Source organism: Bacteroides sp. L008 (genome assembly GCF_040812255.1).
In the GTDB taxonomy this organism is placed as follows: domain Bacteria; phylum Bacteroidota; class Bacteroidia; order Bacteroidales; family Bacteroidaceae; genus Bacteroides; species Bacteroides vicugnae.
Genome location: NZ_JBFNXO010000001.1, coordinates 4,899,117 through 5,014,459, shown reverse-complemented (window position 1 = coordinate 5,014,459; position 115,343 = coordinate 4,899,117). Strand labels below are relative to the sequence as shown.

Here is a 115,343-nt window from a genome sequence, read left to right as displayed (position 1 = left end):
GATGAGAATGATGTAAAAGAAGTGTGCATCGGAACCAATAAGAAAAACGACAAACAATATTATTATGATCGCCCGCGCCGTACAGGAGACTTCCATGGACAGGCTCCCTATCTTTGGTGCGCTGCCGCTCTTTTAGAATAATAATACTTGCCGAGAATTCTAGAAACACCCTATAAAGGTTGTTGTTTTGCCCTTTGTCGGGACTTTAACAGGCACCAAAAGGCTTTTTGGGGCAAAAAAGAAGAGATTTTGCTGTTTTTTGAACGGCAAGTTTCCTTTATTCTCTTTAAATTCCACTTTCTTTGCAATGTTCCTTCTTATGGAATTTATATCTAATAACTAATTATAATGTATACCATGAACATGAAAAAGAATTTTCTAACAATGCTACTTGCATTGGCTCTATGCAGTTCGACTTTTGCTCAATGGAAACCTGCCGGTGACAAAATCAAGACATCGTGGGGAGAACAGCTCGATCCTAAAAATGTATTGCCGGAATATCCGCGTCCTATCATGGAACGTAGTGACTGGAAAAACCTGAACGGGCTTTGGAAATATGCAATCACAAAGAAGGGAACTCCTGCACCTGCTGCTTACCAGGGTGACATTCTGGTTCCTTTTGCTGTAGAATCGTCTTTATCAGGTGTAGGCAAAATGATAAACGAGAAAGAGGAACTGTGGTACCAACGCACTTTCGACGTTCCTTCCAACTGGCGTGGCAAACAAGTCCTGTTGCACTTCGGAGCAGTAGACTGGAAAGCAGAAGTTTGGGTGAATGACGTAAAGGTAGGTGAACACACAGGCGGATTTACTCCTTTCTATTTCGATATCACTTCCGTACTTAATAAAGGCAATAATGATCTGGTAGTAAAAGTATGGGACCCTTCAGATCGTGGCGAACAACCCAGAGGAAAACAAATAGCAAATCCTCATGGCATTTGGTACACTCCGGTTACAGGTATCTGGCAAACAGTGTGGTTGGAACCGGTGGCAGCACAATACATCGCTAATCTGAAAACTACTCCTAATATTGATAATAACTCTGTTAAGGTAGAAGTTGCTGCCAACACAACTTCTGCTGACAAAGTGGAAGTAAAAGTATTCGACGGCAAGAACCTTGTAGCCAAAGGTGCAGCGTTGAACGGAGTACCCGTTGAACTGGCAATGCCTGCTAATGCTAAACTGTGGTCTCCGGACTCTCCCTTCCTTTACAATATGGAAGTGACTCTGTATAAAGACGGAAAAGCAATCGACCAGGTAAAGAGCTATACTGCTATGCGTAAATATTCTATCCGCAAGGGTCCGAATGGTATCACTCGCCTGCAGTTGAACAACAAAGATTATTTCCAATTCGGTCCGCTCGACCAGGGATGGTGGCCTGATGGTTTATATACTGCACCGACAGACGAAGCTTTGGTTTATGACTTGAAAAAGACAAAAGACTTCGGCTACAACATGGTACGTAAGCACGTTAAGGTAGAACCTGCACGCTGGTACACTCATTGCGACCAGTTGGGATTGATCGTATGGCAAGATATGCCGAACGGTGGTCCCAGCCCACAGTGGCAAGCACGTAACTATTTCAACGGTACAGAAGTGATTCGCTCTGCTGCTTCCGAAGCTAACTACCGCAAAGAGTGGAAAGAAATCATCGACTGTCTGTACTCTTATCCGAGTATCGCTGTATGGGTACCTTTCAATGAAGCATGGGGCCAATTCAAAACTCCGGAAATCGTAGCGTGGACCAAAGAATACGATCCTAGCCGACTGGTGAATCCTGCCAGTGGTGGTAATCACTACACTTGTGGCGATATTCTCGACCTTCACCACTATCCGGGACCAAACATGTTCCTTTACGATCCGAGACGTGCTACCGTATTGGGTGAGTACGGAGGTATCGGCCTTGTAGTAGAAGGAAACACTTGGGTGAATGACAAGAAAAACTGGGGTTATGTGAAGTTCAATACATCGGACGAAGTAACCAACGAATACATCAAATATGGCAGACATCTGTTGGAATTGATCCAGAAAGGATTCTCTGCTGCCGTATATACTCAGACAACAGACGTAGAAGGTGAAATCAACGGTCTGCTCACTTACGACCGTAAAGTAATCAAAATGGATGAAGCTAAAATCAGGGAAATCAACCAGAAAATCTGTAACTCTCTGAATAAATAATAATTAGAATAATACTCTTTTCCTTGTTGAATTTAAAAACAGCACCTCTGAAGGTCTATATTCAGGGGGCTGTTTTTTTATGTTTTCATTTTTTCCCGATGGGCTTACTCTTCTTCCTGCATGAAGATCTTTACCTGATTCCAGCTATTCTCCGTATCATTCGATACTTTCTCACCGGGTGTAGAGCGTCCTTCTTCCAGATATTTCTTCATAGTCCGTTTCATCTCTTTCACCTCATTCTCATAACGTTTATCACCGATGATATTTTCTTTTTCCGAAGGATCTTTCACGATATCAAACAATTGCATCGGAGGGAACTTAGCTACATCAACCGGTTTAACGGGATATGTCCACCCACCGGAGCCTCCGTAAAATACCAGTTTCAGTTGGGAAGTACGTAAAGACAGATACCCCTCTCCTGCTTCATGCACCAAGTCTTTGCGGGTGGAAGTGCCTTTCTTACTCAATATCGGCCACATACTGTAACTGTCGACGGCTTCTTCCGTCTCCAAATTGTGGTTAAGCATTTCGGCAAAGGTAGCATAAAAGTCAATCAACGAAACCAGAGAGTTATTTGTCTCTTTCCCGTATTTACCTTTCCAGGAGACAATAAGCGGTATTCTGTGACCGCCTTCATAAATATCACTCTTATAGCCTTTGTAGATATAACTGGGGAAATGCCCCTGTCTTTCCATATCTTTGACGCCTATATAAGCAGCACAGCCATTGTCCGAAGCAAATACGATGATGGTGTTATCCAGTTGTTTATTCTTCTTCAATGTTTCTACAATTTGGCGCACCATGTCGTCTATCATGACTACAAAATCACCATAGGGACCGATGCTGGTTTTACCCTGAAATTCTTTCGAAGGCAATATAGGTGTGTGGGGAGCAGTAATAGGCAAATATAAGAAGAATGGTTTCTTACTGCCTTTCTGCTCATTGATATAGTTCAGGCTGTGACGAATGATGTTGGGAAAACATTCTTCCGGTTTGAAGTCAGCTCCTGCCATTCCTCCGTGCATCAGTAAAGCCAGGTTCTTTTTCTGGGGTTCTATCACATGATCGGGGATAGAGGTTGCCTTATTGTTTTCCACGTAAACATAGGGAGAAATATCCAGTGATGCAGGGATGCCGAAGTAATAGTCAAATCCTCTGTCGGTAGGTCCGTTCTTGATCGGGAGCGAGAAATCGATATCTTTCATGCTTCTACCGTTGTCCGTATATCCCCAGTCCCAGCCTAAATGCCATTTGCCGATACAAGCGGTATTGTATCCGTTGGCTGAAAACATTTGTGCGATGGTGCGACGTTCAGGGTCGATCATAGCAGGTGAATCACCATTAAGACCGCCTCGTTTCAGTTTGGTACGCCACGGATATCTTCCGGTCAGGAGAGAATATCTGGAAGGAGTGGATAAAGCAGAGGAAGCATGGGCATCCGTAAAGGCAATTCCGTGCCCGGCCAGTTTGTCGATGTTAGGAGTATGGATTTTAGATTCGGGATTGAAGGCGGAGATGTCTCCGTAACCTAAATCGTCAGCCAATATAAACACGATATTGGGTGTTTGCGCCTTTACAGCAGTTACTGCAAAAAGTGCAGAAGAGATTGTGATTAGTTTATTCATATATATAATGTATTAAAACCGTAGTTAATAGGTGATATCGCCTATGCCTTCATGTTTTCCAAGCGGCATGCCCGTATTATCCTACTGCCATCTCTTTCGTTCCACTCCAGTGAACGACCCCTTTCACTCCAGTGAACAGGTCTGTGCACTCTAGTAAACAGTTTGTGCCACTCTAGTGGAACGATGCAGATGCTTTATCAATAACAAGGCAAGAACGAATGGAAAACAGGAGGACATCAGGTTGTTTGAACGGAAAATGCTCTTCATCTGTTTTCAATGTAGGCGTTTACAGTACCCATCATCCGTGCAATTTCGATGAGAAGTGTATGAGAAATGATTGAAAAACGTATGAGAGAAAGCCCTTTTTCCGTTAAAATATCTATAAAAAGTATGAGAGATGCCTGTTTTAAAAACATCTCTCATACTATATACATTTAATTACAAGCTTATTATCGAGATTTTATGAGAAATGAGAAATAAAAAAATAAAATCTCTTTCAGAGAGCAAATAACGATAGCATTGTTGGAATGCTATGCATTGGCTGCTTTCTTCTGCTTGTTCTTAGGGGTGCGTGGCTGGTCTTTATCAGCTCCGGTATCATTTTGCTGCTTCATCCATTTCTGCAGTTCCATCGTCAGTTCAGCTTTCTTCTTACTATATTTCTTCATATCCGCCAGATTATTCATCTCGAACGGATCTTTCTTGATATCATATAGCTCGAATTCAGGACGATTCTTGTAACGGTTCAATATTTTATGTGCCTGATCCGACTCCTGTGCTTTCCAGGAGAGATACCATTCTGCCTTTTCAATATGTTTTTCCACGTATGTTTCTTCCGGAGTCAGATTCCAGATCAAGCGATAGTGTCCGTCTGAAATGGAGCGAATCGGATAGGCCGGACCTTCGGGAACATTGTTGTGAACATGATAAGCATATTTATGGTGTGTCTTCGTTTTCCCCTGAAACACACCCAGCAAGCTCTTTCCGTCTATCACGTCAGGAATTTCTCCGCCTGCAACATCGATGAACGTAGGAAGAAGATCCTCATATTGAACAATGGCAGAAGTTTCCACACCCGGTTTAATGACACCCGGCCAGGAAGCAACCATCGCCGACTTGACCCCTGCACTCCAATTCGTCCATTTAGCTCCGGCAAATTGCGTACCTTGTTCGGAGATGAAAATGACAAGCGTGTTCTGCAGCAGATTCTTATCTTTCAGAATCTGCATAGCGTCACCCACCTGCTGATCGAGCAAACCGACTTCAGCCAAATATCTGGCATAGTATTCACGCGTTACTTCCGTATCAATAAATTGTGGCGGCAATTGAAGTTTCTTCCGGTCGAAGACGGAAGCGTCACCACCCGTCCAGGGAGCATGCGAGTTGATAGAAGCCAATACCAGACAGAAAGGTTGGGAAGCATCACGCTCCATAAACTTTTCGATGCCTTTGGTATGATAGTCAGTGTTTGTACTTGTACATCCTTCAGGAAATCCCGGTACTTTCTCGAAGGGGAAGTTAGCCAAAGGCCTGATATGCCATTTCCCGGCTAATCCTACCCGATAGCCAAGTTCCCCTAGATAAGTGGGAAGAGACTTTACATCAGCATTGACCGCACTATGGTTTGCATAACCACCATGATGCATCGGATACATACCTGTATACACACAATGCCGGGTAGGCGTACTCATCGAAACGGAGTTATACGCATTGTTGAATTTGATCCCCTGCTCCGCCAGTGCGTCTATATGAGGTGTCTTGTTGTTTACAGCCCCGAAACAGCCTATATCATAATAGGAGCAGTCGTCGGCTATGATTAATAGAATATTAGGTTTCGAAGGAGTTTGGGCAAACCCATTCCCTATCGCCAATCCGCCTAAAAGGCACATGCTAATCATTGATTTTTCCATCTTGTATTATTTTCAATTCATAGGGTTAACAGATTCAACGTACTACTTTCCATTCTTTAGGAGCCTTGAATCCGTCACGGCCTTTACCGTATGGAACCTCCGGTATACAAGGAGTGATGGTGTCATATTTCAAGGCAACCTGATACAGGGCCTTCACAATCTTCTCGTTTCCTGCACTGGCATTTTTCTTTTCATAAGGATCTGTCTTATAATCAACCAGAAAATCCTGTTTCAAATCAAGTCCCGGTTTCATGCCTTTTCTGATCAGTTTATAGTCTTTATTGACTACGGCTCCGTGTCCCAGATAGAAATCGCGGTCGATGCAGCTCTTCTTACCATTCAATACAGGGAGTATGCTGATACCATCATATTCACGTTTCGGACGGCTGTTATCTCCTACCAGTTCTTTCAATGTGGGAACAAGGTCAACAAAACCTGTCACCTGCGAACTCAAGTTCTTATACTGTTTCTCTGCTTTCTTCCAATAGAGAACAGCCGGAGCGTGCACGCCTCCATCCCACTCGTCGAATTTATGCCCACGCAATGGTCCTGATGAGGATCCCGGAACGCCGGCAGTACCGTTATCGCTAAAGAAGATAAAGAAAGTGTTGTCCATTATTCCTTTCTTCTTCAAGGCATCTACGATAGCTCCGATTCCTCTGTCCATACAGGAAACCATTGCACTATAAGTCACCTTTTTCTGTTCCTTCGGTGTCAGACTGTCGAAGTTATCACAATAAAGTTTAATATCTTTTTCCTGTGCTTGCAGCGGAGTGTGAGGCGCATTATAAGCTACATACAACATAAACGGACCTTCTTTCTCATAAGCATCGATGCAACGGATAGCTTCTTTAGTTATCAGTTCGGTAGAATATCCCTTGTCATGACAAGTTTCCCAATCGTTGTGCCAATCCAATTCGCCCTCACGCGTAAGGTCGAAATAATCTATTGCACCGTTCAGGTGACCGTAGAAATGCGAAAATCCCCTATTCATCGGATAATGCACTTTCTTCGTATGTCCCAAATGCCACTTACCGATAATGGCTCTGTTCTTATATCCGTTGCGTGCCAACATATCGGCCATCGTTTCTTCATTCTCGTCCAGACCGTCTTCACGCCAAGGCGGAATAACAGCCGAACGAACACCAAAGCGGTTCGGGTAACGTCCCGTCATCAGTCCCGCACGGGTAGGCGTACTGATAGGAGAGGTATAGAAACGTTCGAGCTCCACTCCTTCTCCAACCAGAGCATCCAGACAGGGAGTCTTGATTTCACTTCCATGAAATCCGACATCTCCCCAACCTAAATCGTCGGCCAATACAATCACAATATTAGGACGCTCTGTCTGTGCATGAAGAAATGCCGGAAGCAGAGTACATCCACAAAGCAAACCAAAAAATTCTTTTTTCATGATATACGATTTATTAATAACATTCTGTGTTTCATTCGTTTGATATGTGACGGCTTATTTTTTCTTTCCCGGCATGTGTTCGAAGGCACGCATCTCGGTAGCTTGTCCTTCGTCTCCACAATCCTTCATCCATCGTTTCAATTCTTTATCCAGCCGGCTGATGGTAGAGGCTTGTCCCGCATCTTCCGCCAAGTTTTTCATACAATACGGATCATTCTTCACATCGTACAGTTCGATAGCAGGGCGATGCTGGTATCTGGTCGTCATAGCTTTCGCATGACTATCCGTTTCCGCCAGACTTTTCCACTCCTTGAATAAAGGAGAACTCGTCATAACATTCTGAAAAGTAGCTTCCGGAGTGAGATTGACAATATATCTGTACCGGCCGTCGTATACCGAACGGATTCCGTAATACGGCGATCCGGCATTGATACCTCTCGTGGTCTGAAGGGAGAAAGAATATTTTTTATGTTCCTTCTTTTTGCCTGTCAACACCGGTTTGAAGCTTTCTCCATCCATTTTCGCCTGCGGCTTTCCTCCTGCTATGTCGACAAAGGTAGGAACAATATCGACGTATTCCACCAATGCATCACTCACGCTTGCCGGCTTAATCACTCCCGGCCAGCGGACGATACACGCAGAATGTACTCCCGCATCATAACAAGTCCATTTGGCAAAAGGCAGGCTGTTGCCTTGTTCGCTCAAATATACGACAACAGATTTATCTGTCATCTTTTCCTGATCCAGAATAGAAAGGACGTTGCCAAACTCCTGATCCATAAAATTGATTTCTGCCAGATAACGAGTAAACTGCTTGCGTGTTTGGGGAATATCCACATACATAGGGGGTAAGGTTAGTTTATCTGCATTAAACTGCGAAGCGTCTCCTTTATTCCAGGGAGTATGCGGTTGATTGGAAGCAACAAACAGACAAAAAGGGTCTCCTTTTGCTTTGCAATCGGAAACAAATTTCTGAATCGCTTCAAAATTCAAATCTCCTCCTTTCAAAGAAGGTACATAAAGGTCGAAAGGAAATACTGATTCCGGAGCGATATGCGATTTCCCGATCAATGCTACTTTATAGCCCAATGGCTGCAGATGATGCACGACACTCAATGTTCCTTCATCGGCACAAGTATGATTGGGGTAAGCCCCGCTACGTACAGGCCATAAACCTGTATATAAATTATGGCGGGTAGGTGATGACATCGGGACAGCCTGATAGGCTTGTGTGAAACGTACTCCCTGGGTAGCGAAACGGTCGATATTCGGAGTTTTCGAATCAACACTTCCATAACAGCCCAGATCATAATGGGAACAGTCGTCGGCTATAAACAACACAAAGTTCGGTTTTTCCGTTTGCTGTGCATATGCCAGGCTGGTAGCACCCAATGCAACGGATGCGCTCAATAGCAATTTATTCATTTTGTGTTCCTCCTAATTATTTCTTCGGATGTTTAGGCAATACAAAGTTAGCATTCGCCCATTTCTCCCATTCGGTAACCAGTTTCGTCAATACTTCAGGGTGCTGTTCTGCCAGATTGTTACGTTCGGTGCGGTCTTTAACCACGTCATACAGTTCCCATTCTTTTCCTTTTTCGTCGCGGATCGCTTTCCAGTTGCCCCAGCGGATCGCTCTGTTGTTTTGATGTTCCCAGTACATATATTCGTGCAAAGAGTCTGTTTTCTTTTGAATAGCAGGGAAAAGACTGCTTCCTACCAATGGATATATTTTGTTTCCACCGTGATAAGTTTCCGGGTAAGCGGCTCCTGTCGCTTCCAGAATAGTCGGCATAATGTCCGGCAAATAACCGGGAACACGACACCATCCACCTTTTTTATTCTTCAGATTGTTTTTCCACGACACGATGAGAGGGGTAGAAATACCTCCTTCATAAGAACGGCATTTGTATTTGCGGAACGGAGTATTGGAAACCTGTGCCCATGCCCTTCCATAAGAAGGGAATACGCTACAAGCCGGGTCGTTGATCTCTGACACTTTTCCGCCTCCTAATTCTGCATAAGGTTCGGCACAAGCACCATTGTCGGACAGGAACATGACAAGCGTATTGTCCAGTTTATGATTCTTCTTCAGGTAATCCAGCAATTTTCCTACATTATAATCTACACAATGCACCTGTGCTGCATAAACAGCCATCCGATAGGCTACTTTATCTTTCTCCTGCTCCGTCAATTCATCCCATTTCCGGTTTTCCCATTCGGCGAATTCTGTGCTCGAGTCAATAATTCCCATTTTAGTCATCCGTTTCCGTCTTGCTTCACGAATTTCATCCCATCCTTTTTCACGATAGATCTTTGTGAATTTCTGAATGTCTTCCTCTTTCGCCTGCAACGGCCAGTGAGGAGCATTAAAAGCCAGATAAAGGAAGAAAGGTTTATCGTCTTTCTGTTCATCAACAAAGCGGATGGCATAATCAGTAAATGCATCCGTTGTATAATAAGGCGCTTCCGGAGTCGGAAGTTTGGTGTTATCTAGCGTCAACCCGCGTCCTCCTGATGGTCGTAGATAACTGCAAGCTCCTGCCAGGATACCGTAGAAACGTTCAAATCCCCGTTGTAAAGGCCATTTTTCTTCTCCATGCATTCCCAGATGCCATTTACCAGCCATATAAGTATGGTAGCCTCCTTCTTTCAAGACCTCGGCTATTGTGACACAGTTCCGGTTCAGGAATCCTTTATATCCCGGCACTCCCCAGTCGTTCGGACTCTTTTGATTCTCTTGCTTAAACGGATCTTCGGACATTTGCCCGATGCCCGCCTGATGCTGATATAGTCCTGTCATTAAACTGGCCCGGGCGGGGCAAGAACGTGAAGTGTTGTAAAATTGGGTGAAGCGTACTCCTTTGGATGCCAACGCATCAATATTAGGGGTCAGTATTTCTCCACCGTAGCAGCCGATATCGGAATAACCCATATCATCTACCATAATCAGTACGACGTTCGGCTTTTCCTGTGCCGAACAAAACGATGCCATCAGTAAGGGGGCAGTCATTAAGAAATTCTTCTTTACCATAGTATTATCAATTATCTGGAAAACAAAAGTAGAGAAGTTTATGCAAAAGGAAGGAAAAATGCTAATCAATAAAGAACAAAATCAGGTATATGTGATACTAAACAGGCATACAACACGCTCCTGTACTTTTATTTCTATCATGAATAGTTTTTTTCCTTTATTGAACAATATGTTTTCTATTTTTAGATCCATTTTCTCTAACTTTGTACTTTAGTTAAAAATCTATTGAAATGAGAAACAAACGAATTATTCTTCTGCTTTCTTTTTGCTTATCATTAATAGCAACATGGGGAGAAGTACCTCCCGCCAAGGTCATATTCCAACAATATATGAACCAGGCACAAACATTCGCCAACAACTTTCCACGGGAGAAAGCGTATTTACATTTTGATAATACGAGTTATTACGTCGGTGACACAATTTGGTTCAAAGCTTATGTCACCCTTGCCGAAAAGCAGACTTTCAGTCTGATCAGCCGCCCTCTGTATGTGGAGTTAGTAGACCAGACAGGGCATATAGCAGATAAACAAATTATCAAGCTGACACAGGGAGAAGGAAATGGGCAATTTATTCTTCCTCATTCAATGCTATCCGGTTATTATGAGGTACGCGCCTATACGCGCTGGATGCTTGCTTTCGATGAGCCACAGTATTTTTCGCGCACTTTTCCTATTTATCAGCTTTCCAATAGTGATAAATTGGAACGTAGTATCACGACTTACGAACTAAGTTCGTCGATGAAGAACCGTCCGTCTGAAACGGAGGAGAAGTTTAATTTGCGTTTTTTCCCTGAAGGAGGACAATTAGTGGAGGGGGTAACTTCGCAAGTCGCTTTCAAGGCGGAGAGTAAGAATGGAGGGGACATTGAATTATCGGGAACGATCTATACCAAAGAAGGAACAGAGATCACCTCTTTCGAAACTTTGCACGATGGAATGGGACATTTTGAATATACTCCTTCCGCTCAACCCGCGATCGCTAAAGTCAGTTTTCAAGGAAAGAAATATGAATTCACACTTCCACAGGCATTGCCCAACGGGTATGTTTTAAGCACTGTCAGTAATGCCGGTGCCCTTTTGGTGAGAGTATCCTGCAATGCCGCCACTCCTCAAGACACATTGGCTGTATTTATCAGTCATCAAGGGCGTCCATCTATTCATCAGCTGATTAGTTGCCGGGCAGATGCTCCGCAGGAGTTTATTTTACCCACCCGTAAACTACCGGCAGGTGTACTGCAGGTCAGCCTCATCAACCGGGCAGGTAATACATTGTGCGAACGTTTCGTCTTTGCCAATCCGCGTGCTCCCCTGCAAATATCGACGGAAGGATTGAAAGAAGTGTACGCTCCCTACGCTCCCATTCGTTGCGAATTGCAAGTAAAGAATGCTAAGGGAGAACCAGTATCCGGAGAATTGTCAGTCAGCATCCGGGATGGTGTCCGGTCGGATTACCTGGAGTATGACAACAATATTTTCACCGATCTGCTGTTAACCTCCGATTTAAAAGGATATATCCACCAACCCGGTTATTACTTCGCATCCCCGTCTCCGCGAAAGCAAACCGAACTGGATGTTTTATTGATGGTGCACGGATGGCGTAAATATGACATGAGCCAGACCATCTCTACTGCTCCTTTCACTCCGCTTCAATTGCCGGAAGCACAATTGGCACTGAACGGGCAGGTGAAATCAACCATTCTCAAAAATAAGCTGAAAGATATTGCGCTTAGCGTGATAGTGAAGAAGGACGATCAATTCATAACCGGAGGAACCGTGACCGATGAAAACGGTCGTTTCACCATTCCGGTGGAAGATTTTGAAGGAACGACGGAGGCAGTAATCCAAACCCGGAAAGTCGGTAAAGAACGTAATAAGGATGCTTCTATCCTGATCGACCGTAATTTCTCCCCCGCTCCGCGGGCCTACGGCTACAAAGAGCTTCATCCGGAATGGAAAGACCTGGCCTACTGGCAACAGAAAGCCGAGAGTTTTGATTCTTTATACATGGATTCTATCCGGAAGGTAGAAGGACTTTATGTATTGGATGAGGTGGAAATAAAAAGCAAACGCCGGCAAGGAAGTAACATGGCTACCAAGATCAGCGAGAAGAGTATTGATGCTTATTACGATGTACGCCGTTCGGTGGATGTATTACGCGATAATGGAAAGATTGTCACTACCATTCCCGAATTAATGGAAAAGTTGAGCCCGCAATTTTATTGGGATCGCACCAATGACAAGCATACGTATCGCCAGAAACCGATCTGCTATATTATGGATAATCACATTTTGTCTGAAACAGAAACTCAAATGATGCTGACCGAGGTGGACGGATTGGCTTCTATCATCATTAGCAAAGGTACCGGAGGTATTGATGACGACATCATCCAAAATACAAAGATGTCCGAGGTGACCGATAGTACAGGAGTCGATATAAGCAAACTGGATAAATATAGTGTTTTCTACCTGATTCCCCTGCCCAGACGCGATGTATTGAATAAAAGCCAAAGTGCGGTACTAGGTACCCGGCAAACTGTTATCCAAGGATATACCCGTCCATTGGAATATTATTCTCCCGCCTACCCGACCAAGGAGCTGTATATGGACAAAGTAGATAAAAGACGGACGTTATACTGGAATCCATCCGTACAAGCTGATGAAAATGGGAAAGCGGTGATTGAATGTTATAATAATCAATATTCCACTCCGTTGATTATTCAAGCGGAAACACTGGGTAAAGATGGACAAATAGGAAGCATGAGGTATTCTACTATTAGCAAAACAGAACAATAATCTCTATTACGGATTAGTCAAGTTAGTATGTGAATATATTAATGGGGATGAAGTTATTCCTGACCCGGAATCCTTCATCCCCATTATTTGTTCAGTCCTCTATTAATCTGTTTTATATAAAACCCATTTTCTATGAAATAATTCTTATTTCTTTTTCTGTCCCGGATAAGGTTCTACCATACAACGTTTCGCCCATGCTTCATAAGCCTTTGCCATCTCTGCCACCTTTTCCGGATATTTAGCAGCCAGATCGTGTTGCTCACTACGATCTTCATTCAAGTTGTACAATTCCCATTGAGAGTTATTTTTCGGACGAACTAATTTCCAGCCATCATTAGACAGGAAAGCACGTTCGTTGAAGTGTTCGAAACCTAAATAATCATGTCCTTTACGATGTCCGGTCTTAAAGATCGGAAGCAAACTCTTTCCTTCCATAGGAAGAATATCATGTCCTTTGTACGTTGTAGGATATTCTGCATCCGCCAGATCAATACAAGTAGCCATAATATCCATCACATGGCCGATTTCAGACGTCATGCCACCTACGTTCTTTTTGATACCTTTCGGCCAGTGGGCAATCATCGGAGTACAGATACCTCCTTCATAAGATTTAGCTTTCCAGAAGCGGAACGGAGTATTAGCCACATTAGACCAGCGGGCTCCTAATGAAGCGTATGTAGTTTGTGGTCCGGGCAATACTTGTTTATTACGTGGGTAAATGATTTTCTTTCCATCACGGGTCATATCCGGACGGTCGTTCTCCCCACCAGTCATATTCTGGCAATCTTCATTACTGCACCCATTATCAGACAGGAAAAGAATCAATGTATTATCAAGCTGCCCGGTCTTTTTTAAAGCCTCAATAACCTGCCCGATACCTTGGTCTACACGGTCGATCATGGCAGCATGAACAGCCATGGCACGGGCATCCCATTCCGCGTGCGGATTGTCTTCCCATTTGTCATGAAACTGACGTTCGGACAAGAAATTATCCATTCCCGGGAAAATGCCCAATTGCTTCTGACGTTCGTAGCGGGCATTACGGATAGCTTCCCAACCTACTTTATAGGTATCCTTGTATTTCTCAATATCTTCCGGCAATGCATGCAGCGGCCAGTGTGGTGCTGTATAAGCCAGATACATGAAGAATGGTTTGTCATCTTTTGCGTATCCTTCTACTTCCTGTACAGCACGGTCTGAAAGAGCTTGTGTGATGTAATACCCGTCGGGTACTTCTTTTATGGGTACCTCACCTTCTACCAGACTAAACGGATCAAAATAATCCACTACCCCATAAATAACTCCATAATGAGAATCAAACCCACGATTTACAGGATAATGACACAAATCAGAGAATGTGTCATGGAAAACACGGTGTGCCAGCCATTCGCGTTGATCTTTGCGCAGAGGAGTTTCTGCAACATGCCATTTTCCAACCATACTGGTGGTATATCCTGCTTCCTTCAATACTTCGGCAATGGTAACGGCATTACGTGAAAGTGTCCCACGATAGCCCGGTAAGTGAGCATCAAAGGTCATTCGTCCGATTCCGGCCTGATGCTGGTAAAGTCCCGTCAATAGGGAAGCACGCGTCGGACAACTACGGCTTGTATTATAAAAATGATTAAATCGTACTCCTTCTTGTGCCAGTTTGTCCAAATTAGGAGTATGAATCTCACTACCATAGCATCCCAAATCGGAGTACCCGAGATCGTCTGCAAGAATTACCAGAATATTAGGGCGTTTATCCGACTTTTTCCCTTTCGCTTCCGCTACAGAATTACCGGCAACCATCAAAGCAGTCGGCAATAGTAATAATTTAGAATTCATAAGTTTAATGTTGGTTTATAATTTGTTTTTCACTGTATTACTCTTTTCCTTTATCTTTATTCTCTTCAAACCATTTACATACTTTTTTACTTAACTTGGCTACAACTTCCGGATGCGACTGTGCTACATCATTTTTCTCGAACTTATCTTTTTCAATATCATACAATTGCGCATCACTTCCATCACTATTTATCAGCAACTTCCAGTTACCGCTGCGTATAGCCAGATGAGGACTTCTGTCATTCGGGTTTCCCGGTTTCTTAAAGAACTGATTTCTTCCAAAATCCCACATCAAATCTGTTTTACGTTTAGCTTTTGACTTACCCAAAAGAATTTTATCATAATTTTGTCCGTCTCCTTGATAGCCTTTTTCTGTTGCAATCCCGGCTATTGCACACAAAGACGGATATAAATCGACTGCACACAACACGCTTTCGCTATTCACTTGCCCGGCCTTTATCTTCTTGGGATATTTTATCAGGAACGGCATACGGATACCACCTTCATAAAGGCTGTTCTTGGTTCCTCTTAAATAAGCAGCACGAGCGGATTGAAAGCTGGGAGCCGGTCCGTTGTCACTAGTGAAAATCACGATTGTATTTTCTGATAATCCCAGCTCTTCCAGTGCTTTGATAAAACGTCCGATCTGTTTATCCATTTCAGCAAGAACAGGAATGAAGGCTTCTTCCGTATTCCAGCTTTTGTTTTCTTTTTGCTTAAATTCCGGTACCCAAGGGGTATGCATATCATCCGGCCACAGATTCAGGAAGAAGGGTTGGTCTTTATGACGTTTGACAAAGTCAATACTCTTATTTACAAAGTATTCGGTACGTCTCCAACGTTTCACACTGTCTTTAGCTGACCAGATCCAGTTGGTAGCAGTGATTGCCGGATCAGGGTCAGGGCTTTCATACGTTGATATATATTCGTCGAAACCATAATTCCTAATAGAAGGGGCATTGCGCACGTCGCGTCCGCCTCCCATGTGCCATTTCCCGATATGTCCGGTAGCATAACCTGCACTCTGAAAAGCACGTGCCATAGAAGGAGCCTTATCGTTTAGAAAGTTGCGTTGCTCACATTTTTTATTAGCAGCTTTCCCATTTAAAAAGGTGTTGATTCCTTGTGTTATAGGAAATGTCCCTGTTGTCAGTCCGCAACGGGAAGGTGAGCTGACCGGTGCCGAGGAATAATATTGATTGAATAATAATCCGTCCTGCGCTATCTTGTCAATATTCGGAGTGGGGACAAACTTACCTCCATAACAACCGATATCTCCGATTCCCATATCATCTATATAGATAATGACAACATTGGGTTTTGTCTCTGCCTGCATATTGACCACGGGTAGCAAAGCTCCGAGCCAAGGCAAATGTTTCTTGATGTTCATAACTATTTTGATTTAATTAACTGTACTTCTTGTCGTTTTTTGTGTGACTGACCTACAGAACAAAAGTAGAGAAGTTTTCTTTTAAAAAAGGAAAAATACAAATCAATAAAGGAAAAAAACAGGTAAACAGAGGTGAAAGCTGTCGGTCATAATCTATTATAAGCAAATAGGGAAGATATAATTTCCTATATCTTCCCTATTTCTATTTATTAATAGGATTACCATTCAACCTGCTGATCTTCATCCGGAATCTGGGTATTGATATTCCGCTGAAGCGTCATGCTTCCTTCCACCCTATATTTGATGGGAATGACTTCTATACCACTTCCACCATAGGTGAAATCCTGAAAATCGTATTCAAACATGATTTGAACATAACGACGTTCCAAATAAGGGCGTGTAGCATCCATAATCGATGTTTTGCTATAGATAGGTGTTCCTATCAATTTGAACTGCATTTCGTTATTGGGATCATCCGGTTCCATATCCAATGTTTCATCGTCCCTAAAACGCACATTGATTTTGTATTTCTTACGGATATCCTTATCCATGTCTTCATTAATCAGACCGGCATAAAAGAATACGGAATTGTTGTCTATCACATACGCGGTGCGCTTATCGGTCGTTCTGGCATTGGTATCGGGCTTACCATTGATATAAGTATACACTTTCATGGACGAAGCCGCATACGAACCTGAATAATCATTAAAGGGAACCACATTCAACAAAGCTTTCGCATAGTTCTTGCGCGGATGACTTTGATAATTGTAAGACTCATCATCTACAATGGTTAGTGGTAAAACCCACTTTTCCAACATATCAATGCCTTGCAAATTGAAATCGATATTCAACTGTTCTACACACGAACCGGCAGGAATATGCACCGTTTCGGGGAATTCATATTTGTCCTCCTCCAGTTCCGTATACCACAGTTCCGGGCGATAAAGACTGAAACGCTCGATATTCAACGTGTGCAGTGTATCCTTATCCACCGCTATATGAATATCTCTGTCCTGTCCGTTCACTGTAGAGCCGCTGACAACTACAGGCAATTGATAAGTCACTTTCCCATCCTCCTTATATCTGACGTAGATAGTAGTAACACCATCGCCTCCGGAAGCGATAGGCGCTTTGAAAGAGACGTATTGTTCATACTGCTCATCTTCCCACTCATTATTACAAGCGGTTCCCAAGACGATGACAGCCAATAAACTTAAATAAATATATATATTCTTCATATCATATTCTTATTAGGAGATTAATCATTGTATGTCCATCCCGGATTCTGTGTCAACCGTTTATTGCGTTTCAACTCATCGTGGCTGATCGGCCAGAAATAGAGCTTGCGTGAGAAGGCAGTGGGCAAATCCGCAATTTCAATCGGAGTGTAGAATTGTTCTCTCTGCTCCTCTGTATCCGACATATAAAAGTTACATCCGTAATTTTTCTTGGATTCTTCCACTTCTGCATCTTTCCATCTGCGCAAATCGAAATAACGCTGTCCTTCTGCCATGAACTCAATCTGACGTTCATGTTTCAGTTTCGTACGGAACACATCCCGATCCTGATATTCTGTCATGGTATAATCGGGAACACCTGCGCGACGACGCACATCTCTGATGCCCTTTTTCATTTCATCAATATCACGTTTGACAGTATAACTAGTAGAACCGTCCCACGATGGAATGTTGTATGAAGATCCGTCTTCCAATTCATTCAAAGCTTCGGCATAGATTAACAGAATTTCGGCAAAACGAATAGCTGGCTCCGCTTTCGCTTTGATTTCTTTCCGATTCGTATCATCCGGATGTACATACTTCATGATACCGATGCCGGACCGCAAATAAACACCTGTACCGGAGAAACCGTCAGAATTGATGCCGTAATAATAGTTGACCTGCTTCTCAACGTCATTCTTATAGTCTGTTGTCTCTGCATTTTTCAGTAAAGACCACACGCAACCATTGAAAGAAACGGAAGCATAGAAACGAGGTTCACGCCATGCATATTCTTTCCACACTCCTTTCTTTAAATGAGGATATGTTCCTGCTTGTCCTTCCTTTTCAGTCACAAAACGGTTTCCAACCCGACAAGTGTCCAAAAAGGTTTGGCGGTCAAACTCTGAACCGTCATACATATAGTAAGCGTCACACATCTTTAATGTCATACCGTAAGCATTACTTCCGTTCCCTAAAGTTCTCGGCATTTGAAGCTTCACCATTTCAACCAGGCTGTTACCTCCCTGGTTACGTCCGCGACTGAAAATCAACTCCGGATTTTGATACATCGCTAATGCACCATTAAAAACTGCCCGATAAGATTCATAAGGGTCTATATCACTATAACCACCTTCGTCCCATGTCTTCGTTGAGAAGTCATCGTCCTGGTAAGGGGCAATGGTAGCTGGATATCCGGGTTCGGCAATGTTAGTCGCCTTTTTATGATAGAGTTCATAGCGATGTCCGCTATTTTCTCCGGGAAGTTCCATCACATCTCTGGCCGCAGCAGCTGCTTTGGCCCACTTATATTCATTGTATTCCTGCGACATCAAACAATTTCCGTCGTAATCTACCATATCCGAGAACTTGTCCGCATCTCCCGGGCGGGGATTATTGATGGGACTAGCCGAATACAATAATGCTCTGGCACGAGCAGCCAATGCCGCTCCGCGCGTAGGACGTGCCACCTGGTTAATGGCACGGGTCAAGGGCAGATCTTTGGCAGCCAGAAGCATCTCCGATTCAATGTATTCCACACACTTATCATACGAACTGCGTTGAATGGCTAGATCATCATAAGTGGCAGTATAATCCAATCCCTCATCGGGCAGCAAGGGTACAGGACCGTATTTGCGTAACAACAACCAGTAATAGTAAGCACGGACAAAGCGCGCCTGCGCTTTCAGATCCGCTCTCTCCTCTTCCGTAAACTTCGTGTTCATGTCAATATTCTGAATGAAGATAGAGGCTTGGCGGATACCTTTATAACTATCATCCCATGAGTGCCGGTAACTCTCATCGTAAGTACCGGTCTTAAAAGTCTTATACCCTGCGAGACTATTGCCTCCGAAATAAATGTCATCGGCAAAATTAGTGATTGTATTCAGCATCATAGATACTTCCAGATTGTATCCTCCCAAATAGGAATAGGCATTTGCCAACCATTCTTCCGTGTTTTCCTTGTCAGTAAACACATCCTCCAAAGACCGACGGTCTTTGAAATATTTATCTGAGTCGAGTTTATCCGAACAAGCAACGGCAATCACGCTCAGCATAATACCAATATACAGTTTATATATCTTTCTCATTTTTCATGCATTAAATTAGATATTCACAGTCAACCCCAAAGTAAATGTTTTGGCAAGCGGATACTTCTCTCCGTTAGTACTTCCCATTTCTGGATCCCATTCTTTAAATTTGGCAAACGTCAGGAGGTTGGTACCAATGAAAAATACACGTATCTTATTAAACCGCATCTTGTTTACGATCGATTTCGGTAAGGTATAGCCCACTTCCAATGTTTTCAAGCGCAAATAAGAACCGTCTCTTAGCCAGAAGGTAGAGGCCCTATAGTTATTGTCGTTTCCTCCATAACTAAGACGCGGATATGAAGCGTTCGGATTCTCATTGGCAGAGATACCCAATGTGGCAGCTGTCTCCGCATCGACATAGCGGTCTTTCACCAGATTTGTCAGGACATTTCCCCACTGGCTACCACTAAAGGCATATACGGTAGGCCCGTTAATGAAGAACGAAGATTTGCCTGCCCCCTGGAAATGTGCATTGAAATCGAACCCTTTCCACTGCGCAGAGATACCAAACCCATAAATTAAATTGGGCTTCGTTGTGGCACCGATAGCCACCTCATCACTCGCATTGATAATTCCGTCTCCGTTAACATCCTTATATTTGATGTCACCCGGTTGAACCTTTCCCCAGTTGGTTTGCTGCGGACTATTGCGTATATCATCGTAGTCCTTAAACAACCCCAAAGCGATCAATCCCTTCGCCTGATTCACCCGATAACCGGCCTCTTTTTGATAAGGGTAAACCGCATTCATTTCATCTTTCTCCAGAATCTCATTTTTACTGTAAGTGAAATTACCGCGGACAGTCAGATTGACTTTTCCCAACTTCTGCTTATAAGCAAAGTTCCCGTCAAAACCTTTCGAAAGCACACTTCCCACATTCGCTTTCGGGTTACTATTCACCCCCACAATGCCCGGCAGATATTTACGTTCCATATAGATACCGTCACGCCGTTCATGGAAATAATCTACAGTAGCCGTAAACTTGTCGTTGAATAAGGAGAGATCCACACCTGCATCGTGCTTGGTTGCAATTTCCCAAGTAACATTATTGGATGCCAGTTGTGTATACCACATTCCTGTATAAACATTGTCCGAAGAATTGTAATCACTCCAAGTCCAACCACTTCCATTATCATTAATCGTGTATAAATAGGGGAAACGTTCATTCATCTTGTCGTTACCCACTTTACCATAAGAATAACGCAACTTGAACATATTCATCCATTTCAGATGTTTCTTGACAAACTTCTCTTCCGCTATATTCCAAGCCAAAGAAAAAGCCGGGAAAAAGCCGAAACGGTGTCCGTCCGCAAAATTTTCCGAACCATTATAACCAAAATTGAAATCGGCAAAGTAACGATAGTTCCAGTTATAGCTGGCACGACCTGCCAATCCCATGTGACGTTGAGCAACCCCATTTTTCACATCCGTTCCTATACCAACCGTGGTCCGATAAGCATCCTGACTATATTTCAATGTTCCACCCACATGATGCGCTTTGAACGCACGACTATATTGTAAGAATGCTTCCAAGAATTCGCGCCGCTCACCAGTAGAAGAACTGGTTTGTGCCATCGGTTTTTCTGCGTTCTGTTGCTTGTAAACCACATTCCCCTCATCATCACGGTCTCTTTGAGCGCGCCAAGTTTCCGGCATTCTTATCCGATCGATTTCACTCTGATTGTTTGTATCGAATCCGAAACGTCCCTCAAAGCGCAAACCTTTGGTGATAAAATCCAACTTTTGCTCCAAAGAGATATTGGTCTGAATCTTATTGTTCCAGATTTCCTTATAACCACTCTGTGTAGCAAGTACCCAAGGATTATTACGATTATCGTCCGTTCCGTGTGAAGGAATGTAACCGTTAGAGTACATGACGGGAATACTGATCGGGCTCTGTCCCATTAAAGAAGTCCATACGTTAGAACCCTGTCCCGGTGCATTCCGTTTCTTCAATGAACCGGACACCCCTACTTTGACAAGAGTACTCTTCGTAATGTCAATATCTGTATTCAAACGATAGTTCCAACGCTGGCTACTAGGATTGGTGTTGTAATCCTTGCGCATGGCCTCGTCTGTTTTATACATACCTTCTTCATTGACGTAGCTAAGAGACACGAAGTAACGTGCCGTACTGCCGCCACCACTCATATTCAAATTGGCACGATAAGTCATCGCTCCATCTTTCAACAGCACGTCCATCCAGTCTACATTCGGATACAAATCCTGATCAAGTCCCAACCGCAGAATCTCCATTTCATCATCTTGATACATTCTCTCCTGATTACGAGTAATTCGCGCTTCATTCATCAACATGGCATAAGTATAACCATCCGCAAATTCCGGCGTAATGGTACGCGCATTATAAGAGGTCTCCACCTTAGCATTAATCTTAATCTTGCCCTCCTTACCATGTTTGGTTGTAATCAGCACTACTCCATTTGCACCACGAGGACCATAAATCGCTGTAGTAGAAGCATCTTTCAATACAGTAAAAGATTCAATATCTTCAATATTGATTTCATCCAGATCACGTTCAAAGCCATCAACCAACACCAATGCAGCGCTATTGGCACCAAAAGTAGATATACCACGAATCCAGAATTCAGAGGTGTTCACACCCGGCTGTCCGGAAGTCTGCATGGCAAGCACACCCGGCACGTTTCCCGCCAACGCATTGGAGAGGTTGGCTGAAGGATTAGATTTTAAAACCTCGACATCTACGTTCGTCACGGCACCGGTCACGGTCAACTTTTTCTGTGCACCGGTTCCCGTGATAACCACTTCATCAATTTCCCTGGCATCCGATTCTTTCATCGATACATTGACCAAATTCTGACGTTTCACCAATACCTCTTGCGTATCGAAACCGATATACGAGAATACCAAACGGGAAAATTCCTCAATCTTAATTTTGTAACGTCCGTTGATATCTGTTATCGCTCCCAAGCCCGGCTTATCCTTCACTGTCACATTGACGCCGACCAACGGCTCTTTATTTGTATCTGTCACGACTCCTGTCACCTCAAATGTCTTCTCCTGAGCAAAAAGGGAAACAGAGACCAGTAACAGGCAAATCGTAATAAATTCTTTTACTCTCATGTGTTCTTCTTTTTATTGATTTTCTTGATTCTCACTGTCACTAGGTTCTGCTCCGACTAAATCGTCCGGAGCCTGCTCTTTGGCAATCTTCCGAATCTTATAATTTCCCGAATCGCCAACATAGAAAGTCTTCGTCGCCTCATCGTAGGCCAAAGCTATCGGTTTATTAAAACGAGCTCTCTCGCGTATCTCTCCGTTTTGCTTACCCCATTTATAACTAGTTGAAGAGGCAGAACCACGTCCGGCAAACGTCGAAACTATTCCATCCGGAGTCAACACTCGGATACAATGATTTTCTGTATCCGTAAAATAAAAGTCATACCAATCACTTTTATTAGCAGCCTTATATTCCTCATTGAGTACGAAAACACCTTGACCAGGTTTATTGATACGCGCATTGATACCTACAAGATCTTTATAATCAGCCCCACCGGATTGTCCGCATACGATGTACGGAGTCACCAGTTTTTTGGTTTCTTCATCATAACTGGAACGAAGGATATAATGTGACTCATGCATGATGATATAAATGTATTTCCCCGTTGGATGAGGGACCATACTGAAGTCAACCGTCTGATTAGGCACACTAAATGCCAGAAGGTCAGGCAATCCGGCTCCGTTAGGAACATTCGGATTGTTATTATAGCCGTTCTCTATAAAATTATATCTGTATACATTGCCCGTTGCACGATGATTGAAATAAAGCTCTCCCGTTTGTGGAAGAATCATAGATCCATTACAAGCATTGCCATGCGTCAAAGGCACCCAACTGGACTCTTTGAAATCCTGCCCATCGGCACTGCTGCCACGCTCTAAAATAATATTATTTCTATTCGTAGCACCATTATTTTGTGGGGTAGCCAATACCATATCTCCATCATTCGTCCATGTAATGGTCGTTGTACGATCAATATTATCCAATTTTTTGGAATAGATCATTTTCTTTTCCAAATCCAACACTCTTAAAGGTCTACTTTGATTATTTTGAGACAAATAAAGAATGTTAGGATGTTGGGGATCGAAAGAGAACCAGAAAGGATACTCTATTTTTCCACAATTATCGAACGGCCCAGTCTCTACGACATCTCCATTACCCAATTCGTCCACATCACCACATAAGTCCGTTACTACCATTTGCGGTTCATACTGGTATTTTTCAGGCAATATCACCGTTTGCTCACCAACTTTCACTTCGACAGTCCCTTCAAAACAGCTTTCCGGTGTAGAACAGTAAATACTGGTACCTTTGGCACTGACAACAATCGCATCTTTTCCACCTACCTTTACAGAAATGATAGAACGGTCTGTTCCAAAATTACTTCCATAGATAATCATTTTCTTTTTTCCACCTCCCGATTTAGGCGTAAAATCTGTCACCTCTACCGGCTGATTCGGATCGTAAGGCGCTGATGTCTCATCTTTACTATCTTTACAGCTACCAAGACAGACTGCAAAGATGAATCCCAACATCATGCACTGTAGCCCTATGCTCCCATGTTTCATAGTTTTACATTTCATAATACACTAGATTTAAATTATTGATTATTCTGAACTTTGTCCATTAATACCTTCATCCAGTATCCTCCGATTACTGAACGTGCTCTGAAGCCGACCCATCTGCCGCTGTCTGTATGATGCCAGTCACTGATAGGCACACGAGATACCGTTTCGTTGATATATTTATAGAGAGGATTAGCAAATTTCTGAAAAGTCTCTTTATCCGGAGACATAGCTGCTGTCCACATAATCCAGTCGGATTTTGTGTATTCTTTGCGGGAATCTAGAGGAAGTCCATAAGGATTCTGTTTTGTCAAGTAATAGCTGATTTCTTTTCCGATTACATTATTAGGGAACAGATTCAGATTCCACAACTTATCCCAAACCATATTGTATTTTTGGCTCCAAGTGTTCTTACGGTCAAAAGCCAAACGGTAATGGTCGCCTTCATTTGCCATTTCCTCCCACTTCACCGCCATTTTCTTGGCTGTCGCTGCATACTTATCTGCCACATCATTCAAACCGAGCATACGAGCCATCTCGCTATATCCGGCTACGCCCATAATCGCTTTCACTGAAAGGTTGGCATTGTGCGCCCAATGCCCGGCAAAGTCATCCGTGCAAAGTTGGTTTTCCGGGTCCTGTCCATACTCTACTAAATAATTAGTCCATGTAGTTAAAATGTCCCAATATTTCTTAGCATAATCGGCATTACCTTCGATCTTCGAAATGGCTGCTGTTAGAATCACCATGTTACCACTTTCCTCAATTGGCATATCACCACCATAAACTTGTCCATTAGCTATTGGGTAAGTACCAAGGTCATGTGCAGCAAAAGGTTTATTCCAGCGACCACTTGCACTATATTCGAAAATACTGGTCATCATCGCTTTCTCCAAATCTGGATTATAAACGAGGAACAGAGGGGCGGACGGATAGGTCAGATCGACTGTATTGATACAGCCATTACTGTTATTCTCTTTAGAGAACCACATCAGATTACCTTCTTTATCAGTAAAGAGCTTGTGAGCAGAAATAACTTGACGATAGGCTGCAGAGCAGATTTCTGCATATTTTTTGCCACCTGCTTTTTCTGCATCACTATAAATAAGTTCGTCAAGTGCACGACAACGCTCCATGATGGATTGATAGTTATCTCTTAGTTTCTCGAAAGCATCAAAAATCGTCACTTTACCATCATGTTTCCAATATCCCATACGTTTTTCATACATATATTCAATAGAATAAATGTCATCATAACCGATCATCATAAAACCATCTTTACCATCTTTGGTGACAGTTCCAAAATTATGTACATAAGCCATTGCAGGAATATTTTCTTCTCTGCGAGTGATCCATTTAGCTTTACTTGAAGCTAAAGTTCCATTTTTAGCAAAAGATTCTTTCATTCCGCTATAGTCACCCAAGCTTACAGATTTTCCTGCTCCATTTACACTACCAAGATATACATATCCCCAATCCGCACAAATCAAATCACCTTTACGATCACAGATCGGTTGATTAATAGTACCAGCCTCTACATAACTAATACCATTTTTTGATAATGTGCGCGCAATAGTGGGTTGGGTTGTTTCATTCACAGCTAACTCCGGAGTAGTTTCTATATAAAATTGTACATCGTGCTCTTTTTTATCAAGAGGACGTACACGATAAGAGATGTAGTTAATCGGAGTTGAAAGCAAGTCCAAATCATCTATCAATTGAGGTGCTGTAAATACGACATCTAATTCGACTGGGCCACAAGTGAATGTATAGTAACTGGAAGTGGCTAATACATCTACCGACTTCTGTATGGCTTCATTATCAAATGTTACTGCATTTTTCTTTTCACGATATAAACCGAAATCCACGTAAGATCCTCCAGTTGTGTTATGACAATGTGCGGCAATCACATTTTTACCACTACGAAGTTTCTTCTTTGCTTCATCTGAAAGTTTTAGGTTTACATTATTCTTCCATACGAGATCCGTAGCCACCAGTCTTTCCCCATTTAAATATAATTCAAATACATCGTCGTGAGAATAAATGAGAAAAATATTCTCTGTTAAATCCAAATCATTAATTTCAAATGTACGTCGAATATAAATATCTGTATTATCTCCTTTCCATTCTGTACGAACCCGTGGCATATCACGGCTGCCGAAGGCAGCTTTACCTTTTTTCCAACTACTATCATCAAACTGGAATTCTTGCCATCCATTTGCGGGTTGGCTATTAGTATATGCCGCCTCCCAGCGTTCCACATTTGTCATGGGAGCAATAGGTATTAGAGCCACTTGATCTTTACCCAGAAAACGATACACTTTGCCATCTACACGTAAGGCTCCTACTAAAGGCTTTTTAGCTGTAGTCCAGTGTTCTGTACTTCCTTCCATCAATTTATCATAAGGAGACCAGATAGAGAAGTGAGGATCTGAAACAACGATAGGTACTGATGGAGTACGTAGCGCTACCTCTTTTACTGGTTTAAATAAGTTGCCGGTTTGAGCATTTGCAAATAAACCGACCGAAAAGACCATTACTGTTAGTAGTTTCTTCATAAATATTTTCTAATTAATCTACAATTTTAAGGTTACCCATCTACAATCTTGTTTACCAATAAAGAAAAACAAACCCTACGTTTTCTTTTATTCTTCTTTTTACCTTCTTACTATTACCTCGTAAATACAATCTTACCTTTCTATCGCTATACCTAAAGAATATATAAAATCAGTACTGTCGAACATTGATAAATGCTAAGGGGAAAAGTTAATATAGAATTGTGTGTTTCAGGCAGACCTGGGAGTCATACAAATCCAACTGTTTTTCTATAGCATTTTATTTGTAACGCTACAAAATAATGGAATTAATGCTAAATATTAGGAAAATCTGTGTTCAAGAAAGGACAAAATCTATTCTTTTTTCATGTTTTGAACGTTTTTAAAGTATAAAAAAGGTCTGTTACAGTATGATTTGAGTAGTTTTTTTCCTTTTTGAGCAATTTTTATCCACTTTTTTTTTAAGATAGCGCAATACATTTTGAGATTCTAGCTTTTAACGATGAGATATTGCTCATTTCAGATAGCTTTTGTAACTTTGCAATACGAATGCAATACAGATTTTACTATCGCCAAATATACTCCATATATTAAACCAAGGTACGTCACTCGAGAGGGGACTACTGTCCTTTATGTTCGATATAACTACAATCGAACTAAGCGTACGCTCATCTCTACTGGATACAGTATTAAACCAGAACACTGGGATTCTAAAAAGAGATGGATTAAGCGCGCTTGTCCAAACTATGATGAGATTGATGCCTGTCTGATTAGAATGACATCCAAGCTTGGAGAAATTCTTACATATGCAAAGATAAATGGAATAAGTCCAACCGTAGATTTTGTTTTACTTGAACTAAAAAAGAATAGAGAATATGAATTACGACCTAATCGGGTAGATATCTTTGATGCATTAGAAAGATATATTACAGAAAAAGCTCCAGTTGTTTCTGCAGATCAAATAAAAGACTACCGAACACTTCGCAAACATCTGGTCGCTTTCAAAGAACATTCATCGCAACCAATTACTTTCCATAACCTGAATCTTATATTTTACAATGAATTTATGGACTATTTATTTTATAAAGTTATAAAGCCCGATGGAAGTGTTGGTTTACTCACTAATTCTGCTGGAAAAATTGTACGTTTGTTAAAAGGGTTTGTTAATTATCAAATAGATAAAGGAGTTATTCCTCCAATTGACTTGAAGCATTTTAAGGTCGTAGAAGAAGAAACTGATGCTATTTATTTAAGTGAAAAGGAACTTTCAACAATACACGAGTTAGATTTGTCAGATGATAAGCAATTGGAAGAGATTAGAGATGTTTTTATTACTGGGTGTTTTACAGGACTACGATATAGTGATCTCTCAACATTAAGTCCTGAACATATTGATTTAGATAATGAGATTATAAATCTCAAACAGAGAAAAGTGCATAAAGCTGTCATAATCCCCATGATCGATTATGTGCCGGAAATACTCAAGAAGTACAACTATGATTTACCTAAAATTCCTAGATATATATTCAACGAAAGGGTTAAAGAATTAGGGCGAAGAGCAAAACTAAAACAGAAAATCGAAGTTGTTCGCAAAAAAGGAAAGGAACGGGAAAAGAGAGTCTATGAAAAATGGGAGATGATCTCTTCTCATACCTGTCGACGATCGTTTTGCACAAATATGTATTTATCCGGCTTTCCTGCTGGAGAGCTTATGCGCATATCCGGGCATAAGAGTCCATCTGCATTCATGAGATATATAAAGGTTGATAATCTACAGGCTGCAAAAAGACTAAAAGAACTTCGAGCTAAACTTGCCAAGTAAAGATTGAAATATTTTATCTTAGTTATTTCAAATTATGTTCTATTTTTCATGTATGCAGGAGAATTAAACTTTTATTGAGTTGCTAAATAGAAAAAAGAAAGTCACATTTACATCATATATATTCCTTTTATTGAATATATATAGCATAATTCTTTATAAACATGTACTTTTTCTTACTATCGAAAACGAGTTTTGATATAATGAAACAAGTCGTTGGTTTAAAAGAAACATCTCCTACCTTTAAAAGAAACCACTTATTGGTTTAAAATGAACTACGCTATGGCTTCCTGAATAGGTTTCTAACATCTACTTTGCTTGTTTTCTTAAGCTATTATACGATAGCATTTCTCTGCAAAATAGTATAAAAAGATAGATAATTTATTCTGGAAAGCCTCATTTACGTCGAATTCATTCAATAAGAGCCATTATTCAATCTATTTGATGTTTTACATCTCAAAATGTTTCCAGTTTTTATATCATAAAAGAAATTACATAGATAAATGGGAAGAGAAAGAGAAAAAATATTCATTTTTTCAGATTAGTCCATTTCTCATCTCAGACTACCACTATATTCATCCATTAGCTTTTTTATTTATTAAAAGTCTACTCATAAGTTAGAATTTTGTACTTCGTTTGATGACCATAACAACACAAAGACAACACAAAATGACGATAATCAATTGTAGCACAATTAGTTATTCACCATCGGCTTAGTTTGGACAGGACCCAGGCAATCAACTTTGTACAGATGATTTTGCAGGTCATTGGGCTCACAATGCCAATCTTTCAGTGAAAGCGATTATGGGTGTAGCCGGATACAGCGAGATAGCTCGTATGCTTGGAATGAATGATGTGGCTGATAAATATGCAACGATAGCTAAGAAAATGGCGGTGAAATGGGAAGAAATGGCAAATGAGGGTGATCATTACCGTTTGGCCTTTGACCGTAAGAATACCTGGAGCCAGAAATATAATATAGTGTGGGATAAGATGTGGAGTCTAAATTTATTCCCAAATAATGTAATAAAGAAGGAGATTGATTATTATTTAACAAAGCAGCATCCTTACGGACTGCCTTTGGATTCCCGTAGAGAATACACTAAATCCGACTGGATTATGTGGACAGCGGCTATGTCACCCAATCAATACACATTCGAAAAATTCGTATCCCCCCTTTATAAATATATCAATGAAACAAATTCTCGAGTACCTATTAGTGATTGGCATGATACAAACAGTGGTGACTGGATAGGATTTCGTGCACGTTCAGTGATTGGGGGATATTGGATGCAAGTATTGATGAATAAATCTTATGAAGTGTTTGAGTTAAAGAATTTCTATTATTAATTAAAATGAAAAATATGAAAAGTAGAATGAAAAAAGTATTGAATGAATGGCAGTGGATGATACTGGCATTACTTGCAATTTGTAATTACAGTTGCAAGAATGAGAACAATGTAAAAGTAGGTGTTTTTGATCCTTCAAGCCCTATGACAATTTCTGATTTTACTCCACATGAAGGTGGAGCATATCAAAAACTTTTAATCTATGGGGAAAATTTTGGAACTGACGCTTCTAAAGTAAAAGTGACTATTGGTGGAAAAAACGCAATTGTTATTAATGTGAAACACACTTATATTTATTGTTTTGTTCCTTCTGGAGCCTTTAATGGAGAAATAGAAGTAACCGTAGGTGAAGGAGAAAATAGTATAACAGCTGTTGCTGATAGAAAATTTGAATATCAGAAAAAGATGGTAGTAGGAACACTTTGTGGTTATCGCAATAATCGTGATGATCAAGGATGGAAAGATGGACCATTTGATGGTCCCGATGGTATCAGATGTTGCGGTTTTGCTAATAGCGGTCGTATGGCATTCGATCCGCTAAATAAAAATCATATATATATATGTTATGATGGTCATAAGGCCATACAATTGATTGACTTGGAGAAACGTGAACTTTCTTCACCTTTGAATATTAATACCGTGCCTACTAACCGCTTGCGTAGTATAACCTTCAACAAAAAAATAGATGGATATGCTGATGAGGCACAATATATGATCATATCAGTTGACTATGATGGTCGGGGAGATGAAAGTGCCAGTGTTTATATCATCAAACGTAATGCAGATGGAACATTCAATGATAATTCTGATATTCAATTGCTAGCTTCTTATAAACAATGTAATGGTGCCTCTATTCATCCTATTAACGGGGAACTCTATTTTAACAGTTATGAAAAGGGACAGGTATTTCGTTTGGACTTAGCTGAATATTTCAAAACAATCAGAAATAATCAGGATTGGGATCCAGTCGTAAAAAAACATCCGGATATCTTCAAACAACTATTTACTATTGCTGACCCTAGTTGGGAGTTTCAGATTTTTATTCATCCTACAGGCAAATACGCTTATTTTGGAGTCATTAATAACCATTACTTTATGCGCTCTGATTACGATGAGGAGAAAAAAACATTCATTACTCCATATAATTTTGTGGGAGGTTATAAACAAAGTGGTTATAAAGATGATGTAGGAACGGTGGCGCGCATGAATCAACCTAGCCAAGGTGTGTTTGTCAAAAATGACGAGTATATAGGTGAAAATGATGAGTATGATTTTTATTTTGTAGATAAGCTCAATTTCTGTGTCCGAAAAGTAACTCCGGAAGGTATCGTTTCTACATATGCAGGACGAGGAATATCTACAACTTTGGCTGATGGCAACCAATGGGGAACGGATGATGGTGATTTGCGCGAAACAGCACGTTTTCGCGATGTTACCGGGCTTGTTTATGATGATGAGAAAGAGATTTTCTACATTCATGATCAAATAGGACGTACCATTCGTACCATTTCAATGGAGAAAGCTGTAGCTATCGGTGACAAGACAGTGGATGACGAATATAAATAAAAGAAACTAACAAATAAACATACTATTGGAATATGAAAAAAATATTAGCTATTTTCTTATTGGTCGCAGTAGTTCCATTGACAATATTAGCACAGCAAAAAATTACTGTAGGAGGAATAGTCACCGACACACAAGGGGAGCCAATGATTGGCGTAAACATTACTGTAAAAGATGTAGCCGGTTTGGGTACTATTACAGATATTAACGGTCAATTCATCATTAAAGTAGAACCCTATCATCGTCTGCTATTCTCATATATTGGATACGATAATGTAGAAGTGCTTGTGAAGGAACAGCGTACTGTTAACGTAACAATGAAGGAGTCAGAAGCGAGCAAATTGGACGAAGTTGTCGTTACTGGTATGGGGACTCAAAAAAAGCTTACCGTAACGGGAGCTGTAACGAACGTAGATGTAGGTGAGCTGAAACGTTTTCCAACTTCTAATATCTCTAATGCATTAGCAGGTAATGTACCGGGTATTATTGCCCAACAAACTTCCGGACAACCGGGGAAAAATACATCAGAATTCTGGATACGAGGTATTTCGACTTTCGGAGCTAGCTCGAGTGCTTATATTTTGGTAGATGGATTTGAACGCAGTAGCTTGGATGAAATCAATATTGAAGACATCGAGTCGTTTACAGTATTGAAAGATGCTTCCGCCACTGCCATTTATGGCTCTAAAGGAGCTAACGGTGTGGTACTGATTACAACCAAGCGCGGTAAAGCCGGAAAGATAAATATTGATGCTAAAGTGGAAACCTCTTACAATACTCGTACTATTACACCAAAGTTTGTAGACGGCCTTACATATGCAGGATTGATGAACGAAGCGTTGGTGACCCGTAATAAGGGAGTGGCCTATCAACCTGAAGAACTGGAACTATTTCGTACTCAAATGGATCCGGATTTTTATCCGAATGTAGATTGGTTAGACTTGATTTTGAAAAATGGTGCATGGAGTTATCGTGCCAATCTGAATATGCACGGCGGTGGTAATACTGCCCGTTACTATGTGTCTGCAAGTTATACAGAAGACCAAGGTATGTATAAAACTGATGAAACATTACGGAAAGATTACAATACAAATGCCAACTATAAGCGCTGGAACTATCGTATGAATGTGGATATTGATATAACAAAGAGTACTATTCTGAAGTTAGGTGTAGCTGGCTCGCTTGCTAAGCGCAATAGTCCGGGATTAGGGGACGATACTTTGTGGGGAATGCTTTTCGGATATAACTCTATTGCTTCACCTGTGTATTACTCCAATGGATATACACCTATTTCTCATAGGGATAATGTGAATAAGCTCAATCCATGGGTAGCCTCCACACAGACTGGATATAATGAAAATTGGGATAACAATCTACAAACTAACGTAACCTTGGAACAGAAATTGGATTTTATCACTAAAGGTTTGAAGTTTATCGGACGCTTTGGATACGATACAGATAACAGTAACTGGATAAACCGCCATCGTCAACCGGATTTATATAAAGCAAATGGACGTGATCAGACAACTGGTGAAATTATCTTTGATAAAATGTTTTCTGCATATGATATGCAACAATCAAGTGGCAGCTCTGGTAAACGTCGAGAATTCCTTGACTTGTTATTAAGTTGGGACCGTAGTGTAGACAATCACCATGGAGGAGTTACTTTCCGTTATACACAGGATAGTGAGAAACGCACCGTAGATATTGGTTCGGATATCAAAAATGGTGTGTCAAAACGTAACCAAGGATTGGCGGGACGTTTCACTTATAACTGGAATTACCGCTATTTTGCCGATTTCAATTTCGGTTACACCGGCTCGGAGAACTTTGCTCCAGGACATCAATTCGGTTTCTTTCCTGCTTTTTCTCTAGCTTGGAATGTAGCCGAAGAACCATTCGTTAAACAACACCTAAAATGGATGAATATGTTTAAAATACGCTACTCACATGGCAAAGTAGGAAATGATAACCTTGGAAACGAAAACCGTTTTCCATATTTATATACCATAGCAACAACTGGATATAATGACAAAGGGGATCCTAATTATGTATATAATTGGGGATTTGGTGATTATAAAAAGCAATTCATTGGTGCTCATTATACACAAATGGCTTCAACCGGCGTAACTTGGGAAATTGCAACAAAAGATGACTTGGGAATAGACTTTTCTCTCTTTAATGACAAACTTACTGCAACGGTAGATTACTTCTATGAAAAACGTACAGGAATTTTTATGCCTCGTGAATTTCTACCAGAAATTGCCGGTTTAGAAAGCAAACCGAAAGCAAATGTAGGTGCGGTAAAATCTCGTGGATTCGACGGTAACTTTACCTACCATCAGAAGCTTGGTAAAGTGGATATGACTGTTCGTGGCAACATCACATACAGTAAAAATGAGGTGCTGGAAAAAGATGAAGAAAATCAAGTTTATTCTTATTTATATGAAAGAGGCTACCGTGTAAACCAGTGTAAAGGATTGATCTCTGAAGGATTGTTTGCCAATTATGATGATATCCGTAACAGTCCTAAACAAAGTTGGGGGACAGTACAACCTGGTGATATAAAGTATAAAGATGTCAATGGCGATGGGATTGTTAACGATCAAGACAAAGTGGCTATTGGTGCTACAACCAAACCGAACTTAATATATGGCATAGGGGCTTCTTTTGCATGGGAAGGTTTTGATATCAATATTCATTTTCAAGGAGCTGGAAAATCTACTTTCCCCATTTATGGTAAGTGTGTCTATGCGTTTAGTGAAAGTGATTGGGGGAATATCTTCAAGGATATGATAAATGACCGTTGGGTGGATGCAGAAACTGCTGTCAAGCTAGGTATTCCTGCTAATGAAAATCCGAATGCATCTTATCCTCGTCTGAGTTATGGAGGAAACAGTAACAACCAGCAAACATCCACTTTCTGGATGCGTGATGGACGGTATATTCGTTTAAAGAACTTGGATATCGGTTATACATTGCCAAAGAATTTCGTAAACAAACTGCATTTTAATAATATTCGTGTTTACATCACAGGATCAAACCTGATTACATGGTCAAAATTTAAGACTTGGGATCCAGAATCAGCCAATCCACGTGGCGAAGACTATCCATTAACAAAATCGATTACTGTGGGAATAACTGTCAACCTATAAAATACAATTAGAAATTATGGTAAAGAAAATTTTTATATTACTATTAGCTATAGTGGGAATAGGATTTATGCTCTCCTGTTCAGATTACCTAAATTCGGAGAAATATTTCAAAGATCGTCTAACCTTGGAAAAAACATTCGAAAGCAAGGATCATGTGGAAGAGTGGTTAGCTTATACTTATTCATTTCTAAAAGGAGAAAACGAAGAGGTTACGACTAAAAACCCAGGAACTAATCCTTTTTGTTTCGCTGACGATATGTATTTTGGTGATCGTGATAAAACAATTGATGCTACCAAAAATGAATTGTCGTATAATATGTTCAAATTGGGAGAATATGATGAAAACTCATATAATATTGGTGCTTGGGGAGCATGTTACAAAGGAATTTATCAAGCATCCGTCATGATTCATAATGTAGACAAATGTAAAGAAATGGAAGACTGGGAGATTCAAGACTACAAGGGACAAGCTCGTTTTGCACGTGCCTACTATTATTGGTTGTTGTTACGGCGTTATGGTCCTGTGCCTGTTATGCCGGATGAAGGGGTAGACTACACTGAAAATTACGAACAAATTGCTACGCCACGCAACTCATATGAAGAAGTGGCTCAATATATTAGTAACGAAATGGTACTGGCTGCCAAAGAATTGCAATACGACCGACGTACAGATAATTATGCTGTTACTCGTCCCACTAGGGGGGCTGCACTAGCGACACGTGCCTATGCACTGATTTTTGCTGCTAGTCCATTTGCTAATGGTAATAACGATGAATACGCGCAGGCATTAGTAGACGATCAAGGTAATCGTCTACTCTCTCAGGAATATACTGAAGAGAAATGGGCGAAGGCCGCTGCTGCATGTCGGGATGTTCTTGATTTAAATGTTTACGACTTGGTTCATGTGAACAAATCCACTTCGGATAATGGGCCTTCCGAACGTCCGACTGTTAAAATACCGGATGATGGGGAATTTTCCACTAAAGAGTGGCCCAACGGTTGGGCTAATATTGATCCGCTTAGATCTTATCGTAACATATTCGACGGGACGTTATTGCCTGCTAATAATCAAGAACTCATCTTTACACGTGGTGCGACAGATATTAATATGATGGTGCTTCACCAAATGCCAAAAGATGATGGTGGGTGGAACTCACATGGTATGACGCAGAAAATGCTTGATGCTTATTATATGAACGATGGAACCGACTGCCCGGGTATGAATAGTATGTATATGGGAGTTACCGGTTATGAAGACCGTGTAGATAGCCGTGAACGCAGGACTGGATTTACCGGATTACAAGATCTTAAAAATGGTAAGTACACAGAACTCGGATGGAAATATGATCCTAATAAGGGTGACAATGAGCAGGCTTCAACAGGCATGAATGTTTCTTTACAGTATGTAGAGCGGGAGCCAAGATTCTATGCCTCTGTGGCATACAACGGCTGTACATGGCATTACTTGAGCCAGACTGAAAGCAAACCCGCTGATTGTAATCAACAGGTCTGGTACTATTTTAGAAGTTCTGACGGTTATCGAAATGATGGTTTCTATTTGCGTACAGGTATAGGAATCAAGAAGTTTGTTCACCCAAATGATTATCCGGGTAATTATGTCGCAAAAGCAGAAACTGCTATCCGTTATGCAGATATTTTATTGCTTTATGCAGAAGCACTGAATGAGTTAACTGGAATTTATGATATTTCTTCTTGGAATGGAGCGATAACCTATACTATCAGTCGTGACAAGTCACAAATGGAACGGGGTATTCATCCGGTTCGTATTCGTGCCGGCCTACCAGACTATAGTGACGATGTATATGCTAATGCTGATAAGATGCGTAAAGCGTTGAAACGTGAACGTATGATCGAATTAATGGGAGAAGGGAAACGCTATTTCGATCTTCGCCGCTGGAAAGACGCACCTACGGAAGAGGCTGTGCAAATATATGGATGTAATGTTTTTGTGGCTGAAGACAAAAGAGAAGAATTCCATTCTGCTATCCCTGTATACAATCTTCCATCTACATTCTCTGAGAAATTGTGGCTTTGGCCAATCAAACACAGTGAGTTGAAACGCAATTCTCGTTTGACACAGAACCCTGGATGGACCATGTATGATTAATTATAAAAGTAGAGACAGATATATGAAAAAGATATATACTTTAGCAGTTTTAGCTGCAATTATCGTGTTAGGAACTTCCTGTAACTCAGAATGGGAAAAGGAACAGTATCAACATTACATCTCTTTTAGCTCTCCTTTAGACAGCAAAGGAGTCACGAATATTTATGTGCCTTATAGTCGCCATGATATAGAAGGTAATTATGCAGAAGGTGGCGAAGGAAGGTCCAGTTATCGCTTGCCAGTACTTGTCAGTGGTTCTACTGATAATACTCAAGATATTACCATACATATATCACATGACTCGGATACGTTGAACACTTTGAATAAGGCTCGTTTTGCAACTCGTACAGATTTATTCTATAAAGATATGGGAAATGAAAGGTTAACGTTTGTTTCCTATCCGGAAAACATGCTGATAGGGGCAGGACAAAATATTGGTTTGTTAGACCTCAAGTTTGATTTTCGGGGAATTGACATGTCTGAAAAATGGGTACTTCCATTACAAATAGTAGACAATCCGTCTTACGGTTATCAAGCACATCCACGTAAAAATTACGCTAAAGCAATATTGAGAATTTTTCCGTTCAATGACTATTCAGGTGATTACTCCGGAACAGGACTAACTAACAAAGTTGTGATGGGCGAAAATACAGATGGCACAATAAATGAAACAGCTGAATCTATTACGAAAGCTTCAGTAAGAGGATATGTAATAGACGAACAGTCGATGTTCATTTATGCCGGAATTGTAGATGAAGATTATACAGACCGCAAAAAATATAAGATTAAATTCAAATTTAAGGGCGACAAGAACGGGTCAGTCAGCATATCGTGCGATAATGCGGAAGAGATTGGATTCAAAGTGAATGAAAAAATTATGCCTTCATTCCGTATTTCATCATCCATGGATGAAGCAAAACCTTACTTGGAACATCGTTATGTAATTATCAATAACATAGATTACTTCTTCAATTATATTCCAGTAGAAGGCACTATCATTCGCTATCATGTAAAAGGTACATTGACTTTGTCACGCGATATCAATACCCAAGTACCAGATGAAGATCAGGCTATTGAATGGTAATTTGTAAGTATCCGCTTTATTCCCTTAAAGAGATTAGTGATTAATAGTTAGTAGGCTGCACTTCATATTGTGCAGCCTACTCGGTAAATGGCTTACATATCTTCCAGCCCTAAAACTCGTGTCTCAATATCATATTTTGCCATCTCTTTGTGTCTTAGATGCTCCACTTTTTCCATGAAGGCCGAATGGACATAATTGTTCTCCGGCATTCGTTTCACCTCAGCTACAAGTGCTTTCTTACCACTTGATTTGAGAGCAACAATATCAATTTCAAAAGAATTTAATCGTTCCTTGTTTGCAGAACTTTTAGTTTCCCACCAGGAGCCAATTTCTTTAAACCCTCCTTCCTCTGCTAATTTCTGTTTAAAATATTTCTCCAATACTCTACCTGAATAGGTCTGATAATCAGCTTTTGCTAGTTGACGAAGGTCTTCAAAGTTCTGTAGCTCAATATAGGAACGGTTCCGTTCAATGTATTTAAACCAGAAATTTAGAAAGTTATCACCAATAATATATCGTACATTCTTCTTTGTACCGGGTTTCGCAAAAATAGGCCGCTCACGAGTTATCAAATTATACACATTTTCTAATTTACTTAAATGGCCTCCAATAGATATACCACCTAATGCCGATTCTATTTCTCCTTGTGTATAATGTCCATTTGCTATTTCTAATAGGATAGAAAAGTAAATACCGTAATTTTTTCCAAATTCAGTAATCAACAAATTACGCCCTTCATCTATAAACAGGGAATTCTCTGAAAAAACGAAGTCATATATCCGGTCAACAGAAAGCGCTTGATTGTCACAGAATAACTCTACATATTTAGGGATTCCTCCGCTCAATGTATACAAAGCTAACAGGTCATCATTGGTATACCCGGGTGCAAAATCCTCCATAATTTGTTTTAGCACTTTGGTATTGAAGGGCCGAAGACATAAAATGTTGTCAGCACGTCCGAATAATGGTTCTCCATGATCTGTGAATATCTTTTGCATCAATGAATATACAGAGCCGCTAATTACAAGATTTATTTTAGTTTCTTGCCGATATTCATCCCAAAGATTTTGCATATCACTAAAAACATCGGGTCTGATATTATAAAACTCCTGAAATTCATCAATGACAATATTAAAAGAGCGTGTTTTTCCTATTTCGAAAAGATATTGTATCAAATTAGTAAAGTTGGATATGCCATCCGGAATAAAAATAGATAATGTCTCACGTACTATTTTTATAAAATCTGCTACTAATATACTCTCTGCCTTTCTTCCAATGAAAAAATAGACAGTAGGTGTTCCCTTCAGAGCCTGTTTTATAAGACTGGTTTTTCCAATACGCCTACGGCCTGTAACCACAATCATTCTGGAGTTTTGACCAAATGCAAGCTCTTGTACACGCTTTAATTCTGCAATTTCTTTCTCTCTATTATAAAACTTCATAATCAATAAGTTTTTCTCAACGGTCGTTGAATCAACCGCCGTTGCAAAAATATGAAATAAATTAAGAACAGGCAATTTTACAATACTTATTATTGATGTTTTCGCCATTTTTAGAGCTCATCCGAAAGAAAATGGAATAATAAAAAAATGAAAATAAGTGACTTTATTGAGAGAAAAATTACTTTGATTTTACTCAAAAAAGGTGTAAAGCACAATACAGAAACAATACATAAATCTATAATACCTAGATTATCAAATAGATATAATAAGATTTGTTAGTTTGGACAGGACCCGGAAAACCAACTTTGCACGGATGACTTTGCCGGGCATTGGGCGCACAATGCCAACCTTTCAGTGAAAGCGATTATGGGCGTAGCCGGATATAGCGAGATGGCTCGTATGCTCGGTTTGAATGATGTGGCAGATAAATATGCAGCGACAGCCAAGAAAATGGCGGTGAAGTGGGAAGGAATGGCAAATGAAGGCGACCATTACCGTTTGGCTTTTGACCGTAAGAACACTTGGAGCCAAAAATACAATATGGTTTGGGATAAGTTGTGGAATCTGAATCTGTTCCCTAATAATGTAATCGGAAAAGAAATCAGCTATTACTTGACAAAACAGAATCCTTATGGACTTCCTTTAGATTCCCGCAAAGAGTATACAAAATCCGACTGGATTATGTGGACAGCAGCTATGTCTCCGGATAAAGAGACTTTTCAGAAATTTTCTAATCCTCTCTATAAATATATCAACGAAACGGTATCTCGTGTGCCTATCAGTGACTGGCATCATACAGACAGCGGCAGATGGGTCGGCTTCAGAGCACGTTCAGTAATCGGAGGATACTGGATGAAGGTATTAATGGATAAAGTTCAGAATAATCAATAAAGTTATCATGACGTTTATTTCAAATTTATACAGAGGAGATCTTTAAAGAATATTACTATAAAATCAAAGGCTTACAAAATATAGGCTAAACGCTGTATAGTAGAACTTTATTCAGGACAGAAAAAAAGAAATAAGAATGTTTTTTATACACACAACTTTTTAACGTTATTACTATGAAACATCAAAACTTGGAATTTAAGTGGATGTGTCTACTTTTTCTAGCTCTACTACTTTCTCCTCCTTTACTTTGGGGACAGAATCATAGCATTAAAGGGCAAATTGTAGATGCAAAAAGCAATGAACCTTTAATAGGAGTAAACATTACTGTTGAAGGAACTTCGAATGGTACCATTTCTGATATAGATGGTCGGTTTACGCTATCTGTAGCTACTAATGCCGTACTTAAAATTTCTTATATCGGCTATCAAGAAAAGAAAATCAAAGTGAATGATCTGAAAAAAGAGACTATCATTTCTCTGGAGGAAGATAGCAAGCAACTAGAAGAAGTAGTGGTAGTGGGTTATGGCATTCAGAAAAAGGTATCAAGCGTAGGCGCTATTACCCAAACTAAAGGAGAAGAATTGTTGAAAGGAGGTAATATTACTTCTGTATCAGAGGCTTTACAAGGTAAACTAAATGGTTTGGTAGCTATCAATACTTCAGGCAAGCCTGGAGCAAGTGATACAAAAATGTACATTCGTGGTAAGGCTTCCTGGCAAAACTCTGATCCTTTAGTCTTGGTGGATGGTATAGAAAGAGACATGAATGATGTTGACATGAATGAAATCGAGTCTATATCTATTCTAAAAGACGCTTCTGCTACAGCCGTATATGGGGTTCGAGGTGCAAATGGTGTAATATTGTTAACAACCAAACGCGGACAAGATAAGAAACCAAACATCAATTTTTCTACAAGCTTTGGTATTAAACAGACTACTGCAAATATGGAATGGGCAGATTATGTTACATCCATGAAAATGTATAATGAAGCTGTAGCTAATGATAATAATTGGAATCAACAAATTAAACAATCCGTTATCAATGCTTGGTCAAATGCTTTTGATACAGGCAACTACGGTCCTTATAATGATGTCTTTCCACAAGTAGACTGGTGGGATGAATTGGTTAAACCAGGTTTTTCCCAGCAATATAATGTGAATATCAGCGGAGGAACCAATTTCATGCGTTACTTCGCCTCCATCGGTTATCAAAATGACGGTGATATTTATGATTTACAGAAACAGGAGAATTTTGATCCAAGGAACTACTATCGCCGTTATAACTGGCGTTCAAATTTAGACTTTAATCTAACTAAAACAACTTCCTTATCAGTAAATATTGCCGGAAAAATGGGATACCGCAATGACAACTTTGCTGATGATGTATACACTAGAATCATTGCGGCACCAACTAATTCCTTCCCGATAAAGTATAGTGATGGCTATTGGGGAGATGGATCTACTGCCGGCTATAATCCTGTTTGTAATATGAATACAAATGGGTCACAACTGTATAAAACCTTTCAGGGATGGTATGATGTTCGTTTGGAACAAAAACTGGACTTCCTAACTAAAGGGCTGAAAGCTGCCGCTAAAGTTTCATACACCTCTGCTTCCACTACTCGTTCTAGTATAAAGACTGGTGAAATTTGGGGTAACAATGATTTTGAATCCAGAAACAGTATTATTAAATACCATCGCGAATACGATTATTCTAATCCGATAGTCAATGCAGATGGTTCCCTCACTTATCCCATGATTTTGGAGAAACGATGGCCAAATGATGAGGATATTGAACTCCCTCCCAACGTTTCTTATGATAATTTGGATGGTTATAACCGTAAGTTATATTACGAATTCTCCGTAGAATATAATCGTTCATTCGGGAGTCATAATATAACAGCATTAGCTCTGATGAATCGTCAAGTGTCCGATTCAAAAGATGATAAAGTTATCAAATTCCCAAGTTATCGTGAAGAATGGGTAGGACGTGTTACTTATAATTGGAAAGAACGTTATTTGGCAGAGATGAATATCTCTTATACAGGTTCGGAAAAATTTGCCCGGGGACAACGTTTCGGTCTGTTCCCTTCCTATTCTTTGGGATGGCGTGCTTCAGAAGAACCTTTTATAAAAAAACATGTTGGAGATGTGCTGACTAACCTAAAATTCAGATATTCATACGGCAAAGTCGGCAGTGATGCAGCCGCTGCACGTTGGAATTACATCCAATTATTTAATTCACTAGGAAGTATTGAATTAGGAAATACACAAGGAGTTACACATAGCCCGCTCTATACTGAAGGAGATATTGCTAACTTGACTTCAACTTGGGAAAAAGCAACAAAACATAACTTCGGAATAGAAATTGGCTTATGGAATAAGTTAGACTTAACTTTGGATTTATTTAAAGAGAATCGTAAAGATATTCTAATGACCCCACAAACCACATCTTCTATTGTAGGAGCTACTTTTAACGCTATCAACCGAGGAGAAACGAAAAATCATGGTTTAGAATTAGAGTTACGCTGGAATGATAAAATCGGACGTAATTTTAATTACTGGGGAGCTTTAACTTTTGCAACCAGCGAAAACCGGATTGTCTATAAGGATGATCCAAGAAATGCGGATGAGCACTTGAAAGCCGCAGGTAAACCGATTGATTATCAAAACCGTTTTATTGCGATCGGTAATTATGGTTCGATAGACGATGTGTTCAATTACGCACAAACGGCCATAAATGGTACTACAGCATCGCAAGTAATTCCTGGAGATCTTATTTATATAGACTTCAATGGAGACGGGATAATCAACTCAAATGACAAGGTAGTTGTAGACGAATTGAATTACCCATTGACTACTATCGGATTTTCTTTCGGCTTCAATTGGAAAGGACTTAACTTCAGTGCAATGCTCTATTCGCCACGCAATATATACAAGTTACAGTTTGACCAATATCTGTGGGATTTTCCCGCTTCAAATATACGCGTTCAACCAAAGTCTATGGAACGATGGACTCCGGAAACAGCTAACTCATCGGGTGTTATGCGACCTACTACACACTTGAACAATACATACAATAAAGTGGAAAGTACTTATCGTTATTCCGACTATTCATATATACGATTAAAGAATATGGAGATAGGTTATACATTCCCTAAAAAATGGTTGAGTGAAGCACATATTTCCAATCTTCAAGTTTACATGAATGGAAATAACTTACTGACTTTCTGGAAAGGCGACAAACGAGTAGACCCAGAAACAGGAGGTGTAGGTAGCTATCCGATTGTCCGTACTTATACCTTAGGACTAAGAGTTTCATTTTAATCATATTCAAAAGAAATAAAGATGAGAAAAGTATTATTATATATCTGTTCAGTTTTCATTCTTGGCGGGATGACAAGCTGTGAAGACTTCTTAGACAAAAGGGAAGATGTAGGATTGACAGAAGATGATATCTTCAGAGACTACTATTCTTTACGAGGTTTCTTAGATCAATCTTTCAACCAATTGGAAAATGTTATGGTAATGGATAATTGGGAAAATGGACGCGCATTTGTCGGTCTCTTTGCAGACGAGATGGCAACCACGGATAATTCATCTGCCGTTTTTACCTTACATTCCGGAAACTGGTTAAGTAATGCCAAATCAAGTACAACTTTTGAGATTGGCAACGGTGGAAGTACAGCCATATCTCGTTCTTATAAAGCGCTACGTATCAATAATCGCATAATTAATGATATCGATAAGGCTCCTTTGACACCTGAACAAAAAAACGAGATTCTGGGACAAGCTTATTTCTATCGTTCGTGGTTCTACTTTCAGATAATTAAAAGATATGGGGGGATGCCTATTATTGACAAGGTCTTTGAAGGTGGAGATGATGATATTTCCCGTATAACCTACCATGAATCACATGACTGGATGATGGAAGATATACAAAAAGCAATCTACATGCTACCAGACAGTTGGGATGATCCAAACTATGGAAGACCCACAAAAATTGCAGCAATGGCACTTAAAGAATGGGCACAGTTATTTGATGCAAGTCCATTGATGCAAAATGATTTAAATTCTACAGAAAACAAAGGCTATGACACGGAACGCGCAAAATCAGCAGCAAAATCAGCTTATGAAGTAATACGTTATATGGATGGAAGCAAGTCTGCCCCTTATCCTTATGGTTTGGCTAGTAAAGAAGAATATACGAATGTTTTCTATTTTAAATATCCACCAGTACATCAACCGGAGTACATTTGGGTCAAGCGACAATTTCCTAATGCTGCTAATCAAAACCAAAAACGTACTATCCGCACATTCTGGCAATATGAGGATCTTGCATTCGGTTCGGGACCAGATGGAAATTCCATGTGCTGCCCAAGTTTGAATATCGTCAACATGTTTGACAAAAAGGGAGCAGACGGTATTTATTACCCGATTGATGACCCACGAAGCGGCTATGCGCTTGATTATGATCATAAACCATTTGAGGATCGTGATCCCCGTTTCTATAACAATATCCTTTTACCAGGAACAACTTGGGGACATTACGCCGATGGACGTACCTATTACATTACAACCTACAAAGGAGGAGCAGCCTATCAGCACATGCTAACTCAAAAAGACTGTAACAAACGAATGTTTACAGGATTTATGTGTAAGAAGTTCATGTGGCCGGAATGTAACCAATATCTTGAAAAGAACAATCCGAATTGTTGGTGGGACTATCGCTTCCTCACCATATATATCCGTGCTTCGCAAATTTATTTAGATTATGCAGAAGCACTATTCGAGGGTTGTGGAAGTGCTACGGCAACTATTGAGGGATGTCCCATATCAGCAGCAGAAGCTATTAATATTCTCCGCAGACGAATTGGCTTAACAGATCTGCCATCAGATATTGTAGCCGATCCTGATAAATTCCGTGCAGCTTATCGCCGTGAGCGTGCTGTAGAATTAATGTTTGAAAATCATCGTTGGTGGGATATCCGCCGTTGGATGATCTTAGAAGAAACATTCAAGGATACTTATCCTATTAAGGGAGCATTATTCACACCACGAGAATCCAATCATGGAAGTATCACGGACAAGTCTACATTGACTTATGATTATGAACAAATCGATATAACTCCAGAAGTGCGTTCTTTTACAAAGAAGAATTACTGGTATCCTTTGCCTCAACATGATGTAGACGCATTGAATAATTTGCAACAAAACCCATATTGGTAATTAAAATGGCTTAATCAAATGAAAAGATATAATAAATTCATATTTATTCTGTTTGTCACTGCTATATTATCCGGCATAGCCACTTCGCTAGAAGCACAGGATAAACCCAAAAAGAAAAAAACAGCCCTTATTGAAGTGAAAGGGCTGGTGACAGACAACAGTGGTAAACCGCTAAGCGGAGTAACAGTATTGAGCGGTGAAGGTTCTATTATTAACTATACAGATGCAAATGGAAAATTTGCATTCAAAACAAAAGCTGATGGAACCTTATTAATTGAAGCGTTCGGTTATAAAGATGTTGTAATAAACCTCGCAAAAGAACAACCCACTGTTATTAAATTACAAAATGAAGATCTATATGCTTCAGAAAGAAACATACACGAACGTGCAGACGGTGGAAAAACGTATCAGCGGGATCTGGTAGGTACAGTATCCAAGTTATCTATGGAGAATGTATTAAAATACCCTGATTTACAATTATCCAATGCCTTACAAGGACAAGCTGCCGGACTAATTGCTATTTCCGGTGACGGCGGCTTGGGCTATAACGCATCAACATTATATGTCCGCGGACAACACAATAATGGAACAAATACAGCCTTAGTCATTATTGATGGAATAGAACGCCCAATAGATGATATTTTACCGGAAGAAATAGAATCCATCGAAGTTTTAAAAGATGCCACAGCCAAAATCCTGTATGGAGCAGCTGCCACAAACGGAGTAGTCTTAGTACGTACAAAAAGAGGAGAGGCACATAAACGAATTGTACGTGTCGGGGTAGAATATGGCGTACAACCCACTACACGTGTACCTAGCTATCTGGATTCCTACAATTATTCAAAACTGTTTAACGAAGCTCGTATAAACGATGGTATGAATCCCTACTACACTGACACACAATTAGAAGGATATAGAAATAGTAGCGGAATCAATGACGTATTGTATCCAAATGTTGATTATTACAATGAGTTCTTATTGAACCAAAATATCTACCGAAAAGGTACAATTGAGTTTAATGGAGGTAATGAAGGTGTGAAATACGCGTTAGTTGGTGGATATACCGGCGGTTCCGGATTAGAAAAAGTTGGAGAACGTTCGGCCTTACACCGCATGAATGCACGTGGTAATCTGGATATTAAAATCACAGATTTTCTTACTGTAACAGCAGATGTTGCAGCTCGTGTGGAACTGAAAAACTGGGGTGCCAAAGATGGCGCAGGTATATTCAGCACATTATCTTCTAATCGTCCCAATGAGTACCCTTTCATCATTCCTAATGAAACATTATCGGGACAGTTTACCCCCAATGAAGACGGGACGCCATTCTTCGGAGCCAGCACACGGATAGTAGACAATTTATATGCAGATATGGTTTATGGAGGTGACACTTCCGAAAGGTATGTAAATAGCCAGACAAACCTTGGAGCAAATTTTGACTTCAATAAATACGTTAAGGGATTGACATTTAATGCTTATGTAACTTTTGACAATTATAGTTATTTACGTCAAGAATTAAGGAATACTTATCCAACCTATGCTATTGACACTTATAGTGATTTAGACGGTGAAACTATCACCCGATATACACAGATGAAAAAGCTGGATTTGCCCAAAACGCAAAAGATAGCCTCCAATAATACCTACCGCTATTTTGGTATGCGTGCAGATATAGGATATGAACGTACATTAGGAGTGCATGACTTTTCAGCAATTGGAGCATTCCGCTATACAAAGAATGAGATGACAGGAATGACACAAGATTTTAAAGATGCCAATATCTCTCTGCGTCTAAACTATAGTTATGACAAACGCTATCTAGCCGAGCTTACTCTGGCTGGTATGGGGTCTAACAAATTTGATAAAAACGATCGTTTTTTCTTTTCTCCGGCTATAGGAGCTTCATGGATAATTTCTAACGAAAGTTTCATGAAAGAAGTAAAGGCAGTTAACTTCCTGAAGCTAAAAGCAAGTTACGGTGTGTTAGGCTATACAGGTAATACAGGATTCTTCTTGTATCAAACTGGTTGGAATAATAATGGCAACTATAATTTCTTTCAGGATCAAACAGATCATAAAGTTAGTTTAGCTCGTTGGGGAAATCCTGATTTAACATGGGAATACTCTCAAGAGTTTAATATTGGTATCGAAGGGTTATTCTTTAATAATCGTTTAAGCACAGAACTTAATTATTTCCATGAATGTAGAAAAGACATCATTGGAGTGAATAATGCCCAATATGCCGCTACAGCAGGGAATTATACAATATATGAAAATATCGGTCAGGTGACTAATCAAGGTATAGATATTGCAATCAACTGGAAAGGAAATATCGGGCGAGACTTTTTATACACAGTCGGAGCCAATATGACTTATTCGAAAAATAAATTAGATAAATGGAATGAAATAGAAGGAGTGGAAAGCTATCGTAAAGCCATTGGGCGACCTACTAGTACTATTTTTGGCTTACAAGCACTAGGATTATTTGGAAAAGACATTCCATTAGAAGGTCACTCATTGCAATCATACGGTATATATCAAAATGGCGATATTGCATACGCTGACTTAAACAACAATGGGATTGTAGATGATAATGACCGTATGAGTCTAGGACAAAGTTTTCCTGTAACTACTTGGGGAATCAATGTAGACCTCAAATACAAAGGGTTTGGACTTTATATGTTAGGAACTCTTCATACAGGTATTACTCAATTATGTACAAACGCTTATTATTGGAATAATGGTCTGAATGGATACTCTGAATTAGCATTAAATCGCTACCATGAGGTTAATAATCCTTCAGGTACAATGCCCCGATTAACAACAACGACAGAAAGCAATAACTTTCGTGATTCCAGTTTTTGGACAGAGAATGGATCATTTTTCCGTTTGAAAAATGTAGAACTTAGTTATACATTTGAAAATAAAGCTGGTAGATTCTTTGCAAATAAATGTAAACTATTCGTTCGTGGTACAAATCTGCTTACTTTCTCTAAAATAAAGGATCTGGATCCGGAAAGATTAAATGCCGGAATCACAAATTATCCAGCCTATATGACTCTAACCGGCGGTTTATCCGTCTCTTTCTAAACTTAAAAAATATGAAAATATGAAAATAAGCAAATTAATACTGTTAACTTGTGTTTGGGGAAGTATTGTTTCTTGTGAAGATCTGCTTGACCCTAAATTGACGAATGAATGGTCCAGTGAGACCGTATGGACTAATCCCGATATGGCACAAGCCGTTTTGACTCAAGTATATGCTGATTTAATGGTTGTTCCGGATCATTATGATGATAATTTCTTAGATGCTGCAACAGACAATGCACTAACCCGAAATTATGGTTCGAGTGTATACCGAGCTAGTATGGGAGCATTCAGCCGATCAACAAATCCACTTGGAAATTGGGACAATATGTATGATAAGATACAAAGCATCAATCTATTCATAGAAAAAGGAGTTACAGATGATGTGATATACAATCGTGTAAGTAAAGAAACTGACCAGGCAATAAAGACTCGTTTACTTGGTGAAGCCTATTTTTTAAGAGCATGGTGTAGCTTCAAATTGTTACAAACTTATGGAGGACGAACAGACGAAGGAGAAGCATTGGGATATACGATCACCAACCATTTCATTAGCGATAAGGAATCTGCAAAGCCAAGTCTGTTTAAACGTGACTCGTATAAAGATTGCGTCAGCCAGATTGTTTCCGATTGTGAAGAAGCTGCCAGACGTTTACCTGTAACTTACACAGGAGATGATGTAGTTGTCGGAAAATCTAAAATTGGTAGAGCTTGCGGATTAGCGGCAAATGCTCTTAAAGCAAGAACTTTGCTCTATGCAGCAAGTCCGGCTTATCAGAACATAGATGTGATTCAAATAAATGGCATGGGTAATTTTACTGTATTGAATGAAGCTACTTATCAAGCAGGTTGGGAGCGTGCTGCTCTTTTTGCCAATGAAGTGCTCAAAAACGCAGGGATAAACTATACCTTTACAGCGATGGCTGCTAAAGACTTGGCTGATGCTGGCAGTGATACCCCGGCCGATTTTATTTTCCGCACCTACATGGGACTTGTACATGGTATGGAGAGTCGACACTATCCTCCTTTTTATTTGGGAAATGCACAAACAATTCCCTCCCATAATTTAGCTGCCGCCTTTCCCGCCAAAAATGGCTATCCAATAACAGATTCACGTTCATTATATGACGAGCAAGATCCGTATCTGATAGCTAGAGATAACCGATTCAATATGAATCTATATTATCAAGGAAAAAAGTTTGGAGCTTATAACTCAAACATTGATGTATCTGAAGGTGGAAAAGATTCAGAGAGTTTTCACATTTATGCCAGTCGTTCGGGATATTATTTATCCAAATTCTTGTCTACTACACAAAAAAATATGCTGGATCCGATTCAAACATTGAATTCTCGGCACTTTAACCCATTATTACGTAAAACAGAAGTTTGGCTGAATTATGCAGAAGCCGCCAATGAAGCATGGGGACCTGAAGGTAAAGGTGACGACTGCAAATATAGCGCTTATGATGTCTTAAAAATCATACGTGAAAAATCAGGTGGTATCACAGATGCTACCTATTTGTCAGAAGTAGCTTCTGAAGGTAAAGACGCATTCCGGAAATTAATCCAAAATGAACGTCGTATAGAATTTGCTTTCGAAGATCACCGTTTTTGGGATTTACGCCGCTGTTTACTTCCCCTAGATACCACTATTGAAGGAATACAAGTGACAAGAACGGATAATGGTCTTTCTTATGAAATAAAAGAAATAGAACAACGTCCGTTGGATGCACTTCGCTATTACTATTTGCCGTTACCTAACGACGAATTATTAAAGAATCCAAACCTCAAAAATAATATGGGGTGGAATAATAACTAATATTATATACGATTATGAAAATTGCAAAAATAATATTGCTCGCTTTGACGACTTGTTTAGTGTCTTGCTATGAAGATTATACCCATGATTATGAAACAACAAATGTTGGTTTTGCTTTACAAAACCCATTGCGTACAGTTATATCAGACCGTGATATGCCTATATATGTGGGAGTATCATTAGGAGGTAAACGGGAAGTTGACATGAATGATTGGGCTAAATTTACCTTGGATGCTTCTTTATTAGAGGGTACTCCTCTTACACTTCTCCCCGAAGAATATTATACATTGGAAGATCCGGAGATATTTAAAGTGCGGAAATCTAATTTACCTGTAGCAGATGTTGAAATCAAGTTTACAGATGCTTTTTATACAGATCCATTAAGTCTGACTACACATTATGCCCTCCCTTTCAGAGTTATAGAAAGTTCCATGAACTCTATTCGCGAAGGAGCGGATTATTCTATTGTAGCAATAAAGTATGTCAGTTCCTTTTCCGGCGTTTACTATCTTCAAGGTGAAGTAAGTGAAGTGGATGATAATGGAAATATTATAGAAAGTACCACTGTGGTGTATAAAGAAAAAGACTTGATAAATAATAATACTCTGGAACTAAGCACTCTCGCCCAAAATAAATTATTAAGACCCGGAGTAGCGAACTTAACGAAAAGCAATGCCAATCGTTTCCAATTGACAATCGACAACAACGGCGAATCAGGTCCGGACTACAATGTTCAAATAGAAGGTATAGAAGGAGGAGTCACAATCGTTGAAGGAAATGGCAGCTACATTGCCCAAAGTCCGACTTACACCTTCAATAGTGGAGACAAACCTTGTCCGGAAATCAACTTGAATTACACCTATGAATTAGCAGGCAAACGTTATAAAGTGAAAGAACAATTAGTGTTACGTCGCGATCCTGTGAACGATTTACGAGTAGAATCATGGAAGTAATTTAAAACTTGAGACATGAGGAACTATATCGGTTTTTCATGTCTCAAAAAGATAACAGTAAAAGCAAAAAAGTATATGAAAAAAGAATTAGCTGTATCAGTTGTCTCCAGCATACTCTGTATAACCACAGGAGTTGCCCAAACTAACAAACCCAATGTTGTTATTATCATGACTGACCAGCAACGGGCAGATTTATGTGGTCGTGAAGGCTTCCCAATGGCTGTAACTCCTTTTACCGATTCTCTTGCATTGAGTAATGTGTGGTTTGACAAGGCATATACGGTGGCTCCTGCCAGTATGCCTGCGCGTTGTTCCATGTTTACAGGACGTTTTCCTACTGCCACTCATGTCCGTACCAATCACAACACTCCCGACATGTATTACAAGAAAGATATGCTTGAAGTATTTAAGGAACAAGGGTATAAGACTGCACTAGTAGGTAAGAATCATGCACATGTGAAAGGAAAAGATTTCGATTATTGTGAGGAATATTTCCATTGGGGAAAAAATCAGCGAGATACACAAGAAGATAAGGATTTTGCATTCTTCCTAAATAACAAAGCTCGTGGACAATATTTGGAAGCTACTCCTTTCCCGTCAGAAGCGCAGAACCCGGTAAAAATTGTCACTAAAGCTTTAGCCTGGGCGGAAGCGCAAAAAGACTCAGCCTTTTTTATGTGGGTTTCAATGCCTGAACCGCATAACCCTTATCAGATATCGGAACCTTATTTTTCGATGTTTTCTCCGGAAAAGATACCTGCAACTTTGACAAGCCGGAAAGACCTGTCTAAAAAAGGAGACAAATATGCTATCTTGGCAGAATTGGAAGATACTGCTTGTCCAAACCTTGCGACAGATCTTCCTCGTTTGCGTGGTAATTATTTGGGGATGCTCCGCCTAATTGACGATCAGACTAAACGTCTGATTGAAGGATTTCAAGCTGCCGGGCTTTATGAAAATACCATTTTTGTAATCTTGTCGGACCATGGAGATTATTGCGGGGAATACGGTTTGATTCGTAAAGGTGCCGGAGTTCCTGAATGTCTGACTCGTATCCCGATGATTTGGGCGGGATGTGGTATTCATCCTCAAAGTGCCCCTATGGATGCACATGTCTCTATTGCCGATGTCTTTCCTACCATTTGCACGGCTATTGGTGCGGATATACCACTCGGAGTGCAGGGACGTAGCCTTTGGCCTATGTTGACTGGCAAGTCATACCCAAAGAGAGAATTTTCGAGCATAATAGTTCAACAGGGTTTTGGCGGTGAAGATTTCACTCGGGATGAACCTCTAACATTTGTTAAAGAAGGTGCCTTGCAACCCAATAAAATAGCACACTTTGACGAACTGAATACTTGGACTCAGAGCGGAACAGAACGAATGGTTCGCAAAGACGACTGGAAATTAGTGCTTGATAACTATGGTCGTGGCGAATTGTATAATTTGAAAACTGACCCTTCCGAGATTAATAATCTTTATAATAAAAAGAAATATACTTCCAAACAAATGGAATTACTGGAAGAGTTGATGACTTGGGAGTTACGTATGCAAGACCCGTTGCCAGTACCACGGAATCGTTATCATTTCAAAAGAAATCCTTTTAATTACCATTTCACAAAAGAAAAGGAAACCCTCTGATCCTGTCTATAAATATATTGATGAAAATATTAATGGACAAAGTTCAGAATAATCAATAAAACTACTATGGTGTTAACTCAAAATTTATACGTATGAAGTTCTTAAGAGAAATTTTGTTAGTTGGACTATTACCCGGTTTTCTTATAAGCCAGGCACAAAATGTCCAAAACAAAGAAGATTTACCTTTAGATTTAGGTTATCGTGTACTTCCTATGGGAGATTATAACGGTTCAGCCTACACTATCTCGGGTAAACAGTTACGCAATCTACCTGTTACAAATCTCTCGGCAGTATTGGCAGGATTGGTACCAGGTTATTTTGCCCGGCAGGTCCAAGGTGGTGGATTGGTGAATGAACAGAATTCATTCTGGATAAGAGGACAGAGAAGTAATTCATCCGATGTGCTAGTACTGGTTGATGGACAAGAACGGGATTTTGCTGTTTTGTCATCACACGAAGTAGAATCAATTACCGTATTGAAAGATGCTGCAGCAACAGCTTTATATGGAATGCGTGCAGGCAGTGGAGCTATTCTGGTTACAACCCGTAAAGGAATAAAAGGGAAACCACAGGTTGAATTAACAGCTCAAATAATAGCTCAACAGCCACTTAAAGAGTTAGAGTCATTAAATGCAGCCGATTACGCAAGACAGCATAACATAGCCCGTCACAATGACAATATGGATCCACTGTATTCCAACTATGACATTATGAATTATGCAAACAATGACCCTAATTCCATATTGTATCCCAATGTAGATTGGGCTGATAAATACTTGAAAGATACCCGATGGAGCCAGCGCTATAATCTTAATATCCAAGGAGGGACTGAAAAAAGTACATATTTCGTGAATGCAATGTACACTCGTAACAATGGCTACTTCAATACGGATGATTCACATGATTATAGTACCAATCACTCTGCCGAACGGTTTAATATCCGTTCCAATATTGATTTTGCTGTAACTCGCACCACCCAACTGGACGTAAATTTGTATGGCTGGTATCAAAGCCAGAACGGGCCTGGCAGTGGAGCCGAAAACATTTATAAAAACCTGGTCACATTACCGCAAGGAATCTTCCCTGAATGGTACAGTGATCAAGGGTATACAGATCAATACGGCAATATTATCAATACAGAAGATGGAAAAATTGTAGCAGGAAATGCATTCCGTGAAAATCCATGGGCAATGCTAAACCGCTCCGGTTACTTCCAGGACAAACAATTGTATGGTTCTTTCCGTACGAAACTCTCACAGGATCTTTCCTTCATAACAGAGGGATTAAAAGCTTCTATTGCTTTATCTATGGATTCACGCACAGTTTCTTCTATCAGACGTACAATAACTTTCGCATATTACGAAAAGGACGCCACGAATGAGAACGTTCTCCGCCGGACCCGCGAGGATGACTCGATGATAAACAAGGTAGATAATACCAGTTCTTTCCGCCGGACCGGTATCGTGGCTCAATTAGATTATAACCGTACCTTTGGAAAACATGGAGTTTCGGCTTTAGCTTTCTATGAACAATATGAAAGCAATGATGAAATGGTATTACCAACCCGCTTCCAAAGCGTAAACGGTTGGTTCGGCTATAATTATGATAAAAGATATGGCATCGATGTTATCGGAGCTTATCAGGGTTCTCACAAATTTGGTCCGGGACACAAATTCGGTTTCTTCCCTACAGTATCTGCCGGATGGACTGTTTCTAACGAGTCCTTTTGGAAAGATGTCCAAAAATTAGTGCCCTACCTGAAACTAAAAGCATCTTATGGACAAGTCGGCAACTCATCGGGTGTAGATGCCTTTTATTACAGGGGACGTATGTGGCCGCAAAACGATGTCTACATCACAGGGGTAAACATGGGAACAAAACTTGGAGGATATATTCAGGATATACTTCCAAATCCCGGACTGACTTGGGAAAAAGCAAGAATTCTGAACATCGGAATAGATACCAGACTATTTTCAGACCACCTATCTGTTACAGCTGAATTTTTCAAGGACAACCGTCATGATATGTACGTAGTTAATAATAAAATCAGCTCTCTTGTCGGTAATGTAAAAGAATTTAAGCAGAATATAGGCAAGATCAATAGCCATGGAGTAGACTTATCTGCCATGTGGAATTCAAATATCGCAGATTGGAGCTATTTCATAGGAGGTACATTCTCTTATTCCACGAATGAGCTGATTGCAAATGGCGAAGTAGATCAGCCATACGAATGGTTGAAGAATCAGGGACGTCCTTTGGGAGAAAACCGAGGATACATCGCAAAAGGCTTTTTTAACTCTTGGGAAGAAATAGCAGCCTCTCCTGTACAAACATTCTCTGATGTCCAACCAGGCGATGTACGTTATGAAGATATAAACAAAGACGGACAGATCGATGTAAACGATATGATACCTATCGGATATGGAGATATTCCCAGAATGATGTATGGCATTAATCTAGGAGTCGGCTACAAAGGATTTTCGATCACCGCATTGTTTCAGGGAGCAGCAAAAGTCTCTCATCAATATTCGGACATCGTAATGAATCCTTTTACAGACAACGGAACCATATTTGAGCATCAACTTGATTATTGGACACCCGAACACCAGAATGCAGCATTCCCACGTTTAACAACACTGGACAATGCCAATCTTAACAACAGGCAGATAAGTACATTAAATGTGAAAGATGCTGATTTCTTAAGATTGAAAACGTTGGAAGTTTCTTATGACTTTCCTGTAAAAATGATACAGAAAATCCATCTTAAGGGATTGAGACTTTTCCTTAGCGGAACGAATCTGATTACCTGGACAAAATATAAATGGGTTGATCCTGAAGCGCCTTCACTGGCGGCTCCTTTGACGAGAAACATGAGTATAGGTTGTTCCTTAAAATTCTGATAGCATGAAAAAATCGATAATTTATTTAGCAATAAGCGCAACACTTACACTTTCCGGTTGTGATTATCTGGATGACATGCCCTATGACTGGGCACAACCTGATGATATTTTTACGAATGAGCAGAACTATCTGAAACCTATCAATCAGGTTTATGCATATATTCCCGAAGGCTTCAACCACGTAGGAAATGCCTTTTTAGATGCAGCCACTAATGATGGAATAAGCACAATCATAGATTCGGATATCCATAAGTTGTCTCGTGGATATATCACTTCTTCAAATCCGATTGAAGAATGCTGGAATAATTCATACAAGGGAATCCAACAAGCTGTTTTTGCTCGCAAGTATTTGCGTGAAGCCGACTTGGTGTTACAAAATAAGACAGAAGAAGATATCCAGGCATTTAAGGACACTTATTGTGCGGAAACTGAATGTTTACAGGCCTTATTTGAGTTTAACCTGTTAAGACACTACGGAGGTTTTCCTATTGTCGATCGTATTTATGAAGTCGACGATCCTGAACTGCAAACAAAAGCAAGAGACTCTTTCAAGGACTGTGTCAATCACATCGTACAGTTGTGTGAGAGTGCTGCCGCTGTGTTGAAAGTTGACCCGGAAGGTGGGAATGGTTCTTATGGCCGTATGACTAAAGGAATGGCACTTGCCATTAAAGCCAAGACGTTACTCTACGCTGCAAGCCCACTCTATAACAGAACAGATAATAATGACCCAGTACTAGGGTATACTGACGGCTCGGATGTGACAGAACGCTGGCAACTTGCCGCCAAAGCTTGTGCAGATGTAATTAACCTGAATGCAGATGGAACTATAAACCCAAATGGAAATAAGAAATATAGCCTGATAGCTCTTACTGCTGCTAAAACGTATGATAAGATCTTTATCCATGCTAACCCTAATCAGGAATACATATTGTTCTACACAGCTGCCAAAGACAATGCTCTGGAAAACAGGCATTATCCCCCTACTATTTCCAAAGATCAGGGAGGAGGTACAGTACCTTCACAGCAATTAATCGATGCATTTACTATGAAAGATGGAAGTAATTATACCCATTCTTCTGATGGCGAGAACATGTATAATAACAGAGACCCACGTCTGGCAGCAATTATTGGATATGACGGTTCGGTTTATGGAAAGAATACCATCTATACGCGAATTAGTGATAATATAACCATAGACGGACTCAACCAAGTGAAAAACCGTTCGACCAATACGGGGTATTATTTGGCTAAGTTCCTGGACAAAACCCTGAACTTCGGACAGGCTAATGTAGGTACTGTTTTCCACTTATTCCCGATGATTCGCTTATCTGATATCCTACTTTCCTACGCAGAAGCCATGCATCACGCTTACGGCATGAATGCGGACCCTGAAGGCTATGGTTTGACAGCAATAGAAGCCGTACAGAAAATACGTTCCAGAGCCGGATTCGGAACAGATGATAAATTTCTTAATGGGGTGACAGATGATAACTTCATGGAAAAGGTGAAGCAAGAACGTCGTATCGAACTCTGTTTTGAAGAACATCGTTACTTTGATTTGCGACGTTGGATGGATGGCAATCAACTAAGAGAACCTATTGTCGGAATGAAAGTAGAAGAAAATGTTTCCGGACTTCATTATACTCGCTTTACAGTAGATGAAGCACGCAATTTTAAGGATTACATGTATTATCATCCCATTCCTCTGAAAGTAATCAAGGAAAGCCCTTCCATTCAACAAAATCCGGGTTGGTAATGGGGATCAAAACTATTTAATAGATAGAAAACATGAAAAAAATAATAATATTATTCATATGCTTAACCAGTTCCATCTGGCATGTCTATGCACAAACCAAAGTTAGCGGAATTGTCAAAGATGCCCAAGGAATGGAGATGATTGGTGCTACTGTCCTTCAGAAAGGGACTAATAATGGAATAGTGACTGGTTTGGATGGCAAATTTACTCTTACATTGTCCAACGAAGCAGAACAGACAATTCTTATCTCAATGATTGGCTTTATTGAACAATCTATTGCCATAAAAAAGAATCATCCTTTTATCAATGTCACTTTAGAAGAAGATGTTGCGCAATTGGATGAAGTCGTTGTTGTAGGATATGGCACACAGAAAAAAGTATCTCTCACCGGTTCCATTTCTAATGTCGGGACGCAAGACTTGAAAAGTATGCCTGTATCAAGTGTCACAAATGCTTTAGGCGGCCGCATCCCGGGACTAGTAACCCGACAGGAAAGCGGACGTCCCGGTGGCGATCAGGCTACGATGTTTGTTCGTGGTCGCGCTTCATTGAACGATTCTAGCCCCTTGGTACTGATTGACGGGGTAGAACGCCCTATGGCACAAATCGACCCTGATGATATTGAAACCATCTCCGTGTTAAAGGATGCTTCTGCAACGGCGGTATACGGTGTACGAGGAGCAAATGGTGTGATACTGGTGACTACCCGACGAGGTCGTGAAGGAGAAACTCAAATTTCTTTCTCGTCTGAATTCGGTGTTACGTCCTTCAATCGTATATCTCAAACTCTAAGTGCAGAATCCGTTTCAAGATTCATGCGTGAAGGTGCTATCAATGACGGCTTTGACCCTTCCGATACTGGTAATACCCGAGGCCTTTTTCTTTCAGAATACGATAACTATCTCTATCGTACCCAAAAAAGTCCGTTCACACACCCGGACAATGACTTTGTAGATATGTTTACGAAGAATGGTTTCCAACAAAAATACAACGTCAACTTATCCGGTGGAAACAAGACAGTACGCTACTTTGTCTCTGTGGGATACTTTACTCAAACAGGTATGTTTGAGACAGATGTGGACAAAATTAAAGAACACGAAACGATACAAGCTCTTTTAGCAGCCTCACCAGATGTAGCAAAAGGCTTGTACAAAGAAGGCTATAATTCAGAATACAAGTACAATAGGCTCACTACCCGTTCAAATATCGATATCAATCTGACTGAAGATTTTAAAGTATCCGTGAATCTTGCTTATCGTTTCGGAAGTCAGAACCGTCCCTATGGCTACGATGCTGATGGACAGGAAGCCATGCGTTTGTTCGGTATGTTCTACCGCAATTCTCCTCAAGCATTCCCCATCTTGAATGCGAATGGTACCTATGCCGCTGCCGATGGGATATGGAGACAAAATCCACTCGTAACGTTATGTTATACAGGTTTTTTTCTTGATTTCAACAATAAGCTTGAGACAGATTTTGCTTTCAAATATAACCTAAGGAAACTGTTAAAAGGATTAAGTATAGACGGAAAGTTCTCTTACGATGCCGGTTGGAGCAATAACCGCAGCATACAGCAGCGTCCCAATATCTATCAATATAATCCTGTAAACGAAACCTATAAACAAGGGCTTGAAATGGTGTTGCCAACAAAAGCCACTAACAAAACGGCAGCTACACACCGTAAGTATATTGAAGCAGCAGTTCGCTATAAACAGTCCTTCTCCGGACATAACGTATCCGGACTGGCACTTTATAATATGAGTTACACCTCCACCCCCGGCGGACGCTATTCTTACGTGCCTCATATCTATCAGGCTTTAGTAGGACGTGTAAACTATGATTATGAAAATCGCTATCTGCTCGAAGTTAACGCAGGTTATAACGGTTCAAACCGTTTTGCGGAAGGACACCGTTATCAGCTCTTCCCTGCAGCATCAATGGGATGGGTACTGACTAATGAACCTTTCTTTAAAGAAAACCCTATCTTAAGTTTTACTAAACTACGCTTCTCTTATGGTGAAGTTGGTAATGACAAGCTGGGAGGCTTCTCTTACTATTATCGTTCAGGATATGATGAAGGATTAGGGTACACTTTTGGAGAGACACACAATCCTGCGATTAAAGGTCTGATTCAAGGAAAAAGTGCCAATGAAAACATCACATGGGAAGTTGCACGGAAATACAACTTAGGACTTGAGACAAAATGGCTGAAAGACAAAATATCTGCCAGTATCGACTTTTTTAAAGAACGTCGCAGTAACATCTTATGTGAACCGGAAAGATATTCTCAGGCAGCCGGTTCAAACGGACTGGCTCCCATAAACTATGGTGTCGTAACAAATCAGGGATATGATCTGGAAATAGGATATCAAGATCAAAAAGGAGATTTTGGATATTCCGTAAAAGGGATTTACGGATATGCCCACAATGAGATTGTAGAGAAAAGTGAATCAGTGAAACCCTATTCCTATATGTCACAAACCGGCAATCCTATCGGACAGTTTATCGGCTATATTTCCGACGGATTCTTCAGTTCTTATGAAGACATAGCAAGTTCTCCCGTTCAATTCGGACAAGTAAGCCGACCAGGAGATATTAAATACAAAGATTTGAATCATGACGGAGTGATCGATTCCAACGACCAGGCTCCTATCGGTTACAATCCGGTGCCCGAGATGACCTTCTCTCTTGCCGCCGGTTTGAACTGGAAAGGATTTGATTTTAGCATATTACTTCAGGGAGCTGCCCGTTCATCTATCTATCTGCAACAAGATATTGCATGGGATAATTTCTGGGGGAATTATTACGAAGAGCATATCGGAAGATGGACACCGGAGACAGCGGCAACAGCAACATATCCACGTTTCACAAAAGCAGCCACTGCCGCACATCCTAATTATTATAAATCCGACTATTGGTTGAAAGACTCCAAATACTTGCGTCTGAAAAACATTCAGTTAGGCTACACTATACCTCGCAAACTATTGAAAAAATTCGGAGTACGTTCACTTAGAGTATATGCGAATGCCTACAATCTCTTTACATGGGATAACGTAAAAAAGGTAGACCCTGAATCATCGAACAATAGCAATGGACAATTCTATCCACAACAAAAAGTAATAAATTTTGGTATCAACCTGAATTTCTAATGTTTGAAATGAATAATTTATGAGAAAACTATTTATATCCTTTGTAACGGCTGTCCTGCTTACCAGTTGTAGTGCAGATAGCCTGATGAAAGAAACCGAACTGGATCTTACAGATACAGAGAAAGTTTATTCGGACATTACCTTGACCCGCAAAGTTGCATACGACTTGTATGCACGTATGCGCATGGGGAGAGACCGCCTGGGCAGCTTTGGCTTTTTGGCAAACATTGGCGGTTCACCTTGTATGCTTGACAACGCAACAGACGATGGAGCCGGAAATACAACCCGTGCCGGAGGTGCAGTCATTCCCGAACTCGAAAAATTTATCAAGGGAGGAATTGATGCTTCCAAAGGTTTGATTGGCGGTGACCATCCCTGGATATTCTACTATAAGGCCATTCGTTCTGCAAACACCTTCCTAAACAACGTAGACCGTTCACCTCTGGAGGATGCAGAGAAGATCTCCTTGAAAAATCAAGTACGTTTTCTGCGTGCATTGTATCACCACGAACTGTTTCGTTTCTACGGAGCATTAGTAATCGGAGACAAAGAACTCGATCCGTTGCTTTATGATGAAATCAAACGTGAATCGTTAGAGACCACCGTCCGTTGGATTACTAATGAATTCAAAGAACTTGCAGAACCGGGAGTATTGCCGGACAAATACGATGCGGCAGACTACGGAAGAGCTACCCGGGGAGCAGCCCTAGGCTATCTGGCACGCACATTACTTTATGCAGCAAGTCCCTTACACAATGCGTCCGGAGTGACCTGGAGGGAAGCTGCTGATGCTGCCTACGATATGATTGAATATTCTGACAACGGAGATTTCTATCGTTTATATGAAGATCCGACCACTCCGGAAAAGAGCTACACACGATTATTCAATACTCGTGCCAATGGTGAGGTAATCATGGGATTTCTCCGCGCACCGGCAAATGATCTTTACGGAATGATGCCTGCCTTTGACCCCTGGAATGTAAATAAGGAGCTACTGACTTGCCCGGACCAATGGTTGGTAGATTGTTATGATATGCTCGACGGTTCACAGCCCATTCTCGGTTACGAATCAAATACGAAAGCCATCATCAACCCGAATTCCGGTTACAATGAAAATTCTCCTTATGCTAACAGGGATCCCCGTTTGGCGCAAAGCATTCTATGTGATGGTGCTACCTGGCCTCTGGTCAACGGTAAGCCAGCTACAATAGACCTGTCAAAATCATATAGATGGGGAAGCGGATACTTCCTGACAAAGTTCCTGGATGACCGTATCGATCATCGAAAAGGTGGTACCACTTACATGGACTTTCCAATGATGAGATATGCAGAAATCCTGCTTGATTATGCAGAAGCCGAGAATGAAGCTGAAGATACGAACACAGCCAGAGAGAAAGCAATAGCCCAACTTAACAGGATCCGTCGCCGTGCCGGTATCACGACAGACTTACTGGCCGCAGATTATAATCAGGCAACCCTTCGGGAACGCATACGCAAAGAACGCCGTGTAGAACTTTGTTTTGAAGATCATCGATTCTTTGATATAAGAAGATGGCTGATAGCAAAAGATGTAATGAGATTACCGGCTGTCGGAATAAAGAAAATTAACGGTGAATATCAACGGGTAACTTTAGATACACGTAATTATAACGAGCGTATGAACTTGGCTCCAATACCACAGGATGAAGTTAATAACTGCCCGAATATCTACCAGAATCCGGGATACTAATCTAAATAGAATGTTTACTTAAAAAAATAAAGTCATGAAAACAAATAGTATAATTGCATTAATTCTGTCAATCAGTTTATTCGGACTATTTAGCTGCGCAGATAAATATGAAGTTGATTATGAAGCACCTGTCAAGATTGAATTTGCAGATGTCGATCAGAACAATAGAGTATCATTAGAGAAAGGAGTTGCAGAATACACGGCAACTGTCAAAGTACAGGGAGAGATCATGAGTTTTGAAATCTACCAGGCAGATTCCAAAACCGGAATGCAAGGAAATCTGATAGAAGAAACTGCCCAGTCATTTGCAGACGGAACCACTAATTATGAGACAAGTTACAAGTTTACTTCTTTAAAAGAAAATGCCTGTATTACAGTAGTCGTTCTAGGTGCCGACGGTCATACGTACCAACGCAACTTATTGGTAGAGATTACTCCTTCCGTTTTATTCTCCGATCCGGATTACGGAAAAGATGGAGAAATAGTAGAGACAGCCTCGGCCTACTATGGTTGTTATTATGCAACATGGCTTCTTGGACGCACCTATATGGCTGCTGATGCCATGAAATATACAAACGAAGTAGATTTCTCACTCGGAGATGTTATCTTGTCTTCGGGAAGTGAAGCAGTACCTGCTTTTGTTTCACCAGCTAAAAGAAGTGAGTATGGTTTGATGACAATTAGCGGTTTACAACATACATTATTTGCTGAAACCTCTTTATCACAAGCGGAATTTAATGCAATCTCCCAGGTAGATGCAACTCCGATAGAAAGTCTGGCAGATCCGACCTCCGAAGTTTTAGCTATTCAAGCAAATAAAGTTTACCTGTTCAAAACAGCCAATGGAAAGAAAGGATTGATTTGCATACAAAAAATAACAGCAAAAACTGGTACAATCGAAGTGTCACCGGATAATTGGGTAGAAAACACTAAATACTCATGGGTACAATTACTGACTAAAACTGTGGCAAAGTAAAGCTCCCATTCAAGATACTCTCTCCAATGACAGTACCATAGAATAATTAGAAGAATAGAGAAGTTTTCGGTTTCTACGAGCTTCTCTATTCCTGTTTTATCAACAGAAGAAAGGAGAAATCTATCATTCTACCATTTTTTTTCCTTTATTGATTAGTATTTTTCCTTCCTTCTCTGATATCTTCCCTACTTTTGCGAAAAGTCATCACGAAAAACTGAAGTTAATTAAATCAAAATAATTATGAACTTAAAAAAACATTTACCCTGGTTGGGAGCCCTCCTCCCCATTGCTAACACACAAGCTGAAACAAAACCCAATGTAGTAATTATCTATATCGATGATATGGGTATCGGTGATATCGGTTGCTATGGAGGTAAATTCGCTCCTACTCCTAATATTGATAAATTGGCACAGGACGGATTATTATTCAATCAGTATTATTCTTCTGCGCCGGTTAGTTCTCCATCCCGCTGCGGACTGACAACAGGTCTATTTCCTCTTGAAGTGGGAATCAACACTTTCCTGAACGACAAAGCGAGCAATAGGAAATGCGAGCAACGTAATTTCCTTGATGATAAGTTGCCTTCAATGGCACGTGCTTTCCAAAATGCAGGTTACTCAACAGGACATATCGGAAAATGGCACATGGGAGGCGGACGCGACGTACATGATGCTCCTTCTATTAAGAATTACGGTTTTGATGAATACATTTCAACTTACGAGAGCCCGGATCCGGAACCCGCAATCACTGCTACTAAGTGGATATGGTCGGATAAAGACAGTGTGAAACGCTGGAGACGTACCGAATACTTTGTAGATAAAAGTATTGAGTTTGTAAAACATCACAAAGATGAGCCTTTCTTCCTGAACCTATGGCCGGATGACATGCACACCCCTTGGGTACCGGAATTCAAACAAAAGGAAAGAAAAAGCTGGGAAACACAGGAAGCGTTTGCACCCGTACTTGCGGAAATGGATAAACAGCTCGGACGTTTTATCAAAGCACTGGATGAGTTGGGACTGGCGGAAAACACAATCATTATTTTCACCAGTGACAATGGTCCCGCACCTAGCTTCAAATCTGTACGTTCCGCTTATCTGAGGGGAACTAAAAATAGTCTTTATGAAGGCGGTATCCGCATGCCGTTCATCGTCAGATATCCTAAGAAGATTAAAGCCGGACAGGTAAATAATGAGTCTGTATTATGTGCCGTAGATTTATATCCGACTTTATGTTCAGTAGCGGGAATCAAAACTGAAAAAGGCTACAAAGGTGATGGGCAGAACTATGCAAAAGTTCTTCTCGGAAAATCGGAAGCTAAACGCAAGACTGATTTAATGTGGGATTTCGGAAGAAACAAATTCTTCATGTTCCCCGGAAATGCTTATGATAAAAGCCCTCATTTAGCTATACGTAGCGGAAAATGGAAATTATTAGTGAATGGTGACGGAAGTGATGCACAACTATATGACATGGAAAAGGATAAGTTTGAAAAGAGCAATATCGCAAGTGAGCATCCTGATCTGGTTGCCAAGTTGAGCAAAAAGGTATGCCAATGGTATGCCGAAAACAAGGACAAAGGATTACAAACCTCTAATTAAACAATAATATTCATGAATTCTAAAGCTTTTATTCTGCCGGCGGCGCTAATGATAGCCGGCAACACTGCAGCAAACGCCAAAGGAAAAAAGTCTGATCAGAGACCTAATATCCTGGTAATTCTGGCGGATGACCTCGGTTATTCCGACTTGGGATGCTACGGTAGTGAAATCCACACACCTAATCTGGACAAACTGGCAAAACAAGGAGTACGTTTCAATCATTTCTATAACACCAGCCGTAGCTGTCCGACACGCGCTTCCTTATTAACAGGACTTTATCAACATCAGGCAGGAATCGGACGAATGACTTTCGATGACCACCTGCCGGGATATCGGGGTACACTATCACGCAATGCAGTTACCATTGCTGAAGTATTGAAAGAATCAGGATATGCAACCAGCATGGTAGGTAAATGGCATATCGCCGAGACTCCCTTACGCAAAGACCAACGCGAATGGCTGGCACACCACGTATACCACGAAACCTACTCTGACCTCTGTCATTATCCGGTGAATCGAGGATTTGACACCCATTATGGTACGATTTATGGAGTGGTAGATTATTTTGATCCATTCAGTCTAGTAGAAGGAGAAGTACCCGTAAAAGAAGTACCCGACGGATATTACATCACACAGGCACTTTCAGACCGTGCAGTGAAAGAAGTGAAAGAGTATGCCAAAGACGATAAACCATTCTTTATGTACCTGGCTTACACAGCACCACACTGGCCGTTGCACGCATTGCCGGAAGATATTGAGAAATACAAGGATACCTATAAAGTAGGTTGGGAAGCCATCCGTAATGCACGTTACGAACGTCAGAAACAACTGGGTATATTCCCTGACATGGATAATTTCCTGTCTGACAGACAGTTCAAAGATAAATGGGAAGATAATCCACATGCTGAATGGGATGCTCGCGCCATGGCTGTTCATGCAGCCATGATCGACCGTATGGACCAGGGAATAGGACAAGTAATCGATGCTCTGGAAAAGACAGGACAGCTTGAAAACACATTGATTCTATTCCTTTCCGATAACGGATGCAGCAATGAAAATTGTCAGAACTACTCTCCTGGAGAAAACGACCGTCCTGACATGACACGTAAAGGGGAGAAAATGGTTTATCCTCATAACAAAGAAGTACTACCCGGACCGGAAACAACTTATGCTTCACTGGGAGCACGTTGGGCAAACGTAGCCAATACACCGTTCCGTTTCTGGAAAGCTAAATCTTATGAAGGAGGTATCTGTACTCCGATGATTGCTCACTGGCCGAAAGGTATCAAGAAGAATGTCGGCAAGATGACTCCTGAAATCGGGCATGTGATGGATATTATGGCAACCTGTATCGATATGGCGGGAGCTACTTATCCTACCAAATACAAAGGAAACGACATCATTCCATTAGAAGGTAAGAGCTTGGTTCCTATTTTCAAGAACGGACATCGTGAAGGACACGACTATTTGGGATTCGAGCATTACAATGAACGTGCATTTCTTTCTAAAGATGGATGGAAGCTGGTTCGTCCGGGAGAAAACGCTAAATGGGAGTTATACAACCTGAATGAAGACCGGAGCGAAATGCATAATCTAGCAGCGCAACACCCTGAAAAAGTAGCGGAAATGACAAAAGCTTACGAAGCGTGGGCGAAACGTTGTATGGTAGAACCTTATCCGGGACAAAAAAAGAAATAAAAAGCATTCAATTGATTATTTTATAAAAGACTCCTGCCGCAATATCATAAGATATTTCCCGGCAGGAGTCTTTTTATATGCTTTATGCAATCTATCACTCCTCACCTGAAACCGGAGGCTGACCATTATATTCTTTAGGTAATACGCCATATTGCGCTTTAAAACATTTCGCAAAATAAGAAGAAGAAGTAAATCCCACCTGTGCTGCCACTTCAGAAATCCGGGTACCGCTCATAATCAGTTCAGCAGCTCTATTCATACGAAGTGTCTTCAAATAATCATTAGGTGACATTCCGGACAAAGCCTTGATCTTCCGATAGAAATTGGAACGGCTCATATTCATCTGTTCAGACAAGGTATCTATCGAAAAGTTCTCATCTGCCAGCTGTTCGGCTATCACCCCTTGTATCTTCGCAATGAATTCACAGTCTTTCTGCGACATCGCAAAGTCCGTTGTCGAAACAGCCACCGTATCCCCAGCCAGGCTCACCATCAATTTATGGAAAGACTGCCTCAACTTCAGCAAATTCTCGATCTGCATATGAAGTTGTTTGATAGAAAATGGTTTCTCCACATATACATCTGCTCCACATGTAAGTCCTTCGACTTTAGACTCCAAAGTGGTTTTTGCCGTCAATAAAATGACCGGAATATGGGAATAAGAGATTTCAGACTTCACTTTGCAACAAAGTTCCAGACCATCCATCTCCGGCATCATAACGTCGCTTACTATGACATCTACATTTTCCTGCGCAAGCACTTCAAGTGCTTCACGACCATTGGAAGCCCTCAACACACGGAACCATTCTGCCAACGACTCGCGAGTCAGATTCAATAAATCAACATTATCCTCAACCAGCAGAACCGTAAACTTCTTCCCTGAATACTCCGAAGATACAGCATCAGAAACATCCACATGTTCCGGATGCATTTCTACAATATCAGCCGTTTTCTCCGTCTCCCACTCTTTGACCGGAAGAGACAATATAAATGAAGAACCGCCTCCAACATTATCTTCCAAGTACAAATCTCCCTGGTGAGCCTCCGCCAAAGACTTTGCAAAAGCCAATCCGATACCGGTACCTACAGCCGTAGCCACCTTATCATCAGGCAGTTGATAGAAAGCTTCAAATATCTTTTGTTTCTGTTCATCCGGTATTCCGGGACCATCATCATTCACCTGTATCTCATATCCTTTATCAGTGACAACTAGTTTCAATTCAATATGCGCATGAGCATATTTGATGGCATTTCCCATCAGGTTAACAAGAATCTTACTTAATTTCTCCCGATCCACCGTAGACACCAGCTCTTGTTCTGGAACAGTCAATTGTAAATCAATTCCCTTTAATTCAGCAGGGCTTGTAAATTGGTTATAAACATCACTGACAAGTTCCTTAATATCACTCTTCTTCAAATTCAAATGCAGCGTGCCACTCTCCATTTTCTGGAAGTCAAGCAATTCATTAGTAATTCCCAACAGATAATTTACATTCTTATCTATCACAGACAGATACTTGAGATCTTTCCCTTCACGCTCTTTCTCCAACAGTTTTTCCAAGGGAAGACGTATCAAACTAAGCGGAGTACGTATCTCATGCACCAAATTGATGAAGAAGCTAATCTTCGACTTATAAACTTCCTGTTCCTTGGCAGTCTGATATTTTTCCATCCGCCGTTTATATTTGCGTTTAACGCGGAGATTCCATCGCCAGGCCATCCAGCCGATCCATCCCAATAACATGAGAACATAAACAACATAAGCCAAAGTACTACGCCACCAGGGAGGAGTAATCACCACCTTTAAAGTAGTAGTCTTCTCATTCCACTGACGGTCATTATTAGAACCTCTGACTTCGAACAGATACTCACCGGGAGGCAAATTGGTATAAGAAGCCACATTATTCTCGGTATTCATAATCCATTCCTTATCCACTCCCCGAAGTATATAAGAATATCGGTTCTTTGCCGGATCTTCAAAACTAAGAGCGACAAATCGGATGGAGAAACTGTTGTTCTCATAAGATAAAGTCACCTTATCGGCCATATAAAGCGGTTTATCCAACTGAAGCAGTTTCTTTACTTCCAGTTCATCAGTCTGATAAGGCAACCGGATGTCGGTCACATAAACCGGAGGAATGTATTTGTTATCCACAAACTGTTCGGGCTGAAATACATTAAAGCCATTTATTCCACCAAAATACAATTTTCCTTCGGATGATTTCAATGAAGATCGAGCCATAAACTGATTTCCCTGCAAACCATCATTAATCGTAAATTGTCGGAAATGATCTTTAGTGAGAGGATTAATCTTGAAAATTCCGGCATTACTGGATATCCAGAAATCACCTCCCTGATCTTGTTCAATCGCATAAATAACCTTATTAGGTAATAAGGTATTATGCGGATCAAATTCAATGAATGTTTTCGTTTTAGGATCAAAGGAACACAACCCTCCTCCATTAGTACCAAACCACATGGTTCCTTTCGCATCTTCAAACAGAGTGATGACCGAATTGCTGGTAATTGTGGTCGAGTCTTCCCGTTCATGCTGATAATGCTTCCAATGGGCATTCATCGTGTTGTAAGAAAACACACCACTATTGGAAGTCGCAATCCAAAGATGATTGTACATATCCTCATATATATCGACAACAGAAACCATTGAACCGACACTTGTGATAGTCATAAAGTTATCTTTCGCAGAGTCATAACAGCATAATCCCCAACTCGTCCCTACATAGATATCTCCTTTCCGTCCTTTATAGATACATAACACATCATTGCTACAAATTGTATTCGGGATTCCACGAGAGTGAGTATAAGCCTTCACTGCTCCTGTGCGCAAATTAACAACCCGTATTCCTCCGGCATAAGTCCCGATCCATAAGTAGTCGCCGTCCAACATTAAAGAACGAATATCATATTTCTGACTTTTAGCTCCTCCAATAGCATAGGGAGAAAGCTCTTGGGTAGCAGCATTAAAGAAATACAAACCGCTTTGAGTTCCAATCCAGATATTCCCATCTTTACTCTCACAGAAAGGAGCAACCACCTCCCCTGCTCCCGGCACCCCGGACAAATAGGCAGGCGAATAATAATCAAAGCGTTTAGTTTGCTTGGACATATAGTTGATTCCTCCCAGATTGGTCAACACCCAAAGAGCTCCTTCAGCATCCCACATCATTCCATTGATGGTCTGATCGCTCAAACTTCTCGGATCCGCCGGATTATCCGCCCGCTGGAATGTGTTTGTATTCTGATTGAACAGATAAAGCCCGTTATCAGTCCCTACCAACAACTCTTTGTCCGTATACTTCAACAAGCAATGAACAGCTCCGAAATTAAACGCCGAACCACTGTAGTTATCTATAGCTTCGGTTCGTTCATCCAAGCGACTCAGCAGATTGCTTCCTGCACCAATCCAGATTTCTCCATCGATATTCTGAATGCAGTTCACCTTATAACTATCGGAGGCATTTGTTTCCAATGAGATTTCGTATGCCCGGAGAAACTTGCCATTCTCGTCAAAACACAACAATCCTTCCTGTAGAGAAGAGATATACACCCTCTTTTGATCGGCACTCTGACAAAGGTCCCACACAAAAGAAATCTGGACACTATTTTGAGTCAACACCTCTGTTTTCGGATCATAAATAAAAAATCCCTGTCCCAAAGTCGCAATCCAGATAAGACCATTTTCCGTCTTTATAATCTTCTTAATCTCACTACTGATATATACACCATACTGCGTAGTTTTATCAAAATAAGAAAAACGATCGGTATCACGGTCATAAATATAAAGTCCGGAGTTCGTTCCGACCCAGATAGTCTTATCCACTTCTATCAAGGCTTCTACAAAATTATTTTCTAATGAAAATTTGTCGTTGAGAACATTCCGGTACACTTTATTGCCTCGTCCGTCATAACGGTTCAATCCGTCACTGGTACCCAGCCAGATAAAGCCATAACTGTCTTGAAGGGCACACCACACGGTATTATGAGACAACCCATCCTCCACCTGGTATTTCTTGAATGAAAAATAAGGAGACGCAGATAATGTTCCGGCCCAGAAGACCAGCAAGCATATTAGTATTTTAGTTAACTTCATTCTCTGTGTGTTTTTTTAATTCAATTATCGATTCAGCCAAGGTTCAGGGTTCAGCTTTTCTTTCTCCCTGCGCAACTGGAAATGCAATACCGTCCGCCCATTATCCGTAGCGTCAGAAAAGACCTGACCGATAGACTGCTTCGTCTTCACCGTGTCACCAGCCTTAACGGAGGCAGAAGAAAGATTGCAATAAACAGAAATATAATCACCATGACGAATGAGAACGTTAAATAATCCGTTCAATTGGAATACAGCCGCCACCTTTCCATCAAAAATGGCACGTGCCTGTGCACCCGGTCTTCCCTGAATATCAATACCCTTGTTATCCAGTTTCACGTTGCGTAAGCCCTCTACAGCATATTGCCCGTAACGGCTGGTAATGATATAAGCTCCGGATATAGGCATTGGCAGTTTTCCGCGGTTAGCAGCAAAGTTACCCGATAATTCCCGATCCGCCTTGCTCATGGTATAAGCATCAAGAGGTTTCGATTTCGCAGCCGCTTCCGTTGCAGTGGATTTCCCCTCCTTACTTTCCTCTTTCTTACGTGCAGCGGCTTCACGACGGGCTTCTTCCTGTGCACGCTTACGGGCACGTTCTATTTCTTCCGCAATTAATTTATCAATACGGGCATTCAGTTGATTGGCTTCCCTGCGTTTTTTATTAATCTCATTCTGCAATCCTTTCTGTTTCTTTTGCAGATTAGTCACCAACGTACGCTTCTCCTTTTCCTGTTCCTCCAGCTTGACCTTTTCGCTCTCGCGTTCCTGCAGCAGGCTCTCCTTGGCAGCTTTCACCTGTTGCCGTTCCGCTTTCTTCTTGCGTATCTGTTCTTGTTTCTTCAGGATTTCCTCCCCTTGCAGACGTTGATAAGTAGCATATTCACGGACATAGCGCATACGGCGGTAAGTCTGTCCCAAGTTCTTTGCCGAAAAAATAAACATCAGCTTCTCCTCTATCGACTTATTCTTATACAAGTACTGGACAGAAGCTTCATATTTCTTCTTTTTATCTTTCAAATCCTTCTCCAACCCTCTCAACTGACGTTCCAATGACGCCAGTTCACGCTGGATAGCTTCCACATCATTGTTTATAGCCATGATATAGCGTTTCCGTTCTTCAATCTGCCCCGTCAACACAGCCAAGCTGTTCAACTGGCTTCCCACATCTTTCTTTGTATTCTTCAATATAGATTCCGATTCGGCAATCTGTTTTTGCAGCGTGCCGCGTTTACTTTCCAGCTCACGAATCAACTTGTTCGATTGAGCGAAAAGAGGAACTGCCAACCAAAGGCAACTGATTAGAATAACAAAGAAACGTTTCATCATAATAAAGCTACCAGCATTTTTACTAATTCTTCCAAAAGAATTTGGTTATACTTAGACGTCAGTTCCGTCGGAGTCATTGAAAACTCCTGTGTCGAAAACTCATAAAGTTGAACTTTAGCCTTTTCCAATGAGGGGATTCCTATATCCTTTCCTGTCAGTTCTGTCTTTCCGCCAGGAAGAGAAGCATCCATCAATATCTTTTCCAAACGGGAGAATTCCACATTCTTCGATAACACATTCTTCAATTCAGCCTTTGTTGCACGAACGAAGCGTTTATTCATCCGGTCTACAAGCAGCACTTCGTCGGGAGTTACTTCTATACGTGCCACTTCCGTACGGAGAATAGGCATCAATAAGGAGATTTGTACCCGCTCATGAGTTTTCATTTTTAGGGTTCCCCCTACAGACATACTCCCCTTCTTACCGGGAATGGTCAATTGAAGCTTGGAAGCCAAATAACTGGAGGTCTGCGTCTTTGTCGAAGTCTTAGTTTCCGAGGTCGCTAAATGCTTCGAACTCTTACAGCCTGCCAACACTACCACCACCAACAATAGATAAACTATTCTTTTCATTCCGCAATATATTTCTTCTTTTCTATTTTCTGTTTCAACATCTTCGACTCGCTACCCATTTCCAGTGCCTTCTTCCAGTATTTCAACGCACCTTCCACATCACCGGTCATAAAATAAATATCTCCGCAATGCTCCACAATCACATCACTTTTCTCACCGTCGTTCTTCATCGCATTATCAATGTAGATACGGGCTTCGGCATAGTTTCCCTTTTCGAAAAGAATCCAGGCATAAGTGTCGAGATAGGTCGAATTATTAGGTTCAGCTTTCACCGTTTTGTAACTCATCTCCTCCGCTTTGTCCAAATCACGACGTTCCACAGACAGATAATAAGCATAATTATTTAATGCGCCAATATTGGAAGGATTATATACCAAAGCCGAATCGTAAGCAGCATAAGCCTCCGCCATCTGTTTCTTGGTATGATAAATATCCCCCATGATAGAATAAAAATCTGAAACGACTTCTTTCCTCGTATCAGGAGCTATATGTTCCAATGCTCTATTACAAACACTCAATACACTATCTCCCTGTTCTGCCTGATGATAAGCGATAGCCAGATAATAATAAAGCTCCAACGCATCCGGAGTGGCTTCAATGCCCGGTTCGCAGACCTTGATAATTTGCTTGTAATCTTCCTTCTTCACCGCCGCACTGACCAGCATCAAACGGGCAGCCTTATTAGTAGGATCCAGATCAACCACCTGCTCCAATACCGGCACAGCTTCCTGTTCCATATTCTTCGACAACAGGTATTGAGAATAAAGCATCGGTATCTGCGGATCATCCATATCCTGCTTCATCATCCGGTCAAACAACTCAATCACCTGAGTGCTATCTTTAGCGGATGACTGTTCATTTTCCGCAATCACCTGTCTCATGACACTGATTTTAGTATCAGAAGTCACCTTTTTGTTCAATAACAACGTATCCAGTTGCTGTTGATACAATTCTTTCTGACCGGTCTGTTCATAATAAGAAGCCATCGAGAAAAGAGCCATCGGATTATCAGGTTCTACAGCCAGAACTTTCTGGTATACATCATAAGCTTCCTGCTTTTTCCCATTCTGAAGATATACATCTCCCAGGATCACCTGATAACGCATATCCATCGGATATTCCTGTACCAGACTTTCTATTTCCTGAAATGCCTTCTTATCATCTTTCATCTGAAGATAAATCCGGAATTTCTCCATAGACAGCTGCTCATTCTTACCCAGACGTTTCTCTAAACGGTTCAATGTGGAAATGACATCATTATACTTCTCCTGGCGACTGTAAATATCAAGAAGGCTGAACAAAGGGTCCTGTTTCGACGGGAAACGGGTGACCATCTTCTCAAGCAAAGCCGCAGCCTTATCCAATTCATTTTGTTGCTGATACAGACTGACCAATCCCTGACTATACCAATAGTTATCAGGCGCAAAAGCCACTGCCTGTTCCAGAGCAGCCTGACCTTGCGGCACCTGGCGAAGGAACATATAATATTGCGATATTTCATAAAGCGCAGAAGAAGCAGTGGGGTTGATATCCAGACAATGCTGTAGCAATCCAAATGCCGCATCATACTCATTCTTTCCTTTCATCCGCATGGCTTCCAAGAAGAAGTAGTCATATTTACGCTGTTGTTCAGCAGAAAGCCATGTTTCCTTCATCAAAGAAGCTCCATCTGCTTTCGCTGTTGTTTTTGCTGTACGCACAGACCGGATTCCCCCACACGAAGTGAGCATCAATACCGTCACGAACAGCCATCCTATTTTTATCTTCATTCTATTTTCTCCATTAAGCATTCATCATACTCCGGTATGTCCGAAACCACCGGCTCCCCGTTCTGTTTCATCCAGCACCTCTACTTCCTGCCATGCAGGCTGTTCGTGCTTCGCTATCACCATCTGCGCGATACGTTCACCGTCTTCAATCACAAACGTTTCAGAGGAGAGATTGACTAAAATGATACAAACTTCCCCACGATAATCCGCATCAATCGTACCCGGAGAATTGAGCACCGTAATCCCTTTCTTGATTGCCAGTCCGCTACGTGGACGAACCTGTGCCTCAAATCCCTTCGGCAAGGCGATATACAGTCCTGTCGGCACCAGACAACGTTGCAACGGTTCCAGTGTGATAGGTTCAGAAAGATTAGCACGGATATCCATTCCTGCGGACAATTCAGTGGCATAAGCCGGAAGCGGATGCTTCGATTTATTGATAACTTGAATATTCATAAATGCATGTTTACTATTTAACGGGCGAAAATACACATTTTGAACTGAAAAATAGTTAAGTTTGCAGTTAAATAATGTACCGTTCCCTAAATTGTAAATAGTAAATATAGTCAAATCGTAAATAAAATGATGAATTGGAACCAATTAATATCAGCGAAACGTTTCGGAATGGAAGAATTCCATGAGGAACGACAGGAAAACCGATCCGAATTCCAACGGGACTATGACCGTCTTATTTTTTCGGCTCCTTTCCGCAGATTACAGAACAAAACGCAAGTATTCCCTCTACCGGGCAGCGTTTTTGTACACAACCGCCTTACGCACAGTCTCGAAGTCGCCAGCGTCGGTCGTTCACTCGGGGACGATGTTGCCAAAGCACTTCTGGAACGTCATCCGGAACTTCAGGATTCTTTCCTGCCGGAGATCGGCTCTATCGTTTCAGCCGCTTGCCTGGCACACGATTTGGGCAACCCGCCTTTCGGTCATTCAGGCGAAAAGGCCATTTCCACTTTTTTCTCTGAAGGGAAAGGAGTTCGTCTGAAAGAGAAACAGCCCGACGGAGAGCAACTTTCTCCGATGGAATGGGAAGATTTGACACATTTTGAAGGAAATGCGAATGCCTTCCGGATACTTACACATCAGTTCGAGGGACGTCGCAAAGGCGGATTCGTTCTAACATACACCACCTTGGCTTCTATTGTAAAATACCCCTTTTCATCGAGCCTTGCAGGAACAAAATCCAAGTTTGGCTTTTTCGTCAGCGAAGAAGAAAGCTTCCACAAAATTGCAACAGAATTAGGACTGATATTGCTCAACGAACATCCTTTGAAGTATGCACGCCACCCGTTAGTTTATTTGGTTGAAGCAGCAGACGACATTTGCTATCAGATGATGGATATTGAGGATGCATATAAACTGAAGATTCTCACCACAGAAGAAACCAAGGAGCTATTAATGGCCTATTTCAGCGAAGAACGACAGGAACATCTCCGGAAAACATTCCTGATCGTCAACGATGTCAACGAGCAAATCGCCTACCTGCGTTCTTCCGTCATCGGTTTATTAATCCGGGAGTGTACCCGTGTCTTTTTAGATCATGAACAAGAAATACTGTCCGGCACGTTCGAAGGGTCACTAATCAAGCGCATAGCCGAGCGTCCGGCAGCAGCCTATAAACACAGCGTCGAAGTATCTATCAACAAAATCTACCGTTCACGGGATGTACTGGACATCGAGCTGGCGGGGTTCCGCATCATCAGCACCTTACTAGAATTGATGATAGATGCCGTAACTTCACCCGAAAAGGCTTATTCCAAACTCCTGATCGACCGGGTTTCCAGCCAATACAATATAAAATCGCCCGTACTCTATGAAAGAATACAGGCGGTACTTGACTATATATCTGGAATGACCGATGTCTTTGCTCTTGATCTTTATCGTAAAATTAACGGGAACAGTCTGCCTGCGGTGTAACCACTTTAGGAGTAAACACTTCTTCCCCTCCACAAGAAGACAATCTCAACGCATCCGGATGGCTTTCAATAAACGTCTGGATGTGTCGAATCCGTTTATCCTCGAGAATTTCGTCTACAGCAATCAGAATACCGGTTTCTTCCACATCGCCGAATTCATAATTGATAGCTGTTCCGAACATACGCATCGTAGGGCTTAGGCTCATATATGCATTTACCAACGGAGGTATATTATACCCCAGTTTACGGATTTCACAATTCAATATTTTATAGTCTTCCTTGAAAGAATGCTTGCAGAAGAGAGATTTCAACTCTGCCTCGGAAGTTTCAAGTTTCAGAGGCTCGATCGGAGTGACAAGTTTCTCTTTGTCATAAAAATGCTTCTTAAGGAAATGAAGAATCATATCACGCCCACGACGATGATAGCTCGGATACATGGTCACTTTACCAAAGAAATATTTCACATTCGGCATAACCACGGTCAACGCTCCCAATCCATCCCACAAGTTATCTAAGGCAAACAAACCTTTGCTTCCGGCACGGGTAGACTGATATTCAAGCGTAACGAACGAACGCCCCAATTCAATTGTCTGCGGCAAGTATTCTTTAATAAAAGCATCAGAAAAATGAAACATATGGGAAGTAGCCAGAATCGGAGCACCTTTTTCATCAAAACGCACGTCCGTACCTAGCAAATACCGGTAACCACCCAGAATTTCTTCCGCTTCCGGATTCCATACAATCAACTGCTTATAGGGGTGTTCCATCGTGTCGTATTCATCGATATCCATTGACAGACCTGTACCTCCACCAGCAGCACGGAAAGCTATCTCACGCAAACGACCAATCTCTCTCATTACATTAGGAGCATTCTGATGAGTAATAATATAAATCTGATTATTACTCTTATTCGTCATTCGTAAGCGCCTGTCTTCCGTCAATTCTGCTTTTAGCAGTTCTTTGCTTACCGGTTTAATAATCTCTTCCATATTCCTTGTTATAGTTGTTCTATCAGTTACAGTTTATAAACAATATCCTTTACGTATTCAGCCCACTGCGCAGGAGTTTTCGATTTATCAAAAGTCTGCCAGGGTATGGGCTTTCCAAAAGTGACAGTAAAAGTTTTGTGGCGATTCTTAAACATTTCATCCGCAAGATACAACATAGCAATGTTAAACTTAATGCCCAGTGCCTTGCAAACATTTGCCAGATTGTAAAAGAAGTCAGAATTCCTACCCCCAAAATGCACGGGTATTACATCACGTTTTGTTTGTATGCTCTTTACTACAAATGTCTTTTTCCATTCCACGTCACGAATGACTCCATTGTGACGGCGCGAACACAGTCCGGCAGGAAACATAATCAACTGATCGTCGGAATGGAATCCGGCTTCCACCATCTTCGGGAAATCCTTTGCTTGCTTGCCGGTTTTATTAATAGGTATGCAAAGGGGAGCCAGCCCGCGTAGATTCATCAACAAATCATTCACTAGGTATTTCACTTTCCCATCATAATGTTTTCCTAACACATAACCAAGCGCAACACCATCCTGTCCGCCCAGCGGATGATTGGAAACAAAAGTGTACAGACCATCCTTAGGCAAATTCTCAATGCCTTTTACATCCACTTTCGCATCCAGAAAATCCATACACGCTTCCAGAAAGTCCACTCCCAGTTTATCCTTCGACTCATTCAGGAATACATTAATTTCATCCTGATGAATAATTTTCTTCAAGTAAGAAATCACGAACTTAGGGACGTACTTATAACGCTTCGGAGCCTTTGTCCGAAGTATCTTATCGACATCGATCAAAAATAAAGAGTCATCAGTCATTCTTTTCAAATAAAAATGATGGCACAAAATTAACGGTTCTTTTTTATTAATCGCAATAATTTGGTAGAAAATGCAGGATTTAAGTTCAGAAGATAAAAAAACACCACCCAAAAACTATCAAAAATGACCTAAAAACTATCCGCGGATAGTTTTCGGGTAAAAAAACGTCTGTTTTTCCCCTACCGGGTTTCAGAAATTCATGTAAACTTGCAACATCGAAAATAACAAACGAATATTCACCTTTAAAAAGCAACACATTATGAAAAGTTTAAGCTTCAGAAAAGATTTAGTAGGAGTACAAGATGAATTACTACGCTTCGCTTATAAACTGACAACTGACCGTGAAGAAGCAAACGATTTGTTGCAGGAGACATCATTAAAAGCATTAGATAATGAAGATAAATATACCCCTGATACAAATTTCAAAGGATGGATGTATACCATCATGCGCAATATATTCATAAACAACTACCGCAAGGTAGTCCGCGACCAGACATTCATCGACCAGACTGACAATCTTTATCATCTGAATTTGCCACAGGACGGAAGTTCTGAAAATACAGAAAGAGCATACGACCTGAAAGAGATGCACCGTGTAGTCAACAAACTCCCCAAAGAATACAGGGTCCCGTTCGCGATGCACGTTTCAGGATTCAAATACCGTGAAATTGCGGAAAAATTGAACCTGCCGTTGGGTACAGTGAAAAGCCGTATTTTCTTCACGCGCCAGAAATTACAGGAAGAATTGAAAGACTTCCGCTAAACCTTAACTATATAAAACTTAGTGATTTTGAGTCACATATTTCTTTAATACAGATTTTTAGTTTTGATAATGATTAAAAGGCAGAAATACTCCGGTATATTCTGCCTTTTCTTTTATTGCAAAGATTAGTTGTCCGACACCCGGGTGTCAGACACACCGGCACCCGGATGTCAGGCATGCCGAGACCCGGGTGTTGGGAGTACCGAGACCCGGGTGTCAGTCTATTTATTATTGCATAGAAATAAAACTCTTTTCTCTATATTATCAAATTTTACCTATACAGACATTTTTTTCGTTCTGCGGGCACAAGCTCCCCACCAGTAAAGCATTCTCGAAGGCACATCATTTTCAAGCAAATAGACATTTAACATTCTGTTGAAAACTTCTCTGAAAGTTTTTTATGGAAAGTTGTGGGGAATTGTGGGGAATTTCATACTTTTACGGTCGCTTATTATAATAAGGTAATGACACGTTTTTTAGGAAATATTGAAGCCAGGGCGGACGCCAAAGGAAGGGTGTTCATACCCGCCACCTTCAGGAAGCAATTACAAGCCGCTTCTGAAGAGAGGCTTATTATGCGTAAAGACGTATTTCAGGACTGTTTAACCCTGTACCCCGAGAGCGTGTGGAACGAGGAGTTGAACGAGCTACGTAGTAGACTTAACAAATGGAATAGCAAACACCAACTTATTTTCAGGCAATTCGTGAGCGACGTTGAAATAGTGACACCTGATAGCAATGGGCGCATATTAATTCCGAAACGGTATTTACAGATTTGCAGTATCCATGGGGATATCCGCTTTATCGGCATCGACAACAAGATAGAGATCTGGGCGAAAGAACGGGCAGAACAGCCTTTCATGTCACCCGAAGAGTTCGGTGCAGCATTAGAAGAAATTATGAACGATGATAATAGACAAGATGGAGAAAGATGAATTGACATATCACGTACCTGTATTGCTGAAAGAAAGCGTTGACGGTATGAATATCCAACCGGATGGAACGTATGTAGACGTCACATTCGGAGGAGCGGGACATTCGCGCGAGATCCTTTCACGGCTCGGAGAAGGCGGACGTCTGCTGGGTTTCGACCAGGACGAGGACGCTGAACGGAACATTGTCAACGATACTCATTTCATCTTCGTGCGCAGTAACTTCCGCTATCTGCACAACTTCCTGCGTTATCACGACATCGAGCAGGTAGATGCGATTCTGGCCGACCTCGGCGTATCTTCCCATCATTTCGACGATAGCGAGCGTGGCTTCTCCTTCCGTTTTGACGGGGCACTGGATATGCGCATGAACAAGCGTGCCGGAATGACAGCAGCAGATATCGTGAATACTTATGATGAAGAACGCCTTGCAAACATCCTCTACCTGTATGGAGAACTAAAAAATAGCCGCAAACTGGCTTCTGTCATCGTTAAAGCCAGAAGCGGACAGTATATCCGGACCATCGGTGAATTTTTGGAAATCATCAAACCGCTTTTCGGTCGTGAACGCGAAAAGAAAGAGTTGGCAAAAGTGTTCCAGGCACTGCGAATTGAAGTAAATCAAGAGATGGAAGCATTGAAGGAGATGTTGCAGGCTGCTACGGAGGCATTAAAGCCGGGCGGCAGACTGGTAGTTATCACCTATCATTCGTTGGAAGACCGTATGGTGAAAAACATCATGAAGACAGGCAATGTAGAAGGAAAAGCGGAAACCGACTTCTTCGGCAATCTGCAAACACCTTTCCGCCTTGTCAACAATAAGGTAATCGTTCCCGACGAAGCAGAAATAGAACGAAACCCGCGGTCGAGAAGTGCCAAATTACGAATTGCAGAAAAGAAGTAAAAAGATATGGAAGAAGAAGTAGTAAATAAGAAAGCAGAAGAGGGCAAGAAGAAAAAACGTACCTCACTGAAGAGTATTCTGGGTGGAGACATTCTGGCTACCGATTTTTTCCGCCGTCAAACGAAGTTGCTGGTACTTATCATGGTATTTATCATCTTCTATATTCATAATCGCTATGCCAGTCAACAACAGCAGATCGAAATAGACCGGCTGAAAAAAGAATTGACAGATATTAAATATGACGCGCTGACACGCAGTTCGGAGCTAATGGAAAAGAGCCGCCAGTCGCGCATTGAAGATTATATATCAAGTAAGGAAAGCGATTTGCAGACATCGACGAATCCTCCCTACCTTATTAAATAAGTGAGAGTGGATAGTTGATAAATGATAGTTAAAAAAGAAAGGCGCTGTGGCAGTTAATAAAAAGAACATAATGACCCGTTACTTCTTCGTCATCCTGTTGATGGCGTTGATAGGAGTAGCTATTGTTGTAAAAGCAGGCATCACCATGTTTGCCGAACGACAATACTGGCAGGATGTGGCTGATCGTTTCGTAAAAGAAAATGTGACGGTGAAACCCAATCGTGGAAACATTATTTCTTCTGACGGTAAACTAATGGCCAGTTCTCTGCCCGAATACAGAATATATATGGACTTTATGTCTGGTGAAAAAGATGAAAAACGCAGGCAGAAAGATCAGGCACGACGTGATTCTATCCTCAACGCGAACATGGATTCTATCTGTATCGGACTTCACAAGATATTCCCGGACAAGAGCGTGGCACAATTCAAGGCACATCTCAAAAAAGGACGCCAGGCAAAAAGCCGCAATTATCTGATTTATCCGAAACGTATCTCCTATATACAATATAAAGAGGTAAAGAGACTACCTGTGTTCTGTTTGAACCGGTATAAAGGCGGATTCAAAGAACAGGCTTACAATCAGCGTAAGAAACCGTTCGGTTCACTGGCTGCCCGTACATTGGGAGACGTGTATGCAGACACAGCCAAAGGAGCGAGAAATGGTATCGAGCTTGCTTTCGACACCATCCTGAAAGGACGGGACGGATTGACACACCGTCAGAAAGTGATGAACAAATACCTGAACATTGTCGATGTGCCGCCGGTTGACGGTTGCGATCTGATTAGTACTATCGACGTAGGTATGCAGGATATTTGCGAGAAAGCGTTGGTGGATAAACTAAAAGAGTTGAATGCCAGTGTGGGTGTGGTGGTATTGATGGAAGTAGCTACCGGAGAGGTGAAAGCCATCGTCAACATGATGCAAGGCAAAGATGGTGAATACTACGAAATGCGCAACAATGCCATCAGCGATATGCTTGAGCCGGGGTCTACTTTCAAAACTGCCTCTATCATGGTAGCTCTTGAAGACGGAAAGATCACTCCGGACTATGTGGTAGACACCGGTAACGGACAGATGCCGATGTACGGACGTGTCATGAAAGACCACAACTGGCATCGCGGAGGATACGGAAAACTGACTGTCACAGAAATCCTGGGAGTGTCGTCCAACGTCGGTACCTCTTATATAATAGACCATTTCTACGGCAGCAACCCGCAGAAATTTGTAGACGGATTGAAACGGATGAGCATCGACCAACCGTTACACCTGCAAATTTCGGGAGAAGGAAAACCGAATATACGCGGTCCGAAAGAACGTTATTTTGCAAAGACAACTTTGCCGTGGATGAGTATCGGCTACGAGACACAGGTTCCGCCGATCAATATTCTCACATTCTATAATGGGATAGCCAACAATGGAGTCACCGTACGTCCGAAGTTTGTCAGAGCTGCCGTGAAAGATGGGGAAATCGTGAAAGAATATCCGACAGAGGTGATCAATCCCAAGATTTGTTCGGATAAGACTTTGGCACAGATCCGTGAGATTCTCCGGAAAGTGGTCGGTGAAGGACTTGCCAAACCTGCGGGAAGCAAGCAGTTCCACGTTTCAGGAAAAACAGGAACGGCGCAGATCTCACAGGGAGCAGCCGGATACAAAACGGGAAGAACGAATTATCTGGTTAGTTTTTGCGGATATTTCCCGTCAGAAGCGCCTAAATATAGCATGATTGTCTCTATCCAGAAACCGGGATTACCGGCTTCGGGAGGTTTGATGGCAGGTAGTGTGTTCAGCAAGATTGCAGAAAGGGTGTATGCCAAAGACCTGCGGTTACCGCTGACCAATGCGATTGATACTAATTCCGTAGTCATTCCGAATGTAAAAGCCGGAGAGATGCGCGAAGCGCAACGGGTATTGGAAGAGCTGCAGATTAATGTACAAGGCAAAATTGCTGATTCGGGCAAAGAAGTTTGGGGAAATACCCATTCTGCCCCACAAGCTGTAGTTCTTGAAAGCCGGAGCAATATGCAGAATTTTGTACCCAGTGTGATAGGTATGGGAGCGAAAGACGCTGTGTACTTGTTGGAAAGCAAAGGATTGAAAGTCAACCTGGTCGGCGTGGGCAAAGTAAAAAGCCAGTCGATAGCCAACGGAACGATTGTAAAGAAAGGACAGACGGTGACGCTTACGCTTCATTAAAAATTAAAGATTAAAAATTGAATAGAGTGATGTTATTAAATGAGTTACTGAGAGCAATCCAACCGGTAGAGATAGCCGGAGATTCAAACATAGAAATCACCGGTGTCAACATCGACTCCCGTCTAGTGGAAGCCGGACAGCTATTCATGGCAATGCGTGGCACACAAGCCGACGGCCATGCTTATATACCTGCTGCCATTGCAAAAGGAGCAATCGCCATCCTCTGCGAGGATATGCCGGAAAAACCCGTAGCGGGGATCACCTATATACAAGTAAAAGACAGCGAAGATGCGGTAGGAAAGATTGCCACTACCTTTTACGGAGACCCGACTTCCAAGTTGGAACTGGTCGGTGTTACCGGAACGAACGGAAAAACAACAATCGCTACCTTATTATATAATACATTCCGTTATTTCGGATATAAGGTAGGATTGATTTCTACCGTTTGCAATTATATCGATGATGAACCGATTCCGACAGAACATACTACTCCAGATCCAATCACGTTGAACTGTCTGTTGGGACGGATGGCAGATGAAGGATGCAAATATGTTTTCATGGAAGTCAGCTCCCACTCGATTGCACAGAAACGTATCAGTGGATTAAAGTTTGCAGGAGGGATCTTTACCAATCTGACCCGCGACCATCTCGACTATCATAAAACAGTAGAGAATTATCTGAAAGCGAAGAAAAAGTTCTTTGACGATCTGCCGAAAAATGCATTCAGCCTGACCAATCTGGACGATAAAAACGGACTGGTAATGACGCAGAACACACGTTCGAAGGTCTATACTTATTCATTGAGAAGTCTTAGCGACTTTAAAGGACGGGTATTGGAGTCTCATTTTGAAGGGATGCTGCTCGACTTCAACAATCATGAACTGGCAGTTCAGTTTATCGGAAAGTTCAATGCTTCCAATTTGTTGGCGGTATTCGGGGCGGCAGTTCTGTTAGGTAAGAAAGAGGAAGAGGTGCTTGTAGCTCTTAGCACACTTCATCCGGTAGCCGGACGCTTCGATGCGGTCCGCTCACCGCAGGGAATTACGGCGATTGTTGATTATGCACATACCCCGGATGCTCTCATTAATGTACTGAACGCTATTCATGGAGTGCTTGAAGGAAAAGGAAAAGTGATTACTGTGGTAGGCGCCGGCGGCAACCGCGACAAGGGCAAACGCCCCATCATGGCAAAGGAAGCTGCCAAAGCGAGTGACCGCGTCATCATCACTTCCGACAATCCGCGCTTTGAAGAGCCACAAGACATCATCAATGATATGCTTGCCGGACTGGATGCGGAAGATATGAAGAAAACACTAAGCATTGCCGACCGTAAAGAAGCAATTCGCACGGCTTGCATGCTGGCAGAGAAAGGAGATGTAATTCTCGTTGCCGGAAAAGGACATGAGAATTACCAGGAGATAAAAGGAGTGAAACATCATTTTGATGACAAAGAAGTACTCAAAGAAATTTTTAAATAATGAATAGACTGTGCTAATATGCCGACCGGCTTCGTTATCTATCCGACAGCAACCGGCATAACAACACATCAATAAATTGGCAAATTATTTATGTTATACTATCTATTTGAATGGCTACATAAGCTCAATTTTCCAGGAGCGGGAATGTTCGGATATACCTCATTCCGTGCTTTGATGGCAGTTATCCTCGCGTTACTGATTTCAAGTATCTGGGGAGACAAGTTCATCAACCTACTCAAAAGGAAACAAATCACAGAAACGCAACGTGATGCTAAAACCGACCCGTTCGGAGTCAACAAAGTAGGCGTCCCGAGCATGGGTGGTGTTATCATCATTGTAGCCATCCTGATACCCTGTTTACTGTTAGGTAAACTGCATAATATATATATGATACTGATGCTGATCACCACCATATGGTTGGGATCACTCGGATTCGCAGACGACTATATCAAAATCTTCAAAAGAGACAAGGAAGGTTTGCATGGCAAGTTCAAAATCATCGGTCAGGTTGGTTTAGGCTTAATTGTCGGAATGACTTTATACCTTAGTCCGGACGTAGTGATCCGCGAAAATATCGAAGTTCATAATCCGGGACAGGAGATGGAAGTAATACACGGAACGAATGACCTGAAATCTACCCAGACAACGATTCCTTTTTTCAAGAGCAACAACCTTGATTATGCCGATCTGGTATCTTTCATGGGAGAACATGCGCAAACAGCCGGATGGATATTGTTCGTCATTGTCACCATCATTGTAGTTACCGCCGTATCAAACGGCGCCAACCTGAATGACGGTATGGACGGAATGGCAGCCGGGAACTCGGCAATTATCGGTGCAACGCTGGGGGTACTGGCGTATGTATCATCGCATATCGAATTTGCAGGCTACCTGAACATCATGTATATTCCGGGTTCGGAAGAACTGGTAATCTATATCTGCGCCTTCATCGGTGCACTGATCGGTTTCCTATGGTACAATGCCTATCCGGCACAAGTATTTATGGGAGACACAGGCAGTCTTACTATCGGCGGTATTATCGCAGTGTTTGCCATCATCATCCACAAAGAGTTGCTGATACCGATTCTTTGCGGTGTATTCCTGGTAGAAAACCTGTCGGTCATCCTGCAACGGGCTTATTATAAGGCGGGAAAACGAAAAGGTGTGAAACAACGATTGTTCAAGCGCACACCGATTCACGATCACTTCCGCACTTCGATGAACCTGATTGAACCGGGATGCACGGTGAAATTCACCAAACCCGACCAACTGTTTCATGAATCAAAGATTACCGTCCGTTTCTGGATTGTAACGATTGTATTGGCAGCAATAACAATTATAACGCTTAAAATAAGATAAAAAGAAGGCACAGATTACACGGATTAACGCGGTTTTAACTGCATAATCCCTTAAAACCGTGAAATCCGCGTAATCCGTGCCTAATTAAAGATATAGAGAGTATTAACCCGATTATTAACTTTTAAAGATGTGCACAGCTAATAGGATTAATCAATTAGAAAATAAGGGCACATTATTGTAGATGAAAAGAATAGTAATTTTAGGAGCTGGCGAAAGCGGCGCAGGTGCAGCCGTACTCGCTAAAGTCAAAGGATTTGAGACGTTTGTTTCGGACATGTCCGCCATCAAGGACAAGTATAAGGAACTTCTCGACAGCCATCAGATTGCCTGGGAAGAAGGACACCATACCGAAGAACTCATTCTGAATGCCGACGAGGTGATCAAAAGCCCCGGTATCCCGAATGACGCCCCGATCATCCTGAAACTGAAAGCTCAAGGCACACCGGTGATCTCCGAGATAGAGTTTGCCGGACGCTATACTGATGCCAAAATGATCTGTATTACAGGTTCTAACGGAAAGACAACAACAACTTCCCTGATCTACCATATTTTCAAAAGCGCAGGTCTGAACGTAGGTTTGGCAGGCAACATCGGCAAAAGCCTTGCTTTGCAGGTAGCCGAAGATTACCACGATTACTATATTATCGAACTTAGCTCTTTCCAGTTGGATAATATGTATAACTTCCGTGCGAACATCGCCGTATTGATGAACATCACTCCGGACCATCTTGACCGCTACGACCATTGTATGCAGAATTACATCGACGCCAAATTTCGCATCACCCAGAACCAAACACCGGACGATGCTTTCATCTTCTGGAACGATGACCCTATCATCAGACAAGAACTGGCGAAACATGGTCTGAAAGCCCACCTGTATCCTTTTGCCGCTGTAAAAGAGGATGGAGCGATTGCATACGTAGAAGATCACGAAGTGAAAATCACCGAACCGATTGCCTTCAACATGGAGCAGGAGGAACTGGCCCTGACAGGACAACACAACCTGTACAACTCTTTAGCCGCCGGTATCTCGGCAAACCTTGCCGGCATCGCCAAAGAAAACATCCGGAAAGCCCTCTCCGACTTCAAGGGAGTGGAACATCGGTTGGAAAAGGTGGCACGTGTGCGCGGAATTGATTTTATTAACGACTCTAAAGCCACGAATGTCAACTCCTGCTGGTATGCCCTGCAAAGCATGACTACCAAAACGGTATTGATTCTCGGTGGTAAAGATAAAGGAAACGACTATACTGAAATTGAAGACCTGGTACGCGAAAAGTGTTCAGCACTGGTATATATGGGACTTCATAACGAAAAGCTCCACGAGTTCTTCGACCGTTTCGGCCTGCCGGTAGCCGATGTGCAAACCGGCATGAAAGATGCCGTAGAAGCAGCCTATAAACTGGCAAAGAAAGGTGAAACGGTATTATTAAGTCCTTGCTGTGCTTCTTTCGACCTCTTCAAGAGTTACGAAGACCGTGGCGATCAATTTAAAGAATGTGTCCGTGCCCTTTAATTCTCAATTTTTAATTCTCAATTCTCAATTTAAGAAGTGGATTTATTAAAGAACATATTCAAAGGTGACAAGGTAATCTGGATTATCTTCCTCTGTCTCTGCCTCATCTCGATCATCGAGGTGTTTTCGGCAGCGTCGACGCTGACTTACAAAAGCGGCGACCATTGGGGACCGATTACGCAACACTCCATCATTCTGATGGTAGGAGCTGTGGTAGTCGTATTTCTGCATAATGTTCCCTACAAATGGTTCCAGGTATTTCCGGTCTTTCTATATCCGGTATCTCTGGTTCTACTGGCATTTGTCACGCTGATGGGTATCATCACAGGCGACCGTGTCAACGGAGCAGCCCGCTGGATGACCTTTATGGGATTGCAATTCCAGCCATCGGAATTGGCAAAGATGGCGGTAATCATTGCCGTCTCATTCATCCTGTCCAAAAAACAGGACGAATACGGGGCCAATCCGAAAGCCTTTAAATATATCATGATTCTTACCGGACTGGTATTTCTGCTCATCGCACCGGAAAACCTTTCAACAGCAATGCTGCTGTTCGGAGTGGTATGCATGATGATGTTCATCGGGCGGGTATCTTCCAAGAAGCTGTTCGGAATGTTGGGAATATTGGGACTTATAGGTGGGGTTGCGGTAGGTGTACTGATGGCTATTCCCGCCAAAACACTGCATAGCACTCCGGGACTTCACCGCTTCGAGACGTGGCAGAATCGTGTTTCCGGTTTCTTTGAGAAGGAAGAAGTGCCGGCAGCCAAATTTGATATTGACAAAGACGCACAGATTGCACATGCGCGAATCGCCATTGCTACCAGCCATGTAGTAGGCAAAGGTCCGGGAAACTCGATACAGCGTGACTTCCTTAGCCAGGCATTCTCCGATTTTATCTTCGCGATTGTGATTGAAGAAATGGGATTGGTAGGAGGAATATTTGTGGTGTTCCTCTATTTATGGTTGCTGATGCGAGCCGGACGAATCGCCCAGAAGTGCGAGCGAACCTTCCCCGCCTTTCTCGTTATGGGTATTGCGCTGTTGTTGGTATCACAGGCAATACTGAATATGATGGTTGCCGTCGGGTTATTCCCCGTCACAGGACAGCCTCTGCCTCTGGTCAGCAAAGGAGGTACAAGTACGCTAATCAACTGCGCTTATATCGGAATGATATTAAGCGTAAGCCGATATACCGCTCATCTGGAAGAACAAAAAGCGCACGATGCACAGATCCAACTGCAAATAGAGGCGGATGCCGCAGCCAATTCCGAAGCACAGGCTGCAGCCGAACCGACAGCCCAGATTCTGAACAGCGACGCTGAATTTGAAGATGAGCATGATAGCAGAAACAACGAACGGTAAATGTTGAGAAAGAACGAACAGAAGAAAACAGTATGATGGAAAAAGAACTTAGAATTATCATCAGCGGTGGAGGAACAGGAGGACATATCTTTCCTGCCGTCTCTATCGCAAACGCTATAATAGAGCTACGCCCCGACGCAGAGATTCTCTTTGTAGGCGCTGAAGGACGTATGGAAATGCAACGGGTTCCCGATGCAGGCTACCGGATTATCGGACTTCCGATAGCCGGATTCGACCGCAAACATTTATGGAAAAATGTATCCGTATTGATTAAACTGATGCGCAGCCAATGGAAGGCGCGCAAAGTAATCAAAAACTTCCGTCCGCAAGTGGCGGTAGGTGTAGGCGGATATGCAAGCGGGCCGACACTAAAGACTGCCGGCATGATGGGAGTCCCCACATTAATCCAAGAGCAAAACTCATATGCCGGAGTTACCAATAAACTGCTGGCACAGAAAGCTCGTAAGATTTGTGTCGCTTATGAGGGAATGGAAAAGTTTTTCCCCGCCGACAAGATCATCATGACGGGCAATCCCGTCCGCCAAAACCTGACAAAGGATATGCCGCCCAAAGAAGAAGCGTTACGTTCCTTCCACTTACAGTCCGGCAAAAAGACAATACTGATTGTAGGTGGCAGCTTGGGTGCACGCACCATCAACAATACGCTGACAGCCGGTCTGGCAATTATCAAAGAAAACACGGACGTGCAATTCATCTGGCAAACGGGCAAATACTATTACCCGCAAGTGACAGAAGCCGTAAAAGCGGCAGGAGCACTTCCGAATTTATATGTAACGGATTTCATCAAAGATATGGCAGCCGCTTATGCCGCTGCCGATCTGGTCATTTCCCGTGCGGGAGCAGGTTCCATTTCTGAATTCTGCCTGCTGCACAAACCTGTTATCTTAGTGCCCTCGCCCAACGTAGCGGAAGATCACCAAACGAAGAACGCCTTGGCGTTGGTGAACAAGCAGGCAGCTATCTACGTCAAAGACAGTGAAGCGGCAACCACTTTGATGGACGTAGCCCTGTCCACTGTCAACGACGAGCAGAAATTGAAAGAACTAACAGAGAATATCGCCAAACTGGCTTTACCCGATTCAGCGAGAATCATCGCACAAGAGGTCATTAAGCTGGCGGAAGCAGAAAACAATAATAACAATTAGGCACGGATTACGCGGATTACACGGTTTAAGAATGATACACGAGAAATTGACAAAAGAGATTATAAGTGCTTTTTATGAAGTACACAGCACATTAGGATTCGGATTCCTAGAGCAGGTCTACCAAAATGCACTTTATAAGGAACTCTTAAAAAGAGGACTCTTCTGCCAAACTCAAAAAGAGATGAAAGTATATTATAAAGGTGAAATTGTAGGAAGGTATATTGCAGATATGATAGTAAATAATGAAATCATTCTTGAATTAAAAGCAGTAACAACTCTTCGTCCAGAACATGAATGGCAATTAGTAAATTATCTAAAAGCAACAGGAATAGAAGTTGGATTACTACTAAATTTTGGTGTAACAGCAGAGATTAAACGTAAAATATTGACACATCATGAAACCGTGAAATCCGTGTAATCCGTGCCTAAAAAAAAAAATAAAAAGAAATGAATATAGAAACGATAAAATCAGTCTATTTCGTAGGTGCCGGCGGCATCGGTATGAGTGCACTTGTACGCTACTTCCTTTTCAAAGGAAAGGTAGTGGCCGGATATGACCGCACTCCTACTCCATTGACTGAAACGCTGATTGCCGAAGGCGCACAAATACATTATGAAGAAAACGTCGACCTGATTCCCGAAGCCTGCAAAGACAAGGAAAGTACGTTAGTCATATACACTCCGGCCGTTCCGCAGGAACACGAAGAACTCGTTTATTTCCGTAACAACGGATTCGAAATACAGAAACGCGCCCAAGTATTGGGAACAATTACCCACTCGAGCAAAGGTCTGTGTGTGGCAGGCACTCACGGGAAAACAACCACATCGACTATGACAGCCCATCTGTTTCACCAGTCACATGTGGAATGTACCGCTTTTCTCGGAGGAATCTCGAAAAATTACAGCACCAACCTGCTGCTCTCTCAAGCAAGCCCTTACACAGTGATTGAAGCGGATGAATTCGACCGTTCTTTCCACTGGCTGTCGCCTTATATGTCGGTAATCACGTCTACCGACCCCGATCATCTGGACATCTACGGAACAGAGCAAGCCTACCTGGAAAGTTTCGAACATTACACCACGCTAATCCAACCGGGTGGCGCACTGATTATCCGCAAAGGCATCTCCCTGCAACCCAAAGTGCAGCCGGGCGTTCGTGTCTACACTTACTCACGTGACGAAGGCGACTTCCATGCAGAAAACATCCGCATCGGAAACGGAGAGATATTCATCGACTTTGTTGCTCCGGACACCCGTATCAACGACATCCAACTGGGAATTCCGGTAAGTATCAACATAGAAAATGGCGTAGCCGCCATGGCATTGGCACACCTCAACGGGGTGACCGATGAAGAGATAAAAAGAGGTATGGCAAGTTTCCGCGGAGTAGACCGCCGGTTCGACTTCAAACTCAAGAACGACCGGATTGTCTTTCTAAGTGACTACGCACACCATCCCTCTGAAATCAAACAGAGCGTGCTGTCTATGCGCGAACTTTACAAGGACAAGAAGATCACAGCCATCTTCCAGCCTCATCTCTATACCCGTACCCGCGACTTCTATCAGGACTTTGCCGATAGCCTGTCGCTACTCGACGAAGTGATTCTGGTAGACATCTACCCGGCACGTGAAGCACCAATCCCGGGCGTCACCAGCAAACTGATTTATGATAATCTCCGTCCGGGTATCGAAAAAAGTATGTGCAAAAAGGAAGAGATACTGAACATTCTGAAAGATAAAAACATTGAAGTATTAATAACTTTAGGAGCCGGAGACATCGACAACTATGTCCCCGAAATAAAGGAACTATTAGAAAAAAGATAAATAAATGAATAATCATCCGGCAGCCTGTCCGAAACAGTGCAAGCATTTTAATTTTTAATCTTTAATTTTTGATTATGATTAAAAGAATCCTTCTATCCATCGTCATGCTGGTGCTCATAGCCTACCTTGCCGTAGCTATCACCGCTTTCAACCGCAAGCCTGCCGACCAGACCTGCCGTGACATGGAATTGGTTATCAAGGATACCGCATACGCCGGCTTCATCACCAAAGAAGAGCTGAAAGGTATCCTTCAGCAGAAAGGGATCTATCCCATCGGGAAGAAGATGGAACGCATCTCCACCAAGTCACTGGAACGGGAACTAAGCAAACATCCGTTGATTGACGAAGCCGAATGCTACAAAACACCCAGTGGCAAAGTGTGCGTGGAAGTGACACAGCGTATTCCTATCCTCCGCGTCATGAGTGCCAACGGCCAGAACTACTACCTTGACAACAAAGGAACTATCATGCCACCGGAAGCAAAATGTGTCGCTCATCGGGTAATTGTCACCGGAAACGTAGAAAAGTCGTTTGCAATGAAGGATTTATATAAGTTTGGTGTATTTTTGCATAATAATAAATTCTGGGACGCCCAGATAGAGCAGATCCATGTGTTGCCCGACCAGAATATCGAATTGGTGCCGCGTGTGGGAGATCATCTGGTCTATCTTGGAAAACTGGAGAATTTTGAAGATAAACTGGCACGTTTGAAGGAGTTCTACAAAAAAGGACTCAACCGGGTAGGCTGGAACAAATATTCACGTATCAACCTCGAATTCAGCAACCAGATTATCTGCACAAAACGAGAGTAGATGATAAATGATAGATGATAGGTGATGAGTGAATAGTCTTTTTTCAATCGTAAATTGTAAATCGTAAAATCGTAAATAAATATATATGGCAACAACAGAATTTATCGCCGCTATTGAACTTGGTTCATCGAAGATAACCGGTGTGGCCGGAAGAAAGAACAGTGACGGAAGCATGCAGGTATTAGCGTATGCCCAGGAAGACTCTTCTACGTTCATTCGTAAAGGAGTAATCTTTAATCTGGACAAGACAGCGCAAAGCCTGACTTCAATCATCAACAGACTGGAAGGTGAGTTGAAAAACTCAATAGCCAAGGTATATGTAGGCATCGGCGGACAATCACTCCGCACCGTCCGCAATGTAGTAAGCCGCGACCTGGAGGAAGAAGCTATCATATCCGAAGAGCTTGTAAGCGCTATCGGTGATGAGAACATTGCCATCCCGGTGGTCGATATGGATATATTGGACGTAGCTCCACAAGAATATAAGGTGGGCAATAACCTGCAAGCCAATCCGGTAGGTCTGGTAGGAAGCCACATCGAAGGACGTTTCCTCAATATCGTTGCCCGTGCTTCCGTACGTAAGAACCTGGAGCACTGTTTCCAACAGGCTAAAATTGATATTGCCGACCAACTGATCGCTCCGTTAGTAACCGCAAATGCCGTACTGACAGAAAGCGAACGCCGTTCGGGTTGTGCACTGATCGACTTCGGAGCAGACACAACTACCATCTCTGTATATAAGAATAACATTCTCCGCTTCCTGACTGTATTGCCTTTGGGAGGCAACAGCATCACGCGTGACATCACCACCCTGCAAATGGAGGAGGAAGAAGCCGAACGCCTGAAAAAAGCCTACGGTGACGCCCTCTATGAAGAGGACCCCGAACAAGAAGAAGCAACCTGCAAACTGGATGATGACAACCGTATCATCAAAGTGGCGGATCTTAACAATATCATCGAAGCCCGTGCCGAGGAAATCGTTGCCAACGTATGGAACCAGATACAACTATCGAGTTACGAGGACAAACTGCTGGCAGGAATCATCCTGACAGGAGGAGCCGCCAACCTGAAGAATCTGGACGAAACCTTGCGCAAACGCAGCAAGATAGAAAAGATACGGATGGCGAAACTCCCACGCAATACGGTTCATGCGCCCAGCAACATACTGAAGAAAGACGGTTCGCAGAACACTTTGTTCGGACTCCTGTTTGAAGGTAACCAGAACTGCTGCCTGACCGAAACTGCTCCACAAGCTCCTGCACCATCAGTCTCCAAACCGGAGCCGGAAGTGCATACAGTAGATATGTTTGAGGACGATCAGGAACTGAAAGAACAGGCCCGCATCGCCCGTCTCAAGAAAGAGGAAGAAGAGCGGGAAGCCAAGTTAGCCGCCAAAGAAGCGGAAAAACTTCGCAAGCAAAAGGAAAAGGAAGAGAAAGAAAGACGGAAAAGAGAAGCGGGTCCGAGCTGGATTCAACGCAAGATCGATTCGTTGACGAAAGAAATCTTCTCCGACGACGATATGAAGTAACCTTCAGCAGCTTGTTAATCAATATTCATAATTCGTAATTCATAATTCAATCAAGATATGGACGAGATAGTACAATTCGATTTCCCGACAGATTCACCGAAGATCATCAAAGTGATTGGTGTAGGTGGTGGTGGTGGTAACGCTGTAAACCACATGTACCGGGAAGGCATCCATGATGTAACGTTCGTTCTTTGTAACACGGACAACCAGGCACTAGCCGAATCACCTGTCCCGGTGAAACTGCAACTGGGCCGTAGCATCACGCAAGGGCTTGGAGCCGGCAACCGTCCCGAACGGGCACGCGACGCCGCCGAAGAAAGTATAGAAGATATCAGAAACCAGCTGAACGACGGCACCAAAATGGTATTCATCACCGCCGGAATGGGAGGAGGAACCGGAACGGGAGCTGCCCCGGTCATCGCCCGCATTGCGAAGGAAATGGATATTCTGACTGTCGGTATCGTCACCATTCCCTTTATCTTCGAAGGAGAAAAGAAAATTATCCAGGCATTGGACGGTGTTGAACGTATCGCCCAGCACGTTGACGCCCTACTGGTTATCAACAACGAACGCCTGCGTGAAATATACGCCGACCTTACCTTTATGAACGCCTTCGGCAAAGCCGATGATACTCTTTCCATTGCTGCCAAGAGCATTGCCGAGATTATCACCATGCGGGGTACGGTCAACCTTGACTTTGCCGATGTGAAAACCATCCTGAAAGATGGTGGAGTAGCAATCATGAGTACCGGATTCGGTGAAGGAGAAAATCGTGTGACGAAAGCAATCGACGATGCCCTGCATTCTCCGTTGCTCAACAACAATGATATCTTCAATGCCAAGAAAGTAATGTTGAACGTATCTTTCTGCCCGTCGTCCGAACTGATGATGGAGGAAATGAACGAGATACACGAGTTCATGAGCAAATTCCGCGAAGGGGTGGAAGTGATTTGGGGTGTTGCCATCGACAACTCACTGGAAACAAGAGTAAAAATCACCGTATTGGCAACCGGATTCGGTGTGGAAGACGTTCCCGGAATGGACAGCCTGCACGCTGCACGCAGCCAGGAAGAGGAAGAACGCCAACTGCAACTGGAAGAGGAAAAAGAAAAGAACAAGGAACGTATCCGCAAGGCATACGGCGAAAGTGCCAGCAACATCGGAAGCAAGAGCCTCCGCAAACGCCGCCACATCTATCTTTTCAACACGGAAGATCTGGACAACGACGACATCATCGCCATGGTAGAAGATTCTCCCACCTATATGCGTGATAAGACTACTCTTACCAAAATCCGGACGAAAGCCGCTCTGGAAGAGGAAGTAGCCACGGAAGAAGCTACAGATGACAACGGTGTGATTACGTTCTAAACAAAGAACTAAGAACGAAAATTATAAACTCGCAAAATCAGGCTTCAGATCTAATTTTTAATCTTTAATTTTTAATTACAATAGTATGGATTTATTCGATCAAGTCAGCGAAGACATTAAAACCGCAATGAAGGCGAAAGACAAAGTAGCCCTTGAAACTTTGAGAAATATAAAGAAGTTCTTCCTCGAAGCTAAAACAGCCCCGGGAGCTAACGATATATTGACAGATGATGCTGCTCTGAAGATTATCCAGAAACTGGTAAAACAAGGAAAAGATTCTGCTGAAATCTATATCGGACAAGGTCGTCAGGATTTGGCGGACGTAGAATTAGGCCAGGTAGCCGTTATGGAGAAATACCTGCCGAAACAAATGACCGCTGAAGAACTGGAAGCTGCCTTAAAGGAAATTATTGCTGAAACAGGTGCAACAAGCGGTAAAGATATGGGTAAAGTAATGGGAGTTGCCTCCAAGAAGTTAGCAGGTCTTGCAGAAGGACGTGCCATTTCTGCAAAAGTGAAAGAGCTTTTGGGATAACTTCCGGAACTTTCACGATACCGTTGCAGATGTGTGCAAGATGTTTTATCTTACACACATCTGCAACTTTCTTTAAATACGGCATTCACCTCCTTCACCACTCTGAAACATCGATGAATAAACGGATTTCGGGTGAAGGGCTTCCTTTCACATAGGTTTCACCCGATTCACCGCATTTTTTGCAAGATTGAAATAAACTGCCTTATGGTTTTCTCATAGTCAGATACCATCCCTTTCCTCTTCCTGGTTCAAGATAAGCATTCGTTCTGATTGTCCCATATATTGTGGGAAAGTATTCCTATATATTTAGGGAATTTGTTCCCACAAAATAAGGGAATACTTTCCCAATTGACTGGGAATCTTTTCCCACAATATATGGGACAAAGGAAATATATAATGAAAGCCAAGCGGAGGATAAGTTTAATCCATTTCCGTACTGAAAGAATAGATAAGGTTGATAATATAGCATCAAAACTGAATGCTCATTCCATATTAAAATTATGTTCAAATTAATATCTACATTGATAACAATTGGCTTTGTTTTATTCACACTAATCAGTTGTCATAATAAAACAAATAATTCAAGAAACACTATAAATCTTGAATATGAAAATAATGCCGACTCTCTAAATTCATATAAAATGGATATATCACATTTCATTCATTCCATCGAGCCAGGAGAAACGATTGTAGAAGAAAAACAAATGCAAGGGAAAGAATTGATCACAAGAAAAAATGAGAATATAAAAGTCTACTTTTTATTACAAGACCCTTGTTCAAAAGACGGATTCTTGAATACTGAAATTACAAATGATACAAATGATACCATTTTTATATGAACGATCTCTTTTCATACTATAAGATATGCTTAATGAGCACAATGGAAAAACTTATTTAGGCGAATCAGGAACTTATATCAATGAAGCTAATAACTTCGTCACATCTTCTAATTTCATTTCTGACGTAGGAAATGGCGCAGGAGTTGGAGCAAATATTCTACCCTCGCTAACCAACCTCACACACGAAGTAGCGGTTACGCCGGGGCATATTTATCAGATTTTTGATAAAAATACACTTATAGATTTTCCGTCAGGTAATCGTGCTATTCAAGTAGAAGCAAGTTATTACCAAGCCTATGTTGTATCTAAAATATTAAATAGCGACATGACTATCGGTGCAATTGTAAAATACATACCAATTGTCCCTGACAATAATGAACTGCCTGCATATAAGTATAATATTGGAAGCCTTCACTACATAGGTGAAACGGTTGAATTAACATTACCCCAAAATATTGAGTTTTTCTTGAAAGAACATAGTGCAGGAAAAAAAGGATTAAATGTAACATCTGCCAATAACAAATTAAGAATAACCCTAACTAAAGCACCTGACATAGTCTACGGACCTTATGGAACATTCGACCTTTATATCCGTTCAAATAATGTCTTTACAGTCGTAGAAGTGAATGTGAAATAAGAGCTTTATTATCCAGTAGAACTAAGGGAAAAGGAGAGGAATAAACATCTCTTTAATTATTGGTATCTTCATACAGTTGTTCTGAAGAGCAGTCGTACGAACCTGAAAAGATTACCTCTTTACCCCTAATGTATGACGATAAAACAGAGAAATTCGGTTTTAAATTTGCTACAAAAATGTCATACGGATATATTCTACAGAGTGATAAAACATCAGAATATCAGCAACGATATCCTGACGCCGGTATCACAGAAGTAAAAGTGAATCATGTTTGGAAGGACAATGGAATAATCCAATTAGGAGGACTTACATTTTAATCAAATTGAAAAAGGAGGTTATTAACAAACGAAGATTGCCCTTTCATCGTTTGTCATGGAATCTATATCCAAGTCCCAGCATCAGATTGCTGGGGTCTTTAAACTTGCTCAACTGATATCCCACGTGCAAAAACAAATGCCGGGTGACATAAGTTTTGAGAGCCAGAATCTGGTAGAACCCTTTTGTATCATCCCCACTGTATATCAGGTTCCGACCGACGCCGACATTGATAGAGAAAACAGGCATCACCAGTTCTGCCCGAAGAGATAACCCCATGGCAAATTGCTTACGGAAAGGAGGACGATGAAACTTCAAATCACCCGAGTAGAACTCGCCCACTCTATACTCCTTAAGATTGGCACTCTCATCATATTGCGCATCTGCAGAAAGCCCTGCCCGAAAATAGTTATTGAAATTATACATCGGAGCGAAATTGATGCCCGCCACGCCGAACGAACCGGGAATCAGACTCGACACATCGTCTCCAATCAGTCCTCTTTTGCGGGTGGCTCCGTAAATTACCAAGTCATAGCTGACGTGAGGCTTTATAAAGAGCCGTCCGGGAGTGATGGAACCGGGCGCCTCATCCGCGCCCAAAGTACGTACGATGCCGACTCTTCCTCCAATAACATTAAGACCGCCATTAGGATAATGCGTGTTTCCATTGGAGAAATGGGTGAGATCTACGCCTGCCGCCAGTTTCCAATACCTGTGAACTTGCCAGTTCAGCAAAAAGCCGAGATTGATGTATGCATTGATCTTGGAGCCAACCAACACGTTTTGCGGATTGGATAGTTCGTCATATTTCTTCCAGCCAAAAGAAGCTCCGAAGTTCCATTCATAATCGAGCGATAGGCGGGGCAACAGTTGCGCGATACGTGACCCTTGAAAAGCGTATACCGACACCGGATTTCCCAATTCAACGGGACTAAAGAAGGTATGGTAGGAAACGCCAATACCCTGATAGGTATGAGGAAAGAGCCTGCCTAGATTGGATTCTTTGCCGAATCTGAAAGCGTACTTGAAATGGAAAGAAAGCGATTGGTCGATTTTCTTTTGTTGCGCATTGTCTCCTTGCAGAAAACTATGGGTGGAGACGATATAGCCCGGACGGATGTCAAAGCTGAGCTGATGGCGGATCAAGGGATGGCTGACGCTGTCGTTCCGTTGTCCGATGATTGTCTGGGCTTCCAGATTTACGTTGATTGCCGGATGTACCAGGAGGCAAAGGAGGCACAGCAACCGTATGGTGTTTCTATTTCTAATCATTAATATGCTAGTTATTGAAAGGTTAGTTGTTGAGAGGAACATCCCTGTGTGTTATGTGATATTTTACAGGCATTTCGCTATGTAACGTACCGCTTACGATTCGTTGTTTCTTGGTTTTGGGATGAGAAACATAGAGGGTATATCGCGTTTCCAACCAATCATACACCATCCATAAGGTATAGGTTCGAGCAGTTCGGGGAGGGACTATGTCTTCTTCCTGTTCCGTACTGGGGCAAGACAACATTTGTTGTGCAGAAATGAACGACACCCGTTTACCGTTCATCCCTAAATATCCGTCTTTCATGCTTGGTATTTCCACCGTCAGACCGGCTTTGCCCAGTAGCTGAAAAGCTTCGGGCACATCGCTTTTGAATCTCATAAAATGGTAAAAAGACTCGAAAGGAAAAAACGTGTATGTAGACGAAACATCTGTAAAGTTATGAAAGGAGACGCCTTCTTTTCTCTCTGTCTTGTTTTCCGGATCGTAAGAATATGCATCCAAAGAATAAATAATACTGTCCATTACATATCTGTCTGCCGGAGAGATCTCGACATGTATCTCCTGCCACTCATACTCGTTGCTTGCCGTGAGTTGAAATTGAAAAGGAGCGGAAAGGGCATTCTCGCCCACCGTTATCTTCACTTCTTCGGGATGAACACGCTCGATAGTGAAATCAATCATCTCCCCGACACACACAATCTTGCCTAATCCGTTCAGCAATGGACCTTGATCATCTGTTACCTGGCGATTGTCCGCATCATATACTTTATATTGAAAGGGAAAACCGGAAGCTGTATACATTGTTAACCAATCCCAATTGGCAGCTGCAAATTGAATAGTGGCAACATCCCCGTTCCCGTCCAACATCAGTTCGGAATCGGAAGGACGGAAGTCGTCGACAAATACGTCTCCGTTACAACCATAAAACTCCCCCAGGATAAGAAGACAGATTGTCAGGTATAAGAATCTTTTCATATTGTTTTCTCTCTTGTTCATGCTCTTTTATTCTCTACGGACAAAAGTAACATATATTTTCAGGAACAGCATACAAACCCGCATTAAGAAGTGTTATTATCACCAGATTAATTACCATATACAGTGGCGGACGCTAAAACGGAGCTAAAACAATATATAGCAAGCAGATGGAGAGAAGTTACTAATTAATCAAACAGTTCTTTCAATACCTCCAGTGATTTCAATGCCGGAAAGTCCGGCAGATGCAAACGATAATAATCATTCATGATCGTCAGGCAGCGAGTACGCTCCGCACGGCTCATACCGAAAAGATGCATGGTCTCATAGTTCATGCGCATCAGCTGACGGAGACGGGCGGCCTCTTCAGGATTGATATAAGAAGAATGTAGCTGGGGACGAATGGAAGTGAAACAGGCATTCAATAAATCGAAGTAATCGCCGGTATGATAATCTTCCAGATTCGGGTAAAGCCCCAGAAAACGCGAAAGACGCATCAGGAAAACCAGATGGAAATTGGCAAATCCCTCTCCACACTCGTCCAGCCAAATGATAGAATGTTGCAGATAGGCGAATAACGGACGGTTCTCCGCCTCCTCCCGGATAGCCCTGTAAAGAAACTCCGACAGGAAAAGTGCCATCGAAGACTTATACGGATCATAAGGTATGGAAGAAAATGGATAAAAGGATTTCGCTTCCTTCACACGATAGAGTGTTGCATTGGGCCGATAGTCGGCCTCGAACTCGATAAAAGACAACGGTTGGAAAAGTACGGATTTTACAGCCGCCTTCCGTGAACGGGGTACTGTTACAAGGAAAGAAGCCCTGCCGGACAACTCTGTATACATATCTACAATGATAGAAGTATCATTGTATTTTAATGTATGAAGAACTATTCCTTTCGTTTTTTGCAACATAACCAAATAACCTCGTTTCCAATCCGAAGCAAAACTACAAAAAATAGATAGTAATCAGAGAGTTTTTAAAGGCATTAACAACAAAAAAGATAACTACTTTTGTTATAGTCCCTGAATAACAAGTAAAGATAAACAAGCTTATGAAACGAAAAAGTAATAAAAACGGATTTACCGGATGCGCCAAAGCATATATCCGGAATTTACAGGAAGAAGGTCGTTATTCGACAGCACATGTGTATAAGAATGCAATTCTGTCATTCACAAGGTTCTGCGGTACTCCCGGCATAGCTTTCGGACAGGTCACCCGCGATAGTTTGAGACGATACGGACAGCATCTCCACGAACATGGGTTGAAACCAAACACTGTTTCGACCTATATGCGTATGTTGCGCAGCATCTATAACCGTGGTGTGGAGGCAGGTATAGCCCGCTTCATCCCCCGGTTGTTTCGCGACGTATACACTGGCGTAGATGTACGGCAGAAAAGGGCACTCCCTGTCAGCGAACTGCATACACTTCTCTACAAAGCTCCTCAATCCCAACACTTAAGTCGTACGCAAGCTATCGCACGGTTGATGTTCCAATTCTGCGGTATGCCGTTCTCTGATTTCGCACATTTAGAAAAATCGGCATTGGAACACGGAATCCTTAGATACAATCGCATAAAAACAGGCACACCAATAAGCCTTGAAATCCTGGACACCTCCAAGAAAGAGATAAACAGACTGCGTAACAACAATCCGCCGAGAGAAGATTGCCCAGACTACCTATTTAATATAATGAAAGGAGATAAGAGACGAAAAGAAGAAAGCATATATAAGGAATATCAGTCAGCCCTCCGCCGATTCAACAATCAATTGAAAAGCCTGTCAAAAGAGCTAAACCTAAAATCACCTGTCAGTTCATATACTATCCGGCATTCTTGGGCAACAAATGCCAAATACCAGGGAATCCCTATTGAAATGATCAGTGAATCATTAGGACATAAATCAATAAAAACCACACAAACTTATCTGAAAGGTTTTGGTTTGAAGAAAAGAACAGAAGCCAACCAATTGAATTGTTTTTACGTAGAATCTTACAGCACAAGTCATCAATAAAATATAAGCAGCTATCTATCAGCAATCTACCTTATCCATTACTTCTTAGGTAACGGATATAAATACTGCACAAAGATATATAAAAAGAGTATTACATTCCAAATTAATTATAGATTATTTTATTCAACTTCTTCCGAAGAATAAAATAAGATATGAGAACACGAATCACTTTTAGTTCATGTTCCAACTATCTATTGCCAATCATCGGACCGTTTTTTTTCTGTCCGAAAGCTTCCAGAGACGTATATCAATAAAAGACCACTGTCTTTTTTACTTTTCCCCCATGTGCTCCTGTCATTAAACAGGAGTTCCGTTACCTAAGAAGTAACAGATACACATAAACAAATAATTATGACACACAAACCCGATATCAGTAAAAATGAAAGGCCTGCTGCCAGCAACAGGTGGAGATATGCGGCAAACATTAAACATGGGCTAGCCATCATTGCCTTTGTTACATGTATTCTGCCTGCTTCAAACCTTTGCGGACAAAATATAGCCCTTAAAAGCAATCTGCTTTACGATCTAACCACTACTCTCAACATGGGAGGAGAAGTGCGATGTGACGATACACATACCATCAGCCTTTCTCTCAATTACAATCCCTGGGACTTCGGAGGGAACAAAAAGATGAAGCATTTCCTGTTGCAGCCGGAATACCGTAAATGGTTTAATGAAGCATTCACAGGAAATTTTATCGGCTTTCAGCTACACTATGCTTTGTTCAATTTTGGAGGAATGCTCCCTTGGGGATTCAGCGATGGGAAAATGCTGGGTATTGAGAACAGGCAGATTGCTCATAACAGATATCAAGGCAATCTGGCGGGTTTCGGCATTTCCTACGGTTATCAATGGATGATCAGCCCTCAATGGAACCTGGAAGCAGGAATCTCACTCGGATATGCACACCTTAATTATAAACGCTACGGACAGTCTGAAGGTGCAGCCCTATTGGAAAAATCAAGCTGCAACTACTGGGGACCTACACAAGCAGGGATATCAATCATATATTTCATCCGATAAATCAACCTAATAATAACCACATAAAATGAAAACGAAAGCATTCATATTTTTCAGCTTATTGATATGCAATCTACTCCCGGCACAAAACATTAAACTGGATATTACTCCACACTTTCTCGGAGTGCGGGCAGATTCATTACTACTCTCCATGGATGTATCGGTAGAAATAGAAAATATGGAGTCTAAAAATGCCGTCAGACTAACGCCCGTCTTAACCGGACAGGAAAAGAAAATCTTACTGCCCTCCATCCTATTGAACGGCAAACAAAAACAGAAATTATATCTGCGCAACCAGATATTACGAAAAAAAAGCGGGCATAAAGAAGAGGATGCAACCTACCTCGTTGCCGGTATCGGCGAAAGTCATTCCCGCACCATCGCTTACCGGACTTCGTTGCCCGCAGAAGATTGGATGAACCACGCAACTCTCCTCCTTCGGAGAACAATCATCCGTCCTGAAAGCGAACAAGCGTTGAAAGACACTTTACTCATTACATCTCAACCTGCTGCACTCCCATCCCTCCAAAAGAATCCGGACGAGGCTACGTCAACAGCAGAAAACACGTCTCAGGCCGATACGACAACCACAAAAATGAAATATAAAGGTTCGTATGTTTCTCCGGCTACGGATGATGTAGATATACGAAATCAGAAAGAGTTGAATTTTAATCTTGAAGAGGCTAAGATTATGGCTGACGTCAATCCACAAATGTTGTCGCTCCGCGAACTCTATACCGTAGCTCTGTCATATGCAGATAACAAAGCCAAGTTTTACCAAATTATTAACATCAGTGTCAAACTGTATCCTGTACACCCCATCGCCAACCTGAACGCTGCCGCTGCCGCCATCGAACAAGGAAATACTCAATCAATAAGCAAGTTTTTATCGATGGCTCCTCATGACAACCTTGCTTACAAGAATTGCCGGGGTGTATATGAGCTAATGACTGGAAACACATACGAAGGCATTCGTATGTTAAAGGCCGCTAAGACAGAAGGGTCAGAAGAGGCTTCTTACAATCTGAATGTATTTTTTGAAAATAATAAACGTCCTTAACGAGCAGATACAATGAAATATTTCTTATTCTTATTCCTGTTCTTATCAGTTGGTTGGCTCCACTGTCACTCACAGAAAGTAGCAGTCAGGGTGAATGCGCTTCCTGCAATAGAGGGGGCTCTCGAGGCCGGAGTCTCATATGCCATCGGAAATAAAAGCACAGTTGAACTGACCGGCAGTCTGCGACCATGGAAACGGGAAGAGAAATATATGAACCGCTATTGGCTGATACAACCAGAATATAAATACTGGACTTGCCAGAAGTTTAACGGCTTTTTCTGGGGTACTTACCTCAATGGGGCACAATTCAATATCGGAGGGAAAAAACTGCCTTTCGGTATATTCGCCGGGTTGAAAAAGTACAGATATGAAGGATGGCTGGCAGGCGGAGGTATCAGTGCCGGATATCACTGGATGCTGAATGATCATTGGAATATAGAAACAAGTCTGGGAGTAGGATACGATTTTATCCGCTACAAGCAATACAACTGCGTCAAGAAATGCGCCGGATTACGGGACAAAGGTGATTATCATTACATAGGGCCTAGTAAGGCTTCAATAAGTTTAGTTTATCTATTTTAAAATAAAACAGGATGAAAAGTTTATGGAAAGTCTGGTTCTCCAGAAAAAGAAGTATCTACATACGAATAGCACGTCAATGCCGTTCTACCCCATGGAGAGTATATTATCTAGGACATGGAGGCATCAGCAGATCAATAAAGGACATGAAGATATTGAAAGCATTGCAGCAGCAAGGAATCATTTCACGAATTTATCCATGGTGAGTTATGATTGCTTTTGTTACGGATAAGGAGTCATTTAGTTGTAAAATTATGAAAACAGGAGGAACTTTTATCATTGCAGCCATCTTATCTCTTTCTCTTCAGGCACAGACACCTGTAGCAGGAGATGATGGCACTGTTCGAGCCACTTCCTCCAGCCTGCACAAGGCCGGGAAAGAATTACTGGTTTCTATTGGAATAGAAGTCACTCGTGACTTCCTGCCCAATGAATCAATGACATTGATACCTGTTGTCAGTGACAGTCTGGAACACCGGTTGGAATTACCACCGATCTATATCAACAGCCGAAAACAACACATCATATTTTTGCGCGAAGCCGGCAAGAAGGAAAGAGAAGCCGAAGCATTGCAAAGAAAAAACGGAAGTCGGCAGACAATACATTATCTGCAATCTGTACCTTTCGAAAGTTGGATGAATCATGCCACTCTCTCACTCGTTGAGAAAAGCTGTGGCTGTGGGATTCCGGGTGAAGAAAATTTCACTTGTATCGCCCGTTTACACCCACAGCCAACCCCTATTCCACAACTCGTATTCCTGACTCCCCAAGTGGAAACCTCGAAAATCAGAGAAGAAAAAGGGTGTGCGTTTATTGATTTTCCTGTCAATGTGACTGCTATATACGAAACATACAGCAACAATACAGTAGAACTGAATAAAATTATTGAAACAATCAACACCATTAAAAATGACACCAACGTTACCATCACACACATCAGCATTCACGGCTACGCTTCACCCGACGGACCTTACCGACTCAATGAGAAGTTGGCCCGTGAACGTACTCAATCTGTGAAAGAGTATGTAAATCAGCTATATGCATTCGACGGAGCGCATATCCGGACAGACTATACTCCCGAAGATTGGGAAGGATTTGAAGCTCTTCTCTGTGATACGACTTTTCAAGAGAAAGAAGCGATAATAAAAACCATAACAAGCGACATTCACCCCGACAGCAAGGAGAGAAAGTTAAAAAAACACTTCCCTGCATTCTACGATTTTGTCCTGAAGCATTGGTTTACTCTACTTAGACATTCCGACTACACTATTGAATATCGTGTACGCCCGTTTACTCTTGCAGAATCCCGGAAAGTCTTTACTACAAACCCTAAAAATTTGAGTCTTGAAGAAATGTTTCGTCTCGCACTTGCCAGTACACCTGGAAGCGAAACTTATAATCAGATTTTCATGACTGCCGTACAACTATTTCCCGATAATCCCACAGCCAACTTGAATGCCGCCTGTATAGCCTTGATGCAAAGAGACGTCCAAACAGCTGCCACTTATTTGGAAAAAGCTCCGGAAGTACCGGAAACAATATTAGCAAAAGGAGTTCTATGCTTTCTTAAAAATAACTATGAGGAAGCAGAGTACTTATTCAGACAAGCTCAAAAAGCAGGACTATCACAAGCGGATAATAATCTGCAATTAGTCCTTGAATTAAAATAAATACTCATTAAAATCAAATGTAAAATGAAAAGATTCAGTAAATTAATGTCACTGCTTTTATTCGCGGCAGTCACACAGTACAGTTGCATCAATGATGCAGATGTGGTCATCGCCGATGACACTCATTCAGAGTCAAATGGTAATCTCGCCTTGTTCTTCGAGATTCCAAACGTTGCTACCAGCCGAAGTGCCGAATCGTCCGGCGTTACCACCGAAGGTTCGAAAGAAGAATATGCGGTAAAGAGTCTCACAGTTTATCTATTTGACTCGACCACAAAAACGCTCAAAGATCAGCAGGAACTGAAGAACATCAACCGGACAGTTACGAGCGGTCAAAACATACAGTACACCGCTGACAAAATCACTGTAAATCCGGGAACTTATAACATCTTTGCCATAGCTAACGGAAAAGCAATCACTGGAAATATCAGCACACAAGAGGCTTTTCTGAATGCAGTTGATGCCGTTACTTACAGTGCAGGAAAAATTCCAAGCGTACCCGAAAACGGTTTCGTTATGACCAATCGTGGAGCTGCCAATCTGAACGTTGAAGTGAAGAAACCTACAGATTCCGATAAAGTGACCAGTGTATCTATTGGTCTCGAACGCGTGGTTGCCAAAGTCGAACTGACTCAAACACAGGAAACTTTCCCGCTAACAGACCCAGCCGGAAAGACCTACTGTACAATCAAACTGAACAATTTCAGAATGTTGAACCTGGCAACCCAGTTCTATACTTTCCGCCATACAGCGGTACTGAACAGTTTCCAGGAACCAGATTCATATACTGATGAAAACTTCGGTGATATCAACGACAACAATGGTTATGTTATCGATCCCTATTTCTTCAAGAAAACAGTGGAGAATGCCGGGGACTTTACAAACGCCGATGGTTTCTTTGCACAAGCTCTAGTACAGTTGGATATCAACGACGGCAACTGGGCAGGTATGGCGCAAGCTAACAGTTGGTCACATATCTACTGCCTGGAAAACTGTATGTTCCTTGACGCCCAACTGAACGCATACAGCACGGGAGTTATGTTCAAAGCCAACATGGATATTGCCCCCGACCGCGTTTTCAATGAAAATGGCGATGTAGTTAGCAATCAGTCCAACTGGCCGACTAATATGTTCTACTTCAATTACAACTTTTATACCAGCGTAGATGCAATCCGTAAACTAGTCCTTAATAATTTGCCCAATGATGTCACTGACAACTCGACAACAGAAGAACTAGCCCGATATAGTATCAAACGTTTCAAGAAAACGGAAAACTACTCTTGTTATTACAATTACTGGATCAAACACCTTGATAATAATTCTCCGGAAATGGGTGTTATGGAATTCGGTATCGTACGCAACAATATATACAGATTGTCAGTCAACAAAATTGCAGGACTCGGTAGCGGCGAACCTTTCATCGACCCGGATCAGCCGGATGAATATAAAGCCGAACTAGACATCAATTTCAATGTTTTTCCGTGGGCCGTACGTAATCAAGATGTAGAACTTGAATAAGTATTGGCCACCCGAACTAAATTTATTATAAATGCGTCCATTTTTACTCTATATTATCAGTGCCATCGCCTTGTTCTCATCCTGTGACTGGGTGAACGACGACTTGTCAGACTGCCCTTCCGGGACTTGGCTGAAAATCTCGTATACCTATAATATACTAGATGTGGACGCTGCCTCCACACAAGTAAGCGATATTACCATCCTTGCTTTCGACAAGGATGATAAATATGTGGATCGAGTGGACGTAGACAGCATTACATTACATCAAGGCTACTGTATGGTAAAAGTACCATTTCCCGAAGGAACTTATCGTCTGCTTATATGGGGAGGGACATCCAACCATATGTACCAGCTCCCTAATCTCAAAGCCGGACAAACGGAACGAAGGTCCCTGAATATATCACTGGCATGCGACAATAAGAACCAGTCGGACAGGAAACTGAATGCACTCTTTTACAGTAGCCTTGAAAATATTACTATTAGTCAAAAATATCAGGTTATTACCGCCAATTTAGTGAAAGATACTAATTATTTCTCATGCATTCTTCAAGATGAAGCAAATGCTCCTCTACGCCAAGAGGACTTTTCCTTTACGCTAGAATCTGGCAACGGAATAATAGACTACACAAACACACCGGTCGGTACAACTCCAGTCTACTATCTTCCATATCAGAAGGAAGTGGCTGTAATGTCCGAGCAAACTCCGGTCATTCATGCGAGATTAAATACATTACGTATCATGAAAGGGGATCAGACAACCTTATCGATCAAACATATACCAAGCGGCCAGAACATTCTTCGTCTCCCACTCACCCAATATCTGTTGTTATCCAAAATCTACAATGATATAGGTGAAATAAGTGACCAGGAGTATCTCGACCGTCAGGACTCATATACGCTTTTGTTCTTTATCCAGTCATCGGATACCGGGATTCCGAAGATATGCCCAAGAATGCAAGTTAACGGATGGATTATACGCCTGAACAACTCCGAACTGGAGTCTTAAAAACGTATGGCGAAATAGTATGTGAACAATATTTAGGTGAGATGTATTTACAAAGGCTACTGCGAAGTACCCTAGCGGGCTCTTTTGCCCTCTGCTCATGTAATGTTTCCCACTACATGTAGCATCTTAATAAAACGATTTTTCAAAGAAAATATCGTTTTATTAAAATTGTTTGTTTTGTTTGTGTTTCGTGCATTCTGTCCAAGCGAGGAGAGAATGCACTTTTTTTGTTACAAGAGAAATCACAAATAAGTAGCCTTTTTAGTTCATTATAATATAATAAGGTATATGAAAGAGGACACCTTCCAGTTTTTTTACCGGAAAGAAGTTTTTTTATAAAAAGTAAAGCATTCTATTTCATTGAATATCAAGATAAAAGAATGGTCAATTTGAAAAAAAACGCATATTCCACGAAAATTTTCCTATGAATCATTTGTCAGTTTCAAAAAAGTTCCTACCTTTGCATCCGCAATCGAGAAACAAACACAGATTCGAGAAAGCAAAACGCAGAAATGCAACAATAGGATGGCCCGTTCGTCTATCGGTTAGGACGCAAGATTTTCATTCTTGAAAGGGGGGTTCGATTCCCCCACGGGCTACAAGTTAAAAGAATAAAGAACTAAAAAAATAGATTAGTCGAGATGGCAAATCATAAATCATCACTGAAAAGAATCAGACAAGAAGAGACTAGAAGACTTCACAACAGATATTATGGCAAGACCATGAGAAATGCTGTTAGAAAGCTTCGTGCAACTACTGATAAAGCAGAAGCAGTTGCAATGTACCCAGGCATTACAAAGATGTTGGATAAGTTGGCTAAGGTGAATATTATTCACAAGAACAAAGCTAGCAATCTGAAATCTAAGTTAGCTCTTTACATCAACAAGCTCGCTTAATAGAAAGAATTTTATAATTCTACATAGCATCCAGGCTGAACTTTTAAGTTCGGCCTTTCTTGTTTATAACCCATTGAATATCAAACTTATCAAGATAGCGGAGAATCCACTCACATTCTTTATTTTTCACTGATTATTCTTCGTCAAGTCGACAATTTTCACTATATTTGCTCTGTTATTAAAGTTAGAAAGGCAATTATGAGCGAAGAACAAATCACTCCCAATAACGGGTCTTATTCTGCGGATAGTATCCAGGTATTGGAAGGTCTTGAAGCAGTAAGAAAACGCCCTGCGATGTACATTGGTGACATCAGCGTCAAGGGACTTCACCATTTGGTATACGAAATCGTTGACAACTCTATCGACGAAGCATTGGCCGGATATTGCGACCATATCGAAGTAATAATCAACGAAGACAATTCAATCACAGTACAGGACAACGGACGCGGTATTCCGGTGGACTATCACGAGAAAGAAAAGAAGTCGGCACTGGAAGTTGCCATGACTGTACTGCACGCCGGAGGTAAATTCGACAAAGGATCTTACAAGGTATCCGGAGGTTTGCACGGTGTAGGTATGTCTTGCGTAAATGCGCTGTCTACCCACATGACTACGCAAGTATTCCGTAATGGCAAAATCTACCAGCAGGAGTACGAGATCGGTAAACCGCTTTACTCTGTAAAAGAAGTCGGTACAGCCGACATCACGGGAACCCGCCAACAATTCTGGCCGGACAATACCATCTTTACAGAAACGGTATACGATTACAAGATTCTGGCTTCACGCCTGCGTGAATTAGCTTACCTGAACGCTGGTCTCCGTATTTCCCTGACCGACCGTCGAGTTGTGAACGAAGACGGAAGCTTCAAGGGTGAGCAGTTCTATTCAGAAGAAGGCTTGAGAGAGTTTGTACGTTTTATCGAGTCTTCACGCGAGCACTTGATTAACGACGTTATCTATCTGAACTCGGAAAAACAGGGAATCCCTATTGAAGTGGCTATCATGTACAATACCGGATTCTCCGAAAACGTTCACTCATACGTTAACAATATCAACACCATTGAAGGTGGTACACACCTGGCAGGTTTCCGCCGTGCGCTGACCCGTACGTTGAAGAAATATGCCGAAGACAGCAAGATGCTGGAAAAAGTGAAGGTTGAAATCTCGGGAGATGACTTCCGCGAGGGTTTGACTGCCGTTATCTCCGTAAAAGTGCAAGAGCCACAGTTTGAAGGACAGACTAAAACGAAGTTGGGTAACAACGAAGTGATGGGCGCTGTCGACCAGGCAGTGGGGGAAGTATTGGCATATTATCTGGAAGAGCATCCGAAGGAAGCAAAAACGATTGTAGACAAGGTGATTCTCGCCGCTACCGCACGTCATGCAGCAAGAAAAGCCCGTGAAATGGTACAACGCAAGTCCCCAATGTCAGGAGGCGGTCTACCAGGTAAATTGGCTGACTGTTCGGATAAGGATGCAACGAAATGTGAATTATTCCTCGTCGAGGGAGATTCGGCAGGTGGTACTGCCAAGCAGGGACGTAACCGTATGTTCCAAGCTATCCTCCCATTGCGCGGTAAGATTCTGAACGTAGAGAAAGCCATGTATCACAAGGCTTTGGAAAGTGATGAAATCCGTAACATCTACACAGCCCTCGGTGTTACTATCGGAACTGACGAGGACAGCAAAGAAGCGAATATCCAAAAGCTGCGCTATCACAAGATCATCATCATGACCGATGCCGACGTCGATGGTTCTCACATCGACACACTGATCATGACGTTCTTCTTCCGCTATATGCCACAGATTATTCAGAATGGCTATTTGTACATCGCTACTCCCCCGCTCTACCTCTGCAAAAAAGGTAAAGTAGAAGAGTATTGCTGGACAGATGCACAACGCCAGAAGTTTATCGATACTTACGGTGGCGGTTCGGAAAGTGCTGTTCATACACAGCGCTACAAAGGTTTGGGTGAAATGAACGCACAGCAATTGTGGGAAACAACTATGGACCCCGAAAACCGTATGTTGAAACAAGTAAATATTGACAACGCTGCAGAAGCCGATTATATCTTCTCTATGTTAATGGGTGAAGATGTAGGACCACGCCGCGAGTTTATTGAAGAAAATGCAACGTATGCAAATATCGACACATAATTTAAATAATTACGTTTTATAAACCAACCTCACATCTTACAACGAGGAAACGCCGATGGCGAAGGAACATCCTTCGATCGGCGTTTTTCTTTTGCCCAAAGGGTCTTTATGTTCGAATAGTTCAACTGCCTATCTCTTAATAAAAGCTAACAGCAGAAACGTTTTCCATACAAAATCACTATCTTGCATAAAAAGCAAAGAAAACATAACTATGAAAATGAAAACTACTGCTCCTAATCCATTATTTGCAAAGATCAGGTTGTTTCTTATTGTATTGACTTCCTGTGTGATCGCCACTTGTATCTTCTTGATTATTATTCATCCGGAAGTATGGATGATACCGGCATGCGGAATAATAATCGCATTGTGTATTTTACTATATCAAGTATATTGCATACGCAAGAACCGGAAGAGAATTTAAATATATTGTTGCTTTTTCAGTTCTTCGGCAACAGTAACCAGTCCTTTGTACCATTCTCCACCGAACTTACGGATTAAAGGCTCTTTCAGAAACTGATATACGGGAAGATTCTCTTTTTTTCCCAGCAAAACCGCTGCTTTGCATATGTCCCAACGATTATAATTCACCGCTTTATAAGGTCCGTAATCTCCAATCCGGATAGGGTAAAGATGGCAGGACACCGGTTTATAGAAAGCAGTCTTTCCCGCTCGATAGGCCTTTTCGATTGCGCAATAACAACAACCGTTCTCATCATAACAAGTAAACACACAGTCCTTATTATTGACAATAGAAGTCACCAAATCACCTTCCTGATCCGTATATACCACCCCTTGCTTTTCAATCACCGCACGTGCCTCCGGAGCCAGTTCGTCCCAGATAACCGGCAAAACTTCTTCCAACTCCATCACCTCATCCAGCTCTACCGGAGCACCGGCATCACCTTCAATGCAACAAGCACCCTTACAGGCACCCAGATCGCAAAGAAACTTCTCCTGAAATACATCAAGAGATACTACTACATCACCTATTTGTATCATCTTAAATTGAGAATTAAAAATTGAGAAATAAATGTTTTGATAAAACAAACTCTTTTTCAGATCCTACTAAAAACTTGTATGCGTTTACTATACGAATAGCAAACGCATACGATTTAACATGAATAGCATTATTCTTAGCTATCATTTTTTAATTCTCAATTCTCAATTTATCAACACTTTTCCGTCCATTTCAGCCGGAACAGCCAGCCCCATAATCTTGAGAATAGTCGGAGCAACATCTGCCAGACGACCGTTTTCTACTTTCGCAGCTTTGTTCTCAGTTACGTAAACACAAGGAACAGGGTTCAAAGAGTGAGCAGTGTTCGGAGTGCCGTCTTCGTTCAAAGCGTGGTCAGCGTTACCATGATCAGCAATGATAATTGCTTCGTAATCCTGTGCTTTGGCAGCTTCAATTACATCTTTCACGCAAGCATCTACAGCAATAACAGCTTTCTCGATTGCTTCATAAATACCGGTATGACCTACCATGTCACCATTAGCGAAGTTCACTACGATGAAATCATATTTGTTCTCGTTGATGGCAGCCACCAGTTTGTCTTTTACTTCGAAAGCGCTCATTTCCGGCTTCAAGTCGTAAGTAGCCACTTTGGGAGAAGGAACAAGGATACGATCTTCTTTGTCAAACGGAGTTTCACGTCCACCATTGAAGAAGAATGTTACGTGTGCATACTTTTCTGTTTCAGCGATATGAAGTTGGCTCAAGCCTTTAGAAGCAAGATATTCGCCCAATGTATTAGATACATTATCTTTGTCAAACAGGATATGAACACCCTTGAAAGAAGCATCGTACGGAGTCATACAGTAATATTGCAGGCCCGGGATGGTGTGCATACCGGCTTCCGGCATATCTTGTTGAGTCAATACAACAGTCAACTCTTTGGCACGGTCATTACGGTAGTTGAAGAAGATAACCACATCACCTTCTTTGATTGTTCCGTCACAGTTGGCATTCACAATCGGTTTGATGAATTCATCTGTAACACCTGCATTATAAGAGTCCTGCATGGCCTGAACCATATCGGTAGCTTTCTCACCTATGCCGTTTACAAGCAGGTCATAAGCTTCTTTTACACGTTCCCAGCGTTTGTCACGGTCCATAGCGTAATAACGGCCGATGATAGAAGCAATCTTGCCTGCAGATTTCTCACAGTGTGCAGAAAGTTCTTCGATAAAGCCTTTACCGCTCTTCGGGTCAGTGTCACGACCATCCATGAAGCAGTGGATAAATGTATTGTCGATGTTATATTCTTTAGCGATATCGCAAAGTTTGAAGAGATGAACGAGTGAGCTGTGTACGCCACCGTTAGAAGTCAGCCCCATAAAGTGAACACTCTTTCCGTTTTCTTTCGCATAAGAGAAAGCAGAAACGACTTCAGGATTTTTCAGGATGCTATTATCAGCACATGCACGATTGATTTTTACCAAATCCTGATAAACCACGCGTCCGGCACCGATATTCAAGTGACCTACTTCCGAGTTACCCATCTGTCCGTCGGGCAAACCTACGTTTTCACCGCTTGCCTGAAGTTGAGAGTGAGGATAAGTAGTCATCAGATAATCCCAGTAAGGAGTGGGCGTGTTGAAGATTACGTCGTCTTTCTTTTGGTCACCTAATCCCCAACCATCGAGGATCATTAAAAGGGCTTTCTTACTCATAATATTTCAATATTTAAATTATCACTCTGATTTTCGGGCGCAAAGGTACAAAAAAGATGGTTACGTAAACGTTTAATCTATGTTAAGTTACAGGGCAGAAGTGCACCAGGCTATGGATGTTTTTCTTACTTTGTAAAAGTACTTTCAATATATTGATCGAAAAACACGATACAAAAGGCGGAACCTACTTCATTTTTCCGTACCTTTGCATCGCTTTAAAAATAAAATCATAGAAATATGGACGATTCAAACCCGCGAACGTGCACAACTAGTATTAATTAAAGCGAACAGAGTCATTGAAACCTGATGCCTCTGCTCGTGTCAAACAAACGAAAGGAGGCAATAAGATGAGAACGTATCTTTATTGTGAAGCTGGCTTTGTGGAAAAAGCTCAATGGCTTCCTAACAGCTGGGTAAATGTAGTATGCCCGAATAACGATGACTTT

At 41.6% G+C, this 115,343-nt stretch carries 74 protein-coding genes, 1 tRNA gene and 4 pseudogenes (2 of these 79 cut by a window edge); 54 read left to right on the top strand and 25 right to left on the bottom strand.

Annotated features, from left to right (window positions below):
* Positions 1-141, top strand: the end of a protein-coding gene (locus AB3G73_RS19305; protein WP_195648880.1) for a glycoside hydrolase family 105 protein. Its footprint begins 960 nt before the window's first position; only the last 141 of its 1,101 coding nucleotides appear in the window; its start codon lies off the left edge, out of view; its stop codon occupies positions 139-141.
* A 222-nt stretch (positions 142-363) separates the two neighbouring features.
* Positions 364-2,178 carry a glycoside hydrolase family 2 protein gene (locus tag AB3G73_RS19300; RefSeq protein WP_195648881.1) on the top strand — a complete coding sequence of 605 codons (1,815 nt, stop codon included), beginning with the start codon at positions 364-366 and terminating at the stop codon, positions 2,176-2,178.
* A 104-nt stretch (positions 2,179-2,282) separates the two neighbouring features.
* On the opposite strand, the gene AB3G73_RS19295 is transcribed toward AB3G73_RS19300, so the two are convergent.
* The 5 genes from AB3G73_RS19295 to AB3G73_RS19275 all read right to left on the bottom strand — a co-directional run bounded on the left by AB3G73_RS19295 (position 2,283) and on the right by AB3G73_RS19275 (position 10,158).
* On the bottom strand, positions 2,283-3,803 hold the full coding sequence (locus AB3G73_RS19295; RefSeq protein WP_195648882.1) for an arylsulfatase: 1,521 nt from the start codon (positions 3,801-3,803) through the stop codon (positions 2,283-2,285).
* Positions 3,804-4,333: 530 nt separating this feature from the next.
* Positions 4,334-5,713 carry a sulfatase gene (locus AB3G73_RS19290; RefSeq protein WP_367745384.1) on the bottom strand — a complete coding sequence of 460 codons (1,380 nt, stop codon included), beginning with the start codon at positions 5,711-5,713 and terminating at the stop codon, positions 4,334-4,336.
* Positions 5,714-5,747: 34 nt separating this feature from the next.
* Entirely contained in the window at positions 5,748-7,124 is a 1,377-nt protein-coding gene (locus AB3G73_RS19285) for an arylsulfatase (RefSeq protein ID WP_195648884.1), read from the bottom strand.
* Between the two features lie 54 nt (positions 7,125-7,178).
* Positions 7,179-8,549: a sulfatase gene (locus AB3G73_RS19280; protein WP_195648885.1), complete on the bottom strand. Its 1,371-nt coding sequence runs from the start codon at positions 8,547-8,549 to the stop codon at positions 7,179-7,181.
* Positions 8,550-8,565: 16 nt separating this feature from the next.
* Positions 8,566-10,158 carry an arylsulfatase gene (locus AB3G73_RS19275; protein WP_367745381.1) on the bottom strand — a complete coding sequence of 531 codons (1,593 nt, stop codon included), beginning with the start codon at positions 10,156-10,158 and terminating at the stop codon, positions 8,566-8,568.
* A gap of 230 nt (positions 10,159-10,388) precedes the next feature.
* Here AB3G73_RS19275 and AB3G73_RS19270 point away from each other — a divergent pair, with 230 nt between their 5' ends.
* Positions 10,389-12,950: a hypothetical protein gene (locus tag AB3G73_RS19270; protein WP_234132655.1), complete on the top strand. Its 2,562-nt coding sequence runs from the start codon at positions 10,389-10,391 to the stop codon at positions 12,948-12,950.
* Between the two features lie 144 nt (positions 12,951-13,094).
* On the opposite strand, the gene AB3G73_RS19265 is transcribed toward AB3G73_RS19270, so the two are convergent.
* The 7 genes from AB3G73_RS19265 to AB3G73_RS19235 all read right to left on the bottom strand — a co-directional run bounded on the left by AB3G73_RS19265 (position 13,095) and on the right by AB3G73_RS19235 (position 26,640).
* Complete coding sequence (locus AB3G73_RS19265; protein ID WP_234132657.1) at positions 13,095-14,780, bottom strand: arylsulfatase; 1,686 nt, start codon at positions 14,778-14,780, stop codon at positions 13,095-13,097.
* 37 nt (positions 14,781-14,817) lie between these two features.
* Positions 14,818-16,170 (bottom strand): sulfatase, encoded by a 1,353-nt coding sequence (locus AB3G73_RS19260; protein ID WP_195648887.1) that lies wholly within the window; start codon positions 16,168-16,170, stop codon positions 14,818-14,820.
* 218 nt (positions 16,171-16,388) lie between these two features.
* Positions 16,389-17,408 carry a DUF4973 domain-containing protein gene (locus AB3G73_RS19255; RefSeq protein ID WP_148364125.1) on the bottom strand — a complete coding sequence of 340 codons (1,020 nt, stop codon included), beginning with the start codon at positions 17,406-17,408 and terminating at the stop codon, positions 16,389-16,391.
* Between the two features lie 20 nt (positions 17,409-17,428).
* Positions 17,429-19,477, bottom strand: a complete 2,049-nt coding sequence (locus tag AB3G73_RS19250) for a RagB/SusD family nutrient uptake outer membrane protein (RefSeq protein WP_148364126.1) — start codon at positions 19,475-19,477, stop codon at positions 17,429-17,431.
* A 15-nt stretch (positions 19,478-19,492) separates the two neighbouring features.
* Positions 19,493-22,582 (bottom strand): TonB-dependent receptor, encoded by a 3,090-nt coding sequence (locus AB3G73_RS19245; protein WP_148364127.1) that lies wholly within the window; start codon positions 22,580-22,582, stop codon positions 19,493-19,495.
* A gap of 12 nt (positions 22,583-22,594) precedes the next feature.
* Entirely contained in the window at positions 22,595-24,100 is a 1,506-nt protein-coding gene (locus tag AB3G73_RS19240; RefSeq protein ID WP_367745380.1) for an IPT/TIG domain-containing protein, read from the bottom strand.
* 17 nt (positions 24,101-24,117) lie between these two features.
* On the bottom strand, positions 24,118-26,640 hold the full coding sequence (locus AB3G73_RS19235) for a DUF4965 domain-containing protein (protein WP_367745379.1): 2,523 nt from the start codon (positions 26,638-26,640) through the stop codon (positions 24,118-24,120).
* Positions 26,641-27,175: 535 nt separating this feature from the next.
* Here AB3G73_RS19235 and AB3G73_RS19230 point away from each other — a divergent pair.
* From AB3G73_RS19230 to AB3G73_RS19205, 6 genes and pseudogenes are all read left to right on the top strand, one after another.
* A complete protein-coding gene (locus tag AB3G73_RS19230) occupies positions 27,176-28,459 on the top strand; it encodes a site-specific integrase (RefSeq protein ID WP_195648968.1) in 1,284 nt (427 codons plus the stop codon).
* Between the two features lie 714 nt (positions 28,460-29,173).
* Positions 29,174-29,806 (top strand): annotated as a pseudogene (locus AB3G73_RS19225) (DUF1793 domain-containing protein); the annotation flags it as partial.
* Positions 29,807-29,832: 26 nt separating this feature from the next.
* Positions 29,833-31,371, top strand: coding sequence for an IPT/TIG domain-containing protein (locus AB3G73_RS19220; protein ID WP_367745378.1), 1,539 nt, complete (start codon positions 29,833-29,835; stop codon positions 31,369-31,371).
* Between the two features lie 32 nt (positions 31,372-31,403).
* Positions 31,404-34,523, top strand: a complete 3,120-nt coding sequence (locus AB3G73_RS19215) for a TonB-dependent receptor (protein ID WP_234133940.1) — start codon at positions 31,404-31,406, stop codon at positions 34,521-34,523.
* A 16-nt stretch (positions 34,524-34,539) separates the two neighbouring features.
* Positions 34,540-36,651 carry a RagB/SusD family nutrient uptake outer membrane protein gene (locus tag AB3G73_RS19210; RefSeq protein ID WP_258979100.1) on the top strand — a complete coding sequence of 704 codons (2,112 nt, stop codon included), beginning with the start codon at positions 34,540-34,542 and terminating at the stop codon, positions 36,649-36,651.
* A 22-nt stretch (positions 36,652-36,673) separates the two neighbouring features.
* Positions 36,674-37,735 carry a DUF4973 domain-containing protein gene (locus AB3G73_RS19205; protein ID WP_195648888.1) on the top strand — a complete coding sequence of 354 codons (1,062 nt, stop codon included), beginning with the start codon at positions 36,674-36,676 and terminating at the stop codon, positions 37,733-37,735.
* A gap of 92 nt (positions 37,736-37,827) precedes the next feature.
* Here the strand turns inward: AB3G73_RS19205 and AB3G73_RS19200 are convergent, their stop codons facing one another.
* Entirely contained in the window at positions 37,828-39,177 is a 1,350-nt protein-coding gene (locus AB3G73_RS19200) for an ATP-binding protein (RefSeq protein ID WP_195648967.1), read from the bottom strand.
* Between the two features lie 279 nt (positions 39,178-39,456).
* Here AB3G73_RS19200 and AB3G73_RS19195 point away from each other — a divergent pair.
* The 14 genes and pseudogenes from AB3G73_RS19195 to AB3G73_RS19130 form a co-directional block, all read left to right on the top strand.
* A pseudogene (locus AB3G73_RS19195) lies at positions 39,457-40,068 on the top strand (DUF1793 domain-containing protein); the annotation flags it as partial.
* Between the two features lie 173 nt (positions 40,069-40,241).
* Positions 40,242-43,394 (top strand): TonB-dependent receptor, encoded by a 3,153-nt coding sequence (locus AB3G73_RS19190; RefSeq protein ID WP_148364130.1) that lies wholly within the window; start codon positions 40,242-40,244, stop codon positions 43,392-43,394.
* Positions 43,395-43,415: 21 nt separating this feature from the next.
* Positions 43,416-45,296 (top strand): RagB/SusD family nutrient uptake outer membrane protein, encoded by a 1,881-nt coding sequence (locus AB3G73_RS19185; protein ID WP_148364131.1) that lies wholly within the window; start codon positions 43,416-43,418, stop codon positions 45,294-45,296.
* 18 nt (positions 45,297-45,314) lie between these two features.
* Positions 45,315-48,386, top strand: a complete 3,072-nt coding sequence (locus tag AB3G73_RS19180; protein ID WP_367745377.1) for a SusC/RagA family TonB-linked outer membrane protein — start codon at positions 45,315-45,317, stop codon at positions 48,384-48,386.
* A gap of 19 nt (positions 48,387-48,405) precedes the next feature.
* Positions 48,406-50,202 (top strand): RagB/SusD family nutrient uptake outer membrane protein, encoded by a 1,797-nt coding sequence (locus AB3G73_RS19175; protein ID WP_320980475.1) that lies wholly within the window; start codon positions 48,406-48,408, stop codon positions 50,200-50,202.
* 14 nt (positions 50,203-50,216) lie between these two features.
* Positions 50,217-51,155, top strand: a complete 939-nt coding sequence (locus AB3G73_RS19170) for a DUF1735 domain-containing protein (RefSeq protein WP_217722688.1) — start codon at positions 50,217-50,219, stop codon at positions 51,153-51,155.
* Positions 51,156-51,230: 75 nt separating this feature from the next.
* Positions 51,231-52,796 (top strand): sulfatase, encoded by a 1,566-nt coding sequence (locus AB3G73_RS19165; protein WP_148364135.1) that lies wholly within the window; start codon positions 51,231-51,233, stop codon positions 52,794-52,796.
* A gap of 92 nt (positions 52,797-52,888) precedes the next feature.
* Positions 52,889-55,696, top strand: a complete 2,808-nt coding sequence (locus AB3G73_RS19160) for a TonB-dependent receptor (RefSeq protein WP_148364136.1) — start codon at positions 52,889-52,891, stop codon at positions 55,694-55,696.
* A gap of 4 nt (positions 55,697-55,700) precedes the next feature.
* Positions 55,701-57,455: a RagB/SusD family nutrient uptake outer membrane protein gene (locus AB3G73_RS19155; RefSeq protein WP_259021977.1), complete on the top strand. Its 1,755-nt coding sequence runs from the start codon at positions 55,701-55,703 to the stop codon at positions 57,453-57,455.
* Between the two features lie 32 nt (positions 57,456-57,487).
* Positions 57,488-60,604, top strand: a complete 3,117-nt coding sequence (locus AB3G73_RS19150) for a TonB-dependent receptor (RefSeq protein WP_195648894.1) — start codon at positions 57,488-57,490, stop codon at positions 60,602-60,604.
* A 19-nt stretch (positions 60,605-60,623) separates the two neighbouring features.
* Positions 60,624-62,333 (top strand): RagB/SusD family nutrient uptake outer membrane protein, encoded by a 1,710-nt coding sequence (locus tag AB3G73_RS19145; RefSeq protein WP_195648895.1) that lies wholly within the window; start codon positions 60,624-60,626, stop codon positions 62,331-62,333.
* A gap of 34 nt (positions 62,334-62,367) precedes the next feature.
* Complete coding sequence (locus AB3G73_RS19140) at positions 62,368-63,309, top strand: hypothetical protein (RefSeq protein ID WP_148364140.1); 942 nt, start codon at positions 62,368-62,370, stop codon at positions 63,307-63,309.
* A gap of 240 nt (positions 63,310-63,549) precedes the next feature.
* Positions 63,550-64,911, top strand: a complete 1,362-nt coding sequence (locus AB3G73_RS19135; RefSeq protein ID WP_195648897.1) for a sulfatase — start codon at positions 63,550-63,552, stop codon at positions 64,909-64,911.
* 12 nt (positions 64,912-64,923) lie between these two features.
* The gene (locus AB3G73_RS19130) at positions 64,924-66,609 is read left to right on the top strand and encodes an arylsulfatase (RefSeq protein ID WP_148364142.1); all 1,686 of its coding nucleotides are present in this window, start codon (positions 64,924-64,926) and stop codon (positions 66,607-66,609) included.
* 94 nt (positions 66,610-66,703) lie between these two features.
* Here AB3G73_RS19130 and AB3G73_RS19125 read toward each other — a convergent pair whose 3' ends face one another.
* From AB3G73_RS19125 to dut, 5 genes are read right to left on the bottom strand one after another with little or no spacing between them, the layout of a single operon-like run.
* Positions 66,704-70,720 (bottom strand): two-component regulator propeller domain-containing protein, encoded by a 4,017-nt coding sequence (locus tag AB3G73_RS19125; RefSeq protein ID WP_367745375.1) that lies wholly within the window; start codon positions 70,718-70,720, stop codon positions 66,704-66,706.
* Between the two features lie 24 nt (positions 70,721-70,744).
* The gene (locus AB3G73_RS19120; protein WP_148364144.1) at positions 70,745-72,046 is read right to left on the bottom strand and encodes a murein hydrolase activator EnvC; all 1,302 of its coding nucleotides are present in this window, start codon (positions 72,044-72,046) and stop codon (positions 70,745-70,747) included.
* Positions 72,043-72,618 (bottom strand): DUF4292 domain-containing protein, encoded by a 576-nt coding sequence (locus AB3G73_RS19115; RefSeq protein WP_367745372.1) that lies wholly within the window; start codon positions 72,616-72,618, stop codon positions 72,043-72,045. Before AB3G73_RS19115 ends, AB3G73_RS19120 begins: the two co-directional genes overlap by 4 nt.
* On the bottom strand, positions 72,615-74,387 hold the full coding sequence (locus tag AB3G73_RS19110) for a tetratricopeptide repeat protein (protein ID WP_148364146.1): 1,773 nt from the start codon (positions 74,385-74,387) through the stop codon (positions 72,615-72,617). The genes AB3G73_RS19115 and AB3G73_RS19110 overlap by 4 nt, the downstream gene beginning before the upstream one ends.
* Positions 74,388-74,411: 24 nt before the next feature.
* Positions 74,412-74,843: a dUTP diphosphatase gene (gene dut, locus AB3G73_RS19105; RefSeq protein ID WP_004307331.1), complete on the bottom strand. Its 432-nt coding sequence runs from the start codon at positions 74,841-74,843 to the stop codon at positions 74,412-74,414.
* Between the two features lie 126 nt (positions 74,844-74,969).
* Here dut and AB3G73_RS19100 point away from each other — a divergent pair, with 126 nt between their 5' ends.
* Complete coding sequence (locus AB3G73_RS19100; protein ID WP_148364147.1) at positions 74,970-76,316, top strand: deoxyguanosinetriphosphate triphosphohydrolase; 1,347 nt, start codon at positions 74,970-74,972, stop codon at positions 76,314-76,316.
* Here AB3G73_RS19100 and AB3G73_RS19095 read toward each other — a convergent pair.
* Entirely contained in the window at positions 76,288-77,304 is a 1,017-nt protein-coding gene (locus AB3G73_RS19095) for a GNAT family N-acetyltransferase (RefSeq protein ID WP_148364148.1), read from the bottom strand. The genes AB3G73_RS19100 and AB3G73_RS19095 overlap by 29 nt on opposite strands.
* Positions 77,305-77,330: 26 nt before the next feature.
* Positions 77,331-78,149 (bottom strand): 1-acyl-sn-glycerol-3-phosphate acyltransferase, encoded by an 819-nt coding sequence (locus AB3G73_RS19090; protein WP_148364149.1) that lies wholly within the window; start codon positions 78,147-78,149, stop codon positions 77,331-77,333.
* A 259-nt stretch (positions 78,150-78,408) separates the two neighbouring features.
* Between AB3G73_RS19090 and AB3G73_RS19085 the strand changes: the two genes are divergently transcribed.
* The 18 genes and pseudogenes from AB3G73_RS19085 to AB3G73_RS19000 form a co-directional block, all read left to right on the top strand.
* Positions 78,409-78,912, top strand: a complete 504-nt coding sequence (locus tag AB3G73_RS19085) for an RNA polymerase sigma factor (RefSeq protein ID WP_004298201.1) — start codon at positions 78,409-78,411, stop codon at positions 78,910-78,912.
* 464 nt (positions 78,913-79,376) lie between these two features.
* Entirely contained in the window at positions 79,377-79,847 is a 471-nt protein-coding gene (mraZ, locus tag AB3G73_RS19080; protein WP_367745447.1) for a division/cell wall cluster transcriptional repressor MraZ, read from the top strand.
* Entirely contained in the window at positions 79,834-80,748 is a 915-nt protein-coding gene (gene rsmH, locus AB3G73_RS19075; RefSeq protein ID WP_148364255.1) for a 16S rRNA (cytosine(1402)-N(4))-methyltransferase RsmH, read from the top strand. Before mraZ ends, rsmH begins: the two co-directional genes overlap by 14 nt.
* Before the next feature lie 6 nt (positions 80,749-80,754).
* Positions 80,755-81,111 carry an FtsL-like putative cell division protein gene (locus tag AB3G73_RS19070; protein ID WP_148364150.1) on the top strand — a complete coding sequence of 119 codons (357 nt, stop codon included), beginning with the start codon at positions 80,755-80,757 and terminating at the stop codon, positions 81,109-81,111.
* Between the two features lie 70 nt (positions 81,112-81,181).
* The gene (locus AB3G73_RS19065) at positions 81,182-83,308 is read left to right on the top strand and encodes a penicillin-binding protein (RefSeq protein ID WP_195648970.1); all 2,127 of its coding nucleotides are present in this window, start codon (positions 81,182-81,184) and stop codon (positions 83,306-83,308) included.
* A 29-nt stretch (positions 83,309-83,337) separates the two neighbouring features.
* A complete protein-coding gene (locus AB3G73_RS19060) occupies positions 83,338-84,786 on the top strand; it encodes a UDP-N-acetylmuramoyl-L-alanyl-D-glutamate--2,6-diaminopimelate ligase (protein ID WP_217722694.1) in 1,449 nt (482 codons plus the stop codon).
* 90 nt (positions 84,787-84,876) lie between these two features.
* Positions 84,877-86,145: a phospho-N-acetylmuramoyl-pentapeptide-transferase gene (locus AB3G73_RS19055; protein ID WP_148364151.1), complete on the top strand. Its 1,269-nt coding sequence runs from the start codon at positions 84,877-84,879 to the stop codon at positions 86,143-86,145.
* A gap of 181 nt (positions 86,146-86,326) precedes the next feature.
* Positions 86,327-87,661 carry a UDP-N-acetylmuramoyl-L-alanine--D-glutamate ligase gene (gene murD / locus AB3G73_RS19050; protein ID WP_195648901.1) on the top strand — a complete coding sequence of 445 codons (1,335 nt, stop codon included), beginning with the start codon at positions 86,327-86,329 and terminating at the stop codon, positions 87,659-87,661.
* Between the two features lie 36 nt (positions 87,662-87,697).
* Positions 87,698-89,026, top strand: a complete 1,329-nt coding sequence (locus tag AB3G73_RS19045; protein WP_148364152.1) for an FtsW/RodA/SpoVE family cell cycle protein — start codon at positions 87,698-87,700, stop codon at positions 89,024-89,026.
* A gap of 35 nt (positions 89,027-89,061) precedes the next feature.
* Entirely contained in the window at positions 89,062-90,192 is a 1,131-nt protein-coding gene (murG, locus tag AB3G73_RS19040) for an undecaprenyldiphospho-muramoylpentapeptide beta-N-acetylglucosaminyltransferase (protein ID WP_258981894.1), read from the top strand.
* A gap of 31 nt (positions 90,193-90,223) precedes the next feature.
* Positions 90,224-90,610 (top strand): GxxExxY protein, encoded by a 387-nt coding sequence (locus AB3G73_RS19035; protein WP_195648902.1) that lies wholly within the window; start codon positions 90,224-90,226, stop codon positions 90,608-90,610.
* Between the two features lie 29 nt (positions 90,611-90,639).
* Entirely contained in the window at positions 90,640-92,016 is a 1,377-nt protein-coding gene (murC, locus tag AB3G73_RS19030) for a UDP-N-acetylmuramate--L-alanine ligase (protein WP_148364153.1), read from the top strand.
* A gap of 74 nt (positions 92,017-92,090) precedes the next feature.
* Complete coding sequence (locus AB3G73_RS19025) at positions 92,091-92,828, top strand: cell division protein FtsQ/DivIB (protein ID WP_004298212.1); 738 nt, start codon at positions 92,091-92,093, stop codon at positions 92,826-92,828.
* A gap of 85 nt (positions 92,829-92,913) precedes the next feature.
* Entirely contained in the window at positions 92,914-94,359 is a 1,446-nt protein-coding gene (gene ftsA, locus AB3G73_RS19020) for a cell division protein FtsA (protein ID WP_195648903.1), read from the top strand.
* Between the two features lie 57 nt (positions 94,360-94,416).
* Positions 94,417-95,727: a cell division protein FtsZ gene (ftsZ, locus tag AB3G73_RS19015; RefSeq protein WP_004307359.1), complete on the top strand. Its 1,311-nt coding sequence runs from the start codon at positions 94,417-94,419 to the stop codon at positions 95,725-95,727.
* Positions 95,728-95,812: 85 nt separating this feature from the next.
* Positions 95,813-96,262: a GatB/YqeY domain-containing protein gene (locus tag AB3G73_RS19010; RefSeq protein ID WP_004298215.1), complete on the top strand. Its 450-nt coding sequence runs from the start codon at positions 95,813-95,815 to the stop codon at positions 96,260-96,262.
* 500 nt (positions 96,263-96,762) lie between these two features.
* Positions 96,763-97,124, top strand: a pseudogene (locus AB3G73_RS19005) (hypothetical protein); the annotation flags it as partial.
* Positions 97,124-97,738: pseudogene (locus AB3G73_RS19000) on the top strand (DUF5036 family protein); the annotation flags it as partial. The pseudogenes AB3G73_RS19005 and AB3G73_RS19000, both read left to right, overlap by 1 nt.
* Before the next feature lie 360 nt (positions 97,739-98,098).
* On the opposite strand, the gene AB3G73_RS18995 reads toward AB3G73_RS19000, so the two are convergent.
* From AB3G73_RS18995 to recO, 3 genes are all read right to left on the bottom strand, one after another.
* Positions 98,099-99,325 (bottom strand): acyloxyacyl hydrolase, encoded by a 1,227-nt coding sequence (locus AB3G73_RS18995; RefSeq protein WP_367745370.1) that lies wholly within the window; start codon positions 99,323-99,325, stop codon positions 98,099-98,101.
* A gap of 22 nt (positions 99,326-99,347) precedes the next feature.
* Positions 99,348-100,301 (bottom strand): hypothetical protein, encoded by a 954-nt coding sequence (locus AB3G73_RS18990; RefSeq protein ID WP_148364155.1) that lies wholly within the window; start codon positions 100,299-100,301, stop codon positions 99,348-99,350.
* Positions 100,302-100,486: 185 nt separating this feature from the next.
* Complete coding sequence (gene recO / locus AB3G73_RS18985) at positions 100,487-101,215, bottom strand: DNA repair protein RecO (RefSeq protein WP_004298226.1); 729 nt, start codon at positions 101,213-101,215, stop codon at positions 100,487-100,489.
* Between the two features lie 140 nt (positions 101,216-101,355).
* Here recO and AB3G73_RS18980 point away from each other — a divergent pair, with 140 nt between their 5' ends.
* The 11 genes from AB3G73_RS18980 to gyrB all read left to right on the top strand — a co-directional run bounded on the left by AB3G73_RS18980 (position 101,356) and on the right by gyrB (position 112,221).
* Complete coding sequence (locus tag AB3G73_RS18980) at positions 101,356-102,315, top strand: tyrosine-type DNA invertase cluster 3b (protein ID WP_195648911.1); 960 nt, start codon at positions 101,356-101,358, stop codon at positions 102,313-102,315.
* A gap of 351 nt (positions 102,316-102,666) precedes the next feature.
* On the top strand, positions 102,667-103,338 hold the full coding sequence (locus tag AB3G73_RS18975; protein WP_298047076.1) for a DUF3575 domain-containing protein: 672 nt from the start codon (positions 102,667-102,669) through the stop codon (positions 103,336-103,338).
* A 25-nt stretch (positions 103,339-103,363) separates the two neighbouring features.
* Positions 103,364-104,395 (top strand): DUF3868 domain-containing protein, encoded by a 1,032-nt coding sequence (locus tag AB3G73_RS18970; protein WP_120080760.1) that lies wholly within the window; start codon positions 103,364-103,366, stop codon positions 104,393-104,395.
* 12 nt (positions 104,396-104,407) lie between these two features.
* On the top strand, positions 104,408-104,977 hold the full coding sequence (locus AB3G73_RS18965; RefSeq protein ID WP_367745369.1) for a DUF3575 domain-containing protein: 570 nt from the start codon (positions 104,408-104,410) through the stop codon (positions 104,975-104,977).
* 11 nt (positions 104,978-104,988) lie between these two features.
* Entirely contained in the window at positions 104,989-105,180 is a 192-nt protein-coding gene (locus AB3G73_RS18960) for a hypothetical protein (protein ID WP_165863283.1), read from the top strand.
* Between the two features lie 48 nt (positions 105,181-105,228).
* Positions 105,229-106,644, top strand: a complete 1,416-nt coding sequence (locus tag AB3G73_RS18955) for a hypothetical protein (RefSeq protein ID WP_217722659.1) — start codon at positions 105,229-105,231, stop codon at positions 106,642-106,644.
* 24 nt (positions 106,645-106,668) lie between these two features.
* Positions 106,669-108,162: an Mfa1 family fimbria major subunit gene (locus AB3G73_RS18950; RefSeq protein WP_120080752.1), complete on the top strand. Its 1,494-nt coding sequence runs from the start codon at positions 106,669-106,671 to the stop codon at positions 108,160-108,162.
* A 31-nt stretch (positions 108,163-108,193) separates the two neighbouring features.
* On the top strand, positions 108,194-109,168 hold the full coding sequence (locus AB3G73_RS18945; RefSeq protein ID WP_367745368.1) for a FimB/Mfa2 family fimbrial subunit: 975 nt from the start codon (positions 108,194-108,196) through the stop codon (positions 109,166-109,168).
* A gap of 527 nt (positions 109,169-109,695) precedes the next feature.
* Positions 109,696-109,767 (top strand) — tRNA-Glu (locus AB3G73_RS18940).
* 42 nt (positions 109,768-109,809) lie between these two features.
* Positions 109,810-110,064 carry a 30S ribosomal protein S20 gene (rpsT, locus tag AB3G73_RS18935; RefSeq protein WP_004298235.1) on the top strand — a complete coding sequence of 85 codons (255 nt, stop codon included), beginning with the start codon at positions 109,810-109,812 and terminating at the stop codon, positions 110,062-110,064.
* A 198-nt stretch (positions 110,065-110,262) separates the two neighbouring features.
* Positions 110,263-112,221, top strand: a complete 1,959-nt coding sequence (gyrB, locus tag AB3G73_RS18930; protein WP_074558273.1) for a DNA topoisomerase (ATP-hydrolyzing) subunit B — start codon at positions 110,263-110,265, stop codon at positions 112,219-112,221.
* Between the two features lie 417 nt (positions 112,222-112,638).
* Here the strand turns inward: gyrB and AB3G73_RS18925 are convergent, their stop codons facing one another.
* The gene (locus AB3G73_RS18925; protein ID WP_367745367.1) at positions 112,639-113,220 is read right to left on the bottom strand and encodes a DUF3109 family protein; all 582 of its coding nucleotides are present in this window, start codon (positions 113,218-113,220) and stop codon (positions 112,639-112,641) included.
* A 162-nt stretch (positions 113,221-113,382) separates the two neighbouring features.
* Positions 113,383-114,897, bottom strand: coding sequence for a 2,3-bisphosphoglycerate-independent phosphoglycerate mutase (gene gpmI, locus AB3G73_RS18920; RefSeq protein ID WP_148364161.1), 1,515 nt, complete (start codon positions 114,895-114,897; stop codon positions 113,383-113,385).
* Between the two features lie 347 nt (positions 114,898-115,244).
* Here gpmI and AB3G73_RS18915 point away from each other — a divergent pair, with 347 nt between their 5' ends.
* Positions 115,245-115,343, top strand: the beginning of a protein-coding gene (locus AB3G73_RS18915) for a magnesium transporter CorA family protein (protein WP_008649186.1). 831 nt of this gene lie beyond the right edge of the window; the window shows 99 of its 930 coding nt (coding positions 1-99); the start codon lies at positions 115,245-115,247; its stop codon lies off the right edge, out of view.

Coding starts and splice junctions, on each gene's coding strand:
- AB3G73_RS19300 (WP_195648881.1), top strand. CDS start 364: ATGAAAAAGAATTTTCTAACAATGCTACTTGCATTGGCTCTATGCAGT.
- AB3G73_RS19295 (WP_195648882.1), bottom strand. CDS start 3,803: ATGAATAAACTAATCACAATCTCTTCTGCACTTTTTGCAGTAACTGCT.
- AB3G73_RS19290 (WP_367745384.1), bottom strand. CDS start 5,713: ATGGAAAAATCAATGATTAGCATGTGCCTTTTAGGCGGATTGGCGATA.
- AB3G73_RS19285 (WP_195648884.1), bottom strand. CDS start 7,124: ATGAAAAAAGAATTTTTTGGTTTGCTTTGTGGATGTACTCTGCTTCCG.
- AB3G73_RS19280 (WP_195648885.1), bottom strand. CDS start 8,549: ATGAATAAATTGCTATTGAGCGCATCCGTTGCATTGGGTGCTACCAGC.
- AB3G73_RS19275 (WP_367745381.1), bottom strand. CDS start 10,158: ATGGTAAAGAAGAATTTCTTAATGACTGCCCCCTTACTGATGGCATCG.
- AB3G73_RS19270 (WP_234132655.1), top strand. CDS start 10,389: ATGAGAAACAAACGAATTATTCTTCTGCTTTCTTTTTGCTTATCATTA.
- AB3G73_RS19265 (WP_234132657.1), bottom strand. CDS start 14,780: ATGAATTCTAAATTATTACTATTGCCGACTGCTTTGATGGTTGCCGGT.
- AB3G73_RS19260 (WP_195648887.1), bottom strand. CDS start 16,170: ATGAACATCAAGAAACATTTGCCTTGGCTCGGAGCTTTGCTACCCGTG.
- AB3G73_RS19255 (WP_148364125.1), bottom strand. CDS start 17,408: ATGAAGAATATATATATTTATTTAAGTTTATTGGCTGTCATCGTCTTG.
- AB3G73_RS19250 (WP_148364126.1), bottom strand. CDS start 19,477: ATGAGAAAGATATATAAACTGTATATTGGTATTATGCTGAGCGTGATT.
- AB3G73_RS19245 (WP_148364127.1), bottom strand. CDS start 22,582: ATGAGAGTAAAAGAATTTATTACGATTTGCCTGTTACTGGTCTCTGTT.
- AB3G73_RS19240 (WP_367745380.1), bottom strand. CDS start 24,100: ATGAAATGTAAAACTATGAAACATGGGAGCATAGGGCTACAGTGCATG.
- AB3G73_RS19235 (WP_367745379.1), bottom strand. CDS start 26,640: ATGAAGAAACTACTAACAGTAATGGTCTTTTCGGTCGGTTTATTTGCA.
- AB3G73_RS19220 (WP_367745378.1), top strand. CDS start 29,833: ATGAAAAAAGTATTGAATGAATGGCAGTGGATGATACTGGCATTACTT.
- AB3G73_RS19215 (WP_234133940.1), top strand. CDS start 31,404: ATGAAAAAAATATTAGCTATTTTCTTATTGGTCGCAGTAGTTCCATTG.
- AB3G73_RS19210 (WP_258979100.1), top strand. CDS start 34,540: ATGGTAAAGAAAATTTTTATATTACTATTAGCTATAGTGGGAATAGGA.
- AB3G73_RS19205 (WP_195648888.1), top strand. CDS start 36,674: ATGAAAAAGATATATACTTTAGCAGTTTTAGCTGCAATTATCGTGTTA.
- AB3G73_RS19200 (WP_195648967.1), bottom strand. CDS start 39,177: ATGAAGTTTTATAATAGAGAGAAAGAAATTGCAGAATTAAAGCGTGTA.
- AB3G73_RS19190 (WP_148364130.1), top strand. CDS start 40,242: ATGAAACATCAAAACTTGGAATTTAAGTGGATGTGTCTACTTTTTCTA.
- AB3G73_RS19185 (WP_148364131.1), top strand. CDS start 43,416: ATGAGAAAAGTATTATTATATATCTGTTCAGTTTTCATTCTTGGCGGG.
- AB3G73_RS19180 (WP_367745377.1), top strand. CDS start 45,315: ATGAAAAGATATAATAAATTCATATTTATTCTGTTTGTCACTGCTATA.
- AB3G73_RS19175 (WP_320980475.1), top strand. CDS start 48,406: ATGAAAATAAGCAAATTAATACTGTTAACTTGTGTTTGGGGAAGTATT.
- AB3G73_RS19170 (WP_217722688.1), top strand. CDS start 50,217: ATGAAAATTGCAAAAATAATATTGCTCGCTTTGACGACTTGTTTAGTG.
- AB3G73_RS19165 (WP_148364135.1), top strand. CDS start 51,231: ATGAAAAAAGAATTAGCTGTATCAGTTGTCTCCAGCATACTCTGTATA.
- AB3G73_RS19160 (WP_148364136.1), top strand. CDS start 52,889: ATGAAGTTCTTAAGAGAAATTTTGTTAGTTGGACTATTACCCGGTTTT.
- AB3G73_RS19155 (WP_259021977.1), top strand. CDS start 55,701: ATGAAAAAATCGATAATTTATTTAGCAATAAGCGCAACACTTACACTT.
- AB3G73_RS19150 (WP_195648894.1), top strand. CDS start 57,488: ATGAAAAAAATAATAATATTATTCATATGCTTAACCAGTTCCATCTGG.
- AB3G73_RS19145 (WP_195648895.1), top strand. CDS start 60,624: ATGAGAAAACTATTTATATCCTTTGTAACGGCTGTCCTGCTTACCAGT.
- AB3G73_RS19140 (WP_148364140.1), top strand. CDS start 62,368: ATGAAAACAAATAGTATAATTGCATTAATTCTGTCAATCAGTTTATTC.
- AB3G73_RS19135 (WP_195648897.1), top strand. CDS start 63,550: ATGAACTTAAAAAAACATTTACCCTGGTTGGGAGCCCTCCTCCCCATT.
- AB3G73_RS19130 (WP_148364142.1), top strand. CDS start 64,924: ATGAATTCTAAAGCTTTTATTCTGCCGGCGGCGCTAATGATAGCCGGC.
- AB3G73_RS19125 (WP_367745375.1), bottom strand. CDS start 70,720: ATGAAGTTAACTAAAATACTAATATGCTTGCTGGTCTTCTGGGCCGGA.
- AB3G73_RS19120 (WP_148364144.1), bottom strand. CDS start 72,046: ATGATGAAACGTTTCTTTGTTATTCTAATCAGTTGCCTTTGGTTGGCA.
- AB3G73_RS19115 (WP_367745372.1), bottom strand. CDS start 72,618: ATGAAAAGAATAGTTTATCTATTGTTGGTGGTGGTAGTGTTGGCAGGC.
- AB3G73_RS19110 (WP_148364146.1), bottom strand. CDS start 74,387: ATGAAGATAAAAATAGGATGGCTGTTCGTGACGGTATTGATGCTCACT.
- dut (WP_004307331.1), bottom strand. CDS start 74,843: ATGAATATTCAAGTTATCAATAAATCGAAGCATCCGCTTCCGGCTTAT.
- AB3G73_RS19100 (WP_148364147.1), top strand. CDS start 74,970: ATGATGAATTGGAACCAATTAATATCAGCGAAACGTTTCGGAATGGAA.
- AB3G73_RS19095 (WP_148364148.1), bottom strand. CDS start 77,304: ATGGAAGAGATTATTAAACCGGTAAGCAAAGAACTGCTAAAAGCAGAA.
- AB3G73_RS19090 (WP_148364149.1), bottom strand. CDS start 78,149: ATGACTGATGACTCTTTATTTTTGATCGATGTCGATAAGATACTTCGG.
- AB3G73_RS19085 (WP_004298201.1), top strand. CDS start 78,409: ATGAAAAGTTTAAGCTTCAGAAAAGATTTAGTAGGAGTACAAGATGAA.
- mraZ (WP_367745447.1), top strand. CDS start 79,377: ATGACACGTTTTTTAGGAAATATTGAAGCCAGGGCGGACGCCAAAGGA.
- rsmH (WP_148364255.1), top strand. CDS start 79,834: ATGGAGAAAGATGAATTGACATATCACGTACCTGTATTGCTGAAAGAA.
- AB3G73_RS19070 (WP_148364150.1), top strand. CDS start 80,755: ATGGAAGAAGAAGTAGTAAATAAGAAAGCAGAAGAGGGCAAGAAGAAA.
- AB3G73_RS19065 (WP_195648970.1), top strand. CDS start 81,182: ATGACCCGTTACTTCTTCGTCATCCTGTTGATGGCGTTGATAGGAGTA.
- AB3G73_RS19060 (WP_217722694.1), top strand. CDS start 83,338: ATGTTATTAAATGAGTTACTGAGAGCAATCCAACCGGTAGAGATAGCC.
- AB3G73_RS19055 (WP_148364151.1), top strand. CDS start 84,877: ATGTTATACTATCTATTTGAATGGCTACATAAGCTCAATTTTCCAGGA.
- murD (WP_195648901.1), top strand. CDS start 86,327: ATGAAAAGAATAGTAATTTTAGGAGCTGGCGAAAGCGGCGCAGGTGCA.
- murG (WP_258981894.1), top strand. CDS start 89,062: ATGGAAAAAGAACTTAGAATTATCATCAGCGGTGGAGGAACAGGAGGA.
- AB3G73_RS19035 (WP_195648902.1), top strand. CDS start 90,224: ATGATACACGAGAAATTGACAAAAGAGATTATAAGTGCTTTTTATGAA.
- murC (WP_148364153.1), top strand. CDS start 90,640: ATGAATATAGAAACGATAAAATCAGTCTATTTCGTAGGTGCCGGCGGC.
- AB3G73_RS19025 (WP_004298212.1), top strand. CDS start 92,091: ATGATTAAAAGAATCCTTCTATCCATCGTCATGCTGGTGCTCATAGCC.
- ftsA (WP_195648903.1), top strand. CDS start 92,914: ATGGCAACAACAGAATTTATCGCCGCTATTGAACTTGGTTCATCGAAG.
- ftsZ (WP_004307359.1), top strand. CDS start 94,417: ATGGACGAGATAGTACAATTCGATTTCCCGACAGATTCACCGAAGATC.
- AB3G73_RS19010 (WP_004298215.1), top strand. CDS start 95,813: ATGGATTTATTCGATCAAGTCAGCGAAGACATTAAAACCGCAATGAAG.
- AB3G73_RS18995 (WP_367745370.1), bottom strand. CDS start 99,325: ATGATTAGAAATAGAAACACCATACGGTTGCTGTGCCTCCTTTGCCTC.
- AB3G73_RS18990 (WP_148364155.1), bottom strand. CDS start 100,301: ATGAAAAGATTCTTATACCTGACAATCTGTCTTCTTATCCTGGGGGAG.
- recO (WP_004298226.1), bottom strand. CDS start 101,215: ATGTTGCAAAAAACGAAAGGAATAGTTCTTCATACATTAAAATACAAT.
- AB3G73_RS18980 (WP_195648911.1), top strand. CDS start 101,356: ATGAAACGAAAAAGTAATAAAAACGGATTTACCGGATGCGCCAAAGCA.
- AB3G73_RS18975 (WP_298047076.1), top strand. CDS start 102,667: ATGACACACAAACCCGATATCAGTAAAAATGAAAGGCCTGCTGCCAGC.
- AB3G73_RS18970 (WP_120080760.1), top strand. CDS start 103,364: ATGAAAACGAAAGCATTCATATTTTTCAGCTTATTGATATGCAATCTA.
- AB3G73_RS18965 (WP_367745369.1), top strand. CDS start 104,408: ATGAAATATTTCTTATTCTTATTCCTGTTCTTATCAGTTGGTTGGCTC.
- AB3G73_RS18960 (WP_165863283.1), top strand. CDS start 104,989: ATGAAAAGTTTATGGAAAGTCTGGTTCTCCAGAAAAAGAAGTATCTAC.
- AB3G73_RS18955 (WP_217722659.1), top strand. CDS start 105,229: ATGAAAACAGGAGGAACTTTTATCATTGCAGCCATCTTATCTCTTTCT.
- AB3G73_RS18950 (WP_120080752.1), top strand. CDS start 106,669: ATGAAAAGATTCAGTAAATTAATGTCACTGCTTTTATTCGCGGCAGTC.
- AB3G73_RS18945 (WP_367745368.1), top strand. CDS start 108,194: ATGCGTCCATTTTTACTCTATATTATCAGTGCCATCGCCTTGTTCTCA.
- rpsT (WP_004298235.1), top strand. CDS start 109,810: ATGGCAAATCATAAATCATCACTGAAAAGAATCAGACAAGAAGAGACT.
- gyrB (WP_074558273.1), top strand. CDS start 110,263: ATGAGCGAAGAACAAATCACTCCCAATAACGGGTCTTATTCTGCGGAT.
- AB3G73_RS18925 (WP_367745367.1), bottom strand. CDS start 113,220: ATGATACAAATAGGTGATGTAGTAGTATCTCTTGATGTATTTCAGGAG.
- gpmI (WP_148364161.1), bottom strand. CDS start 114,897: ATGAGTAAGAAAGCCCTTTTAATGATCCTCGATGGTTGGGGATTAGGT.